Raw genomic sequence first — 113817 nt, forward strand, 5'->3', positions numbered from 1 at the left:
ACGAGCACCACAGCCCGAAGAAAGAGAACTTCTTCGAGATGCTGGGCGAGTACATCATGGCCGGTTTCACCGTGGCGGTCATCGTGGGTGCCATGCTGGTCGGCTTCATCGCCCTGATTGCCCTCATCAACTACCTGTTCGAGATGGCATTCGGCGTCAACTTCCAGTTCGTCATGGGCTACCTCTTCTACCCGATCGCCTGGATCCTGGGCATTCCGAGTGGTGAAGCGCTGCAAGCCGGCTCCATCATGGCGACCAAGCTGGTAACCAACGAGTTCGTGGCCATGATGGACTTGGGCAAGATCGCTGCCCAGCTCTCTCCGCGCACCATCGGCATCCTCTCCATCTTCATGGTGTCGTTCGCCAACTTCAGCTCCATCGGCATCATCGCCGGTGCGGTGAAGGCGCTGAACGAAGAGAAGGGCAACATGGTCTCCCGCTTCGGTCTGAAGCTGGTGTACGGCTCCACCCTGGTGAGCCTGCTCTCCGCCGTGATTGCCGGTGTGATGCTGTAATACCGCCACCCGCTCTCACCATGACAAACCCCTGCCTCGGCAGGGGTTTGTTTTTTTGGGCGACAGCAGGCGCTAGCTGGCCTGACAGGCCGCTAGCCTGGCCAGTGAGCCCAGTAACCGGCGGCCAGCAGGGTGAGAGTGCAAAAGCCGGTCTCGACGGCGCCGCCGCTTTTGAGCGGCCAGCCCGGCAGCCGGTAGCGGCGCTTGCTGGGCCACAGCAGCGGAATGCCGGCCGGGGTGAGCCAGTCTCCCAGCAGGTGGCTGAGGTAGCCGATGATAAGGGCATCCTTGACGCCGGTGGGCAGCAGGGCGGGAGCCAGGCTCTGATCCAGTCCCCAGATGGCGGCGGCCACCGCCAGCAGGCTGTGGGTGAAGCCGCGATGGCCGAACAGCCGCGACAAGGGTTTGGAGATCCAGGGCAGGCGTTGCCCCAGCACCGACTTGGGGTGGTCGAGGTCCGGCAGCAGGACGCTGGCCAGTGCGGCAGGAATGGTGTGCCACAGGCTGGCGTCGGCCAGGGCCGGCGTCAGCTGGAGTTTGTGGGCGATCAGGGTGCAGGTAACGGAGAAGAGCAGGTGCCCTTGGGCGGTCATGATGGCTACGACATGGGGAAAATGGCGGCGCATCTTACCAGCCTGATGGTTGTGGTCAGCTGTTATTTTGAAAATCAGTATGTTACGGCGAAAAAGCGCCCAGAGAGGGCGCCTTTAGGGTCTCTTTACAGCTTGCCTTTGACCAGCCACTTGTCGAGGGCGTTGGCGAAGCGCTGCTTGTCGGCCGCGTTGAGGGGCGCCGGGCCGCCGGTCTGCACCCCGGCCGAGCGCAGCTCCTCCATGAAGTTGCGCATGCCGAGCCGCGCCTTGATGGTCTCGCGGGTGTAGATCTCGCCGCGAGGATTGAGCGCCTCGCCGCCGGCATCGATCACCCAGGAGGCGAGCGGGATGTCGCCGGTGATCACCAGATCGCCGGGTTTGACCTGCTGGGCGATGACATGATCTGCCACATCGAAGCCCTTCTCCACCTGCTGGGTCTTGATGAAGGGGGAAGGGGGTACCCGCAGCCCCTGATTGGCCACTAACGTGGTCACCACCTGGGCACGGTGGGCGGCGCGGTAAAGGATCTCCTTGACCGGAATGGGGCAGGCATCGGCATCAACCCAGATGGGCATGGCAGGGCTTCCTGTGTCTGAAACGAGTGGCGCATCTTAACACGGCCGGCGCGGGGCGGCTGCCCCGGGGCTGAGTCTGGCCCGGCTTTGGTGTAAGCTGGGCCGATGCACATGAGCGAAAAGGACGAGCAGATGGATCGGGTGCCCAGTGACGTAATTTATGGCCTGACCCTGGATGGCAGGGGTGGCATGCAGCCACTGGTGACGGGCAGCGAGATACCGGCGCAGCAGCCGGGCTGGCTGCATCTGGACTACGGCAATCCGGAGGCGGCGCGCTGGCTGCTGCAGACCCCGCTGCTCAATGATGCGGCGCGCGAGTCGCTGCTCGGCCAGAGCAATCGCCCCAAGCTGGTGCGGATGGGGGAGACGGTGCTGCTGATCTTGCGCGGCATCAACCACAACAAGGACCACAGACCGGAAGAGATGGTGGCGCTGCGCATCTACATCACCCCGGATCTCATCATCAGCAGCCGGCGCCGGCCGCTGCTGTCGGAACAGGACGTGTTCAACCAGCTCAAGCTGGGGGGCGGCGCCGATACCCAGGCTGACTGGCTGGTGGAGATCTGCGATGCCCTGACCGACCGGGCCGGGGAGTTCGTCGAGGAGCTGCACGACCAGATCTTGGATCTGGAGGAGATGGTGCTGATGCGTGACCTGCCCGCCAACGGCCGGCTGGCGCTGATCCGCAAGCAGCTCATCATGATCCGCCGCTACCTCTCGCCGCAGCGGGATCTGGTGGCGCGCCTCGCCAACGAGAAGATCAGCTGGCTGGATGAAGATGACCGACGGCGTCTGCTGGACATCGCCGACCGGTTGCGGCGCTGGCTGGACGATCTGGATGCCGGGGTGGCGCGCACCGCCGTGCTGGCAGACGAGATCAACAACCTGATGGCGGAGGCGACCAACCGCCGCGCCTACCAGATGTCGGTGATGGCGCTGCTGTTCCTGCCCGCCAGCTTCCTGACCGGCCTGTTCGGCATCAACCTGGGGGGCATTCCCGGGGCCGAGAGCCCGACCGCCTTCTGGATCTTCTGTGGCTCCCTGGTGGCGCTGGCGACCGGGCTGGCGGTCTGGCTCAAACATCGGCGCTGGTGGTAAGGAGCAGACATGACGACATGGGAATCTTTTGGCGTGACCCTGCTGTTGCTGCTGGGCCACACCCTCATTCGCGGGCTCATTCACAAGAGCCTGCTGGCGCTGGCCCAGACCCGGCAGGTGAGCGAGAACCGGGTGCTCTACGTGGAGCACGTATTCCACTTCCTGCTCGGCTGCGCCACCCTGCTGATCCTGGCCGGGGTGTGGGGGCTCGACTTCTCGCGGCTGGTGGTGCTGGCCTCCTCCTTCTTCGCGGTGCTGGGCGTCGCCATGGTGGCGCAGTGGTCGATCCTCTCCAACATCACCGCCAGCATCACCATCTTCTTCGCCTTCCCCTACAAGATTGGCGACCGGATCCGGATCCTCGACAAGGATGATTCGGTCACCGGCGTCATCACCGAGATCGGCCTCTTCTACGTGCGGGTGCGCGATGACAACGGCGATCTGGTCACCTATCCGGCCAACCTGATCTTGCAAAAGCCGGTCAGGCGGCTGGAGGGCAAGGGGGCGGAACCCCTGCAACCGGAATGAGAAAAGGCTCCCGCGGGAGCCTTTTTTTGAGCCTGCCGATCCCTCAGCGTTCGAAGAAGCGATAGAGGTGTTCGACCTGGATCGGGCAATCCGCCACCAGGTGCACGTGCTGGCGGGCCTCCTCGACCGAGCCGAAGTAGCGGGGGCAGCCCAGGGTGTCGGTCATCTCGTACAGCTTGCCGTCCTGACCCCTGAACTCCACGATCCAGCCGGGCAGGATGGCGTCCTGCAGGATCTCGGCTTCCTTGAAGGCTTGCTGCTGATAGAGCTGGCGAAGTTCGCTGACTGTCATGACATCCTCCCGTGACGCTTGATGCCACTTCAAGTCTAGTGGCTGCGGTCGGGGTCGGCCGGCTCATTTGGCCGATTTGAGGTGCTCCCAGGCCCAGCGCAGGCGGATGAAGGTGTCGGCATCGCCCCCGCGATCCGGGTGGTGTTGCAGCGCCAGCTGCCGCCAGCGGCGGCGGATGGCATCGGGCTGCGCCCCGGTCGGCAGGGCGAACAGGGTCAGCGCCTCGGCCCTGTGCTCATCTCGCTCACAGGCCCGCCAGAAGCTGCCGAGCAGCGCCTCCACCTCCTCCCGGTCGGTCTGCCAGAACACCTGCCAGTCGAGGTAGTAACTGCGCAGCGCCTCGCCCTGGGCGAGGGCGCTTGCCCCCTCGCGGGTAGCGAGCGGTTCGAGCCGGATATCCAGGGTGCTGATCACCAGCCACCACCCTTCGCCATGAAGCTCGGCCTGCAGCTGGTAGAGGGCGTTCATGATGAGGAAGTTGAGCCGAAACAGCTGCAACTGCTCATCCCCCGGTAGAGGCGGGATGACCTCCTGGCGACGCAGCTCTGCGAGCAGCTCGTGTACCTTGTAGCTGCCGCTTGCCTGCCGCAGCAGTGCCAGCAGTGGAGCCAACAGCGGGTTGGGCCGGGTCTCGTTCATGGGACGGCCGTCTCCTTCGGTAGCTGCAGGGCGATCAGCAGCTCCCCGGCCAGCGGTTCGACGGGGCCGGTGACGATGCGGGTGCGCCCCTTGCCGTCCAGCACGAACAGCGGGATGGCGCCCGGGTTGGCCTCCTGGTACTGGGCCCAGTCGAACGCTTCGCTCAGCCGGGTCGCCTTGATCTGGCCGCCCCGGCTGAGCAGGCCGCTCAACCGGGCGTAGTTGATGTCGGGACCGAACAGGTTCTGGCGGGCGCGAAAGGTGGCGCTCTCCCGATTGGCCTTGCCGTGCTGCTCGCTGGAGCGCAGGGAGTAGACCTTCTCCTCGCCGTAGAGGTGGGCGAAGTGCAGCACGCCGAGGGCGTTGTTGTGGCGGTTGGGGGAGAGCGCGAGCACTGTGCTGATGCTGGTGAGCGGCAGGTGCAGCTCGGCGTGTTCGGATTGCGGATTGCCGAAGTAGCAGGGCAGGTTGCTCATCCGCGCCTGACGGCAGAACTCCCAGGCCGGATCGCAGAGCTGGACCGGCACCCCCTGATCCGCCAGTGCCCGGCCGATGGCCCGCGCCACCGAGTTGGCCCCGATGATGAGCCAGGTGTTGGGGGCGCTCTGGCGCATCTTGAGCAGACCGGCCAGCGGCGCCGAGGTGAGGCTCTGCAGCACCACGGTGGAGATGATCACCGCAAATACCAGCGGCACCAGCTTGTCGGCATCGGGAATGCCGGCTTGGTGCAGGCTGATGGCGAACGAGGCGCTGACCGCCGCCGCCACTATGCCGCGCGGCGCAATCCAGCCGAGCAGGGCGCGGGCCCGCCAGGAGAGATCCGATCCCCAGGTGGAGACCAGGATGCAGAGCGGGCGTGCCACAAACTGCACCACGCACAGCAGCGCCAGCACCATGGGGCCGAGCTGCCAGAGCTGGGCCAGATCGAGGCGGGCCGCCAGCAGGATGAACAGGGAGGAGATGAGGATGACGGCGAGATCCTCCTTGAAGGCCAGCACCTCCTCCAGATCCAGCCCCTCCTGATTGGCGAGCCAGATGCCGAACACGGTGACCGCCAGCAGGCCGGATTCGTGGCTGAGCCAGTTGGAGAGGCTGAAGGTGACCAGCACCAGCGCTAGCACCCCGAACTTGTGCAGGCTGACCGGCAGCCAGTCCTTGCGGATCAGCAGGGTGGTGAGCCAACCGGCACCGACCCCGATGAGCGAGCCCACCCCCACCGTCTTGGCCAGCGCCAGCAGGGTGTGACCGATGAGATCCCCCTGACTGCCGAGGCGCACCGCCTCGAACACCAGTACCGCAAACAGGGCGCCGATGGGATCGATGACGATCCCTTCCCAGCGCAGGATGCGGTCTACCTCCCGGGTCGGGCGGATCACGTTGAGCATGGGGGCGACCACGGTGGGGCCCGTCACCACCAGCACGGCGCCGAGCACCATGGCGACCCGCCAGTCCAGCCCCAGCAGGAAGTAACCGGCGCTGCCGATGACGGCGAAACTGGCCAGCATGCCCACCGAGCAGAGGTTGCGCACCACCTTGCCGATCCCCTTGAGCTCGGCCAGGTGCAGGGTGAGCGCCCCCTCGAACAGGATGATGGCGACCGACAGGGAGACCAGCGGAAACAGCAGGTCGCCGAGCAGGGCGTCGGGGTCGAGCAGGCCGCTGACCGGGCCCAGCAGCAGGCCGGTGAGCAGCAGAAACAGGATGGCGGGCACCCGCAGCGACCAGGCCAGCCACTGGGCCAGCACTGAGACCAGGGCGATCCCGGCCAGGGAGAGAGCAATCATGCAGACCTCGATTAAGGCGATGAACCTGGAGGAAGTGTAGTGGGGAAGATGGTCAGATTGACACCAGCCGTAGGCGGGAACAAGGGGGGAAGCGGCTCGCGCGACAGCGGGCGTCACGGGGGCATGGCCGCGGGAGAGGGGCGGGGTGTGGCCGCTGGCTGCGGCCACCAGCTGGATTAGATGGGGCTCTCTTTGTGGAGTTCGGTGACGCAGTCGGCCACCGCCAGCACCAGCGCCGAGCGCACCACCTGATCGAGCCGGTTCAGCTGCATCTGGTAGAAGGGCCAGTCCTCCTCGTTGGCGGGGGCTTCCTGCGGCATCATGCCGCCCTGGCTGACGCCGTGCAGACGTGCCAGCAGATCGCGGATCGGTTTGTCGCTGAAGCGGTAATCCTTGGGGTCGCGCACCAGAAAATCGCGGATCTTCAGGTAAGCCTCGAGATCCTGATAGCGTTCGAGAGAGATGAGGCCGAGGGCGAAGATGAGCTTGAGGCGCACCTCCAGCTGGCCGAGAGGGCCGCTCTGGTTGAGCAGGGGTTCGATGGCGTATTTGACGGCATACTCTTCCTGACGGAACGCGCGTCGCATCAGGGAGTCGACCGCCTCTTCCAGGATGGTCACGACCTCGAGAAAGAAGCCGCGAGGGCCATCCTGCTCGTTCAGTCGCTCCAGTACTTCATCTTCCTGGTGTGTGGTCATAAGTGCATTGGGTCCAGCTGACAGGGAGAGAGTGGGCCTCTCTCCCGGTTTTTATCGTATGAGGCGCTTTGGTGGCCGGCCCGGGTGGGCCGGCGGCGACGGCGCCTCATCAGGTCACTTCAAATTGCCATAACGGGTGACGATGGCGCTGACGATGTCGCTGTCGGCAGCCAGGCCGGTGATGCGCGCCAGAGCCTGGGCCGGGCCCAGCTCCGCCAGCAGCTGTTGCAGTTCCACTGCCTGCGGGTCATCGGCGTTGCGATAGTGCAGCGCCGCGGCGATCCCCTCCTGCAGGTGATCGCTCGGCAGGCCGTACTCCAGGGTGCCGAGCAGCGGCTTCACCAGCCGATCCCCCGCCGCCAGCTTGCGCAGCGGCTGACGGCCGACCCGGTCAATCTCGTCCACCAGATAGGGGTTGGCGAAACGGGCCAGGATCTTCTCGATGTAGGCGGCGTGCAGGCGCGGGTCGAAACCGTAGCGTTGTACCAGCACGGCGCCGCTCTCCTCCATGGCGCGGCGCACCTTGCTGCGGATCAGCGGATCTTCGATCGCCTCGCGGATGGTGCGATAGCCCCTCAGCTTGCCGAGGTAGGCGGTGACGATGTGGCCGGTGTTGAGGGTGAACAGCTTGCGCTCGACGAAGGCCATCAGGTTGTCGGTGGGCTCCATGCCCGCCACCTGCGGCAGCTCCCCCTTGAACTGGGTCTGATCGACGATCCACTCGCTGAAGCTCTCCACCGTCACTTCCAGCGGATCATCGTTGGCCGCCGCCGGCGGGACGATGCGGTCCACCGCCGAGTCGACGAAGCCGATGCAGGCATCGAGGGTGGCATGATACGCGACCGGCAGGTACTTGAGTACCTCCTGCTTGAGATGGCTGGTGCCGCGCACCATGTTCTCGCAGGCGATGACGTTGAGCGGCGTCAGGTTGCCGGCATCGAAGCGGGCCTGCAGCCCCTTGGCCAGGGTGCTGGCAATCTTGTCCAGAATGTTGGGACCGACCGCGGTGGTGACCAGATCGGCGGTGATGATGCGGGCGATCACCTCGTGGCCGGCGGAGCTCACCGCCGCCACGTTGCGCACCACGTCCAGCTTCTGATCCGCTCCCACCACGTGCACCTTGTACTCCTGGCGGTGGTTGAGCTGGTCGATCAGGGTCTCGTTGACGTCGGCGAAAGTGACCTGGTGGCTGGCGTCAGCCAGCAGTTTGCCGATGAAGCCGCGACCGATGTTGCCGGCACCAAAATGCAATGTTTTCATGATATTAACCTCTTGAACCAAAGACGGTGAAGGACGATCAGGCAGCCTGTTCGGCACCCAGCAGATCCAGGAATTCCTGGGGATCCTGGGTGCTGGCCAGCCGGTCGATGAGGCCGGGTTCGTCCAGTGCATTGGTCAGGCGGGTTATCACCTGCATGTGTTCGTCGTTGCGGGCGGCGATGCCGATCACCAGCCGCGCCACTTCATCGGCCGCCTCGCCGAAGGCAACCCCGGCCGGGTATTGGCAGATGACGATGCCGGTGCGCTTCACAAACTCCTTGGCGGCGATGGTGCCGTGCGGCACGGCGATGGATTCGCCGAGGTAGGTGGAGACCAGCTGTTCGCGCTCCAGCATGGCGTTGACGTAGTCGGGCGCCACGTAGCCCCGCTCCGCCAGCAGCTTGCCGGCAGCCCGGATGGCGGCCTCCTTGTTGTCGGCCTTGAGCCCCAGGTGCACGTCATGACGGCTCAGGGTGAACACTTCAGCGGTCTGCGGCTCGTAGCTGTCGTCGTTGGCGGCCACCAGCAGTTGCGGGTTGGCAACGTCATCGTTGGCGGCCTGGGTCAGGCTCTGTACCAGCTCCTGATAGAGACCGTTGTCGAGGAAGTTGGTGAGCGAGATGTGGTAGGCGTGCGGCGCATGGCGACGGGCCCGCGCGGTCAGATCCTTGTGGGTGATGACCCAGTCCACCTGATCGTCGAGCTGATCGATGGCGCGGTTGGTGACGCTGATGTCGAGGCCGGCGGCCTGCACCCGCTTGCGCAGCAGGCCGGCGCCCATGGCGCTGGAGCCCATGCCCGCATCGCAGGCGACCACGATGTTGCGCACTGCCATCAGTTCACCGCCCGGCTTCTTGGCCGCTGCGGTCTCGGGCTTGGCACCCTTCATGGCTTTCATCTTGCGGGTGGCTTCACCGAGGGCATCGGCCTCGTCGGCTTCCGGCTGCTGGGCACGCACGAACACGGCGGCGACCAGGAAGGAGACCAGGGTCGAGCAGATGATGGAGAGAGCAACCCCGATCAGGGAGGCTTTCGGTGTCATCAACAGCACGGCGAAGATGGAACCCGGTGAGGCGGGGGAGACCAGACCTGCGTTGAACAGGGTCAGGGTGAACACCCCGGTCATGCCGCCGGCGATCACCGCCAGGATCAGGCGCGGGTTCATCAGTACATACGGGAAGTAGATCTCGTGGATGCCGCCGAAGAAGTGAATGATGGAGGCACCGGCAGCGGACTGCTTGGCGGCGCCGCGACCGAACACCATGTAGGCCAGCAGCACGCCCATGCCCGGGCCCGGGTTCGCTTCGATCAGGAAGAAGATGGAGCGGCCGTGCTCGGTGGCTTGCTGGATCCCCAGCGGCGAGAAGATGCCGTGGTTGATGGCGTTGTTGAGGAACAGGATCTTGGCCGGCTCGACGAAGATGGAGGTGAGCGGCAGCAGGTTGTTGTCCACCAGGAAGCCGACGCCACCGGCCAGTACGCCGGAGAGCACCTTGACGAAGGGGCCGATCACGAAGAAGGCGAGGATCGCCAGCAGCATGCCGATGAGGCCGGCGGAGAAGTTGTTGACCAGCATCTCGAAGCCGCTCTTGACGCGACCTTCCATCGCCTTGTCGAAACGCTTGATGGCCCAGCCACCGAGCGGGCCGACCATCATGGCACCCATGAACATGGGAATGTCGGTCCCCACGATGACGCCCATGGTGGTGATGGCACCGACCACGCCGCCGCGCTCACCGCCCATCAGCTTGCCGCCGGTATAGCCAATCAGCAGCGGCAGCAGATAGGTGATCATGGGGCCGACCAGCTTGGCCAAGGTTTCGCTCGGCAGCCAGCCGGTGGGGATGAAGAGGGCGGTAATAAAGCCCCAGGCGATGAAGGCGCCTATGTTGGGCATGACCATATTGGACAGGAAGCGTCCAAAATTCTGTATCTTGACTTTGGTATCCGGTGATAACATGTCGGGACCCCGTTTTAAGCCTGTTTGATTAAAAGTGGTAGTCGGGCTGGCCGGTTTTGCCGAACCGCCATCCCTGTCGTCTAAGCAACTTCAATCTACCAGCTTGTGATCAAATTAGGCTGAAAACGGGGTGTCTTGTGACGCAGTTCTCAAATACCCCGACCTCCCCCCTCCCTTCATGGTGATGTCGATCACATTCACTCTCTGTATTTCGGCTACATTTCGATCTTTGTTGCCGCCAGCATCGTTTTTATGTGATGCAAATCACTCTTTGATGTTTGCGCAAACCTGATGTCAATGTGATCTATTTCTCACTTTCATTATTTGTATTCAATTGGAGCAATTCGCCTGACCTGAAAACTGAGGGTGATGACGATGGATTGGTTAAATCCATATTCAAGTAACCAATGAATCAATTATTTTGTAACCCACTTTCAGTTTTTCATGATGTTCTTCAGCCGCAGAGCCGACGCATCAGCCACTCCAGAGGGCCTCGCTCGAAGCGCAGACTCCATAGATTGGCAAACAGCAGCGCCGCCAGGGCGAAGAGGCTGGCGGCCAGCACCACCTCGGGCAGATCCTGCCCCTGCAGCCAGCCGATCGCCTCCAGTACTCCCATGCCGAACATGATGTGGGCCAGATAGAGGGTCAGGGTCTGCCGGCCGACCGGCAGCCACACTCGCCACCAGCGGGCTTCGGGCAGGGCGCGTCCCAGCCAGAGGCAGAGGGCGATCAGGGTACTGGCCGCACCCATGCCGAACAGCAGGTAGAGCGGCGCCGGGGGAATGGGCTGGGTCGCCAGCAGTGGCGCCAGCTCGGGGTTCGGCAAGAGGGTCGGCAACCAGAGCGACAGCCCCTTGGCCAGCGCCATGGCACTCACCCCGCCGGCCAGCAGCCAGCGCTGGGTGACCGGATTGGCCAGAGATTGGCGGCTCAGCCAGAGGCCGTAGAGCAGAAAGCCCAGCCAGGGCACCACGGGGTGCCAGCCGTTGAACAGCAGATTGCGGATGAAGCCGGCCAGGGTCCAGAACTCGGGATAGCTGAAGCTGTGCCACTGCCAGCCCCGATCGTAATCGAGCAGGAACAGCAGGCCGACGAAGCTTGCCGCCAGCAGCGGGATCAGGGCCAGCAGCCAGGGGGAGGAAAGCCGGAGACAGCAGGCCCCCAGCAGAAAGTAGACGGCGTAGTAGTGGATGATGTCGGCCGGAAACACCAGGTAGTTGAGCAGCCCCACGATCAGCAGGAACAGGGCCCGCCTGGCGGTGTGGCTCATGGCCGCCGACCACGCCAGCTTGCGGGTCGACAGCCCCAGCCCGATGCCGGCCAGCACCACGAAGCTGGCGGCGGAGCGCCCCTCCAGTGCATCCAGCAGGGGTTTGAGCCAGGTCTGCCCCCCCGCCAATACCCCCATGGCGATGCGAAAGTTCACCAGCACCATGCCGATAAGCGCCATGGCGCGGGCCAGATCCAGTCCTTCCAGTCGATTGTGCGGTGTCGTCATGGTGGTGACTCCTTGGGGTGATCAGCGGGCCGGGCCGAGCAGCTGGTCCAGCAGGAATGGCAACCTTTGCTCTACCGGTGCCTGCTCTGGATGCAGGGCCAGGGCGTGGCGCACCGCCTGCCCCTCCAGTGCGTCCAGCAACAGCTGGGCGGTGAGATCCGGCAGCAGATGTGCGGCCAGCTCCCCCGCCTGCTGGCCACGGTGCACCGTCGCTGCCAGGGCATCGCACAGCTGGCGCTGGTTGCTGGCGAAGGTGGCTGCCATCTCCGGATGGCGGGTCAGCTCGGCCAGGATCTCGGTGCCGAGCAGCAGGTTCTCCGGGGCCAGCGACCAGGCGAGGTAGCCGGCGGCGAAGCGGGCCAGCGCCGCCCGGGCCGGCCCCTGGACCAGCTCATCCAGCAGGGGTTGCAGCTCGGCCGCCTCCAGCGAGGCGATCAGGGCGATCAGCTCCTCCTTGCGGGCGAAGTGGTTGTAGAGGTTGCCGAGGCTCACCCCGGCGGCGGCGGCGATGTCGCGCATGCCGGTCTGGTGGAAGCCTCGCTCGATGAAGCAGCCGAGCGCCGCCTGGATGATCTGCTCGCGCCGCTGCTCCAGCCGCAGGTTGTTGGTGGTCATGGGGATGCCTCTTGCCTGAAAATTTACCATGAGCGAACGTTCGTTCATTTGTGGGTTCACTCTATGCCCGTAACGAGCAACTGGCAAGCTCGGAGCGTACAAAAAGTGATCACCGGACTCGGCGGGTGGCATGGTCCAATAAAAAAGCCCGCAGAGTGCGGGCTTTTTACAAGGTGAGGGGGCCTGGTTTATTCGGCCTTGGGCGCCTCGTCAGCAGGCGCGGCATCGGCCTCGCTGATGGGGGCGACCGGCGCCGGGCCAGGTACCAGCTCCACCGCCGGCTTGGCGATGAGGGAGCGGGTCTCTTCCACCGCTTCGGTCAGCTTGACCTCGATGATCTGGCCGAGCTCGTAGACCACCTCGGTCTTGTCCAGATAGACGCGGCCGTTGTCCCAGTTGCACTCCAGCCGATCCTTGTTGTCGAGGATATGGCGGGCGGGCATGAACACCACGGCACCGTTCTCGCGCAGACGCAGCTTGAGGCCGGCGCGCATCACGTCGATGATCTCGGCGTTGAACACCTTGTCGGTGCCGGCATCGGCCTTGAGGTAGCGGACATAGAGCCAGTCGCCGATGTCACGCTCCACCATGCGGTGCAGGCGGCGGCAGGCGGTCAGGTGCTCGGTGAGCTCCAGGCTCGGGCGCTCACCCGGGGTCTTGCCGGCGATGACGGCCTTGAGCAGGCGATGGTTGACCATGTCGCCGTACTTGCGGATCGGTGAGGTCCAGGTGGCGTAGGCATCCAGCCCCAGGCCGTAGTGGGCGCCCGGTTCGGCGGACATCAGCGCATAGCTCTGGAAGCGGCGGATCTTGCCGTCCAGCCAGCGGGTGTCCAGGCTGTCGATCCAGCGGCGCAGGGCGCAGAAGCCGGATAGGCTGGCGATCTCTTCTTTCTCGAACGGGGCCTCGGCGCTTTTGAGCAGGTCGATGGCGCCGTCGAGGGACTCCTCGTCAAAGCCGGTGTGGACGTTGAAGATGCCGTAGCCGACGCTCTTGCCCAGCACGCGGCCGGCGCAGATGTTGGCGGCGATCATCGACTCTTCCACCATGCGGTTGGCGATGCGGCGCGGCTCGACGTGGATGGCCAGCACAGCGCCGTTCTCGCCCAGCTCGAAGTCGTAGTCGGGGCGGTCCGGGAACACCAGGGCGTGTTCGGTGCGCCACTTGATGCGCGCCTCGGTCATCGCCTTCATCAGCGGCAGCTGGGCCAGCACGCCGGCGTCGATATCCAGCTGCTTGCCGTGTTCGGCCCAATCGGAAACGTCGTCATAGTTGAGGCGGGCGTGGGAGCAGATGCGGGCGGCGAAGAACTCGGTCTCCTCCAGCAGCAGGCCATCCTCGGCGATCAGCAGGCGGGCGCACAGGGTGTTGCGCTCCTCGCCCTCTTTCAGGGAGCAGAGCTCGTCGGAGAGGGTGCGCGGGATCATGGGCACGTTGCGACCCGGCATGTAGACGGTGAAGGCGCGCTGGGCGGCCTCCTTGTCCAGCTCGCTCCCTTCGGCCACATAGGCGGTCGGGTCGGCAATGGCGACCAGCAGCTCCCAGCCGTTGTCCAGCTTGCGGATGGCCAGGGCATCGTCCATGTCCTTGGTCTTGGCGCCGTCGATGGTGAAGAAAGGGGTCGCGGTCAGATCGGTGCGGGGCAGCTCTTCCTCTTCGATCACCTTCCACTCCGGCAGATCCGCCGGCTCGACCTGGGCCAGGTTGTGGCGCGCCAGCACCACCCACCAGGGCACGTTGTGATCTTCCTGGGCGGCGATCTTCTGGGTGATCTCGGCGGAGAAGTTGCCGTCCACCAGGGCGTGACGCTTGAGGGTGGCAACCACCCAGTCCCCTTCCTTGAACTCTTTCTCGTCCAGCCCCTTCTTGACGCGGGCCTTGATGGCGTCCTTGATCAGCGGGTGATCGGCGACCACGTTGAGGCGGTCGCGGAACATCTTGACGCGGGCCACGAAACGGGTGACGGACTGCTCCAGCAGGGCATCCGGCTCGGCCACTTCCTTCTCTTTTTCGGTGCGGATCAGGGCGCTCACCCGGTCACCGTGCATCACCTTCTTCATGTAGGGAGGCGGCACGAAATAGCTGGTCTTCTCATCGACCTCCAGGAAGCCGAAGCCCCGATCGGAGGCGCGGATCACACCCTCTTTCTTGGGGATGTTTTCGCGGATTTGTTGCTTGAGCTGGGCCAGCAGCGGATTGTCTTGGAACATAAGTGAGGAACCTGAAGTGGAAAACCTGGGTGGAGACCTGATGACGGATCGCCCAGCACTATACGTTTTTACCCCTCCAAAGCCAAGGTGAATGGCCGGTTCAGCCGGGTTGCAGTGCCCGACGACCCTGCTCGATCAGGCGCTGGGATATCTGTTTGTGCAACCCCCGTTCCAGCACCCAGCGGTGCCAGTAGAGCCGCTCGACCAGATGCTGGTCCGGGCTGAGATCGAGCAGACTGCCTTCCGCCAGCTGGCGGCGGATCTGCAATTCCGGGATCAGGCAGCAGGCCAGTCCCTGTTCGGCCATGGCGACGAAGGCCTCGGACGAGCGCACCGTGTGGCAGGGGTAGCCGCCGGGCTCCAGCCCGAAGTGGCGGGCCATGTAGCTGACGTGCATGTCGTCGCGCTGATCGAAGGCCACCGCCGGCGCCTGGGCCAGCGCAGCCAGGGTCAGCCCCTGCGGGAAGTGGCGGGCAACGAAGGCGGGGCTGGCGGTGAGCAGATAGCGCATCTCGCCGAGCTCGTCGACGCAGCAGCCGGCCAGCGGCTGGCCGTGCAGGCTGACGGCGCCGAACGCCTGCCCCTCGCGTACCCGATCCAGGGTGCGGCTCTCGTCATCCACCAGCAGGTTGAGCTCGATGGGGTGCTGCTCCAGCAGCGGTGCCAGGGCCGGCAGAAACCAGGTAGCCAGGCTGTCGGCGTTGACGGCGATGCTGACCCGGATCGGCGCCTGCGGCTCGGCGGGGGAGAGTTCGCCGGCCAGCTCCAGCTCCAGCTGGCGCACCTGACGGTAGTGGGCCAGCAGCTTCTGCCCGAGCGCGGTGGCCTGCAGCGGCTGGCCGCGAATCAGCAGCGGTTCGGCAAACTGCTGCTCCAGCTGCTTGATGCGCTGGGAGATGGCGGACTGGGTGATGTGCAGGCGCTGGGCGGCCCGCTCGAAGTTCTGCTCCTGCATCACCGCATCCAGCGCCAGCAGCAGCTTGTAATCCAACGCCTTCATCAGCACGCCTTATCAACAGAGGGAATTGAGAAGGGATGCTACTCAAGTGGTGGCGGGAGAACAACCGGGGATCGCTGAAAATGTCGGCAGACCAGGCGTGACAAGGGCTGTGGGGTCAAAGCGGGTTTGTCACTGTGAGATGTGACAGTGGTGGTCAAAAGGTATTCAGGAGATACTCTTTTGCGTCCGTTTTTGCATGGGGTGGAAACGGGCCATAGCGAGAACTTTTAATCCCGGGTCTTACCCCGGGATTTTTTTGCGTCGTCTTTATTCGGTGACCAGTTCGCGCGCCTCGTCATAGGCACCCTGCAAGGGCTGGCCGACGGCACGGGCGAAGCGCTCGTCCAGATGGAAGCGGATCCCGACCCCGCGCACGGCGCCCAGATCCACCGCCTGGCGGTGACCGAGCCGTTCGATGGGCAGACCGAGGCGGCGGAAGATCCGCTCTACCGGCAGGCTGACCACGGCAACCAGCTCGCGGATCCCCTGCGCCTTGGCGAAGGCATAGACCTCGCGGAAGATGATGCAGGTCAGTTCGCTGATGCCGTTGCCGAGCCGGGGAGCCCGTTCGGCATCGATGGCGAGGCGGGTCAGCTCCCACACGTCGTTGCTGCGCGGCGGGGCTTCACCGGCGAGGGCGGTGGGGAAGATGCTGGGCAGCATGTAATCCTGGGCACAGCTGAGCAGACGGATGCAGCCGCACAGGCCTTCCTCGTCTTCGATCAGCACCCAGTGGGTGTCAGGGGTATCGAAACTGTCCTGCTCCAGACCACGGTGGGATTCCACATCCCAGCCGAGGCGATCGGAGAAGACGCGATTGCGAAAGCGATAAAGCTCGTTTTCTACCTCCCATCTGGGGTGTTCTTTTAATTTTCCTTTGAAAACAAGCATTCAGATGTCTCCATTTCAGTGTTCGGCGCTATAATCGAGGCCCTGGCCAGGGGGGCTAGCATATGAAACAAGACCAACTGCTTGAGTACCTCGAACATTTCACTTCGGTAACGGACGGGGATCGTTTGGCCGAGTTGATCGGTCGGTTCACGCTCGGTATGGGTTACGACTACTACCGGTTTGCGCTGATCATTCCCATGTCGATGCAAAGACCCAAGGTGGTGCTGTTCAACCAGTGCCCAGACTCCTGGGTGCAGGCCTACACGGCCAACCATATGCTGGCCTGTGATCCCATCATTCAATTGGCCCGCAAGCAGACCTTGCCCATTTACTGGAACCGGCTGGATGAGCGGGCGCGTTTTCTGCAAGAGGGCAGTCTTGACGTGATGGGGTTGGCGGCGGAGTTCGGGCTGCGCAACGGAATTTCGTTCCCGTTGCACGGTGCGGCAGGGGAGAACGGCATACTGTCGTTCATCACCGCCGAGCGGGCATCGAGCGATCTGCTGCTGGAGTCCTCGCCCATCCTCTCCTGGATGTCCAACTACATCTTCGAGGCGGCGATCCGGATTGTGCGGGTCAGTCTGCGGGAAGATGACCCTCAGGAGGCCCTGACTGACCGGGAGACCGAATGCCTGTTCTGGGCCAGTGAAGGGAAAACGTCGGGTGAAATCGCCTGCATCCTGGGGATCACGGAGCGAACCGTGAACTACCACCTCAATCAGGTCACCCGTAAAACGGGGTCGATGAATCGCTACCAGGCCATCGCCAAGGGGGTGAGCAGTGGCATTTTGCTGCCCAATCTCGAGCAGGTCGTGGTCACCAACTTCCCCAAGCTGATGCAATAAAACCCGATGATTCTCGGGGCAGAGTGATTGGCTAACAATTGTCAGATCCTGCAATTGACAGTCATGGCCGAATGGCGGCCCTTCTGCCCCGAAGGGGTTATGCCTGCCCTGCAGTCATTAGCAAAACCAATGGCTCAGCAGATCAATGAATTTCTCTAAATAGAACTGCCCCCCTTATAGTGCCGTCCAATCACTCTGCTGGACGGTTCATCCATGTTTGCTACCACCCTGCAAGGCTTCACCCTCGGCCTTGCCATGATCATTCCCATCGGTGCCCAGAATGCCTTCGTGCTGAGTCGGGGCATCCACCGCAATCACCACCTGCTGACGGCGACCCTCTGCTGCCTGTGCGATCTCGTGCTGATCGGCATCGGGGTGTTTGGCGGGGCCAACCTGCTGGCGGCCAGCCCGATCGGCCTGGCCCTGTTGACCTGGGGCGGCGTGCTGTTTCTCGGCTGGTTCGGTATCCGTTCCCTGCGCAGTGCCTGGCGCGGGCAGGGAGCCAAGCTGGCGGACTCGCCCCAGTTGATGGGAGTCAAGAGCGTGCTGGCCATGACCCTCGGGGTGACCCTGCTCAACCCCCACGTCTACCTGGATACCCTGATGTTGCTCGGCTCCTTCGGCAGCCAGTTTGCCGAAGAGTTGCGGCCGGCCTTTGCGGCGGGGGCCATGCTGGCCTCACTGGTCTGGTTCTACAGCCTGGCGTTCGGGGCGGCCGCCCTCTCGCCCTGGCTCGCGCGCGGCAGGGTTCAGCAAGCTATTGATACTATTGTTGGTTTCATCATGCTGGGGCTGGCGTTGCAGCTGGCGAGCGGGGCTCTGCTGGCGTCATAAGGCTATTTTTGTGCCGCACCTCATAAAAATTAATCCCGGCTTCATGCGCTGACATATTCGTCTGTTAAATTCCCGTCGCTGGTAAAGCGACACTCATAATAAAAGGGACAAGACAGTGAATAAAACCATGAAGCTGGGTGCTATTGCAGCCATCGTGCTGTTATCTGCCTGTAGCAATGAAAACGACAGCAAGGCGCAACCGGGTGAGGTTGCCCTGCGTCTGATCCAGACCTCCGATATCCACTCCAACGTGCTGGGCTACGACTACTACCAGAACAAGGAAGATCGCAAGTTTGGCCTCTCCCGCACCGCGCTGCTGATCCGCGCGGCCCGCGCCGAAAACCCCAACAACCTGCTGCTCGACAACGGCGACCTGATCCAGGGCACGCCGCTGGCGGACTACATCTTCGAGCAGTCCGGTGCCGGTTACCTCGACAAGCAGGCTCACCCGGTGTTCAAGGCGATGAACGAGCTCGGCTACGATGCCGGCAACCTGGGCAACCACGAATTCAACTACGGGCTGGATTACCTCACCAAGACCCTGCAGGGAGCCAAGTTCCCCTATGTGAACGCCAACGTGTTCGAGGCGGGCGCCTTCAAGCGCGATGCCAAGGGGCAAATAGACTGGAGCGGCAACAAGTTCACCCCCTACCTGCTGCTGGAGCGCAAGGTGAAGGATGACAAGGGCCAGTTGCAGACCGTCAAGGTCGGCATCCTGGGGCTGACCCCGCCGCAGGTGCTGCAGTGGGACAAGCGCCATCTGGAAGGCAAGGTGGTGGTGGCCGACATGGTCGAGACCGCCAACCACTATGTGCCCGAGCTGCGCGCCAAGGGCGCCGATATCGTGGTAGTGGTGGCCCACACCGGCATCAACGCCAGCAGCTACGAGGCCATGATGGAGAACTCCGCCTGGCACCTGGCCAAGGTGAAAGGGGTGGATGCCCTGATGCTGGGCCACGCCCACAAGAACTTCCCGGGTGACTTCCCGGATCTGCCGGAGGTGGACAACAAGGCCGGCACCCTGAGCGGCATTCCGACCGTGATGCCGGGTTACTGGGGCAACCACCTCGGCATCATCGACCTCAAGCTGGAGCAGGTGGACGGCAAGTGGCAGGTGAAACAGAGCCAGGCCAGCCTGCGCAAGATCGACTCCAGCGAAGGCAGCGCGGTGGATCAACGGGTGGTGGACCTGGTGCAGGCCGACCACGACGCCACCAACCAGTGGCTGGACGAGCCGCTCGGCAAGATCACCTCCTCCATCCACAGCTTCTTCGCCCTGGTGCAGGATGATCCTTCGGTGCAACTGGTGAGCGATGCCCAGCGCAAGCATGCCGAGCAGTTGCAAAAAGATGGTCTGCTCAAGGAGTCCTACCCCATCCTGTCGGTGGCGGCCCCGTTCCGTGGCGGTCGTAACGGCATCAATGACTTCACCTATGTGGCTCAGGGTGACATCTCCCTGCGCAACGTCTCCGACCTCTACATCTATCCGAACACCCTGCAGGTGGTCGAGGTGAACGGGGCCACCGTCAAAGAGTGGCTGGAGATGAGTGCCGGCCAGTTCAACCAGATCGACACCGGCAAGACCGAGGTGCAGTGGCTGGTGAACGAGAAGTTCCCCACCTACAACTTCGACGTGATCGACGGGGTCAACTACGAGGTGGATATCACCCAGCCGGCCCGTTACAACAAGGAAGGGGCCAAGGTCAGCGACGGCCAGCGCATCAGCAGCCTCACCTTCAACGGCCAGCCCATCGATCCGGCCCAGAAGTTCTACGTGGTGACCAACAACTACCGCGCCAGCGGCGGCGGCCACTTCCCGGGCATCGACGGCAGCAACATAGTGCATGAAGACCCCTTCGAGACGCGCGAGATCATCGCCCAGTACCTGAAGGCCCAGTCTGCCGACAACCCGGCCGGCTTCAGCCCGGCGGCCAACAACAACTGGCACATGAAGGCCCTGCCGGCCAACGTGGACGTGCGGCTCTACTCCTCGCCCCGTGAGGAGGCCAAGCAGCTGGCCGGTGCGGATCTGGAGTACAAGTCCACCCTGCCGATGGATGACGCCCAGCACCCTGGTTACGCCATCTTCCGGCTGATCCGTCAGTAATTCCCGGCCGACATGGCAATAAAAAAAGCCCTCGCAGTGCGAGGGCTTTTTCATGGGCGGAGGGTTCCGAGGGCTTAGTTGACCACGGCCACGTTGATGGTGCCGTTGCCCTGAGTCATGCGTACCCGGGCGCCCGGTACGAAGGTGGGGCTGGCCTTTTGCACCACCACGATGGATTCGCCGTTTTCTTTCTTGATCTCGAGTTCGACACCGTCCACCTGGTTGAGCTTGTCACCGGCTGCTTTGCCCGCTGCCGCACCCGCGATGGCGCCACCGGCTGCGGCGATGTCGCTGCCGCGCCCGCCGCCAATGGTGCTGCCAAGCAGGCCGCCGACCACGGCACCGCCGATGGTGCCGATCAGCGAGTTCTCATCGGCCTGGATCTTGACCGGGCGAGTGGAGAGGATGGTGCCGTAGCTGACGGTCTGCACCTGCTTGGCGCGATCCTTGGTGTAGACGTCACCGGAGTAGACGTCGCTGTTGGCACAGCCGCTGAGGGTGGTGGCGGTGGTGGTGGCCAACAGGGCGATGAGGGTAATGCGTTTCAACATGATGGGCCTCCTGGGCTGGCATCTAATCTGGTTTGTTCGGTCAGTGATTCAACTCTACGCCAACCGGATTGAGCATGAAACCAGCAAAGTGTAACCAATTATAAGGCCTGGGCCCCGCAAACCCCGTCACTGCCAGTTCAGCCGAGCCGTTTTTCCAGCAGCAGGCGATCCTCGCCCGGGCCGAAATAGTCACGCTCCTCGGCCAGCTGTTGATAACCGAGTCGAAAGTAGAGGCGCTGAGCCGGATTGGCCGGATCCACCGTTAGTCTGACCCGCTCGATCCCCAGTGTCAGCAGTGACTGCTCCACCTGCAGCATCATGCGTTCGGCCAGGCCGAAGCCGCGCGCCTCCGGCAGCACCGCCAAGGAGAGCAGCCAGCCCTGCGACCGATCCTGTCCCAGTCCGCCCAAGGCATAGCCCAGCAGCTTGCCGTCCAGCTCGGCCACCAGCAGCAGCTCGGGCCACAGATCCATGGCCTGGCGGAAGAAGAAGCCGGGATAGACATCCTCCCCGAATACATTGACGTCGATCTGCCAGATGGCGTGCATGTCGGTGTGGCGCGCCACTCTCAAAACGGGGGGCTGGTGCATCCGGGCTCCTGTGGTGTCGTACGTGCTGCCGGGCGGCAGTCAAAAAGGAGCCACAGGGTAGTGGGCCCGCCGGACTGATGCAAGCGGGTCTGAGGCGCTGAGCGGCAGGGCAGCCCCGATTCAGGGCGGCAGGGGACGGCTGCCCGGTCGTTTGGGGGCCTTGCGACGGCTGTCCAGCAGGTGGCGAAGGGCCAGCCAGGGGTGATGCCACAGCATGCGCGGGCCGCTCCACTTCATCACCAGCTGGATCTGCTTGCGCATGGCCGGGGCATAGCAGTGGATGTGGCAGTTGGCACAGGTGGGCTTGTGGCCATGACCATAGCGGCAGCGGCGCAGCCGCTGGTGGGCGAACTCCTGCAACTGCTGGCAGTGCCGGCAGGCGGGGTCCTGATGATGATGGTCGCAGTAGAGGCGGATCATGGCGCTGACCGTCTGCTGCTCCCGCTTGAGCCTGGGATGCACGGGCGCCTTGTCGGCACGGGCCGGGCGCGCGGGGTGGGAGTGATGGGTCGTCATGCAGGGCATTGTCCGGACCTGGGGCGACGGGGTCTTGATACAGGTCAAACCGGCAGGCAAAAAAACAGGGCCCGCGGGCCCTGTTTCATCAGACAAGCAGCGTTGTCTGCGCTTAGATGAGGCTGGTTGCCTGCTCCAGCCAGGCGAGATCCTCGCCCTCCAGCAGCGGGCTCAGGCGGCGGTAGACCTCGGCGTGATACTCGTTGATCCAGCGGAACTCGGCCGGGCTCAGCAGGCTGCGATCGATGAGGCGGGTATCGAACGGTACATAGGTCAGCCGCTCGAAGCCCAGCATCGGCAGCTCGCCGATCTGCTCCTGCTCGGTGACCACCACCAGGTTCTCGCAACGGATGCCGAAGGCATCTTCCCGGTAGTAGCCGGGTTCGTTGGAGAGCACCATGCCCGGCTGCAGGGCCACCAGGCTGCCCTTGGGGGCGATGCGCTGCGGACCTTCGTGCACGCTGAGGAAGTGACCGACGCCGTGGCCGGTACCGTGGTCGTAGTTGTAACCGGCCTGCCACAGCGGCTGGCGGGCCAGCACGTCGAGCTGGATACCGGCGGTGCCGCGCGGGAAGCGGGCCTGATCCAGCGCGATGTGACCCTGCAGTACCCGGGTGAACATCGCCTTGTGTTCGTCGGTCAGCTCACCCACCTTGATGGTGCGGGTGATGTCGGTGGTGCCGTCCAGATACTGGGCGCCGGAGTCCACCAGATAGATGCTGTCCTGGCCAAAGGTGCGCGGGGTGCCGTTGGTGTGGCGGTAGTGGCACATGGCGGCGTTGGGGCCGAGCGCCGAGATGGTGTCGAAGCTCGGCTCCACATAGTGCTCCTGCTCGCGGCGGAAGGCTTCCAGCTGGTCGGCCAGGGTGCCTTCATCCACCCCGTCGAACTCGCCGCTGGCGATCAGCCGATCCAGCCAGGCCAGGAAGCGGGTGACGGCGACGCCGTCGCGCAGATGGGCGGCACGCATGCCGGCCAGCTCAACCTCGTTCTTGCACGCTTTTGGCAGCATGGTCGGGTCCTGACCGGCTACCAGGATGGCGCCCGCCTCTTCCATGACCAGCTGGGTCCAGGCGTTGGCAGTGTTGGGATCGGCCAGTACCTTCTGCTGATCCTCGCCGATGCGCTGCAGCACGTCACCCAGCTTGTCGATGGGGTAGACGGAGACATCCTGCCCCACGTGCTGGCTGAAGGCGAAGCAGTCGATCTTGTCGGTGTCGACGAAGAAATCCATGGTGGCGTTGGCGTAGAGCACTGCAAAGCCAAGTACCACCGGCAGCCGCTCCACGTCGCGACCACGCAGGTTGAGCAGCCAGTTGATGGGCTCGGCCTGGGTCAGCAGCACCGCATCCAGCCCGCGCTTGCGCAGATCGCTGGCCAGCATCTCGCGCTTGGCCTGGCTGGACTGGCCAGCCAGCGCTTCGCTGTAGAGGATGGCCGGGTTCTTGGTGGGGGCGGGGCGATCGCTCCAGTGCAGATCGATGGGGTTCTGCTCCACGCGCACCAGCTCGATGCCGCGCTCGGTCAGCACCGCCTTGGCATTGTGATACCAGGCCAGGCTGTGCAGGCGGGCGTCGAAGCCGACCCTGGAGCCGGACGGCAGCTGATCCGCCAGCCACTGCACATGGGGATCTTCCACCAGATGGAGAAACTCGAAGAGCTCGGCCGGTGCCTGCATGCGAGCCTGCACCGTGTAACGACCGTCGATGAACAGGGCCGCCCGCTGCGCCAGGATGATGGCGAGGCCGGCGGAGCCGTTGAAACCCGTGATCCAGTCCAGTCGCTCGGCGTAGGCGGGAATGTACTCCCCCAGGTGCTCGTCGTCGTGGGGGACGATGAAGGCGTCTAGCTCCATCATGGCCAGTTCGGCCCTGACCTGGGCGACGCGGGTTTCAATAATCTCGAAATGATTCATGTCGTTAATGCCAGATTGTTGTGATGTGAGTGTTCAGTGGTTGTGGCCGCTATCCAGGATCCGCTTGATGGACTGGCCAGCCGCCTCGATATGTTGCTTGAGCAGTACCACAGCCTCGTGTTTGCGGCGGGCGCGGCACAGCTCCAGCAGTTGGGCGTGCTCGCGCTCTGCCTTGTCGACGCCATCGCTGGCGAACAGCAGCTCGAAGCGCACATAGCGGTCACAGCTCAGATTGATCTGGGCGATCAGCTCCAGTGCCTGGGGGCGGCCAGCGGCCTGATAGAGGGTGGCGTGAAAACTGTGGTTCAGTTCGGCCCAGCGTTCGATCTGGGTGCCCGACTCGAGGGCCTGGTCGAACTGGGCGAGGATCGCCTGCGCCCTGGCGAAGGTCTCCTCCGTCATCAGGTCGACGGCGTGGAACAGGGTATCGGCTTCCAGAAGGGCTCGCAAATAAAAGAGCTCCTCGATGGCCGCTGCATCCAGCATGGTGACCACGGCGCCACGGTGGGCCTCGAACTTCACCAGCCCCTGCGCTTCCAGCTGCATCAGGGCTTCGCGCACCGGAATGCGGCTCACCGCCAGCTCCTTGGCGATGGCGTCCTGGCGCAGGGGGGCGCCGGCGGGAAACTCACCGCGCAGGATCCGGCCACGGAGGTTTTCCATCACCATTTGGGTACGGGTCTTGTAGGGTGGGGTCATGGTCGGGTCACAGAGGAATCGTTACAAAATTGTATATTGTATAAAGTTGGGCTGAATCTAACGCGCAAGGGCCCACAAGGCAAGGTTTGGCGGGAGTCAAACGCCGCGCTCTGCTCAAAAAAATACCGGCCAGCTGGGCTGACCGGTATGAGATTGGCTATGAAAGGGGTTGCTGTTACAGCTGCGGACCTGCCGCTACCAGACGCTTGCCCTCTTCATTGTCGGTGAAGCGCTCGAAGTTCTTGATAAAGCGCTGGGCCAGATCCTGTGCCTTGGCATCCCACTCGGCCTTGTTGGCGTAAGTGTCGCGCGGGTCGAGGATCGCCGGGTTCACGTCGTGCAGGGCGGTCGGCACTTCCAGATTGAAGATCGGCAGCACCTTGGTCTCGGCCTTCTCGATGGAGCCATCCAGAATGGCGTCGATGATGGCGCGGGTGTCCTTGATGGAGATGCGCTTGCCGGTGCCGTTCCAGCCGGTGTTGACCAGGTAGGCTTCCGCGCCGGCGGCTTCCATCCGTTTCACCAGCTCCTGACCGTACTTGGTCGGGTGCAGGGAGAGGAAGGCTGCGCCGAAGCAGGAGGAGAAGGTCGGGGTCGGCTCAGTGATGCCACGCTCGGTACCGGCCAGTTTGGCGGTGAAGCCAGACAGGAAGTGGTACTTGGTCTGCTCCTTGGTCAGCTTGGAGACCGGGGGCAGCACGCCGAAGGCGTCGGCAGTCAGGAAGATCACCTTGTTGGCGTGACCCGCCTTGGAGACCGGTTTGACGATGTTCTCGATGTGATAGATGGGGTAGGAGACCCGGGTGTTCTCGGTTTTGGAGCCATCGTCGAAGTCGATGGTGCCGTCGGCCGCCACGGTCACGTTCTCCAGCAGCGCATCGCGACGGATGGCGTTGTAGATGTCCGGCTCGGCCTCCTTGGAGAGCTTGATGGTCTTGGCGTAGCAGCCCCCTTCGAAGTTGAACACGCCGTCGTCGTCCCAGCCGTGCTCGTCATCGCCGATCAGCTGACGCTTGGGATCGGTGGAGAGGGTGGTCTTGCCGGTACCGGAGAGGCCGAAGAAGATGGCTACGTCACCGTCCTGACCCACGTTGGCGGAGCAGTGCATGGAGGCGATGCCGCGCAGGGGCAGGAAGTAGTTCATCATGGAGAACATCCCCTTCTTCATCTCGCCACCGTACCAGGTGCCGCCGATGAGCTGGATCTTCTCGGTCAGGTTGAAGGCGACGAAGTTCTCGGAGTTGAGACCCTGCTCCTTCCAGTTCGGGTTGGTGCACTTGGCACCGTTCATCACCACGAAGTCCGGTTTGAAGGTTTTCAGCTCTTCATCGCTCGGGCGGATGAACATGTTTTTCACGAAGTGAGCCTGCCAGGCCACCTCGGTGATGATGCGCACGGCCAGGCGGGTGTCCGGGTTGGCACCGCAGAAGCCGTCGACCACGAACAGGCGCTTGCCGGAGAGCTGTTTGGTCACCAGGGATTTCAGATGTGACCACACTTCCGGGCTGATGGCTTTGTTATCGTTTTTACCCTGGTCAGACCACCACACAGTATTCTGGGTAGTGGCATCTTTGACGATATATTTATCTTTGGGGGAGCGGCCGGTGAAGATGCCGGTATTGACATTGACGGCGCCCAGTTCGGTCACCACGCCGCGCTCGAACCCTTCCAGGTCGGCACGTGTCTCTTCCGCGAACAGCTGGTCGTAGGAAGGGTTGCGCAGGATTTCAGTGGAGTTCTTGATACCGTACTGGTCCAGTCCTAATTGCTTGGCCAGGGTGGGTTCTGCCACGATTGTCATTGTATTCTCCTGGGTTCAGAGGTTGGTAGGGTTCTATCTGGCGTTCATCCTATCACTTAGGTGGTAGAGTTTAGCGATCGCCATCAAACTTTATAAAATAGGGTATTTTTTTGTTATTTAAGTTAAAGGCGGGTTTTGCCCGCCTTCAATTAGTGTAACTTGTTTGCATCATTACCGGGAGCCCTGCTGAACAGGGTTTCGACGTCGATCCCATCAAATTGGTACTGGGCGCCGCAATAATCACAGTGCATGTCGATCTTGCCGAGCTCCTGCACCATCTCCATGACCTCTTCTTTCTCTATCTGCAGCAGAGCCCCTTCGCAACGGGCGCGGGAGCAGGTGCAGCGGAACTCGACCGCCTGCGGATCGAACACCCGCACCTTGTCCTGGTGGTAGAGGCGGTAGAGGATCTCTTCCGCTTCCAGACCGAACAGCTCTTCATCCTTGATGGTGCTGGTGAGTTGGGTCAGGTGCTCGAAATCGTCGCTGTGATCCTCGCTCTGGGCAGGCAGCTCCTGCAGCAGGATGCCGGCGGCGCGCGGCTCACCCTGGTGGTAGCCGGTGCGGATCCACAGCTTGGTCGCCAGCTGTTCGGACTGGGCGAAGTAGTGCTCCAGGCAGCCGGCCAGGGTGTCGGCGTCCAGCGCTATGATGCCCTGATAGCGTTCACCCTGCTCCGGGGTGATGGTGATGACCAGCTGGCCTTCTCCGATCAGGCTCTGCAGCTTGTCGTCGCTCGGCAGTTCCCCTTCATAGCGGGCCACACCACGCAGCTGCTGGTTGTTGTCGCCGTTGATGACGGCCAGCCGTACCGGGCCGTTGCCCTGCAGCTGCACCGTGATGGAGCCTTCGAACTTGAGGGTGGCGGTCAGCAGGCTGGTGGCGACCAGCAGTTCACCCAGCAGTTTTTGCACCTGTACCGGGTAGTTCTGGGCCTCAACCACGTGGCGGTAGGTGTGGTCCAGCTGGACCAGCTCGCCCCGGACTTCGTACTCTTCGAACAGATAGCGATACAGGAGATCTTGGTTACTCATCATGCATTCCTGGGTTCTTCGGTGGGGTAAATAGATAAAAACATTAATAAACAGCTGGTTAGGAACTTATTCCGGCAGCTGTCGTCATAAAAGGGCCATCTTGGCGGGTCAATATTGCTTGACCTTGATCAGCTGGCGCCGCTCCTGCTTGTCGGGGCGACGCTCGGGGCTTGGCGCAAACTGGCTGTTGAAGCGACGTGCCTCGCTGTTTTCGGCCCGCTTTTTCAGGCTGGCCTCGGTCTCTTCATAGAGCTGCTGGGCCAGCGGGGCGGACTTGCGCTGCTCGCTCACCTCGAGCACCCGCACTTCCCGTTCGTCCTGGCCCTGCCAGCAGCGAATGAGGGCGCCGACCTCGACATGCTTGCCCGGTTTGCTGCGCTGGCCGTTGTAATGCACCTTGCCCCCTTCAATCTGGTCGCGGGCCAGGCTGCGGGTCTTGTAAAAACGTGCCGCCCACAACCACTTGTCGAGACGGACCAGGGCTGGGGTTTCTGCGGGGTTCGGCATGAATCGACTCCGGAATGGCTGAAAGGGGTGCCTGATTATACCAGAGGCGGGCCCCGGGATAGAAACAGGGGGGCTGATGGTGTGACGGAATGTCAATTTTCGCAGCTTCATCCCATCCGGTCGGTTGTCTCTGGGTCCATTGCCGTACACAATAGCCAACCGATTTGGATGCCAGAAAATATTGATAAACATGACGCTACCGTTCAGGGATGACTTGTTGAGCTCCCTTCTGGCCCGTTGTAAAACCGTGCCACTCTCCCGATTCAGCCAGCCTCTGTTCTGGCTTCTGCTGCTGTTGCTGGCCCACCAGTGTGCCGGTCTCACCTGGCGTCTGCTGGATCTCGGCAGCCGGCCCGTCAGTCAATCCTGGCAACCGTCGGTGGTCGCCAATCAGAGCCAGGGTGCAAACCGGCTCGACCTGAGCGGCGTCAGCCGGCTGGCACTGTTCGGCAAGGCCAAACAGCAGGCCCAGGCGGCCGATGTTGTCGCAGCCGATGCTCCCAAGACCCAGCTCAACGCCCAGCTCAACGGCGTGCTGGCGAGCTCGGATCCCGCCAAATCCATCGCCATCATCGCCCACAACGGGCTGCAGAACTCCTACGGCATCGGTGATCTCATCGATGGTACCCAGGCCAAGATCCGCCAGGTGTTCCCGGATCGGGTCATCATCGAGCGGGACGGCCGCGACGAGACCCTGATGCTGGACGGGGAAGAGTACGGCAAGCCGCTGCCCAAGCCGGGCAACCAGGACGGCAAGCTCTCCTCGGTACGCAACGAGCTGATGGGCAACCCCGGCAAGATCACCGATTACCTCAATATTTCCCCGGTCCGGGTCGATGGCCGCATGGTCGGCTATCGCCTCAATCCGGGCAGCAATCCGGAACTGTTCAATCAACTGGGGCTGGTCGCCAACGACATGGCGGTCAGCATCAATGGGCTGGATCTGCGGGATAACGCTCAGGCCATGCAGGCGATGCAGCAGGTGGCTGGCGCAACGGAAATGACCGTCACCGTCGAGCGGCAAGGACAGCTCTACGACGTTTATGTCGGCTTGTCAGAATAATGATTTGGAGTAGCACCAAGAATGATAAATAAAGGGAAGGGCTGGCGTCTGGCCACCGTGGCTGCGGCGCTGATGATGGCAGGTTCTGCCTGGGCCACCGAATATTCCGCCAGCTTCAAGAATGCCGACATCGAAGAGTTCATCAACACGGTCGGCAAGAACCTGAACAAAACCATCATCATCGAGCCTTCGGTGCGCGGCAAGATCAACGTCCGCAGCTATGACCTGCTCAACGAAGACCAGTACTACCAGTTCTTCCTGAGCGTGCTCGACGTCTATGGCTTCGCCGTGGTCCCCATGGACAACGGCGTGCTCAAGGTGGTGCGCTCCAAGGATGCCAAGACCTCCGCCATCCCGGTGGTGGACGAGAGCAACCCCGGCAGTGGTGACGAGATGGTGACCCGGGTCGTGCCGGTGCGCAACGTCTCGGTGCGCGAACTGGCGCCGCTGCTGCGCCAGCTCAACGACAACGCCGGTGGCGGCAACGTGGTCCATTACGACCCCTCCAACGTGCTGCTGATCACCGGCCGCGCCGCCGTGGTCAACCGGCTGGTGGAAGTGGTGCGCCGGGTCGACAAGGCGGGCGACCAGGAAGTGGACATCGTCAAGCTCAAGTACGCCTCCGCCGGCGAGATGGTGCGACTGGTGACCAACCTCAACAAGGATGGCAACAACCAGGGTGGCAACACCTCCCTGCTGCTGGCGCCCAAGGTGGTGGCCGACGAGCGCACCAACTCGGTGGTGGTGAGCGGCGAGCCCAAGGCGCGCGCCCGCATCATCCAGATGGTGCACCAGCTCGACCGTGACCTGCAGAGCCAGGGCAACACCCGGGTCTTCTATCTGAAGTACGGCAAGGCCAAGGATCTGGTGGAGGTGCTCAAGGGCGTCAGCTCCAGCATCGAGGCGGACAAGAAGGGCGGCGCGGCCACCACCACAGGGGGTGGCGGTGCCAGCATCGGCGGTGGCAAGCTGGCCATCTCCGCCGACGAGACCACCAATGCCCTGGTGATCACCGCCCAGCCGGATGTGATGGCGGAGCTGGAGCAGGTGGTCGCCAAGCTCGACATCCGCCGTGCCCAGGTGCTGGTAGAGGCGATCATCGTCGAGATCGCCGACGGCGACGGCCTCAACCTCGGGGTGCAGTGGGCCAACACCAATGGCGGCGGCACCCAGTTCACCAATACCGGTTTGCCCATCGGTTCGGTGGCCATCGCCGCCAAGGATTACAAGGATAACGGGACCACCACCGGCCTGGCCTCGCTGGCCAAAGAGTTCAACGGCATGGCGGCCGGTTTCTATCACGGCAACTGGGCCGCGCTGGTGACGGCCCTGTCGACCAACTCCAAGAGCGATATTCTCTCCACCCCGAGTATCGTCACCATGGACAACAAGGAAGCCTCCTTCAACGTCGGCCAGGAAGTGCCGGTACAGAGCGGCTCCCAGAGCTCCACCACCAGCGATCAGGTGTTCAACACCATCGAGCGCAAGACGGTGGGCACCAAGCTGGTGGTGACGCCGCAGATCAACGAGGGGGATTCCGTGCTGCTCAATATCGAGCAGGAGGTCTCCAGCGTAGCGAACAAACCTGCCGAGGGAACTGCAACACTTGGCCCGACCTTCGATACCCGCACCATCAAGAATGCGGTGCTGGTGAAGAGCGGCGAGACCGTGGTACTGGGTGGCTTGATGGATGAGAAAACCAGCGAAACCGTCTCCAAGGTGCCGCTGCTCGGCGATATCCCGGTGCTGGGCTATCTGTTCCGTTCGACCAATAACAGCACCTCCAAGCGCAACCTGATGGTCTTTATCCGGCCCACCATTTTGCGGGATGCCAACATCTACACAGGTGTTTCCAGCAACAAGTACACCGAGTTCCGCTCCGAGCAGCAGGAGGCGGCGGCGCAGGAGGGGTATCTCACCTCGCCCAAGCGCCAGGTGCTGCCCGAGTACAGCCAGGGTGTGACAACATCGCCCGAGGCACAAAAGCAGATTGAACAGATGAAGCAGCACCAGCAGACGACAATCGACTCGGTGCAGCCATTCGTGGGTAACAAGTAATGGCGGCATACCAGCTGGATGGCGTCGACATGCCGGCAGCCCTGCCCGAGCTGCCGTTTGCCTTCGCCCGCAACTTCGGGGTGATCCTGACCGAGCGGCAGGGGACCCCGGTGCTGCTCTGCCGCCAGGGAGTGACGCCGCAAACCCTGCTGGAAGTGCGGCGGGTAGCGGGCTGCGCCTTCACGGTGGAGCAGATGGACGGCGAGGCCTTCGAAGAGCTGCTGATGGCCCACTACCAGCGCGACTCCTCCGAGGCACGCCAGCTGATGGAGGATCTCGGCAACGAGATGGACTTCTTTGCGCTGGCCGAAGAGCTGCCCCAGAGTGAAGACCTGCTGGATGCCGACGACGATGCCCCCATCATCCGCCTCATCAACGCCATGTTGAGCGAGGCGATAAAAGAAGAGGCGTCCGACATCCACATCGAGACCTTCGAGCGGGCCCTGGTGATCCGCTTCCGTATCGATGGGGTGCTGCGGGAGATCCTGCGTCCCCATCGCAAGCTCGCCTCCTTGCTGGTGTCGCGCATCAAGGTCATGTCGCGGATGGACATCGCCGAGAAGCGGGTGCCGCAGGATGGCCGCATCTCATTGCGCATCGGCGGCCGGGCGGTGGACGTGCGGGTCTCCACCATGCCGTCCAGCTACGGCGAGCGGGTGGTGCTGCGACTGCTGGACAAGAACAACGTGCGGCTCGAACTCAAGCAGCTCGGCATGACGCTGGCCAACCGCAACATCATCAGCGAACTCATTCGCAAGCCCCACGGCATCATTTTGGTGACGGGCCCGACCGGTTCGGGTAAGTCGACCACCCTCTACGCGGCCCTCTCCGAGATCAACTCGCGGGATCGCAACATCCTGACCGTCGAAGACCCCATCGAATATGACCTCGAAGGGGTGGGCCAGACCCAGGTCAACAGCAAGGTGGACATGACCTTCGCCCGCGGCCTGCGCGCCATTCTGCGCCAAGACCCGGACGTGGTGATGGTGGGGGAGATTCGTGACCTCGAGACCGCCCAGATCGCGGTGCAGGCGTCGCTGACCGGTCACCTGGTGATGTCGACCCTGCACACCAACACCGCCATCGGTGCCATCACCCGGATGCGGGACATGGGCATCGAGCCCTTCCTGCTCTCCTCCTCGCTGCTGGCGGTACTGGCCCAGCGGCTGGTGCGCACCCTCTGCCCCGATTGCCGCGCGCCGCGCCCCATCACCGAGCAGGAGCGTCTGGCCATGGGCATCGAGCTGGCGCCGGATCAGCAGGTGTGGCGGCCGGTGGGCTGCGAGCAGTGCAACCACACCGGCTATCGCGGCCGGACCGGCATCCACGAGCTGGTGGTGATCGACGAAGCGGTGCGCGAGGCGATCCACAGCGCCAGCGGCGAGCTGGCCATCGAGCGGCTGATCCGGGGTCATACCCCCAGCATCCGCCGCGACGGCATCGACAAGGTACTCAAGGGGCAGACCAGCCTCGAAGAGGTGCTGCGCGTGACCCGGGAAGACTGAGATGGCAGCATTCGAATACAAGGCCCTCGACGGCAAGGGGCGCAACAAGAGCGGCGTGCTGGAGGGGGATTCTGCCCGCCAGGTACGCCAGCTGTTGCGCGAGCAGGGGCTGACCCCGCTCGAGGTGAACGAGACCACCGAGAAGGCCAAGCGCGAGGCGAACCGCTTCGTGTTGTTCCGCCGTGGTGCCAGCACCGCCGAGCTGGCGATGATCACCCGCCAGCTGGCCACCCTGGTGGGGGCCGGGCTTACCATCGAAGAGGCGCTCAAGGCCGTCGCCGAGCAGTGCGAGAAGGCTCACCTGCGCAGTATGGTGGCCACGGTGCGCAGCAAGGTGGTGGAGGGCTATTCGCTGGCCGACTCGCTGGCGGCCTTCCCCCATGTGTTCGATCAGCTGTTCCGCTCCATGGTGGCGGCCGGCGAGAAGTCCGGTCATCTGGAGAAGGTGCTCAACCGCCTCGCCGACTACACCGAGCAGCGTCAGCACATGCGCACCAAGCTGCTGCAGGCGATGATCTATCCCATCGTACTGACCTGCGTCGCCATCGGCGTCATCTCCATCCTGCTCACCGCCGTGGTGCCCAAGGTGGTGGCCCAGTTTGAGCACATGGGTCAGCAACTGCCGGCCACCACCCGCTTCCTCATCGGTACCAGCGAGCTGATGCAGCACTACGGCCTCTGGTTCCTGTTGTTGCTGCTGGTGGGTGGCTTTGTCTGGCGCTGGTGGCTGACTGACGACAAGCGTCGCCGTCACTGGCACCAGCTGATCCTGCGCCTGCCGGTGATCGGCCGGGTCAGCCGTGGTCTCAACACCGCCCGTTTTGCTCGCACCCTGAGCATCCTCAACGCCAGCGCCGTGCCGCTGCTGGAGGGGATGAAGATCTCCGGCGAAGTGCTCTCCAACGACTTTGCCCGCATGCGCATCGGTGAGGCCACCGAGCGGGTGCGGGAGGGGACCAGCCTGCGCAAGTCGCTGGATGAAACCAAGATTTTTCCGCCCATGATGCTGCACATGATCGCCTCCGGCGAGCAGAGCGGCGAGCTCGACAACATGCTGGAGCGGGCGGCAGACAACCAGGATCGGGAGTTCGAAACCCAGGTGAACATCGCCCTCGGGGTGTTCGAACCCATGTTGGTGGTCTCCATGGCCGGGGTGGTGCTGTTTATCGTGATGTCGATCCTGCAGCCGATCCTGGAGCTGAACAATATGGTGAATTTGTGATGCTGGCGGGCAGGTGACCTCGGTCGATCCTGCAGTCAATTCGCTCGAGCTGAACAATATGGTGAATTTGTGATGCTAGCGGGCAGGTGACTTCGGTCGATCCTGCAGTCAATTCGCTCGAGCTCAACAATATGGTGAATTTGTGATGCTGGCGTGCGGGTGACATCGGTCGATCCCGCGGTCAACTCGCTCGGGCTCAACAACATGGTGAATCTGTAGGTTCGGGTGTCCGGATACGCTGCGCTATTCGAACCTGCCAGTCCAATCGAGCGATCGTGGTTTAACAGTTAATCGTTGATGGTTCATGCCATCTCATTTCGTTAGGGAGTAAGTCATGCAAAAGCGTCGTCAATCGGGTTTTACCCTGCTGGAAGTGATGGTGGTCATCGTGATCCTGGGGATCCTGGCCAGCCTGGTGGTGCCCAATCTGATGGGCAACAAGGAGAAGGCGGACCAGCAGAAAGCGGTCTCCGACATAGTGGCGCTGGAAAACGCCCTCGACATGTACAAGCTGGACAACAACCGCTACCCGACCACCGAGCAGGGGCTGGACGCGCTGGTCAACAAGCCGACCGCCGCACCTGAGCCGCGCAGCTACCGCGAAGGGGGCTATATCAAGCGCCTGCCGCAGGACCCCTGGGGCAACCCGTACCAGATGCTGAGCCCGGGCCAGTTCGGCAAGATCGACATCTTCTCCATGGGGCTGGATGGCGAAGCCGGTACCGATGACGACATCGGCAACTGGAACCTGAAGGACTTCCAATAAGTGATCCCGCCGCGTCGCGCTCACCGAGTCATCTCGAGGCTGCCTGAATGAAGGTGGCCTCTTCTGCCCGTCGCCAGGCCGGTTTTACCCTGCTGGAAGTGTTGCTGGTCGCCATGTTGATGGGTCGGCTCGAGGCCACTGCCATGCAGTTGAGGCTGGCGCCATGAAACATAGTCGCCAGGCCGGTTTTACCCTGTTGGAAGTGCTGCTGGTGGCCATGTTGATGGGACTGGTGGCCACTGCCGTGACCCTCAGCATGGGCGGAGCCAAGGGGGATAGAGAGCTCGACAAGCAGGCGCGCCGCTTCATGGCCGTGCTGCAGCAGGCGCAGGAGTACTCGGTGATGGATGGCCGGCTGGTGGGCCTGCGTGTCGAGGACAACGGCTGGCAGTTCATGCAGCGCGCGGCCAAAGATCGCAAGTGGCAGGTAATGAGCGGCGACAAGCTGCTGGATCGGGTCGAGTTGCCCGACAACATGCGGCTGGCCATCGAGCTCGAGGGCTTCAGCTGGCGGACCGAATCCGACGAGAAGTACGAGAAGGGGCGCGACGAGAAGGAGCGCACGCCGCAGGTGTTCATCTTTCCCGGTGGCGAGCTGACCCCCTTCGTGCTGACCCTGACCCAGCAGGACGACGATCTGCGCTATGTGCGCACGGTCAAGGCGGACGAGTTCGGCCGTCTGCGTCTGCTGCAGGACGAGGAGGAAGAGGAATGAACGCCCGCGGCATGACCCTGCTGGAAGTCATGGTGGCGCTGGCGGTGTTCGCCATTGCCGGGCTGGCGGTGATGAAGACCGCCAGCGAGCACCTCTCCGGCCTCAACTATCTGGAACAGAAGACCCTGGCAACCTGGGTGGTGGAGAACCAGCTGGTACAGCAGAAGCTCGAAGCCAAGTGGCCCGGTGACAGCTGGGTGGAAGGGGACGAGCAGATGGCGGGCCAGACCTGGTACTGGCGCTATCGCGGCGTCGCTACCGCCGACAGCAACTTCAAGGCGCTGGACATGGAAGTGCGTACCGCGCCCAAGGCTGACAGCCCGGTGGCCATGATCCGGACCTATATCAGCCGATGAACCTGCATCAAGGTGTCTCCATGATCCGGAGCCGGCATCAGCCGATGAACATTCACCAACGAGTCTCCATGCTCCGGAGCCAGCGTCAGGCGGGGTTTACCCTGCTGGAGATGCTGGTGGCCATCGCCATCTTCGCCGGCCTGAGCCTGGGCGCCTATCAGGTGCTGCAAGGGGTGCTCACCAGCGACGAGGTGGCCAAGCGCAAGGAGGCGCGTCTCTCCGAGCTGCAACTGGCCTTCTCCGTGCTGGAGCGGGACGTCACCCAGATGGTGCCGCGCAGCGGCCGCATCGACGGTGAGAACAACAAGGTGCTGCTGGCGGCCTCCCGCTTCGGCCAGCAGAGCGACGACTGGGGCATGGCCTTCATGCGCGGCGGCTGGCTCAACCCGGACGGCATGCTGCCGCGCTCCGGCTTGCAGCGGGTTGGCTGGCGCCTCAAGGATCACAAGCTGGAGCGGCTGAGCTACCTCTACCCGGATCCGGTGATCGGCACCGAGCCGCGCATCCAGCCGATGCTGGAGCGGGTGACGGCGCTGCGGCTCTACTTCTACGACAAGGGTGCCTGGAAAGAGGAGTGGACCCAGCGCAACGTGCTGCCCTACGGGCTGGCGGTGGAGCTGGATCTGGAAGACTACGGCACCATCCGTCGCCAGTTCCTGATCGGGGCCGGTGGTCAGAGGGCAGAGAATGGTAACTGATCGTCATTTTCCCCTGTCCGTCACGGAGGATGACGGCACTATTCGACGTCGCCAGTTCCTGACCGGTGCCGGTGGTCAGAGGGCAGAGAATGGTAACTGATCGTCATGTTCCCCTGTCCGTCACGGAGGATGACGGCACTATTTTACGTCGACAGTTCCTGATCGGTGCTGGTGGCCAGAGGGCTGAAAATGGCTGCTGATCGTCGTTTTTCCCGCCCCGGCCGTCAGGGGGGCATGGCCCTGCTGGTGGTGCTGCTCATCCTGTCGGTGATGGTGATCATCGCCAGCAACATGAGCGGCCGCCTGCAGCTGGAGCTGCGCCGTACCGCCAACCTCACCGCCGGCAAGCAGGCCTGGTGGTATGCCATGTCGGCGGAGGCGCTGGTGAGCAAGGTACTGGCCCAGGATTTCAAGGACGACCCCAATGTGGTCAGCCTGGGGCAGAACTGGGCGCGCCAGGATGCGGTCTTCCCGGTGGATGACGGCAAGCTCACCGGCCGGGTGCGGGATCTGCAATCCTGCTTCAACCTCAACAGCCTGAGCGTGCCGTTGAAGGACGGGATCAGCGGCGACGATCTGGAGAAGCAGCCCTATCCGGTCAAGGTGTTCCGGGCACTGCTCAAGCAGCTCGAGGTGGAAGATTATGAAGCGGTGCAACTGACCGATGCCATCCGCGACTGGACCGACAAGGATACCGTGCTGGTGTCGAGCTACGGCGCCGAGGATGCCTATTACGAAGGGCTCACCCCCCCTTATCTGACTGCCAACCAGTGGATGCTCGGCACCGATGAGCTGCGGGCGGTGCGCGGGGTGAGCGCCAAACTGTACGCCCGGCTGGCGCCTTATGTGTGCGCCCTGCCCAACGACAAGCTGGTGGTGAACGTCAACACCATCCGGCCGGAGCAGTCGGCCCTGCTGGTGGCGCTCTATCTGGACAAGGTGGGGCTGGACGATGCCAAGCGGGTGCTGACCAGCCGCCCCCAGAAGGGTTGGAAGAACAAGAAGGAGATGACGGACCAGATGCCGCTGCAGGTGAGCTCCATTCCGGGGCTGGATGCGGCGCTGGACGTCAAGAGCAGCTATTTCGAGGCCAGGCTGATTGCCGAGGTGGGTGACACCCGGGCCCGGCTGGAGAGCGTCTTCGTGCGTGGCAAGGACAACAAGCTGGTGATGCTGCGCCGTCTGAACGGCGGCGCCGAATAACAAGGGAGGCGGGCAACGGCCGTTGGCCGGCCCGCGCCATCCCCCGATTGGACTGCAGCCCATGGCTGCGCGCCCGCCCATCCCGAGGGATGCGAGCGAGCATGGCAGGAGAGACATTAGTGAGCGAGAGTCTGGTCATCCGTCTGGGGACCAATGCGCAGCAGCCGGTCGAGTGGCTGGTGTGGTCGGGTGGGGAAGAGGAGGTGATCGCCTCCGGTACCCTGGCCTCGGCCCATGCCCTTGGCGAGCTGCAGGAGCGGGCCGGTGGCCGCCCGGCGGTGGTGCTGGTGCCCGGCAGCGATCTTATCTTCCGGCGGGTGAGCCTGCCGGGCAAATACAGCCGCCAGAGTGCGGCCGCCTTGCCCTATCTGCTGGAGGAGCAAATCGCCTCCGACGTGGATGAGCTACACCTGGTGGTGCTGGGTCATCAGGGTCACGAGGTGGACCTGATGGCGGTCGACAAGGAGAAGATGCAGACCTGGCTCGGCTGGCTGGAGCAGGCCGGTCTCAAGAGTCGGCAACTGCTGCCGGACGTGCTGGCGCTGCCGCTGGCGAGCGAGGGCTGGTCGGCGCTGCAGCTGGGCAAGGAGTGGCTGGTCCGCCAGGGCCCCTGTCAGGGCATCGTCGCCGATGAGCCGCTGCTGGCCATGTTGCTGGCGGCGGAGCCGGCACCGGTGACCATTCACAGCCATACCCCGCCGCCGGCCATTGCGGTGGCCAGCTGGCAGGCGGCCGATCCCGAGCTGCCCATGCTGTTGCTGGCCCGGGACGCGCTCGCCAGTCAGGCCAACCTGCTGCAGGGCCCCTACCGGCCGCAGACCGAATACTCCCGCTACTGGCAGCAGTGGCGCAAGGTGGCGGTGGTGGCCGGGGCGCTGCTGGTGGTGGCGTTCGCCCAGCGCGGCGTGCAGCTCTATCAGCTGGCGGAGCAGGACAAGGCGCTCAAGGCGGAGATCCGGCAGGTCTACACCCGGATCTTCCCGGGGGAGAGCCGCATCGTCAACGTGCGCAGCCAGATGACCCAGCACCTCCAGCAACTGGGGCAGACGCCGCAGGACGGGGTGCTGATGGTGCTGACCGAGCTGGCGCCCACCTTCGCCGAAGTGCCCGGCCTCAAGCCCGAGGTGCTGCGTTTCGACGCGGCTCGCGGCGAGCTCAGGTTGCAGGTGACGGCCCCCGGTTTTGCCGAGATCGAGCGTTTTCGCGAGCTGGCCGGCAAGCGCTTCGACGTGCAGCAGGGGGAGGTGCGCAGCACCGAAGGCAAGGTTGAAGGGGCACTGGTGCTGAAGGGTAAATCATCATGATGGACAAACTACAAGGCTGGTGGCGCGGCATCAGCGCCCGCGAACAGCGGCTGGTGGCGGTGGGCGGCAGCGTACTGTTGATCGGCTTCTGCTACTGGGTCATCTGGCAGCCCATCGGCAATCGCATCGACGAGCGCGAGCGGCAGGTAATGAGCCAGCAGCAGACCCTCGCCTGGTTGAAAGAGAAGGGTGAAGAGGTGTTGGCGCTGCAGGGTGGCCAGGGCCGCCAGCTCGATACCAGCGGCACCCTGGAAGGGGTGGTCAACCGCACCGCCTTCAACCAGAAGATCAAGATCGCCCGGTTGCAGCCCCAGGGCCAGGAGCTGCAGGTGTGGATCGACACGGTGGCGTTCGATGACCTGCTGATCTGGCTGGCGACCCTGGCGGATCGCCATGGCGTGCAGGTGCAGGTGATCGAGGTGGCCCGCGAGAATCTGGCGCCCGGCCTGGTCAAGGTACGCCGCTTGCAGCTGAGTCGTCCCCAATGAAACAACGCGTCCCGAGCAGGGCTATATGCCTGAGCGGGCGTTTGCAGTCGAGTCGTTTTCTATGAAGCAAAGAGTGCTGATTGCCGTGCTGTTTCTGGCGGCCTATCTGGTTTTCCTGCTGGCCAAGCTGCCGGCGTCTCTGGTGGTGCGCTACCTGCCGCTGCCGCCCCTGGTACAGCTGGAAGGGGTGAGCGGCACCCTCTGGAGCGGCCAGGTTGCCCGCCTGCAATACGCCAGCGAGTCGCTGACCCAGCTGCGCTGGGAGCTCAACGGCTGGTCGCTGCTGCGTTTTGCCCCTGAGGTATCCCTGCGCTTTGGCGAGCGCAGCGGCCTCAACGGGCAGGGGGTGGTGGGCTGGAGCGGCGCCGCCTTTGGCCGCGACATTACCCTCAACGTGCCGGCCCCCTGGCTGCTGGCGCGGGTGCCGATGCAACTGCCCGTGCCGGTGACGGTGGCCGGCCAGCTGCAGCTCAAGCTCGATCAGGTTGCCCAGGGCAACCCCTGGTGCGACAACCTCTACGGCAACCTCTACTGGTACGGGGCCGATGCCGATACCCCGGCCGGCAAGCTGGTGCTGGGGGACCCCGAGATCAAGTTGACCTGCATCGACTCCCGGCTGGTGGCCGAGCTCAAGCAGGGCTCGGAGGCGGTGCAGGTGCAGGGCAAGCTGGAGCTGCAGGCCAATCGCCAGTACCTGTTCCAGGGCACCCTGAAACCCGGGCCCGAACTGCCGGAGCAGATGAAGCAGGGGCTGCCCTTCCTCGGCCAGCCCGATGGTCAGGGGCGCTTCCCGCTGCGCTACCAGGGCCGCATCTGACGACCTTGCTGTCTGATCTGGCAAACATTGACACCACCCCGCCCCGGCGGGGTGGTGTCGTTATGGGGAGGTGCCGGCCGGCGCGGTGATGAGGTGATTGAGGAAGAAGCTGAACAGCTCGGCCCGCGAGCGCAGGTGCAACTTGGCGTAGAGGTGCTTGCGATGATTCTTCACCGTGCCGCTGCCGATGCCGAGCTCCGCGGCAATCGCCTCGGTGTCGAGCCCCTGCAACAGCAATCCTGCCACCTGACGCTCGCGGCGGGTGAGGCTTGCGCCCCCCACGCTGGCGATGGCCCGCTCCACCGTCGCCTTGAGATCGGCACCACCTGGCAGCGCCGGGCTCTGGGCCAGCAGGGCGGCCTCCTCCCGCCAGTGCTGGCGGCACAGCGAATGGACCAGCGGAAACAGCTCCTCCAGCCGGGCCAGCTCGTCACGGCTGAGGGAGCTGCGCTTGTCGAGCCGGCCCAGAAACAGCATCAGGGTGAGGCCGCCGCGCACCGGCAGGATCAGCCCCACCTCCTCCTGCCAGCCGGTGGCCTGATAGAAGTGGTGGCGATACTCGGGGTCGAGTCGCCCCTGCGATACCTGCGCCAGGGTCCAGACCCCGGCCCCCAGACCCTGCTCCAGCGCCTGCATAAAGGGATCCTGGCTGAAGTGGCGGGTGAGGTAGCGATCGAACAGCAGGGCCCGCTGATGGTGCAGGTTGTCGTAGAGGTAGACGGGGCGCTGCCCCACCCCGAGCAGCAGGGCACAGTCGAACGCCACCTGCTGCTGGATCAGGCGCACCAGCGCCGCCGGAAAGGCGCTGCCGTGCAGGGCATCGACCACCTCGGTCATGCTGCGGGTCAGGGTATCTGTGGCGAGGGGCTGGATCATGGGCGCTGGTTCCTGGCAATGGCTTCCGGGTGGCGGGCAGGCTTCCCGCGATGGTCGTGCGATGGTCACTCGATAGCCGGATGCTAGCACGAGAGTGGCAAAACTGTCCCCTGGGGGACATATTCGGCGCGCGCCGGAGCGGCGAGGATGTGGGCTTTTCCCCCTGCTGTTGGAGCACCCATGATCAACCCCCACCTGCTTGATGAGCTGACCCGACGCGGCCTGGTGGCCCTGAATTCCGACCCGGTGGCGCTGGCCGACCATCTTGCCACCCCGCGCACCGTCTACTGCGGGTTCGACCCCACCGCCGGCAGCCTGCACATCGGCCATCTGGTACCGCTGCTGATGCTGCGCCGCTTCCAGCTGGCGGGTCACACCCCGGTGGCGCTGGTGGGCGGTGCCACCGGCCTTATCGGCGATCCCAGCTTCAAGGCGACCGAGCGCAACCTCAACAGCGCCGAGACGGTGCAGGGCTGGGTGGCCAGCCTGTCGGCCCAGATAAAAGCGCTGCTGCCGGCCAGCGAAGGGCTGGCGGCGCCGCTGCTGGTCAACAACGCCGACTGGATGGGGCAGATGTCCGCCCTCGATTTTCTGCGCGACATCGGCAAGCACTTCTCGGTCAACGCCATGCTGGCCCGCGAATCGGTACGCCAGCGGCTGGCCCGCCCGGATCAGGGTATCTCCTTCACCGAGTTCTCCTACGCCTTGCTGCAATCCCAGGACTTCGCGGTGCTCAACCAGCGGCTCGGCTGCACCCTGCAAATCGGCGGCAACGACCAGTGGGGCAACATCACCAGCGGCATGGATCTCACCCGCCGCCTCCATCAGGCCCAGGTCTATGGCATGACGCTGCCGCTCATCACCAAGGCGGACGGCACCAAGTTCGGCAAGACCGAAGGGGGCGCAATCTGGCTCGATCCGGTGCTCACCTCGCCCTACGCCTTCTACCAGTTCTGGCTCGGCACCGCGGACGAGGATGTCTACCGCTTCCTGCGCTACTACAGCTTCATGGCGCTGACCGAGATTGAGGCGCTGGAGGCGGAGGATGCGAAGCGGCAAGGGCGCAAGCTGGCGCAGCAGGTGCTGGCCGACGAGCTGACCGAGCTGGTGCACGGCAAGGGGGCGCTGGCGGCAGCGCGGCGCATCAGCGAGCTGTTGTTCAGTGGCGAGGTGGCGCGCCTTGGCGAGAGCGATCTGGCCCAGCTGGCGCAGGATGGCATGCCGGGCTGGCGTATCGAGGGAGAAACAGATCTGGTGACCCTGCTGGTGGAGAGCGGTCTGGCGACTTCGAAGCGCATCGCTCGCGAGCTGCTGGCGGCAGGTGCCATCAGCCTCAACGGCGAGATCCGCCGGGATGAGCCACTGACGGCGGCCGACCGGCTGTTCGGCCGCTACCTGCTGCTGCGCCGGGGCAAGAAGCAGTACCGGCTGGTGACGTGGCAGGGGTGAGCGACCCGGGATCGACAAGGGCTGCCTGGGCAGCCCTTTTGTTTATCCGTTAGTTCGGTGAGTTCTGCTCCCCTGCATCTCGGCTTACACGGCCAGCGGCAGCAACTCGGCGTAGTCGCGGATAGCCGGGAAGGCGGTGATGCGCTGCTCGGGCTGCCGGCTGTCCGGATTCTGGATGGCGAGCTGATAGCCGATGCCGTAATCGGCGGCGGCGCGCAGGATCCGCTCGCTGTCATCCACGAACAGGGTGCGGGCCGGGTCGAACTCCAGCCGCTCGGCTAGTGCCTGCCAGCAGTGCTGGCTCTCCTTCGACCAGCCCAGCTCGTGGGTGCTCACCATCAGATCGAGGTGGCCGGCCAGCCCCAACTGGGCATCCTTCACCGACAGGCTGGCGGGGTGGGCATTGGTGAAGAGCACCAGCTGCTTGCCCGCGGCTCGCAGGGCTGCCAGGAAGGGGATGACGTGGGGCCGCCACTGGATCTTGGCCAGGATCTCCTGCTTGAGGGCACGGATGTCGAGCCCCAGCGTCTCGCTCCAGTAATCCACGCAGTACCAGTCGAGGGTGCCGCTGACGGCCTGGTAGTGCGCCTCGATTTGCACTCTGGCCTCGGCCAGCGGCAGGCCGAGTCGCTCGGCATAGCGCTCGGGTACCAGCTGCTGCCAGAGGTGGTTGTCAAAATGGAGATCGATCAGGGTGCCATCCATATCGAGCAGGACAGTGTCTATCTGGTGCCAGGGCAGTGGGGTCGGCATGGGGCCTCGGTGGTCGGGTCGAAACGGGCGGGCATTATAACGGATTTTTCCCGCCGCTTTCCCACCCTTGCCCCGTGGTGTTCGAGAGGGGAGTCGTTTACTCTTGAAACACGATTTTTTAACGAGCAGCCAGCCCCGATGAGTGACCTCCACCAACGCAAACCCGTCCACCTCAGCGTCGACACCATGGCGCACGACAAGAGCAAGCCGGAGATCCTCAAGGCCGAGATCGTGGCCGAGAGCCGGCTGTTCAAGGTGGAGTCGCTCCATCTCAAGTTTTCCAACGGCGAGGAGCGGGTCTACGAGCGGATGCGCGGTGGCAACCGGGGCGCCGTCATGGTGGTGCCGCTGTTCGATGCCCACACCCTGCTGCTGGTGCGCGAGTACGCGGCGGGCACCCACTCCTACGAGCTGGGCTTCCCCAAGGGGCTGATCGACCCGGGTGAAGATGCCTTCGAGGCGGGCAACCGGGAGTTGATGGAGGAGGCGGGTTTTGGCGCCAACAGCCTGACCCTGCTCAAGCAGGTGTCGCTGGCGCCGGGCTACTTCTCCAGCCGGATGGACATCTTGCTGGCGCGGGATCTCTTCCCCGAGCAGCGGGTGGGGGACGAGCCCGAGCCCCTCGAGGTGATCCCCTGGCCGCTGAACCGGATCGACGAATTGCTGGCACGACCCGACTTCACCGAGTCGCGCAGCATCAGTGCGCTGCTGCTGGCCCAACGCTGGCTGGCGGAGCAGGCAGAGTAGCCCGCAGGGGCAGTTTGAATACAGAGGATAACAAGATGCAGGAGTTGTTGGCCTGGGTGCCGGGGGTCAAGGAGATCGCGCGCGAAGCGGGCAGGATCCTTCACGAAATCTATCACGGCGGTCAGTTCGAGCGTCAGCTGAAGGAGGATGCGACCCCGGTCACCAGTGCCGATCTTGCTGCCGATGCCTACCTCAAACAGGCGCTGTCGGCGCTCACTCCCCATGTTCCCGTGCTGACCGAAGAGGCGGCCGACATCCCCTTCAGCCAGCGCGCCAACTGGCGTCAGTACTGGCTGGTGGATCCCCTCGACGGCACCGGCGAGTTCATCGCCGGCAGCGGTGACTTCGCCACCCTGATCGCCCTGGTGCAGGACAATGTGCCGGTGCTCGGCGTCATCTACGCTCCCGAGTCGAACGTGCTCTACTGGGCGGTGCGCGGTCATGGCGCCTTCAAGGAGGCGAACGGCGAGGTGCACCCCATCAGCGCCATGCACCACGAGCACGATCAGCCCGATTCGCTGGTGGTGGCCATCAGCCGCCGCCAGAAGCTGGAGAACCTGACCCGCCGCCTCAACCCGGCCATCAACTACGAGCTGATCCCGCTTGGCTCCAGCTCGCTCAAGTCCTGTCTGGTGGCGGAAGGGGCGGCCGACTGCTACGTGCGGCTCGGCCCCACCGGCGAGTGGGACACCGCCGCCGCCCAGTGCATCGTCGAGGCGGCCGGTGGCCGCATCCTCAGCCTGGCGCTGCAGCCGCTGCGCTACAACGAGACGGAGTCGCTGGAGAACCCGGACTTCATCGTGATGGGGGATCCGGATCTCGCCTGGGGCAGCATTCTGGCGCACTGAGCGGGTGAACAGGTCATCATTGACGGCAATCAGGCGGCCCCATGGCCGCCTGATTGCTTGGTGTGATCCGCTGGTTTCATCGGGAATGAACAGAAATATCCGCTGGCAAAGCGCGGGAATGACAGTGAATCATCACAAGAGAGGGCGGCGGAATGGCACGATTTTTCAGGTAATTCTGCAAACGATCATTTGGCCAAAATAAAAAATTGACCAAGAGTGAGAATTTGGTTTTAAATTTCGCAAATTTAACAAAATTCAGTTTTACTCATTTATGTGATCCCGATTCCATTCCCAATCTCACTGGCTGAAGCCCGTAATGGTAGTGATATGTTTCAGGGTGGACTTTTGAGAATTAAATCCCGATAAACCACAATGAACTCAGATTAAAACACTGACAAAAAGTGAATTAGTAATGAGTTTATCTGTAGACGTCACCAAGGAGCTGTCCGGTTCCTGCTCCACCACCGTCAGCGCCACCCCCTGGCGCCGCCACGACACCCACTGGGTCATCAGCCTGTTTGGCACCGCCGTCGGCGCCGGTATCCTGTTCCTGCCCATCAACCTGGGTCTGGGCGGGATCTGGCCCCTCATCATCGTCTCCGTGCTGGCCGGCCCCATGACCTTCCTGGCTCACCGCGGGCTGGCGCGCTTCGTGCTTTCTTCTTCGCGCCCCCACGCCGACTTCACCGAGGTGGCCCAGGAGCACTTCGGCAAGATGGCCGGCCGCCTCATCTCGGCGCTCTACTTCCTCTCCATCTTCCCGATCCTGCTCATCTACGGGGTCGGGCTGACCAACACGGTGGAGAGCTTCATGATCAATCAGCTCGGCATGGATGCCCCGAACCGGGTGATGCTCTCCGGCCTGCTGGTGTTCGCCATGATCGCCGTGATGCTGGCCGGCGAGAAGGCGATGCTGCGCGCCTTCGCCGTCATGGTCTATCCGCTGGCGGCCATCCTGGCGGCGCTCTCCTGCTACCTGATCCCCCAGTGGCAGTGGCCGCAGCTGGGTAGCCTGGAGGGCGGCAGCTTCCTCAATACCGTCTGGCTGGCGCTGCCGGTCACCGTGTTCGCCTTCAGCCACGCCGCCGCGATCTCGGGCTTTGCCAACGTGCAGCGCCGGGAGTACGGCGAGCAGGCGGAAGCGAAGAGCAGCCTGATCCTGCGCAACACCACCGTCATGCTGGTGGGCTTCGTGCTGTTCTTCGTCTTCTCCTGCGTGCTGAGCCTCTCTCCGGCCCAGCTGGCCGAGGCCAAGGCCCAGAACGTCTCGGTGCTCTCCTATCTCGCCAACATCACCGACAATCCGGTGATCGTGACCCTGGGGCCGCTCATCGCCTTCATCGCCATCAGCTCCTCCTTCCTCGGCCACTTCCTCGGGGCCCGCGAGAGCCTGAAAAGCCTGATCGCCAAGCCCACCGGCCTGTCGCTGGCCAAGGCAGACCGGCTCGGCATCGCCCTGATGTTCTTCTCCATCTGGGGCGCCGCCATCATCAACCCTGGGATCCTGGGGCTGATGGAGACCCTCTCCGGGCCAGTGATCGCCATGATCCTGTTCATCATGCCGGTGGTGGCCATCTACAAGGTGGAGGCGCTGGCCCGCTTCCGCCACCGCTGGGCCAACGGCTTCATCCTGCTGACCGGCGCGCTGGCTGTGTCGGCGCTGATCTTCAGCCTGCTGAAGTAACGGCGAGCAACCAGCCGCAAAAAAGAGAGGCGACCCCAGGGTCGCCTCTCTTGTATCGATCAGGTGGTGGCTTCAGCCGAGCTTGGCACCGTTCTCCACCGCCTGCTCGGGGATGGCGATCACTACGGCGCCGTCCGGCCGGTAGAAACCGGTCAGCAGAAACTCCGACTGGATCGGGCCTATCTGCTTGGGGGGGAAGTTCACCACGGCGACGATCTGGCGGCCTACCAGCTCCTGCGGTTGGTAGAGGTCGGTGATCTGGGCGCTGCTCTTGCGCACCCCGAGCTCGGGGCCGAAATCCGCCCACACCTTGTAGGCCGGGCGGCGCGCCTCGGGGAAGGGCTCGACCCGCACCAGGGTGCCCACCCTGAGCTCCACCATCTCGAAATCCTGCCAGCTTATGGTCTGCATCTTGGCTCCTCGTTGCCCATACCTTGCATGAGCCTCAGCATGCCTCGAAACCACCTGCGCCGTCTTCGGCAAACGGCCGCCCGGTTACGGCAAGCGGCCGTTTTGTTGGCGCCAGCGGGAAGGGGTCAGTCCGGTTTCGGCCAGGAAGCGCTCGCCGAAGGCCCCCTGATTCTGGTAACCGCAGCGGCTTGCCACGTCGCCGACGGGCAGGGCGGTGTGGGCGAGCAGGGTACGCGCCAGCGCCATGCGCCGCGCCCGGATGTAGTGGGAGACGCTCATCCCCACCTGCTGCTGGAAGGCGTGCTTGAACTGGCTCTGGCCGAGGCAGGCGATGGCGGCCAGCCGTTCGTTGCTGAGGGGCTCGGCGAGATGTGCCTCGATATGACGCTGCACCTTGCCGATGCGCGGGGCGAGGCGGGCACGGCCGCGCGAGCCTGCCTGCTGCACCTCTGCCAGCAGACCCAGCCACACCTGCTCCATGCCGGCCACGTGGCGCCCCTCGGCCACCATGCGGTGCAGGAAGGCAAGATAGTGGCGCTGGGCCTCATCCAGCTCGATGAAGGGGCGCTCGCCCAGTTCGCCGGGCAGCCAGTGGCTCTCCTGCACCAGAAACGAGAGCGCCGGATCGGCGGCGTAGTCGTGCCGCTCACCGGGGGCGATGATGCAGGCAAAGCCGGGTGCGAGCCGCCGCCCCTGGCCCTGCACCTCGATCTCGATGGGACCGTCGAGGGGGATCACCAGCTGGGCATGGTCGTGGCTGTGGCTGCAGACGTCGCTCTGGTAGCGACGCAGGCTGAAAGGGGCGGATAGCGATGACGCGGCCTGGGGCCGCGTCATCGAAGGGGGTTTGCTGTTTGGCATCTGCTGCAGGATTACTCGGCGTCGAAATCTTCGATCTCTTTGCCCAGCGCTTCCATGATGGCACGCGCCTCGGCAGGGACGCTGTCCGGATGATCCTTGCGCAGATCTTCGTCGCAGGGCAGCGGCTGACCGGTGAAGGCGTGCAGGAAGGCTTCGCAGAGCAGCTCGCTGTTGGTCGCATGACGCAGGTTGTTCACCTGACGGCGGGTGCGTTCATCGGTCAACACCTTCAGCACCTTGAGCGGGATCGAGACGGTAATCTTCTTGACCTGTTCGCTCTTCTTACCGTGTTCCGCGTAGGGGCTGACGTAGTCGCCGTTCCACTCTGTACCCATGATCCACCTGTTCTCATTTAGCCGTGAGCGCGGATTTTAACCCTTAAGGAATTTAATGGCAATCCAACAGCAAAGCCATTTAGACGTCTGGAAGTGTTGACGGCCTTTTTAAGCTGGCGTAGTGTGGTTCACCATGAGCCTGCAATGGCGGGATGGCGCGTGGCAGAAACAGCATGCCAGCGTGTGAAGAGACATCAAGGAGAGTGACATGACCCACAAGGCCACCCAGGCGGTACTTTGTATCGGAAGATCGAGACAGAACGATCGCACAGTCACGGCGCCAAGGAGAGCATCATGAGTCATAAAGCCACACTGGCAGTGCGCACCGGGATTGAGACTGACCAGCAACACGGTGCCGTGGTGCCGCCCATCTACCTCTCCAGCAACTACACCTTTGCCGACTTTGGCGAGCCCCGTCAATACGATTATGCCCGCTCCGGCAACCCGACCCGCACCAATCTGGCGGACGCGCTGGCGGCGCTGGAAGGGGGGGCCGGCGCCGTGGTGACCGGCACCGGCATGGGGGCCGTTCATCTGGTCACCACAGCACTGCTCAAGGCGGGGGATCTGCTGATCGCCCCCCACGACTGCTACGGCGGCACCTGGCGCCTGTTCGAGTACCTGGCGGCCAAGGGCCACTACCGGGTGCAGTTCGTCGATCAGGGGGATGCGGCGGCACTGGCCGCCGCGCTGGCCCAGCAGCCGGCGCTGGTGTGGGTGGAGACCCCCTCCAACCCGCTGCTGCGGGTGGTGGACATCGCCGCCATCGCCGAGGCGTCCCACGCGGCGGGCGCCAAGGTGGCGGTGGACAACACCTTCCTCTCGCCACTGCTGCAACAGCCGCTGGCGCTGGGGGCCGATCTGGTGGTGCACTCCACCACCAAGTACATCAACGGCCACTCCGACGTGGTGGGCGGAGTGGCGATCGCGAAGGAACCTGAGCTGGCCGACTCCCTGGTGTGGTGGGCCAACTGTCTGGGGCTCACCTCCGGGGCGTTCGACTCCTACCTCACCCTGCGCGGTCTACGCACCCTGGCCCCCAGGTTGCGCGCCCATCAGGATAACACCGACCGCATCCTCGCCTTCCTGCAGCAGCAACCGCTGGTCAAACGCATCTATCACCCCAGCCTGCCGAGCCATCCGGGCCACGATATTGCGCGCCGTCAACAGTCCGGCTTCGGCGCCATGCTAAGTTTTGAGCTCGATTGCAATGAGGCGGGCATTCGCGTCTTCCTGGCGGCCCTCACCCTCTTCTCGGTGGCCGAATCCCTTGGCGGGGTGGAGAGTCTGGTGGCCCATCCGGCCAGCATGACCCACAGGGCCATGACCCCGGCCGCCCAGCAGGCGGCAGGCATCAGCAGCCAGCTGCTGCGCCTGTCGGTCGGTATCGAACACGGTGAGGATCTGGTGGCCGATCTGGCCGCGGCGTTTGCACAGGCACAGCAGGTGGCGAAGTAATGGAACAGCAGCAACAAGGAGAGATCGCGGTGGCAACAGAAGCAGGCTTGAAGCGACGTCACGTCCACAAATTCGGTGGCAGCAGTCTGGCGGATCCGGTCTGTTATCGCCGGGTCGCCAGCATTCTCGAACAACAAGCCGAGCAGCAGGGGGGCGGGCGAGAACTGGTAGTGGTCTCCGCCGCCGGCAAGACCACCAACCGGCTGATCCAGCTGGTGGAGCTGGCCGAAGCCGGGGATGAAGCCGCCGGCGAGGCCATCTCGGCCCTGCAGGCCTATCAGCAGAGCCTGATCGACGGCCTGCTGGAAGGGGAGCTTCACCTCGCGCTGAGCCAGCAGCTGGCCGACGACATGCAGCTGATCGCCAAGACCCTAGAGGGGCAGTTTGACCGCTTCGAACGCAACGGCCTGCTCGCCTTTGGCGAGGTGTGGTCGGCGCGCCTGCTGGCGGCCCTGCTCACCAGTCGCGGCGACAAGGCTATCTGGCTCGATGCCCGCAGCTTCCTGCGCGCCGAGGATGGCGCCCTGGTCAAGGTGGATACCGCGCTGTCCAGCGAACTGCTCAAGGCGCGGCTGGCGGAACACGCCGGCCGCATCGTGGTGACCGGCTTTATCGCCGCCGACATGGAGGGACGCTCCCTGCTGCTCGGTCGCAACGGCTCCGACTACAGCGCCAGCCTGTTGGCCCTGCTGGCGGACGGTGAATCCACCACCATCTGGAGCGACGTGGCCGGGGTCTACAGCGCCGACCCGAGGCGGGTCAAGGAGGCGCGTCTGCTGGAGCGCCTGAGCCTCGCCGAAGCGAACGAGCTGGCCCGCCTCGGCTCCTCGGTGCTGCACTCGCGCACCCTGCAGCCGGTGGCCGACAGCCGCCAGCGCCTCACCCTGCGCTGCAGCTACAACCCGGACGAGGGCTGCACCCACATCCTGCGCCGTGCCCCGCGCTCCGGCGGCGCCCGCATCGTCTCCTCGGTGGATCAGATCGCCCTCATCGAGCTCAAGGTGCTGCCGCAGACCCATTATGAGCAGACAGTGGCGGCCATCGAAGCCCATCTGGCCCGCCATCGGCTCAACCCGCTCACCCTGCAGCGCCAGCCGGATCGCCGGATCCTGCGCCTCGCCTATACCCTCGAGGTGGCACAGGGGGCGTTCGAGCTGCTGCGCGACTTCCAGCTGCAGGGCAGCTTCACCGGTCTCATCCAGCGCGAAGGCTACAGCCTAGTGGCGCTGGTGGGGGCCGGCGTCACCGACAACGCCGAGCAGTGCCACCGCTTCTACCAGCTGCTGGCGGATCAGCCGCTGGAGTTCGTGCAGGTGGCCAAAGATGGCCTGAGTCTGGTGGCTGTGCTGCGCCAGGTGGTGCTGGAGCCGCTGCTGATCGCCCTGCACAGCGCCCTGTTCAGCCGCCCGAACCGGGTCGGGCTGGTGGTGTTCGGCAAGGGCAACATCGGCGGTCACTGGCTCAACCTCTATGCCCGCGAGAAGGCACGGCTCGAGCATGAACTGAACCTGGCGCTCACCCTCTACGGGGTGTTCAGCTCGGAAGGGGGGCTGATGGATGAAGAGGGGCTGGATCCGCTCAAGGTGCAGGACAACTTCAATCCCAAGCCGCTGATCTGGCCCGAGCTGCTGCCCCAGCTGGAGCAGCACGGCTTCGATACCCTGATTGCGCTGGACATGACTGCCAGCGAGACGGTGAGCCGCTACTACCCGGACTTTGCCCAGCTCGGCATTCACATCATCGCCGCCAACAAGTTTGCCGGCGCCGCCGACAGCGAATTCTACCAGCGCATCAAGCAGACCTGCCGCGACCATCAGGTGCAGTGGCGCTATAACGCCACCGTGGGCGCCGGGCTGCCGATCCAGTCCAGCATCCAGATGCTGCGCCAGAGCGGCGACCGCATTCAGGGGGTCTCCGGCATCTTCTCCGGCACCCTCTCCTGGCTGTTCCAGCAGTATGACGGTACTCGCCCCTTCTCCGAGCTGGTGGACGAGGCGTGGCAACATGGCCTGACCGAGCCGGATCCCCGCGAGGATCTCTCCGGCCAGGATGTGCGCCGCAAGCTGCTGATCCTGGCGCGGGAAGCGGGGTTCGAGCTCGACTCCGCCGACATCGAGCTGGAGAACCTGGTGCCTGTCTCCCTGCGCAAGGTGAGCACGGATCAGTTCATGGACAGGCTCAAGGAGCTGGATGACCCGATCCAGACCGCCTTCGAGGGGGCGCGCCGGGTCGGCAAGGTGCTGCGTTACGTCGCTCGCTTCGAGCATGACGGCAAGGCGCGGGTCGGGCTGGAGGCGCTGGAGCCCCACCACCCGTTCGCCAACCTGCTGCCGTGCGACAATATCTTCGCCATCGAGAGCGACAGCTATCGCACCAACCCGCTGGTCATCCAGGGGCCGGGCGCCGGCCGGGAAGTGACGGCCGCCGCCATCCAGTACGACCTCTGGCAGATCTGTGCCAGCCTGTAACAGCGGACAAGCCATTCAGCAAAAGAGGCGCCAGTGGCGCCTCTTTTTATTGCTGGTCAGTCGTTTTGCGAGAGGATGTCTCTTAAGTGACGAGCTGAAGTAAACACGAGGGGCAAAGGGGAGCAACAAGTGCAGCGCAGGCAATCACATGGCAGGCCACTGGCCGTTTGAGGCGATGCAGTCCTGACGAAACCTCTCCCATGGGGCGGGATCCTCAACCCCATTCAGGTTCAACCCCATGTTGATCAACATGCCCTGAAAGATGCGCAGCTGACGGAGCAGCTGGAATTGCGCCTGTTCCCGAGAGAGGTTGGTCGCCAGCAGCTGAGTCATAGCATCATCGACGGCGGCACCATACTCCTGACGAAAATCTTCCAGTGTTGCCTCCATGGTCAAGTCCCTGAGCTTTTTGAGGGTGGCCGGCGGCATGGAAGAATAGGTTTTGGCTTTGGTTATCAGCCCATCACAGACCGCGATGGTATCGGCGCTATTGGCACTCGCCGTGAAAGAAGCGAAGAGAACCAGCAGACAGAGCAGGCGCATGGACAGGTGTCCTCCGTTGAAGATGAGGCGATTATGCGGCAATCAAATACCTGCGAAAAGGGCGCCAATCTGGCGCCCTGTTTATTTTTGCGTTGCAGCCTGTCAGCCATCAACCCGTGTTGCGCATACCGGCGGCAATACCGGCGATGGTGACCATCAGCGCCTGATCCAGCTCGGGATGCAGGGTCTCCGGGTGGTTGCGCGAGCGGCCCAGCAGCTCGACCTGCAGCACGTTGAGCGGGTCTGTGTAGGGGTTGCGCAGCTTGATAGACTCCTTGATCCAGGGCTGGTCGTCGAGCAAGTCGCCTTGCGGGCGCAGCTCCAGCACCACCTGGATGGAGTCGGCAAGCTCCTGACGCAGCTGTTTGCCGAGGCCCCACAGCTCCTTGGGCACCAGCCGGGTGTCGTAGTACTCGGCCAGCCAGACGTCAGCCTTGAGGAACACCATCTCCAGCATCTCGAGGCGGGTGCGGAAGAAGGGCCACTGGCGGCTCATCTCTTCCAGCACGCCCTTCTGACCGTCGGCGATGGCTTGCTGCAGCCCCTTGTGGGCACCGAGCCAGGCCGGCAGCATCAGCCGGTTCTGGGTCCAGGCAAAGATCCAGGGGATGGCGCGCAGGCTCTCGACGCCGCCGTTGGGCTTGCGCTTGGAGGGGCGCGAGCCGAGCGGCAGCTTGCCGAGCTCCATCTCCGGGGTGGCGGCACGGAAGTAGGGCACGAAGTCCGGATGACCGCGCACGATACTGCGGTAGTGATCGCAGGAGACAGACGCCAGCTGCTCCATCACGGCGCGCCAGCACTCCTTGGGCTTGGGCGGCGGCAGCAGGTTCCCCTCCAGCACGGCGCTGGTGTAGAGGTTGAGGCTCTGGATGGCCACCTTGGGCAGGCCGAATTTGAAGCGGATCATCTCGCCCTGTTCGGTCACCCGCAGGCCACCGCGCAGGGATCCCGGCGGTTGCGACAGGATGGCCTGATGGGCAGGGGCGCCACCACGGCCGACGGTGCCACCACGGCCATGGAACAGGGTGAGGCGCAGGTCGTTGGCCTCGGCCAGTGCCACCAGGGATTCCATGGCGGCGTACTGGGCCCAGCCGGCGGCCATCATGCCCGCGTCCTTGGCGGAGTCGGAGTAGCCGATCATCACGTACTGACGGCCCTGGATGTAGCCGCGATACCAGTCCACCGACAGCAGGCGTTCCATCACGGCGGTGCCCGCCATCAGGTCTTCCTGGGTCTCGAACAGCGGGGCGACCGGCATGCGGAACTTGCAGCCGGCCTCTTTCAGCAACAGCTGCACCGCCAGCACGTCGGACGGTGCGCCGGCCATGGAGATGATGTAGATGCCGAACGCATCGGGATCGTGCTGGGCGATGACCTTGCAGGTATCCAGGGTCTCGCGGGTCTCGTCGCTCGGCTCCCAGTCGGTCGGGATGAGTGGGCGGCGGGAGTTGAGTTCGTTGAGCAGGAAGGCTTGCTTGTCGTCCTCGCTCCACTCGGCGTAGTCACCCATGCCGAGATAGCGGGTCAGCTCGGAGAAGACCTGGCCGTGGCGCTCGCCATCCTGGCGGATGTCCAGCTTGACCAGATGGATGCCGAAGCAGGCCAGCTTGCGCAGCACGTCCAGCAGCATGCCGTCGGCGATGTTGCCCATGCCGCAGGCGTGCAGGGAGTGGTAGCAGAGCTCCAGCGGCTCGCGCAGCTGGGCGGTGGTCTTGACCAGATCCCGGCTCTCGCTCGCCTGGCCCTGCACCTTGGCGGTGAGGAACTCCTGGGTCTCGCGCAGCTGTTCGCGCAGCTCGCGTACCAGGGCGCGGTAAGGCTCGGGGTGATCGCCGACCCGCTCGCGCACGGCGTCGGTGCAGTCGGACATGGAGAGCTCGGAGGTGAGCTCCTTGATGTCCTTGTAGAACAGGCTCACCGCCATCCAGCGGCCCAGCTCCAGCACCTCGGCGGTCACCTTGGCGGTGACGAAGGGGTTGCCGTCGCGGTCACCGCCCATCCAGGAGGTGAACTTGACCGGCGCGGCATCCAGCGGCAGCCGCACACCCAGGTGGTGTTGCAGCCGCTCGTCCAGATTGCGCATGAATTCGGGGATGGCCGGCCACAGGCTGTTTTCCACCACGGCGAAGCCCCATTTGGCCTCGTCCACCGGGGTCGGGCGCTGTTCGCGGATCTCGTTGGTGTGCCAGGCCTGGTTGACCAGCTGTTCGATGCGATTGAGGATCTTGTCCCGCTCGCGGGGCAGCAGATCGGAGAGTTCCAGCGCCTCGAGGCAGTCGTTGAGCTGTACGTGCTTGTGGATCAGGGTGCGACGGGTCACCTCGGTGGGGTGGGCGGTCAGCACCAGATCGATGTCCAGCTCGCGCACGGCCTGGATGATGGCTTCCTGCGACAGGTTGGAGGCTTTCAGCTTGTCGAACATCTGCTCCAGCGGATCCGGGGTGCAGACCTGCTCTTCGCAGCGACGGGAGATGGTGTGGAACTGTTCGGCCACGTTGGCCAGGTTGAGAAACTGGCTGAAGGCGCGGGCCACCGGCAGCAGCTCGTCATCGCTCAGGTTGCGCAGGGTATCGAGCAGACGTTTCCGGTCTGTCTCATTGCCTTTGCGGGAGGATTTGGCCAGCTGGCGAATGGTTTCGATCTTGTCGAGGAAGGCCTGTCCCTGATGATCCTTGATGGACTTGCCCAGCAGTTGACCCAGCATGCCTACGTTGGCGCGTAGTGCGGCGTACTTTTCGTTCATTCCACATCCTTATCTTGTTGGTGCCTGACACCCATCCGGGGTGAGAGACGACCTCACTTATTGTTGTGCGATTACAACATATGCTCCGTCATCTTAGGGTGACAATCTACCCAGATTGTCTGCGCAAGGTCAAATAACAGGCCGATTCAGAACATGTATTTCCATCACCTGTCCCGAGGTGCGATGTCATGTAACTTACTTACATTCCCGTCAATTCAGAGACAGAAACGGCGGATCAGGTGCTGCAATACGCTGGTGGTCGGTTTGACGAACGACAGATCCAGATATTCGTCCGGCTGGTGGGCCTGGGCGATGTGGCCGGGGCCCAGCACTATGGTTTCACAACCGAGTTGCTGGATGAAGGGGGCCTCGGTGCAATAGTTCACGGATTCGGCGGCCCGGCCGCTCGCCCGCTCGGCCTCGCGCACCAGTTCGGAGTCATCGGCGCAGGCGTAGGCGGGGATCGGCTCGTGCAGGTGCTGCAGGTGCAGGCAGCCAGGCTGGTGGATCTCGATGGGGGAGAGCGCCTCTTTGAGCATGTCCATCAGCTCGTCGGGGCCCACCTGCGGGGTGGGGCGCATGTCGATGTGCAGTTCGCAGCAGCCGCAGATGCGGTTCGGGCTGTCGCCCCCCTGGATGTAGCCGAGGTTCAGGGTCGGCTGCGGCACGGCGAATCTGTGGTCGGCGTACTTCTCCTTCAGGCTGTGCTGCAGCTTGAGCACCTGGCCCATGGCCTGGTGCATGATCTCCAGCGCGTTGACGCCGTTGGCGGGATCCGAGCTGTGACCGCTCTTGCCGGTAATGCGGATGGCTTCCGACATGTGCCCCTTGTGGGCCACCACAGGCACCAGCCCGGTCGGCTCGCCGATCACCGCATAGTCGGGTTTCAGCTCAGCCGCAGCGGCGATGGCGCGGGCCCCCGCCATGGTGGTCTCTTCATCGGCGGTGGCCAGGATGCGCAGCGGCTTGCTGAGGGTTTTGAGGTCGATCTCCTTGAGCGCCTCGACGATAAAGGCGAAGAAGCCCTTCATGTCGATGGTACCGAGGCCATAGAGGCGGTTGCCCTCTTCGGTCACCTTGAAGGGATCCTTGCGCCAGGCGCCCTCGTCGAACGGCACAGTATCGGTGTGACCCGCCAGCAGCAGCCCCCCTTCGCCCTGACCTATCGTTGCCACCAGATTGAACTTGCCCGGCAGATCGGGCAGGGCGGTCACCTCGCACTGAAAACCGAGCTGACCGAACCAGTCGGCCAGCAGCCGGATCACCGCCTCATTGCTCTGATCCCAGCGGGGATCCGTGCTGCTGATGGACGGAATCGCAATAATATTCTTGTAGAGTGAAAAAAAATCCAGATTGGCCACCTGCTCCTCCTTGCTTCCCCGGAATGTTTCTGTTAGAAAATACAAATGCAAAGTGAGTGCATGAATATTCTGTAAGTTTGCCTGAATACGTGGCTCATCGACAAGGCTTCTAGTTGTAAGGGAAAGTTAATGTTCTGTCACCTGATCTATAACCGACGACACACACCCGCCTGAATTGCCCCTCCGCACTTGTGCATGGGGCATCGAACCCCCTTGTGCACCGCAGCACCATGCTGTGAATCTCGAACTCTGACTTGGAATACTCAACATGCTTAACACCGTTATCGTCGGTGCCAGTGGCTACGCGGGAGCCGAACTGGCCGCCCTGGTCCAGAACCATCCACAACTCAAGCTGTTCGGCCTCTATGTTTCCGCCGGCAGCCAGGACGCCCACAAGCGTTTCTCTGCTCTGCATCCCCAGTGGGTCGGCGCGCTGGATCAGCCGCTGCTGCCGCTGGACGAGGATGGCATGACCCGGATCCTGACCCAGGCCGATCTGGTGCTGCTGGCCACCGCCCACGAGGTGAGTGCCGAGCTGGCACCCAAGTTCCTCGCCAAGGGTCTGCCGGTGTTCGATCTCTCCGGTGCCTTCCGGGTCAGGGATCAGCAGTTCTACGCCTCCTATTACGGCTTCACCCACGAGAGCGAGCAGTGGCTGGATCAGGCCGCCTACGGTCTGGCCGAGTGGAATGCCGAAGCGGTCAAGGCGGCCCAGCTGATTGCGGTGCCGGGTTGCTACCCGACCGCCTCCTTGTGCGCCCTCAGGCCGCTGCAGCAGGCAGGACTGATTGCCAAGGGGTGGCAGCCCATCATCAACGCCGTCTCCGGGGTCTCCGGTGCCGGTCGCAAGGCGGCCATCAACACCAGCTTCTGCGAGGTGAGCCTCAACCCCTACGGCACCTTCAATCACAGGCACCAGCCGGAGATCAGCCACCACCTCGGCAAAGAGGTGCTGTTCCAGCCCCACCTTGGCAACTATGTGCGCGGCATCCTGGCCACCATCTATGTGCAGCTGGCGGACGGCGTGACGCCGACCCAGGTGGATCAGGCCTACCTCAAGGCCTACGAGGGCAAGCCGCTGGTGCGTCTGACCGGCCAGATGCCCTCCATCCGTGGCGTCGCCGGCACCCCGTACTGCGATCTCGCCTGGCAACAGCAGGGCAACATGCTGGTGGTGGTTTGTGCCATCGACAACCTGCTCAAGGGCGCCGCCTCCCAGGCCATGCAGTGCATAAATATCAAATTCGGATTTGAACCGGCCACCGGCCTGATTTAAGGACTCAAGGAAGGATCGCAACGATGGACAAGCAGACTCTGGTAATCAAGTTGGGCGGCGCACTGATCGAAAACGACGAGGCGCTGACCGCCCTGTTCGCCACCCTCAAAACCTTTCTGGACGAGCAGCACAGACCCCTGGTGCTGGTGCACGGCGGCGGCTGCCTGGTGGATGACCTGCTCAAGGGGCTGGGCCTCACCTCCACCAAGAAGAACGGTCTGCGGGTGACCCCGTTCGAGCAGATCCCCTTCATCGCCGGCGCGCTGGCCGGTACCGCCAACAAGATGATGATGGCCAAGGCCATCGCCACCGACATCCCGGCGGTGGGACTCTGTCTGGCGGACGGCGGTCTGTGCCAGGTGACCCAGCTCGACCCGGCACTCGGCGCCGTGGGTGACTGCCAGCCGGGCAACCCGGCGCTGGTGGCGGGGATCCTCGCTCAGGGCTTCTTGCCGGTGGTGAGCTCCATCGGCATCACGGCCCAGGGGCAGCTGATGAACGTCAACGCGGATCAGGCGGCCACCGCCATTGCCGAGGCGCTGGGCGCCGACCTGGTGATGCTCTCCGACGTGAGCGGCATCCTGGATGGCAAGGGCAAGCTGGTGCCTCAGCTCGACAAGGTGACCGCGCTGGATCTGATGGAGAAGGGGGTGATCAGCGACGGCATGGCGGTCAAGGTGAAAGCCGCCCTGCATGCCGCCGAGACCCTGGGCAAACCGGTCTGCGTCGCCAGCTGGCGCTACCCGGATCAGCTGCTCAAGCTGCTGGCTGGCGGCGCCGTCGGCACCCAGGTCACCCTCTGATCTCCACCGGAACAAGGAATATCCGATGCAACATCTTCTGAAAGACAGTGATTTAAGCAAGGCCCAGATTGAGGCGCTGATCGCCCTGGGCAAAGCGGTCAAGGCCGATCCGAAAAAGTACGGCCAGGCGCTGGCGGGCAAGAGCGTGGTCACCCTGTTCGAGAAACCCTCCCTGCGCACCCGGGTCACCTTCGACATCGGCATCGCCAAGCTGGGTGGCCACAGCGTCTATCTGGATCAGCAGAACGGCGCGCTCGGCAAGCGGGAATCGGTGAAGGATTTCGCCGCCAACCTGTCGCGCTGGTGTGATGCCATCGTCGCCCGGGTGTTCGATCACCAGACTCTGGTCGAGCTGGCCGAGCACGGCACAGTGCCGGTGGTGAACAGCCTGTGCAACCTCTACCACCCCTGCCAGGGGCTGGCGGACTTCATGACCATCAGCGAACACTACGCCGATCTGTCGAAGGTGAAGCTGGCCTATCTCGGCGATGGCAACAACGTCAGCCACTCTCTGCTGCTGCTGGGGGCGACCCTGGGTACCGACGTGACCCTGGTCTGCCCGAAAGGCCACGGCCCGGATACCCAGATCTTCCTGCAGGCCCAGGCGCTGGCGGCCCAGTCCGGTGCGACCATCCACATCAGCGACGACGTGGCGGCCATCGAAGGGTTTGACGTGGCCTACACGGACACCTGGGTCTCCATGGGTGACAACACGCCAATGGAGCAGGTAAAAGATATCTTTATGCCTTATCAGATCAACCAGGCCCTGCTCGACCGCACTGGCATCCAGCACGTGCTGCACTGCCAGCCGGCGCACCGGGAGCTGGAGATCACCTCTCAGGTCATGGACGGGCCTGGCTCCCTCATCATGGACGAGGCAGAAAACCGGATGCATATCCAGAACGCCGTACTGCTGACCCTGCTTGGGCACAAATAACGGCAACCGACCCCAAATAACACCCTTTTATCGAATCATCATGGAGAGAAGTAAATGAGCGGAATCAACAAGATCGTACTGGCTTACTCGGGCGGACTGGATACCTCGGCCATCATTCCCTGGCTGAAGGAAAACTATGATGCGGAGATCATCGCCTTCGTCGCCGACGTCGGTCAGGAGCGTGACGATCTGGAAGGGATCGAGCAAAAAGCCATCGCCTCCGGTGCCACCAAGTGCATCGTCAAGGATCTGCGGGAAGAGTTCGTCAAAGAGTACGTCTATCCGACCCTGAAGACCGGTGCCGTCTATGAGGGCACCTACTTGCTGGGTACCTCCATGGCCCGTCCGGTGATCGCCAAGGCGATGGTCGAGGCCGCGCTGGCGGAAGGGGCCGATGCCATCTCCCACGGTTGCACCGGCAAGGGCAACGATCAGGTGCGTTTCGAAGGTGCGGTCGCCGCGCTGGCGCCCCAGCTGAAAGTGATCGCCCCCTGGCGTCTGTGGGATATGCGCTCCCGGGAAGATCTGCTGGCCTACCTGGAGACCCGCAACATCCCCTGCAAGGCGACCCTGAAGAAGATCTACAGCCGCGATGCCAACGCCTGGCACATCTCCACCGAGGGTGGCGAGCTGGAGAGCACCTGGAACGAGCCGTCCGAAGCGGTCTGGCAGTGGACCGTGCCGGCCGAGCAGGCACCGGATCAGCCGGAGTACGTCAAGCTGACCGTGGCCCAGGGGGAAGTGGTGGCCGTTGACGACCAGCCGCTCAGCCCGCACCAGATCCTGATGACCCTGAACGAGCGTGCCGGCAAGCACGGCGTGGGCCGTATCGACATCACCGAAAACCGGATGGTGGGCATGAAGTCCCGTGGCTGCTACGAGACCCCGGGCGGTACCGTGATGGTCGCCGCACTGCGCGCCGTGGAAGAGCTGGTACTGGATCGCCCGACCCGCGCCTGGCGGGAAAAGCTGGGTGCCGAGTTCTCCCATCTGGTCTATGACGGTCGCTGGTTCACCCCGCTGTGCAAGGCCATCGTCGCCTCTGCCAACGCCATTGCCGAAGATCTCGACGGTGAAGTGGTGCTGAAGATGTACAAGGGTCAGGTCACCGCGGTGCAGAAGAAGTCGCCGAACAGCCTCTACTCCGAAGACTTCGCCACCTTCGGTGCCGACGAGGTGTACGACCAGAGCCATGCCGAAGGCTTTATCCGTCTCTACACCCTGGCCAGCCGGATCCGCGCCATGAAGGAGCAGCATCAGGCCATCGGTGGCGACCACACCCACGGCTAAGCCGCTGGAGTTAATCCGCTGGTACCGAAGAGGGGGCATTGCCCCCTCTTGTATCAATGGGGTGTGAGCAGAGCGGCAGCGCCCCGGCCGCTTCTGTGCGATAACAGGGGCTGTGTGAATATGATGCTGACGTATTTTCTCCCTTCTCCCGCCTACTCGAAAAACAAGGGGAGAAGGGTCGGAGATGAGGGGGAATTACCCTCACCCTAGCCCTCTCCCAGAGGGAGAGGGGAGCGGTTCGTAGTTGCTGGATGTGACATGTTCAACGGCAACAGCGTCGCTCACCAGCGCACTGTTATGCAGAAAAATACAGGGCAAGATTTCTGCGCGCAGGCCAAGGGGCCGCGCGAGTACGGCAGGCGCAAGGCGCCACCGACAACGCATTCAAGGAGAGCAGTATGGCACTTTGGGGTGGACGCTTCAGTCAGGGGGCCGATAGCCGGTTCAAGCAGTTCAACGATTCGCTGCGGTTCGATTACCGGCTGGCGGAGCAGGATATTCAGGGCTCCATGGCCTGGGCCAAAGCGCTGGTCAAGGTGGGCGTGTTGACCGCCGATGAGCAGGGCAAGTTGCAGCAGGCGATGGAGGTGCTGCTCACCTCGGTGCAGCAGGATCCCCAGCAGATCCTGAGTTCGGATGCCGAAGACATTCACTCCTGGGTCGAGAGCCAGCTCATCGCCGCCGTCGGCGATCTCGGCAAGAAGCTGCACACCGGCCGCTCGCGCAACGATCAGGTTGCCACCGATCTGAAGCTCTGGTGCAAGGCCCAGGGCGAGCTGCTGCTTGGCTCCATCACCGCCCTGCAACAGGGGCTGGTCGCCTCTGCCCGTGCCAATCAGGCTGCGGTGTTGCCGGGTTACACCCACCTGCAGCGGGCCCAGCCGGTTACCTACGCCCACTGGGCGCTGGCCTATGTGGAGATGTTGGAGCGGGATTACTCCCGGCTGCAGGATGCCCTCAAGCGCCTCGACACCAGCCCGCTCGGCTGCGGCGCGCTGGCGGGTACCGCCTACGCCATCGACCGCGAAGCCCTGGCGCTCGACATGGGCTTTGCCGGCGCCACCCGCAACAGCCTGGATTCGGTCTCCGACCGGGATCACGTGGTGGAGCTGATGCACGTGGCGTCCCTCTCCATGACCCACCTGTCGCGCTTTGCCGAAGATCTCATCTTCTACAACACCGGTGAGGCGGGCTTTGTCGAGCTCTCAGATGCGGTCACTTCCGGCTCGTCGCTGATGCCGCAGAAGAAGAACCCGGATGCGCTGGAGCTGATCCGTGGCAAGACCGGCCGGGTGGTCGGCGCCCAGATGGGCATGCTGATGAGCCTCAAGGCGCTGCCGCTGGCCTACAACAAGGACATGCAGGAAGACAAAGAGGGGCTGTTCGATGCCCTCGATACCTGGCACGACTGCCTCGACATGGCGGCCCTGGTGCTGATCGATCTGAAGGTCAACGGCGAGCGCACCATGGCGGCGGCCCAGGGCGGCTACGCCAACGCCACCGAGCTGGCGGACTATCTGGTGGCCAAGGGCATTCCGTTCCGTGAGGCGCACCATATCGTCGGTGAAACCGTGGTCTACGCGATCCAGGTGAAGAAGCCGCTGGAGGAGCTGACCATCGGCGAGTTCCAGCGCTTCAGCCCGGTGATCGAGTTCGACGTCTACCCCAATCTGGAGCTGGAAGCGACCCTCGCCAAACGGGTCGCCAAAGGCGGCGTCGCCCGCGAGCAGATCGAAGGCGCGCTGGTCGCCGCCGAAGCCTGGCTGGCCAAGCGCGGCTGATTGCCAAGCCGAATGAAATGAAGAGGGCTCAGGCCCTCTTTTTTATGTCTATGCCATCGCCTGCCACTCCTGATTGCGCAAGAATGGGCTGCTGTATGGACGCCAATGCCTCGCTCAAGGAGCCCTTATGTATCAACCACCCCATTTCGCCGTTACCGACTCCGAGACCCTGCACCAGCTGATCCGGGCCTATCCGCTGGGGGCCCTGATCACTCATGGTGAAGGGGGACTGGATGCCAACCATCTGCCGTTCGAGTTGGATGCTGGAGAAGGGGAGCATGGTGTCCTGCGTGCCCATGTTGCTCGCAACAACCCGCTCTGGCAGGAGGTGAAAGACGGCGACGACGTGCTGGTGATCTTCAGGGCCGCCGATGCATATGTCTCCCCGAACTGGTATCCGGGCAAGCATGAACATCACCAGCAGGTGCCGACCTGGAACTACAGCGTGGTGCATGTTCACGGTCGCATCCAGATCCGCGACGATGCACGCTTTGTGCGCCGGCTGCTGGCAAATCTGACTCGTCACCATGAGGCCGGAGAGCCGATCCCATGGAAGATGGCGGATGCGCCGCGAGACTATCTCGAAACCATGGTGCAGGCGGTTGTCGGCATCGAAATCGAGATAACCGGGTTGGTCGGCAAGTTCAAACTGGGTCAGAACAAGGAGGCAGCGGATCGCCTGGGTGCGGCCAATACCTTGCAGGATCGCGGGCAGACCGCGCTGGCCGAGGCAATGCTGAGTCCACCTTGCTCACTACCCTAGCGTGACATCATGAGATCCGGCCCGACAAAAACGGCAACCTCCAAGTTGCCGTTTTTCATGGTTCCACTCCCGCTCACGCGCTGGCATTGAGCAGCTTGCCGACGCCTTCCCCCTTCCCATTGGGCAGGGTCTGCTTGAAGGCATAGAGCAGCTGATCGAGGTTGAGGTCGCTGTTGCCCAGGGAGCCCTTGAGGGTGTCGAGTTCGCTCTGCAGCGCGTCGAGGCGGGTGCTCTGGGTGCCGTCGGCCAGCTGGGTGCGGGCGGCGTCGATGGCCTGGGGCAGCGACTGGCCCGAGAACTCCTGACCCAGGGTCTGCATCAGTGCCCCCATGAAGTGGTTGATGGCGGGGCGGTTCTGCTCGCTGTTGGCATCCTTGACTCCCAGCCGCTGGAACAGGCTCTGCACCGTGGGAGCGAGCCGCTCTTCCTGCGCGGGAGGCTCGGCCTTGGCCTGTGGCGTGCCATCGCCGAGCAGCTTGCTGCCGAGCTTGAGGGCAAGGGAGGCGAGGGGAAGCAGGGTGCTGATGGCGATCATGATGTCACTCTCCGTACGACTGATGTCATGACGGAGCAGGGAATGGGCCAGCTTGGCGAAAATTCAGCCTGAAAATGGCAAGGGACTGATCCTGCTGTGAATTTAGTTTTTGCCTGGCAGGAGGCGGGTGAGCGCGGGAGGGGGCGGCGGCAAACCCTTGCAGCCCGTGGGCTGGCCGGTTTGCCGCCCGGCTTGCCGGATCAGAGCTCCTTGAACGGGCGGCGCTTCTCCTCCTCGATGACGATGGCCTCCAGATTGGCGATGCGCTCTTGCAGCTGGTTGATGAGCACGTCCTGTTTGCCGAGGCGGTCGGTGATGCGAATATCCCCCAGCTGGTAGCGGGCCCGCTTGCTGAGAAAACCGAACAGTGCGCTGATGAAGACGATCAGCACGATACCGGTCCACATGGTCATGAGTGACTCCTTGCCGATGAACAAACGAGAAAACAGCCTGATTGCCTTCTGTTGTCTCATACCCGATTGCCGGCTGCAATGGCCGGCAATCGGGCACTGCGACCCGCGTCAGATCGTCTGCCAGAGCGGACGGCCGAGCCAGAGTCCCCACAGGGTGAGGTGCAGCAGCACGATGAACCAGAACACCCGGCGGTAGCTGCCCTTCTGGGTCTTGTGGCGCAACCAGTGACGGGCCACCAGGGCGCCAGGCCAGCCACCGAACAGCTCCAGCAGGTGGAGCCGGGATTCGGGGATGCGCCAGCCGCCGCGAATGGCCTGGCGCTTGTCGTGGGCGTAGGCCAGCACCGTCAGCAGGCTCATGGTGGTGACGATGGCGAGCGGCCACCAGTTGGTGTCGGCCAGGCCGAGCCAGGCGGTCCACAGCAGGGGAAGCAGGGCGAGCCAGATCACAGGGCCAGCTCCCAGCCGCGGGGGGCGTCCGGGCTCAGGCTGCGGATCACCCGCGCCGGGTTGCCCACCGCCACCGAGTCGGCCGGGATGTCGCGGGTGACCACGGCGCCGGCACCTATGATGGAGCGCGGGCCTATGGTGACACCGGGGCAGATGATGGCGCCGCCGCCAATCCAGCAGTCATCGCCGATCCGTACCGGCTTGTTGTAGGCGGTCCAGTTGCGTCGCTCCAGATAGTCCATGGTGTGGGTGGCGGTGTAGATCTGCACGTTGGGGGCCAGCAGCACATGGCTGCCGATGTGCACCTCGCCCACGTCGAGAATGGTGATGTTGAAGTTGAAGAAGGTCTTCTCGCCGATGTGGATGTTGCGGCCGAATTCGCAGGTGAAGGGAGTGCTGATCCAGCAGGAGTCGGGGCAGTGGCCGAACAGCTCGCCGCACAGGCGCTGGCGCAGGGCTTCGTCACCGGCCGGGGAGGCGTTGAGTTGTGCCAGCAGCGCCTGACCGCGGATCCGGTCGTTCGCTATCTCCTCGCTCTGGCTGTCCAGGGCGCCGCCCGCCAGTACCTTGTCCCAATCGCTTGCCATGCTACAGCTCCTCTCATGTGCCAAGAGGAGCCAGTATACGCGAGCACTCTGGCGGCGTCAGGCTGTCACTTGCTGCAAGCTCAGGCGCCGGGCCAGATCAGCGGCAGGATCAGCAAGGCCGAGACGAAGTAGGGCAGCAGTACCCGCAGCCCCAGCCGGCGGCCGCCGATCCCCAGGGCCAGCAGCCCCTTCACCAGCGAGTTGACCAGCCCGGCCAGCAGGATGCCGCGGGCCGCCACCTCCAGCGCCAGCTCCTTGTGGGAGAGCTGGGAGAGTGACAAGGTGATGGCATCCACGTCGGTGATGCCGGAGACCAGCGACAGCAGATAGACCCCGGAGTTGCCCACCTTGCTCTGCAGCAGGGTGGCCATGAAGCCGATCAGCGCCAGCAGCAGGCCGAACTTGATGGCGGTGGCGAGATCGAGCGGGTTGCTGGTCTGGGGCTGCACCGGGCCGTCGGTCAGCTCCTCGCGCTGGCGCCAGAACCAGAAGGCGAAGCCGTAGACGGTGGTCGCCAGCAGCAGCAGGGGCGCCGCCAGACGCATCGCCAGCTCGCTGTGAATGAGCAGCACCAGCACCAGCAGCCGCAGCCACATGGTGGCCCCCGCCAACAGGATGCCGGTGGCCAGCAGCCGTTCCAGCCCACCCTGCTCCTTGTTGAGGCGGGCGAACTGCAGGGTGAGGGCAGTGGAGGAGGCGAGCCCGGCGAGTATGCTGGTGAGCACCAGCCCGGCGCGGGTGCCGAGCAGGCGTACCGCGAAGTGGCCGCAGAACGAGATGCCGGCGATCACCACCACCATCAGCCAGATCTTGAAGGGGTTGAAGGCATCGAGCGGCCCCATCTCCTCGTTGGGCAGCACCGGCAGCAGCACCAGCGAGATGAGCAGAAAGCGCAGGGTGGCGTGAAATTCGGTCTCGCTCAGAAACAGCATTCCCTGCTGGATCTTGCCCTTGAGCCCCATCAAGAGGGCCGCCAGCACGGCGCAGGCCACCGCCTCGCTCGGGCTCAGCAGCACCGACATCAGCCCTAGCAGATAGGTGAGCAGCATGGCCACCGAGCTGGTGAGGCCGAACTCCCCCTGCCAGCGCTGGGCCAGCCAGACCGAGAGGCCGCAGCCCGTCACCACCGCCAGCAGACCGAGTAGCGGCAGCCAGGGGCCCAAGGTGGGCAGCAGCAGGGCGCAGACCCCGCCGAGCAGGCCGATGAGGCCATAGGTGCGCATCCCGGCGATGCGCTGGTTGTCCCCCAGCTGGCGCACCTGCCAGCCCCGCTCCAGACCGATGATGAGGCCGATGGCCAGCGAGACCAGGGCGCCATTGACGGGTTCTGCATTGATCCACATAACGACTTCCTTTTCGTCATCTGCCTGCCTTGTTTCCATGATGGCACAGCCGGCACCGGGCCAGCGCGGCCTGGCTCACAGAGTGCGCGAATGGCGCCTGTGGCCTCCTGATATGAGCAAATGAGATAAGCAAAGCGTTATTTCTTGGTTCTCGGCATAACAAGCCCACGGCATGCTGCATTCAACCCAACGAGATATGGAGTATCCCCATGAAACTGCGAATGACCGCCCTGACCCTGCTCTCCCTGCTGACCCTCGGTCAGGCCAATGCCGCCGAGATCCGCCTGCTCAACGTCTCCTACGATCCGACCCGCGAACTGTTCCAGGAGTACAACGGCGCCTTCGCCAAGGAGTGGAAGGCGAAGACCGGCGACGACGTGGTGGTCAGCCAGTCCCATGGCGGCTCCGGCAAGCAGGCGCGCGCCGTGGTGGACGGGCTGGAGGCGGACGTGGTGTCGCTGGCGCTGGCCTACGACGTCGATGCCGTGGCCAAGCAGGGGCTGACCGCCGCCGACTGGCAGAGCCGGTTGGCCAACAATGCAGCGCCCTACACCTCCACCATCGTGTTCCTGGTGCGCAAGGACAATCCCAAGCAGATCAAGGACTGGGATGATCTGGTGCGCAAGGACGTGGCCATCGTCACCCCCAACCCCAAGACCTCCGGCGGGGCGCGCTGGAACTACCTGGCAGCTTGGGGCTATGCCCTGAAGAAGAGCGGCAGCGAGGAGGGGGCCAAGCAGTTCGTCGGTGATCTCTACAAGAACGTGAAGGTGCTGGACTCCGGCGCCCGCGGCGCCACCACCAGCTTCATCGAGCGCGGCCTCGGCGACGTGCTGCTGGCCTGGGAAAACGAAGCCCTGCTGGTGCTGGGTCAGCCCGGCAACAGCGACAAGTTCGAGCTGGTGGTGCCGTCGGTCTCCATCCTGGCCGAACCGCCGGTGGCGGTGGTGGACAAGGTCGCCAAGAAGCACGGCACCGAGGCGGTGGCCAAGGCTTACCTAGACTACCTCTACTCCGACGAGGGGCAGCGCATCATCGCCAAATATCACTATCGCCCCAGCAACCCGGCGATCCAGAAGGAGACCGCAGCCCAGTTCCCGCAACTGGCGCTGTTCACCGTCAAGGATCTGGAAGGGGATTGGGACAAGGCACAGAAGAAGCACTTCGCCCAGGGCGCCCTGTTTGACCAGATCTACCAGCCGGGTCGCTAAGCGGCCGGCCATCGCCAACTTAACTGGCCCCTGTGCCAGCTGATAGGAGCACCAAGATGAACAAGATCCTCCTGGTTCCCGGTCTGCACAACAGTGGGCCGGATCACTGGCAGAGCCGCTGGCACCAATACTTCCCCCACTGGCAGCGGATGGTGGGGTTGCCGTGGGATCGGCCTGACCTCACGGTCTGGAGCGCCAAGCTGGCGAGCAAGCTGCGCAGCCGGCGCGGCCGGGCTCACCTGGTGGCTCACTCCTTCGGCGCGCTGGCGGCCATCACGGCGGCGCGCCAGCAGCCCGACAAGGTGGCCTCGCTGTTCATCGTGGCCCCAGCGGATCCGGCCCGCTTCGGCTTGCCAGACGAGCTGCTGGCTGGTTCGCTCAAGGTGTCGGCCCAGCTGGTGGCCAGCCGCAACGATCCCTGGATGAGTTTTGAGCGGGCCGAGTACTGGAGCCGCCAGTGGCAGGTGCCGCTGTTCGATGCCGGCGAGGTGGGCCACATCAATGCCCAGTCCGGCCACGGCGAGTGGAACCAGGGGCTCAACCTGCTCGGCACCCTCTATCGGCGGGCCGAGATGGTGGTGGAGCCGACGCCGGCGGTGTGGGAGCGGCGGGCAGCCGTGAGTTTTCGCTGAGCGGCGAGCGTTGATCACACGGGTTTGGAATAGAGAAGGAGGGCAGGCACCCGACACCACGACAGTCTGATTTGGATAGCTTGGTACATTGCACGACGCTCCATTTTTAGGTCTTTTATTTATATAAAAGACCTTTTTTTCATTTTATGGCTCTAAAAGCCTTGTCCACCGCTGTTAGACAAAAAAGTGCTTAGCAAAGGCGTTATTGGTGTTTGTTGCCCCAAACAGGAATGCGCAGAATCGCTGTATCTAATGTTTTTCATAACAAACGGATGCGTTATGCGATTTGGTTCTTACTCCGTGCTGCCGGGCTTCGGCCCGACCCTAGGCTTCAGCCTGCTCTATCTGGGCGTGCTGGTGCTGCTGCCGCTCTCGGCGCTGGTGCTGTTCGCGGTGAACAATCTGACCCTGGCCGAGTTCTGGCAGGTGATAGGTTCGCCGCGGGTGCTCGCCTCCTTTCGTCTGAGCTTCGGGGCCGCCCTGGTGGCGGCGCTGCTCAACGCCCTGTTCGGCCTGATCCTGGCCTGGGTGCTGGTGCGCTACACCTTCCCCGGCCGCAGACTGGTGGATGCCCTGATCGACCTGCCGTTCGCCATGCCCACCGCCGTCTCCGGCATCGCCCTGTGCGCCATCTTCGCCCCCAACGGCTGGATCGGGCAGTGGGTCGCCCCGTTTGGCATCGAGCTCGCCTACAACCCCATCGGGGTGGTGATCGCGCTCACCTTCATCGGGCTGCCGTTCGTGGTGCGCACCCTGCAGCCGGTGCTGCGGGAAGCCGAGACCGAGCAGGAGGAAGCCGCCGCCAGCCTGGGCGCCGATCGCTGGCAGACCTTCATCCGGGTGCTGTGGCCGACCCTGGTGCCGGCCCTGCTGACCGGTTTTGCCCTGGCCTTCGCGCGGGCGGTGGGGGAGTACGGCTCCGTCATCTTCATCGCCGGCAACCTGCCGATGGTGTCGGAGATCGCGCCGCTGATGATCATGAGTCACTTGGAGGAGTACGACTACGCCGGCGCCTCCGCCATCGCCGTGGTCATGCTGCTGATCTCTTTCATTTTGTTACTGCTTATCAACAAGTTGCAGGCCTGGAGCTGGGCCCGTATCGGAGGGAGCCGGATATGAACGCATCCAACGCAAGCCTGGCGCTGGCAACGGGCGAGGCGGCGCCGACCACCTCGGTACGCCAGCCCCCCGTCATCCGCGAGCCGGTCTGGGTCAAGTGGCTGCTGATCACGGTCGGCCTCGGCTGGTTTGCCGCCCTGCTGCTGCTGCCGCTGGCCACTGTCTTTATCCAGGCCTTATCCCCCGGACTGAGCTTCTTCTGGCACGCCATCAGCGAGCCGGACGCCCTCAGTGCCCTCGGCCTCACCGCCCTAGTGACCCTCTGCTCGGTGCCCCTCAACCTGCTGTTCGGGGTCGCCGCGGCCTGGGCCATCGCCCGCTTCCGCTTCCCAGGCCGGCAGTTGCTCATCACCATCATCGATCTGCCGTTCTCCGTGTCACCGGTGATCGCGGGGCTGATGTTCGTGCTGATGTTCGGCAGCCGCGGCTGGTTCGGCGAATGGCTGAGCGAGCACGACATCAAGGTGATCTTCGCCACTCCAGGCATCATCCTGGCCACCACCTTCATCACTGTGCCCTTCGTGGTGCGCGAGCTGCTGCCCCAGATGGAGGCGCGCGGCCCGGAAGAGGAAGAGGCGGCCATCATGCTGGGGGCGAGCGGCCTGCAGATGTTCTGGCGGGTCACCCTGCCCGGCATCCGCTGGAGCCTTATGTACGGCCTGCTGCTCTGTACCGCCCGGGCGGTGGGGGAGTTCGGCGCCGTGTCGGTGGTATCCGGCCATATTCGCGGCCAGACCAACACCCTGCCGCTGCACATCGAGATCCTCTACAACGAGTACCAGACCGGCGCCGCCTTCGCGGTAGCCAGCCTGTTGGCCCTGTTCGGGATCTTCACCCTGCTGGGGGAAACCCTGCTGGCCCGGCTGCGTGCCCAGCCTACTCACTCTCACTGATCACCGAATTCAAGAGGCTGCCATGAGCATTCAGGTACAAGGACTCAACAAGCATTTCAACCAGTACGCGGCGCTGGCCGACATCAACCTCGACTTTCACGACGGTGAGCTGGTGGCGCTGCTCGGCCCCTCCGGCTGCGGCAAGACCACTTTGCTGCGGATCATCGCCGGGCTGGAGCAGGCCGACAGCGGCAGCGTGATCATCCGCGGCGAGGATGCCTCGGATCTGCACGTGCGCGAGCGCAACGTCGGCTTCGTGTTCCAGCACTACGCCCTGTTTCGTCACATGACGGTGTTTGAGAACGTGGCGTTTGGCCTTAGGGTCAAGCCGCGCAGCGAGCGACCGGCCGAGGCGGCGATCCGCGCCCGGGTCAAGGAGCTGCTGGATCTGGTGCAGCTCAGCCACGTGGCCGCGCGCTACCCGACCCAGCTCTCCGGCGGCCAGCGTCAGCGGGTCGCGCTGGCCCGTGCGCTGGCGGTGCAGCCCAAGGTACTGCTGCTGGACGAGCCCTTCGGCGCCCTCGACGCCCAGGTGCGCAAGGAGCTGCGCCGCTGGCTGCGCGAGCTGCACGACGAGCTGCACGTCACCAGCCTGTTCGTCACCCACGATCAGGAGGAGGCGCTGGAGGTGGCGGATCGGGTGGTGCTGATGAATGCCGGCAAGGTCGAGCAGATCGGCACCCCGGCCGAGGTCTATGACCAGCCCGCCAGCTCCTTCGTGCACAGCTTCCTCGGCAGTGTGAACCTGTTTCGCGGCCGGGTGGCCGGGCAGGGGCTCGGCATCGGCGAGCAGTTGCTGGGCGGACCCATCAGCTCCCAGCTGGCGGAGGGCAGCGCGGCCGTCGCCTATGTGCGTCCCCACGAGCTGGAGATACTGCCGGCGGATGCGCCGGGCGGGATCAGCGCCACCATCACCCGCCTGCTGCCCATGGGGCCGCGCATCCGGGTGGAACTGCGTGGTAATGGGGATACAAACGGTGCACACTTCGAGGCCGAGCTGAGCAAGGAGGCGGCCCGCGCCTTCAGCCCGGGCCAGGGGGTGCGGCTGGTGGCCAAACAGGCCCAGCTCTACCCGGATTACCAGATTTGAGAGGCAGACCCCTGGCGGGCCGTGCAGGCAAGCCGCGTGACCATGGCGGGATCTGCCCGCCTGGGATACCACAGGGTCAGTATGGCGCTCAGAGTTCAGGCTCGGGCGGCCAGACAAGATAACAACAAGGCGGCGGGGAGGACCCCGACCGGCCGGTCAGCGCAGGAGGCGATGACGTGAATTTTCAGCAGTTGCGAATTATCCGGGAGGCGGCACGGCGGGATTACAACCTGACCGAGGTCGCCAATGCCCTGTTTACCTCCCAGTCCGGGGTCAGCCGCCATATCCGCGAGCTGGAAGAGGAGCTGGGGATCGAGTTGTTCATCCGCTACGGCAAGCGGCTGCTCGGCATGACCGAGCCGGGCAAGGAGCTGCTGGTGATCGCCGAGCGCATCCTCAACGACGCCAACAACATCCGCAAGCTGGCCAGCACCTTCGCCAACCGCGAGTCGGGCCGGCTGCTGGTGGCGACCACCCATACCCAGGCCCGCTATGCCCTGCCACGAGTGGTGAAGGCGTTTCGCGAGCAGTTCCCGCTGGTGCAGCTGGAGCTGCGCCAGGGCAGCCCGGAGGAGATAGTGCGGCTGGTGCAGACCGGCGAGGTGGACATCGGCATCAGCAGCGAGCAGCTCGACAAGAGCGAAGGGGTGGTGGCGTTTCCCTACTACCGCTGGCACCACAACATAGTGGTGCCGGAGCAGCATCCGCTCACCGCCGAGCGGGAGCTGACCCTGGCGGCGCTGGCCCACTGGCCCATCATCACCTATCAGGCCGGCCTGACCGGGCGGGCGCGGGTGGACGAGGCGTTTGCCGAGGCCGGCATCGCCCCGCAGATCCTGCTGACCGCGCAGGACTCCGACGTCATCAAGACCTATGTCGAGCTGGAGATGGGGGTGGGTATTTTGGCGGACATGGCGTTCGACACCCAGCGCGACAAGGGGCTGGTACAGCTGGACGGCAGCCGGTTGTTCGCGCCCCACACCGCCTGGATCGGTCTCAAGCAGGGGCAGTTCCAGCACAACTTCGCCTGGCAGTTCATCCAGCTCTGCAACCCGGAGCTGGCGCTGGCGGACATCCAGGCCCGCGCCATGGGCAGCGAGGCGGCCATCGATTTCCAGATCTGAGGTGGTGCATCAGAGAAAACGGGGAGCCAGTGGCTCCCCGTTTTGTTGATGGTGTCATGCTGTGCCTGCGGATCAGTTCACCTGGATCCAGGCATCCTGCCAATTGGTGCCGACCCCGGGTTCATACTGGGTGGCACTGGCCGACCACTGGCTGCACCAGCCGCGATAGGGGAAAGGCTTGCACTGGTAGACCTTGCCGTTCTTGGGCTGCAGCACCTTGGTGCCGTCGGTGTAGGACTTGAGCCCGTCCGGGAAGGTGAACTGGTAGTCACCGCCGGCGGCCGGATCCTTGAGCATCAGATCCAGGGTCTGCTGCACCGCATCGCCACCGGCCTTGGGTTTGCCCTCGATCACCAGCTGGTGGTGACCGGCGCTGAGCCCGGTCAGCGGTATGGTGAAGCTGTGGGTGCTGTCCTTGATGTCGGCGCTGGTCTGCCCCTTGGCGGCCCCACCGTGATCATACAGGGTGTTGGTGACGGTCAGATCGCCCTCGGCGGCCACGGTAAAGTTGAGGGTAAGCTTGCCCTCGTCGAGCAGGTAGTCGCTCTCCAGGCCGCTCACGCTGACGCCGTTGCTCACCGGCGGCTGCTGTTGCTCGAGCTGGATCTCGACCCGCTCCAGGGCGCTGCCGGCCTTGAAGTAGACCGGGTTCTGGCCGTAGACGGGGTTGAACTGGCCTTCGCCGCTCTGCTGGCCGGCCCGGATCTGGCTCTGCTCTGCATTGATCTTGCTCGCCAGGGCGTGGGTCCAGTTGTTCTTCTGGCCCTGCTCCGGGCTGGCGATGGTCAGCTCGGTCTGCAGATCGGGGCGCACGCCGTTGGCGTCGAACACCAGGGTTCTGGCCTTGTCGCCGACCGCCAGCTCGGTGGAAGGATAGATGGTGCCGCCCTGGCTCCAGGCCAGCGGCGGCTGGGTGCCGCCCTTGAAGTTGGCGTCAATCACGTTATAGAAGCTGTTGCTGGTGTCCCCCACTTCCCACACCCCCAGGATCACCTGATAGCCGGTGCGCTGGGGCAGGTTGCACTGGTGGGTGACCTGCTTGGGCGGCTGGGTCATGTTGCCGTCCACCACGCAGAAGGGGGTGATCTCGAAGGCGGCGCGGGTCAGTGGCTGGTTCGGGTTCCAGTCCTGCTTGGTGAGGTAGTAGCGCCAGTTGCGGGTGACGTGGTTGGCGGTGAAGGTCCAGCTGATGGCGAAGGGGCCGGCCTGCACCTCGCGGCGGGTCCAGCGGTCGCTGGTCTGGGCGTTCAGCTCGCGCCAGCTGGCACTGCCGGCCGAGGCGATCTGACCATCGGGCGGACCGGCCTGCGGGAAGCCGGAGGGGCCTTCCACGCTCTGGGGCTCCCATTGCACTGCGCCGCACTGGCTGTTGCCGCCGGTCTTGCACAGATAGTTGCGCGATTCCGGCTGGCTGATGTAGCCGTGGGCGAGCACGCTGCCACTGACCAGCAGGGCCAGGGTCGCAGCGACGTGATTGAGTTGGATTTTTGCTGCCATACATTCCTCTGTTCGACAGATGTGGGCAGTCAAGTTGGCAGGGGGAGTTCCCCGAAGCACGATGTGGCAACCCCGCTATCCTGGACGACATGTCTTTAGACCGGAGGCTTTGCGTCCTGGCCTTTCAACCAGTTTGCCAAATGACTACATAAAGGGTCATGGTGTCGCGTTTGGCGACAACCCATCATGGCTATTTTTGATTAAATAATTAAGTGTAAATCTTTACAGCTTGACCTCATCGGAGTAGAGCAAACACTTAACTGTTTGTTTTTAAATGATGGTTAACTGAACGCTGCCGCATCAATGTCGTCGAACAGGTCGACAAGATGCAAAAAATCCACATGTTTCATCAATGAAGCACGCCCCCGTCAGCCGGGCTGACGGGGGCGTGCGCTGCGACAGGGCAGGACGGATCAGTGGCGAGCGCGGGGGCGTTCGGCCGGGCTCACCTGCCGGTGCAGAGGGGCGAGCCGCTGCTCCAGCTGCTGGTCGATGGCGCTGCCGAGTTTGAATACCGCCAGCCGCTCGTCCAGGCTGCGGGAAAGTCCGGCCAGCAGCTCGCTCTCCTGGGCCAGCTGGGAGGCGGACTGGGACATCTCCAGCGCCGAGTCGTTGATGCCGCTGACGTTGCGGTTCATGTCCTCCGCCACCATGCTCTGCTGCTCCGCCGCGGTCGCTATCTGGGTCGCCATGTCGCTGACGTGCTGGATATGGTTGACGATGAGGGAGAGATCCTGGCCTGCCTTCTCCGACTGGCTGACGCTGCTCTCCGCCAGCTTGCGGCTGGCGTCCATGGCGCTGGCGGCGGTCACCGCCCGCTGTTGCAACTGGCCGATGGTGCTCTGGATCTCCTCGGTGGACTGGCGGGTGCGGCTGGCCAGCTGGCGTACCTCGTCGGCCACCACCGCAAACCCGCGGCCCTGCTCGCCGGCGCGGGCCGCCTCGATGGCGGCGTTGAGGGCCAGCAGGTTGGTCTGCTCCGAGATGGCGCTGATGACTGCCGTCACCTCGCTTATCTGCATCACCCCCTCCTTGAGCTGGTTGACCTGCAGGGTGGCCTGCTCCACCTCGGTGGCCAGCGCCTGGATGCCGTGCACGCTGGCGTGCACGTCACGGTTGCCGAGGCCGGCCTCGCTGGTGGCGTCCTGAGTATCGCGGGCGGTGTTCTCGGCGTGGCCCGCGACGTCGGAGATGGTGGCGCTCATCTCGTTCATGGCGGTGGCGAGCTGGGCCAGCTGATCCCGCTGGCTGTTGACCGCCTGGTTGGTCTGCTCGGCGGAGGCGGCGATGCGCAGAGCGGCATCCGCCACGTTGCGGGCCCCCTGGCTCGCCTCCAGCAGGGCGCGGCGAATGGCGTCGAGCCCCTGATTGGTGCAGCTGGCGACGGCCCCCAGCTCATCCTTGCCGTGCACCGGGATGCTCACCACCAGATCGCCGGCGGCCACCTGTTGCATGGCCCGGTTGATCTCTGCCAGCGGATTGACGATGGAGCGGCTGATGGCAAAGCCCAGCAGCCCCATCAGCAGGGTCACCAGCAAGGTGGCGCCCCCCATCAGCTGATACTGGGACCAGATGGTGGCCTGGATGTCTTGCAGCAACACACCGGAGCCGAGGAGCCAGCCCCAGGGCTGATAACCGGCCACCAGCGACATCTTCTGGGCCGCCTCGCCGGAGGGGGAGATCCACTTGTATTCCAGCCGGCCGCTATGGCCCCCCTTGCCGAGATCCACCATCTGCTGCCAGTGGACGCCGGCGGTGGCGGTGCCGCTCTCGCCCATCTGCTGGCCGACCAGCTCGGGCCTGACGGGGTGCACCACCATCCGGCGGTTCTCGTCCAGCACGAACAGGTAGTTGTCGCCGTCAAAGCGCATGCTGTTGAGCATGGCCTTGGCTTCGGCCTGGGCCTGGGGGGCGGGCAGGCTGGCCGCCAGCGTCTGGATCCGGCTCATGGCCAGGTCCAGTACGGCCTGCAGCCTGGCTTCCCGTTCACTCATCAGGTTGCGATGCAGGGCACTGACCGAGATGAGCAGCAGTGCGATGAAACCGATCAGCGCCAGTGAGAGCAACAGCATCAATTTGCGGCTCACGGCAATATCACCGAGCTTGAACATAGTCTCTTCCTTAACTTTCCCGTGCGGGTCTGGTGGTGGCCAGTCCGTTGGCTGGCCCTGATTATTTTGTTATTAACATTTAATTAACTTTCAATGGCTTGGGGCCATAAAACGCCAATTGAGCAATTTGACAATCAGTATAGCCAGCAGACAGAAACCCTCGCTTTTGATAGCGTGATGGCGCGCATCCCGGCGCACTATTTGTCTGCTCAATTTGCAGAAAATGTGAATGAGTTGGCATTTCACCAAAAAGGAGTGGGCGCCCTCGCGGCCGCCCCATAACAAGAGGGAAGTTATGAGTTCCATTGCCAGGAATTATCTCAACCAGCTCAACGCCGACTACCTGCAGGTACACAGGCGCAAGGAGGATCTGTTCTGGTCCACCTACATGGGCACCAGCGACGATCAGGCCGGCTTCACCGCCGCCGAGCAGGCTTACAAGGCGTTCTGCGCCGATCCGGCGCGCCTGCCGGTGCTGCGGCAGATGCAGGCCCAGGCCGAGGAGACCGAGCTCAAGCGCGGTCTGGGGGGCTGGATCGCCTTCTTCGAGTGCAACGTCATCGAGGATCCTCAGGCCGCCGCCCTGATGGACGAACTGGTGGCCGCCGAGGCGGCGCTGTTTGCCCGTCGCCGGGAGCTGAAGCTGACCTTGCTGGATGAGCAGGGCCGGCAGGTGGCCGGCAGCCTGCCCGCCGCCAGCACGGCGCTGGCCGCCAGCAGCGACGAGGCGGTGCGCCAAAGCGCGCTCGCCATGTTCCACACCCTGGAGCAGTGGGTGGTGGACAACGGCTATCTGGCCATCGTCGCGCTGCGCAACCGCTTCGCCCGCGCCATGGGTTATCGCGACTACTTCGACTACAAGGTGCACAAGAACGAGCAGATGAGCCCGGCGCAGCTGTTCGCCATTCTCGACGACTTCATCGCCGGCACCGAGCAGCGCCTGCACCAGAGCCTGGCCGAGCTGAAAGCGGCCAAGGGGGAGGCGGCCCTGCTGCCCCACAACCTGCGCTACAGCGTGAGTGGCGACGTGACCCGCCAGCTCGACCCTTACGTGCCCTTCTCGCGGGCGTTGCAGGACTGGGTCGAGAGCTTTCGCCGGCTCGGCATCCAGTACCGCGGCGCCACCCTCACCCTGGATCTGCTGACCCGGGAGGGGAAATACGAGAACGGCTTCTGCCACGGCCCGGTGCCGAGCTTCTGGCAGGAGGGGGAGTGGGTGCCGGCGGTGGTCAACTTCACCAGCCTGGCCAACCCGGCCCAGGTGGGCAGCGGCTGGAGCGGGCTCAACACCCTGTTCCACGAGGGCGGCCACGCGGCGCACTTTGCCAATGTCACCGGCAACGCCCCCTGCTTCTCCCAGGAGTTCCCGCCCACCTCCATGGCCTACGCAGAGACCCAGTCGATGTTCTGCGACAGCCTGCTGGACGACGCGGACTGGCTCAAGCGCTACGCCAGAAACGCGGCGGGGGAGCCGATCCCCGATGTGCTCATCAAAGCGATGATCGAGGCGCGCCAGCCGTTTCGCGCCTTCAATGAGCGCCAGATTGCGCTGGTGGCCTACTTCGAGCGGGATCTCTACGCCATGGACGAGGCCGAACGCACCCCGGCCGTCGTGCTGGCGCTGGCCCGCCGCTGGGAGCGCCAGATCCTGGGGGTGGAGAGCCCGCGCCCGCTGCTGGCGATCCCGCATCTGCTCAACCAGGAGTCGGCCTGTGCCTATCACGGCTACCTGTTGGCGCTGATGGCGGTGGAGCAGACCCGCGCCTACTTCCTCAAACGCGATGGCTACCTCACCGACAACCCGCGTATCGGGCCGGATCTGGCCGCCCACTACTGGGGGCCGGGCAACGGCATGACCCATGACGAGACGCTCAGGAGTCTGACCGGCAAGGGCTTCAGCGCGGGGCCGCTGGCCCGGGCCTGTAACCAGAGCGTGGCCGAGGCGTGGCAGCAGGCAGAAGCCTGCATGGCGGCGGCCCGCCAGCGTCCTCCAGTTGGCGAGGGTGAGCCGCTCAATGCCCGCATCCGGGTGGTTCACGGCGACCAGCTTATCGCCGACAATAGCGGTTCCGAAGCGGCCATGCTGGCCGACTTCGAGCGCTGGATCCGCGACCACTACCAGGAGGCGGTGACCAGCCACTGAGGCGCAAGCCGGTGAACATGCGTTATGTCAGACCCCTGCCGCGGCAGGGGTCTGTTTTCATGGGAAGGAGTCGAGGGTGGGAACAACAGCGCGGTGGCGGTGGCTTCTGGCCACGCTGCTGCTGACGGGATGGCTGGCGCAGCCGGCCCGGGCACTGCAGGCGCTGACCGAGCAGATGCCCCCTTACAACTACCAGCTGGCCGGTCAGCCGGTGAGCGGTTTCTCGGTGGATCTGCTGCATGCCCTGCTGGCGCGCAGCGGCCTGGTGCTGCGCGGAGACATCCAACTGCAGCCCTGGGCGCGGGCCTATCAGAATGCCCGCTATCAGGCGGGCAGCATCCTCTTCTCGGTGGCGCGCACCCCGGAACGGGAACAGCAGTTCCAGTGGGTGGGGCCGGTCGGGCCGCGCACCATCAGGGTGTGGCGGCTGAGCTCGCGCACCGACATCCAGCCCCGCAGCCTACAGGAGGCGAGTCACTACCGGATCGCGGTGGTGCGCAATTCGGCCTCGGCCCAGCAGCTGATCCGCCAGGGGCTGGCGCCGGTCAGCGTCAACAGCGAGGAGGACAAATTTCGCATGCTGCTGCGCGGCCGGGTGGAGCTGGTGACGGCGCTGGATCTGGGGGCCGCCTTTCACATGCACCAGCTGGGGCACGGCCTCGAGGCGCTTACCCCGCTGTTCGTCTATGACGACGGCGAGCAGTACTACTTCGCCCTCAACCTGGCGACGGAGACGGCCAAGGTGCAGGCCCTGCAGCGAGCCCTCGACCAGATGCGCCAGGATGGCTCGCTGGAGGCGCTGCGCCGGCGCTGGCTCAACCTCCATGCATTGCCGCCTGCCCCGGCCAGCGGGGCGACCCCCTCCTGATGCCGGCCCGGGCTCAGCCCTGGATCTTCAGCACGCTGACCGGCTTGTCCTTGAGCGCCACCAGCAGCTGGCGGCCCGGCAGCTTGTGGCCGTCGATCATGATGGAGCTGTGGCCGAAGTTGGCCACCAGCCGGCTGCCGTCTGAGAAGCGGGTCTCCTGCACCCGGCCCACCCCGTCACGCCAGCGAAAGCCTACCAGCGCCTTGTCCCACAGCGCCTCGTGCAGCGGGCCGAACTGGCTGTCTAGCCTCACCAGCTCCGGCAGGCGGCTCGCCAGCGTGCTGCGACTCAGGTTGACCAGCGGCGGCGTGTTGTAGAGCAGGCCGAGCAGGGCGCGCTCCTCCTTGATGCCCGGGAATTTCAGGTTGTCCAGCAGCCAGTGGTGGCTGTTGAGCACGGAGTCGTGGAACACCGCCTGATAGAGGGGCAGTCGATCCGCCGGGTTGAACACCGTCTTCAGGTAGCGCGGCTTGAGCCGGGCGGGCTGAAAGAAGACCTGCGGCGCTTCGTCCGGCCACCACTTGCCGAGGTAGTAGGGGGACTTGGCCTGCTTGCGCATGGCGACATCGGTCCAGCCAAAGCCCCAGCTCTGGATGCCGTGGGCAAACAGCAGCGGCTTGCTGGTGAGGGCGTTGCCATCCTCCGAGCCCAGCACCAGCCCGAGCCGCTCCCCCACCCAGCTCATGCGGGCGTTGCGGTCGGCGATCATCGCCTGGCTGCCCTGCTGGTGGGCCGGATTGTAATCGTTGGAGGCCATGGCGGTGCCGTCCACGTCGAGGAACAGGCTGTTGATGCCGCTGGCCTTGGCCAGCTCGCTCATACGGCTCTTGGCAAACGGCAGGGTGCAGCCGGGGTTGAGATAGACCCCCTCGCCACCAAAGCCCGGCTTGGGCTTGCCGTTGGCCTCGACGATGGCGCAGCGCTTGCCGATCTCCGGCGGCAGCTGGGCGGTGAGCCAGCTGTCGTTGGTGCCGGGCGCGATGGCGGTATCGTAGGAATCATAGCTGCCCACCAGATAGCCCTGGCGCTGGGCGGCGGTGAGGGCATAGCCCTGCTGCAGGGCCGCCGTCCACTGCGGGGTGCCGAGCCACAGCTTGCGCAGTCCCGCCTGCTGCAGCGCCTCGATCACCGGCAGTGACAGCCCCTGGCCCCAGCGCTCCTGCGCCACCAGCTGTTCACCGAACTGGCTCTTGACCCACTGCTGGCGCAGGGCCAGCACCTTGCTCTGGGCCTGCGGGCCCTGCTGGGCAGGCAGCGGCAGCTGGTCGGCAATCAGCCGGTTGAGACCGGCCATGATCAACGCCTGCTGCCAGGGTTCTGGCGCCTTGGCGGCCAGCGCCTCCCGCTCCTCGCTGTTGAAGCCTTGCAGCCACTCCGGCTTTTGCCGGAGCTTGGCCTGCAGCGCGGGCCACGCCTTCACATCTTGCCGATCGAGCAGGGCATCACCCCACAGGTAGACATGGCTGGCGCCGATCAGCCGCCGCCCGGCGGGAATGCGGGCGACCTTGTCGGCCAGAGACTGCCAGGCCCCCTCGCTCTGCAGCCATGCCCGGTAGCGGCGGGCGCCGGCCAGCCAGTCATCCCCCACGCTCAGCCGCACCACCATAGGCGCCTGCTGGTTGAAGCTGCTGAATTCATGGCTGGCGCTCAGTTGCAGCCGGCCTCCCTGGCGGCTGAAGCGAAGCCGGTTGTCGTAGGGGGTCTGTAGGATCCAGCTGTAGGTCTGCTTGCCGGCATCCTGGCTCCAGAGCGGCAGCTTGAGGTCGTAGTGGGTGTTGAGCTCTGCCAGCTCGTCACCGACATAGCCGAGCCAGTCGCTGTCGCGCACCGAGAAGCGGCTGCCCTCGCCGAAGGCCAGGGAGAGGTGGGTCTGGTTTTTCGGCAGGCTGAACCAGGCCAGCTGACGGGGACTGTCGCTGACCAGCGTCAGCAAGAGGTCGTCGCCATCCAGCTTGACCTCCACCCTGGCGTCCTGGGCGGGCCAGTGCCAGCTGGCCTGCTGCTCCCCTTGTTGCAACTGATCAACCTGGCGGGCGGGCTGGCCCGCGCTGACCAGGATCTGGTTGACCGAGATGGCCAGGGTATCGGGATCGATGCGGTAACGCTGGGTCTCGCCCTGCAGCGTCAGGGGGGCGGCGGCCAGCGGCACCGCCAGCAGTGAAATCAACAGCCAGCCCAGTGCTGGCGCCCGTATCGGCAAACCGTTCATGCAACATCCTTGACCTGATTGATGCCATCAGGGTACGCCGACGCCCGCCCCCCGGTACAGCCAAATCTGCTTAACCCATATGGGGTGAATGGCCTCATTCCAGCCCTTTTCTGGGCCATTTTCATGTGGCAAAAAAGCATCATTCGAACCCTCTCTCAGCCCCCGCCAGCACTGACTTGCGCGACTCATCCTGCGGGTGTGAACCTCCCGCGCCCATTTTTTCGACGCCCCATATAGGGGGGTGCCAGCCTGCTCGACGGTTTCTAGCATGCCTGCTCACTTTGAACGCAATTCATTGTTTTATAAGGATTGTTTTTGACTGGAGTATCAGTATGAAGAGAGCGAAATGGAAGCCTTGGCTGGGGTTGGGCGCCCTCTTGGCCGGGGTGATCGGCTGGTACCTGTGGCCGCAACCGGTGGCGCCCGGTCAGGCGGCGGCAGGGGATGAGGAGCGCGCGGCGGATAGCGGCCCGCTGGCGGAGCTGACGCCGCTCGCCGCCATGCCTGCCCCCGTGCTCAAGCCGGCGCCGGTCGCGGTCCCCACCAAGCCGGATCGGCTGCGGGAAGATGGCAGCCAGCAGCTGGAGACCCCCTGGCAGGCGGCCGAGGTGGATGCGGACTTTCCGCTGGCGGAGCCCGGCGATGCGGTCGAGCAGCCCCAGCCGATCGCCCTGCAGGGCAGCGATCTGGAGCGGGCCCAGGTGGGTGACAGCGTGGCCCTGCCGCTGCCGGACGGCAGCACCCTGCAGGCCAGGGTGACCAAGGTTGAGCTGCAGCGGGGCGGGGAGCGCAACTGGCAGGGAGAAATTCGGGTCGACGGTGACAGCTATCCGGTCAATTTCACCGTCGGCAAGCAAGCGACTTTCGGGTTCATCGGCACGCCGCAAGGCAGTTACTCCGTCGAGACCCTGGGAGGCAAGGGCTGGGTTTACAAGAACCCGCCGCTGGATCTGGGTCATGGCGGCGATGACGCCCTGATCCCGACTCACCAATAACAACAGAAAAGGAAGATCACATGCAGAAAACCACCTTGGGGATCATGATTGCGGGATTGCTCGGGGCGACCCCGGTGCTGGCGGAAACCATCGACCTGATGGTGCTGCACAGTCCGGGGCTGGCGGCCCGCTATCAGGGGGACGCCCAGACCCGGATCCAGCACATGATCAACGTCACCAACCAGATCTATGCCGCCAGCGGCCTGGATCTGACGGTGCGGGCCGTGCACGACCAGCAGGTCAATTACCCGGATGGCGGCACCGACAAATCTGCGCTCAACGCGGTGACCTACCAGCAGGATCCGGCTTTCAAGCAGGTACCGACCCTGCGCACCCGTTATGGCGCCGACATGGTGGTGCTGATGCGCCCCCAGACCGGTGACCACGGCAGCTGCGGGCTGGCCTGGGTTGGCGGTTCCGCGACCTATACCGATGGCCGCAAGGCGTATGCCGACGGGGATGTCTCCCAGGATGCGGGCAGCATGTTCAGCCATGTCACGGCCACCGGCTGTGGCGACGTGGTGCTGGCGCACGAGTTGGGTCACAACATGGGGCTCAACCACTCCCGCCTGCAAGATGGCACGGGGGGCACTTATCACTATGCGCTGGGGCACGGGGTGCGGGGTTCCTTCGCCACCGTGATGGCTTATCCCTCCAGCTTCGGGGTCTACAGCCACGAGTACAAGTTCTCCAGCCCTGACCTGATCTGCAAGGGGCAGCCGTGCGGCGTGGATTACCGGGATCAGGCCAACGGTGCCGATGCGGTGCGGGCGCTGAAGGTGACGACGCCGCAGATCGCCGCTTTCTACCCCACCATGGTGACGGAAGCGCTGCCGGATCTGGGCGAGCTGGAGCGCTCCCTCGAGACCCGGCGCCAGGACTTGGCGGCGGCTCAGGAGCACTACAGCCAGCAGGTGGCGGCCAGAACCGCCCTGCAGGATCGCCAGCAGACGCTCAAGGGCAACTTTGATCGCTACCAGCGTGAGCTGAGCCAGCTGAACCAGCGCAACCGCCAGACGGTGCAGGAGATCAACCGGCTGGTGCGCGAGCACAACAGCTACAACGGCAGCTACGGCCCGGAAGAGTATCGCCGGATCCGCGCCATCCAGGCGAGCCTGAGCGCCCGCATCGATCAGCTGCACGATGAGAACAACGCCATCATTCGCCAGTCCAACGAGATCAGCCAGCGCTACCAGGCCGAGGTGAACGAGTACAACGGCAGCTGGGATCGCTACAACCAGCTGGTGGCAGCGGTGAAGAGCGCCGACGGCAAGGTGGACGAGGCGCGCCGCGAGCTGGAGCTGGCCGAGCACAGGTATCAGCTGGCGCTGGCCCGTCAGCCGGCCGAGACGCAGCCGGCCTGATGCAACAAGGGCGCCCCGCAACAGGCGGGGCGCCCTTGATGTCTGTCTGTCAGAGGAGCCGACCGGGCAAGCCCGGCCGGCTCCTCTTTTGCTGGTGGGCGTCAGTCAGCCCGTTTGGCCGCGGGTTTCGCATTCGTCGTCAACTGGGCGAGGGCGGCCTGCACTGCGGCTGCCAGCTGGGGATCGCGCCCCGCCAGCATGTCGGCCGGAGTCAGCGCCACCTGTACGTCCGGGATCAGCTCCTGATTCTCGTACAGGGTGCCGTCGGGGTTGCGCAGCCCCAGGGTCGGGATGCCGTAGGCAAGGCCCGGGATCAGCCTGGAGGTGTGGGCATACACCATGGTGCCGGTGCCCGGCACCGGCTCACCGACGATGGGGCCCACCTTGAGGGTGCGGTAGTACTGGGGAAAGGCCGAGCCTTCCGAGTAGCTGCCCGCATTGACCAGCACCACCGAGGGTTTGGTCCACTGGCGGGTGGCGGCGTCCGTCTCCCCTTTGCCAAGGCGTGGCCAGCTGCGGGCCATGCCCTGGGCGCTGCCGCTGCCGGTCAGGAACTCCACCAGGGTGTTGGCCAGATAGCCCCCCTTGTTGAAGCGCACGTCGACGATCAGCGCCTCGCGGTTGCGCTGGCGACCGAGGGCGTCGGCCACCACCTCCTCATAGACGGCGCTGCTCATCTCCGGCAGATAGACATAGCCGACCCGCCCCTGGCTCAGCTGCTCCACCTGGCTGCGGCGCTTGGCGATCCAGCCGTCGAGCTGCAACTGATACTCCTGCTGCAGGTCGATGGCGGTGACCTCCAGCTGGCTGGGCTCCTTGGCTCCCTTGGGCAGCACAGTGAGCGCCAGCCGCTGGCCGGCCTGGTGGTTGAGCAGGGCATCCAGCTCGTTGAGGCTGTGCAGCTCGGTGCCGTTGACGGCCAGCAGCCGGGCTCCCGGTGCCAGATCCGTCTCCTGCTCTAGCGGGCCGCCGGCCAGCAGGGCGTCGAGCTCGACCGCCCCCTGTCGCTCGCGCCAGTAACCGCCGAGGCTGGCGGTCTCGTCCGGCATGCGCAGGGAGGGGGCCGGGCCGCTGCCCCAGGTGTGGGAGACATTGAGCTCGCCGGCCAGCTCCGCCAGCAGGTTTCCGAAGTCACGATCGTTGCTGATGCCGGGCAGCAGGCGGCGATAGGCGGCCACATAGCCGTCCCAGTCCACCCCGTTCATGTCGGCCCGGTAGAACTCGTCCCGGGTGAGGCGGGTGATCTGGTCGAAGGCGGCGCTCATCCGATCCTGCCAGCTGGCGGTGATCAGCAGATTGAAGGGGTGGCTGCTGGCCTCGCCGGAGCGGGTATCGATGAGGGCGATTTCCCCCTCCCGCACCAGAGTGGCGAGGCTGGCATCCTGGTTGAGGCTGGCCTGCGCCGGCCCCGGTTGCTCGGCAAACAGCAGCTTGGTTTCCCTCTTGCGCAGATCCTGGGCGTAGCCCTTGATCTCGCTATCGCCGTTGGCGTCCATCACCTCCACCAGATAGATCAGATGATCGTCGACGATGCGACTGGCGAGGATGGGGCCCTCTGGCTGCAGCTGGATCGCCTCCCGGTGTGCCAGCCGGTCGGCTTCGAAACCGTAACCGGCCTTGGGTGGCGCCTGTTCGGCGATGAAGTCGCTCTTGGCGGCGCGGCTGCTGTAGAGGCCGAGCAGGCTGCCGCCGAGGGGCTCGCCATCGGCGCCCAGCACACCGTACTTGGTGGATTGCCAGTAGAGGATGCCGCCGTCCTGACTCCAGGCAGGATCGCCATCCCGATAGCCGTTGAGGCTGACGTTGACCGGTTTGGCCTTGGCATCCCGGGTATCGATGACGGCGATCTCCTGCTGGGCGGAGTCGGGCTGGATGGTCAGCGCCAGGTGGCGTGAATCGGGGGCAAAGGCCAGCTCCACCGCGTGACGGGAGGGGTTGAACTCGGCGGCGACCAGCTGGCGCTGCTTGCCGCTGGCCAGATCCAGCAGGTGGACGGCCTGGCCGTCCACCACGAAGGCGAGCTGTTTGCCGTCGGGGGAGAGGGTCGGCACGCTGATGGCGGCGCCCGGGATGGCCAGCAGTTTCTCCTCGGTCAGGGGGCCGGGGTCGCTGAACAGCTTGTCCGGTTGAGCCTTCTTGAGGCGATACAGCGCCGCCGGCCCCTCCTGTTCGGAGAGGTAGATGATCTCCTGCTCTTTATCCAGATAGCGCGGCGCCGACTGCTCGCTGGGGTGGCGGGTGAGCTGGCGTACCCGCTCGCGCCGGGTGTCGACCGCGTAGAGATCCCCCTGGCTGACCAGGATCACCTCTTCCCCGTCCTGGCGGGCGATGGCCTCGTCCACGGGGCCGGGCTGCCAGCTCTGCTCGGCCGGTACCTTGGCGAACAGCGGCTGGATGACGAGCTTGCGCGGGGTGTCGCTGCCGGCATCGAGGCGGTAGAGCTCCCCCTGCCAGGACCAGACCAGATCCCCCTGGCGGGAGGCCGAGAGGCCGCGCACCGGGTGGCCCTTGAAGTGGGTGAGCTGGCGATCCTGGCCGCTGGCCAGATCCCGTTGCCAGACGTTGAAATCGCCGCTGCGCTCGCTCAGGTAGTAGAGCTGCTTGCCCTGCTGGTCCCAGACTGGATCGCTGGCGGCCACCCTGTCTTCGGTCAGCTGGCGATGCTGCTTGCCGTCGAACAGCCACAGACGGGAGACGGCAAACGAGTGCTGGTGCTTGCGAAACGGCTGATCCATGCCCGGCATCTGGTAGGCCAGCTGGTTGCCGTGGGGGCGGGCCAGGGTGGCGGGCAGGGGCTGGGCCGGGGTCAGCGGGCCGCCGGCAACCGGCGTCCAGTAAAGGTTGCCGGCCTGATAGCCTTCTGCCACGAAGTGATCGGCGTCGGGGTCGGTGAGGCGCTGGCTGCTCAGCAGCAGCTGCTTGCCGTCGGCGCTGAAGGCCTGGGGCAGGTCGGGGCGCGAATCGCGGGTCAGCCGCACCATCTCGCCGCCGTGGCTCGGCACCACGAACACGTCCTCGTTGCCGTAGATATTGGCGGCAAAGGCTATGAGTTTGCCATCCGGCGACCAGAGCGGGCGCTGGCTCAGGTAGTTGCCGTCGGTGAGGGGCACGGCGGTGCCGCCATCACCGGCGCTCAGGTAGACGCGGCCCTGCCAGGTGAAGGCAAGCTGCTTGCCGTCGGGGGAGAGGGCGGGCTCGCGCAGCCAGAGCGGCTCGGCCGCCTGCAGGGAGGAGCAGAGCAGCAGGAGCAGCAGGGAGAGTCGGTATCGCATCGTGAGGTTCCTGAGAGGTGAAAAGCGCCTTATCTTCCCCCAATGTCCCGCCCGGGACTATCCCGAGATAGGGGGGTTATCCCGTTGTTTTGGCAGTTAATTGTAACAATCTATAAAAGATGGCGCGGGATATGTTTCTCTGGATATATTGAGTATTGATGGCGATCCAATATGATGGCGCTCGCCCGCCACACGAGGCGGTGCAGTTCAGATGATTTGGTAACAGAAAAGCCCTTACCAGAGGCTTGCCGAGGGATGGAATGAGAGCCGTATTACTGTGTTTGCTGGGGCTGTGGCCCGCATTGAGTTTTGCCACCCTGTCCGCCGATATGGTGGTGGTGAAGAAATCGAGTTATAGCCTGACCCTGATGAAGGATGGCAAGGAGGTCAAACGCTACTGGATCGCTCTGGGTCCGGCTCCCAAGGGGCACAAGCAGCGGGAAGGGGATCAGCGCACGCCGGAAGGCCGTTACATCCTCGACTACAAGAAGACCAACTCCAACTATTACAAGGCCATCCACATCAACTACCCGAATCTGGACGACATCAAGGCGGCCAACGAGATGGGTGTGCGACCGGGTGGCATGATCATGATCCACGGTCAGCGCAACAGCATAGGCAACACCCGCCTGCAGCCGTCCAACTGGACCAATGGCTGCATCGCCATGCTCAACAAGGATCTGGACGAAGTGTGGAACGCCATCGAACCCGGCACCCCCATCATCATTCAGCCCTGACCCTCAACAGCGCGCCACCTCCGGGTGGCGTTCTGTTTTTTGGCCCCTCTGTTCATCGTCACCTCTCTTTACCCGCAGCCTCTTGGTATCCGTCCCCGTGCTGTGCTAGTTTTTCCGGCTCGCCGTGGACGCAACAAGGATGATCCCATGCCATCAGCAACCTGCTCCCGGCCCGTCGGGGCCGAGAGTACCCGCGCGCTCTGGTGGCGCGCCTCCATCGATATTCTGCCGCTCTCCGTCTCGGTGATCCCCTGGGGGATCCTGTGCGGCGCCCTGGCGCTGCAGGTGGGGCTGAGCCCGCTGCAGGCCCAACTGATGTCGCTGCTGGTCTATGCCGGTGCCGCCCAACTCTCGGCCACCACCCTGTTCGGGGCGGGCACGCCACTGCTGCCCATCATGGGCTCCACCTTCGTCATCACCTCCCAGCACCTGCTCTACGGCTTCACCTTTCGCCGCGACGTGCTGCCGCTCTCCCTGCGCTGGCGCGCCAGTCTGGCGTTCTTTCTGACCGACGAGATGTTCGCGGTGGCGCTCAAAGACCGGGAACGCAGCGGCCGTTTCGATCCGGCCTACGCGCTCATCGCCGGCTTCGTCTTCTATCTGTTCTGGAATGCGGCGACCCTGCTCGGCATCGCCGCCGGCCAGTACATCGACGGGCTGGATCAGATGGGGCTGGACTTCGCCATCGCCGCCACCTTCATTGCCATGACCATTCCCGCCATGAAGAACCTGCCCATGGTGGCGGCTACCCTGGTGAGCGGTGCCATGGCGCTGCTCACCAAGCCGCTGCTGGCGGAGGTCTACATCATCATCTCGGCGCTCTCGGGCATGCTGGTGGGTTATGTGCTGCACCGGATGAGGAGGTAATCATGAGCTGGCTGATGATAGGCCTGCTGGCCCTGATCACCTTCTTCAACCGCTTCGCCTTCTTCTCGCGGCTGACCCGTTATCAGCCGGGTGCCGAGATGGGGGCCTTCCTCAGTTTCTCGGCCCAGTCGGTGCTGACCGCCATCTGGTTGCCCATCGTCTTCAGCTATCAGCCTGGCATTGGGCTGAGCTGGGATCCGGACTACCTGGTCGCCACCCTGCTGGTGACGGCGCTGACCCTGTTGCGACTGCCGACCCTGCTGGTGGTGGTGGTGGGCATGGGGGGCTTCTTCCTGCTGCGCTGGCAGGGGGGCGTGGCCCAGCTGCTGCCCTGGTTGGGCTAGGCCCGTGATCTTGCATGGCGGATGTCTTCATTGGATATCCGCCATGTTGTGAATGTCACTTCAAAAAACACCTCTCAAGTGTGAGGATTTAGCTCCCATCCGTCGAGGCGCGAGCCATGTCCTTCACCGAAACCTGTCAGCGCATCGTGCGCGATCCCCTGCTGTCACCGGCCCAGAAGAGCCATGCCCTGGCGCTGGCCGCCGAGAATGCGCTGCCCTATCCCGAGTTGCCCGCCGAGGTGAGCGAGGCGATGGCCAAGGGCTTTGTCTGCGACATGTTCGAGGGGCACACCCCCTACAAGCCGCGCTATGTGCTACCGGATTACGAGAAGTTTCTGCGCCAGGGCTCGGCCTGGCTGGAGCTGGCACCGCCGCAGGATTTCGACGAGGCGCTCGATGCTCTGCGCATCCTCTACCACCATGTACCCTCCGTCACCGGCATGCCGGTCTGGCTGGGCCGGCTCGACCACCTGCTGCTGCCCTTCGTCGGCGAGCTGGATGACGAGGCCCTCTATCGCAAGCTGAAGGGGTTCTGGATCTACCTGGACCGGGTGCTGCCGGATGCCTTCATGCACGTCAACATAGGCCCGGATGACAACCGGCTCTGCCGCCTGATCCTGCGCATCGACGGCGATCTCAAGCAGGTGGCCCCCAACCTCACCCTGTTCCACGATCCGGCACAGACCCCGGACAGCCTGCTGCTGCAGGGGGTGAAGAACATCGCGGCCTGCAGCAAGCCTCACATCGCCAACTACCCGCTCCATCGCAACACCTTCGATGAGCGCGGCTTCGGCATTGTCAGCTGCTACAACGCCCTGCCCCAGGCGGGCGGCGCCAACACCCTGGTGCGGGTCTCCCTCAAGTGGGTGGCCGAGCAGGCCCACGGCATCGACGACTTCCTGGGCTGCCTGCTGCCCCACTACTGCCGCCTCGCCTCCCGCCTGATCGAGGCGCGTGCCGCCTTCCTGCACCAGGAGTCAGGCTTCTTCGACAGCTTCCTGGTGCAGGAAGGGCTGCTGGAAGAGGGGCGTTTCGTGCCCATGTTCGGCATCTACGGCATGGCCGAGGCGGTCAATTTGCTGATGGACAAGGAGAATCTGCCAGAGCGCTACGGCCGGGACGAGGAGGCGAACCAGCTGGGCTACCGCATCTCGGCCCAGCTTGCCCGCCACGTGAGCGAAACGCCGCAGCGTCACGCCTGGGGCGGCCGCGCCCTGCTCCACTCCCAGGGTGGGCTCAGCGTGGATCGCGGGGTGACCCCCGGGGTGCGCATCCCCTATGGGGAGGAGCCGGATCCCGCCAGCCACGTGCTGGCGCTGGCCCCCCACCACGGCTTCTATCACTCCGGGATCAGTGAGATCCTCACCCTGGATCCCACCATCCGCCAGAACCCGCAGGCGCTGCTGCAGCTGTGCAAGGGGGCGCTCGCCATCGGCATGCGCGAGTTCACCGCCAACGTGGCCGACAGCGATCTGGTGCGAGTGACCGGCTACATGATCCGCAAGAGCGACGTGGCCCGTTTCGCGACCGAGGGCTCGCGGCTGCAGACCACCTGCCTTGGCGCCGAGGCGAGCGAGTTGACCGGGATCCGCCAGCGGGCACCGCGGGTGGTGGGGCGCGAGGCGACCCTGTGTGACTACTGAGTGCGGCAGGCGGGCAGGGGCGGCGCGCACCGCGACGGTGAGCCGCTGGTTGCCCTTCTCCTGCGTGGACGGCCCCGGCAACCGGCTGGTGCTGTTTCTGCAGGGCTGCAACTTCGCCTGCCCCGGCTGTCACAACCCGCACACCATCGGCCTCTGCGATCATTGCGGTGACTGCGTGCCCGGCTGCCCGAGCGGGGCGCTGATCCTGCACGAGGGGCGGGTTAGCTGGCAGGTGGCGCACTGCACCGACTGCGATGCCTGTCTCGATGCCTGCCCCCGCAGCGCCAGCCCCAAGACAGCTGTCATGACGGTGACCGAGGTGCTGGCCCTGCTGCGCCGCTACGGCCCGCTGCTGACCGGCATTACCGTCTCCGGCGGTGAGGCCACCACCCAGCTGCCGTTCGTGATCGCGCTGTTCACGGCCATCAAGGGGGCGCCGGATCTGGCCCATCTCGGCTGCCTGCTCGACAGCAACGGTTCTCTCGCCGAGGCTGGCTGGCAGCGGCTGCTGCCGGTGCTGGACGGCGCCATGATCGATCTCAAGGGGTGGCGCGACTCTGTGCATCACACGCTGACCGGCTATGGCCGCGAGCGGGTGCTGGCGTCGCTGCAACTGCTGGCGCAGGCGGGCAAGCTGGCGGAGGTGCGCCTGCTGCAGGTGCCGGGGCAGAGCGACTATCTCGCCGCCGACGGCACGCTGGAGGGCGGGCTCGCCGCCTTCTTGCGCGCCCTCGGGCCCGTGCCCATCCGCCTCAACGGCTTTCGCCATCACGGCGTGCGCGGGGCGGCGCAGGGCTGGCCAGAGGCGGCGCGAGAGGAGCTGGATCAGCTGGCCGCTGCGCTGGCGGTGGCCGGGCTCGGCCCGGTCAGCCTGCCGCCACTGCTCTGAGTAGCCGGATGCTAATCAGCTGATCGCAAAGGGATTTACTACTACAAGGCAAGATTGGACGGCGAACCGAGCGGTTCGGCGTGGCTTTTTTGCTGCCTGAGTCTTGAGATGACGTAACTGTGATTGCTGTCTATTTGAGCTCTGCGAGGTGGCGGCTAGAATGGGTCAATCGCCCACCATCAACAGACGAACATGAGTGAATCCAACGCCTTATATCGAGTGCAGTTCATTTGTCACAACGAGCGTTACGAAGTCTATGTCAGGGAAGTGAGCCAGGGTCAGCTGTTCGGCTTCATCGAGATCGCCAACTTCGTGTGGGACAACCACACGGCGCTCATCGTCGATCCCAGCCACGAGAAGTTGAAGAGTGAATTTGCCGACGTCAATCGCACCATGATCCCCATGCACCACGTGCTGCGGGTCGATCAGGTGCGCAAGCAGGGCGCTGCCCGCATCACCGAACTGGGCAACAACGTCTCTCCCTTCCCCAGCCCCATCTACACCAAGAAACCCTGACACCCGCCATGCCCGGCCGGCGTGTACCGGGCATGGTCGTCTTTATCCCAGCTCGCGGGCCAGTTGCAGGATGCGCTGGCGAAACCAGCGCCGGGCCGGCTCTTCTCCGGCCGGGCCGTACCACACCAGGCTGTGGGTGACGGCGCCGTAATCGAAGGGAACCGGCCTGCTCACCAGAGCGTGGGGGGCCGCCTGCTCGGCCCAGCCACCGATGGCGGTGAGGATCAGATCGCTCTGGCGCAGCAGGGCTGCCGCACTGCCAAAATCCGGCAGGATGGCGGCGATCTGCCGGCGCACCTGCAACTGGGCCAGGCTCTGTTCGAAGAAGGGGTTGGCCAGCTCCTGATCGCGAATGGCGATATGGCGCCAGCTCAGGTAGGCATCGAGATCCCAGGATCGCGCCAGCGCCGGGTGATCCGCGCGCAGCAGGCAGACAAGCTTGTCCTCGCGCAGGGTCTCCCACACCAGCCCTTGCTGGCGGGGCAGGGGCTGGCTCTGATCGTGGGGCAGGATCACGAAGTCCAGCTTGCCCGCCGCCAGCGCCGCCAGCCCCTGCTCATCCTTGTTGCGAATGTCGGGCACCAGGCCCGGCACCTCGCGCATCAGCTGCGCCAGGATGGGCCCCATGGGCCAGACCATGCCGCTCTCGCGCAGGGCGAATTTCAGCTGTCCCTGCCAGCTGGCGGGATCGAACCCGCCCTGGCCGGTGAGGCCGTTGAGCTCGCTCAGCAGCCGGTGCAGGGTGGGGCCGAGCCGCTCGGCGAACGGGGTCAGCAACAACTGGTTGCCCTGGCGGTAGAGCAGCTGATCGCCGAGCAGATCCCGCAGCTGGTTGAGGGTCTTGCTGACGGTGGAAGGAGTGGTGCAGAGCCGCTCGGCGGTGCGGGTGACGCTCTGGCTGTCGAGCAGCAGATGCAGGGTGACCAGATGACGGCCGCCCAGTCGTGACAGCGCGATCAGATCCATGAGGCCTCCTGCTGCGAGACGAGGCGGGCCGGATGGCGTAATGGAGACGGCGCGATCAGGTTCATAGGGACTCCACAAGCAAACGGGACAAACAAAAAGCCCCGCCTGAGCGGGGCTTGCGGGGATCAGCCCTTGAGCACGGCGGCCATGGCGTCGGCCACGTAGTCGACGTTGCGGCTGTTGAGGCCCGCCACGCACATGCGACCGGAGCGCACCAGATAGACGGCGAACTCCTCGCGCAGTCTGTCCACCTGCTCCGGGGTGAAGCCGGTGTAGCTGAACATGCCGCGCTGGTTGATGAAGTAGCTGAAGTCACGGCCCGGCACCTTGGCACTCAGCACCTCGAACAGCTTCTCGCGCATCGCCTTGATGCGGGTGCGCATCTCGGTCACTTCATCGACCCACATGGCGTGCAGCTCGGGCTGGCTCATCACCGCTGCGGTGATCTGGCCGCCGTGGGTGGGGGGGCTGGAGTAGTTGCGGCGCACGGTGGCCTTCATCTGGCCCAGCACCCGGCTCGCCTCTTCGGCATTTTGGCAGATGACCGACAGGCCGCCACAGCGCTCGCCGTAGAAGGAGAGGTTCTTGGAGAAGGAGTTGCTGACGAAGAAGCTGACGCCGGCAGCCACCATGGCGCGAATGGCGTAGGCATCCTCTTCCAGCCCGTCGCCGAAGCCCTGATAGGCGATATCCATAAAGGGGATCAGGTTCTTCTCGACCACCAGCGCGATCACCTGGTCCCACTGGGTGCGAGAGAGATCCACCCCGGTCGGGTTGTGACAGCAGGGGTGCAGCAGCACGATGCTTTTCGCCGGCAGGCTGCTCAGGCAGTCGATCATGGCGTCAAACTGGACGCCGCCGGTGGCCGCATCATAGTAGGGGTAGTCGTGCACCTTGATGCCAGCGCCCTCGAACATCGCCTTGTGGTTGTCCCAGGTGGGATTGCTGACCCACACCTCGGAGGTCGGGAAGTAGCGCTTGAGCAGATCGGCGCCGATCTTCAGCGCGCCGGAGCCGCCGATGGTCTGGATGGTGGCGATGCGACCCGCCTTGACCGCTTCGTGGTCGGCACCAAACAGCAGGTGCTGCACCGCGGTGCGGTAGTTGGCGGCGCCTTCCATCGGCTGGTAGGGGCGGGGGGCCGGGGCGGCGGCGCGCTGGGCTTCGGCCTGCTGTACCGAGGCCAGCAGCGGAATGCGGCCCTGCTCGTCGTAATAGAGGCCGATCCCCAGGTTCACCTTTTGCTCGCGGGTGTCTTTGTGGAAGGTTTCGACCAGGGTCAGGATGGGGTCGCCAGCATAGGCATCGACGTGTTCAAACATGGGGGGTCCTTGCGAAATGGAATCCAGGGTATGGCGATCAATGATCGGCGGTCATCATGGCGTAAAGCCGGCGAGGGCTCAAGTCTGAAAGGGCCGTGGGGCCGACGCCGCCCAGCCGTAAACGGGATGAGGCGGGCCACCCGCGGCCCCATCCACTGGCCCTACTTCAGATAGGATCGCAATACTCGCACCACCTGATCCAGATCCTCCAGCCGCTCGGCCTGGGTCGCCTCTTCGGCGCCGAGATGTTCGCGCATGTGGCCCTCCAGCACCTCCAGCATCAGGCCGTTGACGGCGCCGCGAATGGCCGCGATCTGCTGCAAGATGGCGGCGCAGTCGCTCTCCTGCTCCAGCGCGCTCTCCAGTGCCCCTGCCTGCCCCTTGATGCGGCGCACCCGCGCCAGCAGCTTCTTCTTGCCGTGAATGGTGTGTGACATGCAGGATCCTCTCGATCAATAAAACTATACTGGGGTATAGTATATTGCATTATCATCCTCAGGAGAAATCCATGTCATCCCTCGCCTCATCCCACTGCCACCAACCCGTCGTCCACGAAGGGAATCCGCTGGCCGAACAGAAGACCCGCTGGGCCGTGCTGCTGACCGTCATCATGATGGTGGCGGAGATCGGCGGTGGCTGGTTCTACAACTCCATGGCGCTGCTGGCCGATGGCTGGCACATGAGCTCCCATGCGCTGGCGCTCGGCCTGTCGGTGCTGGCCTACCGCGCCGCCCGCCACTTCGCCCGCGACCACAGATTCAGCTTCGGCACCTGGAAGATCGAGGTGCTGGGGGGCTTCACCAGTGCCCTCTTGCTGGTGGGAGTGGCCGGCATGATGCTGTTCGAATCGGTGTTCCGGCTGCTGGATCCCAGCCCGATCCACTACCAGCAGGCCATCGTCATCGCCATCGTCGGCCTGCTGGTGAACCTGGCCTGCGCCTGGCTGCTCAAGGATGATCACGGTCACCACCATGGGCACGGCCACGACCACCATCATGATCATCACGACCACGCTCACCCACACGATCATGGCCAGCATCACGGTCATCAGGATCTCAACCTGCGCGCCGCCTACATCCACGTGCTGGCGGATGCGGCCACCTCGGTGCTGGCCATTCTGGCGCTGGTGGGGGGCATGCTGTGGGGGGCCGACTGGCTGGATCCCCTGATGGGCATAGTGGGGGCCGGGCTGGTGGCGGTGTGGGCCTGGGGCCTGCTGCGCGACTCCGGCCGGGTGCTGCTGGATGCCGAGATGGACGCGCCGCTGGTGGCGGAGATCCGCGAGGTGATCGCCGAGTTGCCGGACGCCGAAGTGCGCGATCTGCACGTCTGGCGGGTGGGCCAGCAGCAATATGCCTGCGTGCTTTCCCTGTTGATGGCGGCGCCGGTTGCCGCCAGCGAGATCCGCGCCCGGCTCGCCATCCACGAGGAGCTGGTGCACGTCACCATAGAGGTGAGCGCAGCCTGATCCTGGCCGGTTGGCCGCACGCAACAACAGGAAGGGGCCAAGGCCCCTTCCTGTTTTTCTGGCTCAGTGCGGCTGGCCCTGCACATCCTCCGGTTTGTGCTGCCAGATGGCGCCGAGCAGCAGCTTGAGCAGCAGCTCGGGCGGGTTGTCCAGCAGCCGGCCCGACTCCAGCAGCAGGTGGCCGTCGGCCCGAAAGCCGAGGCTGGCGTGGATGGTGCCCTCCTCGCCGCACACCTGGAGCAGCCCGCTCAAACTGCCGCGCTCTCCCGGCTGGCAGCGCAGCCGCAGCTCCCGTGGCTCCCCCAGCAGGGTGAAGGCCCGGGTGAGGGGCGGGGTATCCTCATAATCCGGCCAGTTGAAGAAGTGGTACTGCTCGGCGAGCGTCCCCGCCTGCTGACAAAATTGGTCGAACAGCTGGGCAATCTCTTGATACTCCAGGTCCAGCCGCCTGGCCTGCTCCTCAATCCGCTTCATCTGTCGTGGCTCCCTCTCTCTTGCTGTATCCACTTATCCATTTGATCGGAAATCAATTTTTCCAGACATCATGGCTCTGCCCGCAGGTATGTGCCGAATCGGGCGGCAGGTCTGTGAGCCCGATCCGATTTTCGTTATGAAAACGTTATCTTGTTGAAAGCGGTTAACTTTTTTGCCCCCCTGCTCACATTTGAAACGATTTCTGCTGATTAATATGGCACCGCTCGGCAATGACCGGGTACTCGGATATCGAGACTAACTACAGCGGGAATTATAAAAAAATGGATATGAAAAAGACCAAAGTGGCGCTGGTAACAGCCTCACTGCTCGCGCTTTTGTCCGGCTGCAATGACAACAGCTCCTCCCCCTCCACCCCTGACCCCACGGACGGCCCCGTCGCCCGTCTGCCCAATGTGCAACCCCCTGCCGAGCAACTGGTGGCCGGGCCCGATCAGGCGGTGATCGCCCTGGTGGATACCCAGACCAGTGCAGCCCGCGGGGTCACTGGCCCCTTCGCCAACTACAGCCTGTACCTGTGGAACAACGACGCCTGCAGCGCCACCGCCGAGAGCGGCCTCAACGCGGGCTGGGACGACAAGGTGAACACCCCGGCCGCGGCCGACGGCTTCGGCCCGAGCTGGGTGGTGCCCCTTAGCAAGCTGGAAGGCTGCATCAACTTCATCGCCCGCAACGGCGATCTGGCCAACCTGACCGGCAGCGACATGAAGGTGGTCTTCAGCGATCACCCGGACCGCACCGTGGCCATCGTCGCCGGCAAGAACGAGATCTTCGGCAGCCGCGCCGAGGCCTTCACCGCCGCCTTCGGCGTGGCGGGCGCCAGTGCCCACTTGATCGACGGCAACACCCTGATCTGGCAGGGGGGCAAGGACAAGCCCCATGTGCGCCTCTATTACACCGAGTCAGGCACCATCAAGGCCAATGCGGAAGGGGTGTTCGACTTCCCCTACATCACCCTGACTCCGACCAGCCTGACCGCCGAGCAACAGGCCAAGTATCCGCATCTGAAGGATGCTGCCGCCTTCGCCCTGCCGGCTGGCAAGGATCTCAAGCCGCTGCTCAAGGGTGAACTGGTGGCCATCGGCACCGATGCCGACGGCATTCTGCAGGGAGCGACCCTGGTGCAGAGCGCCGGTGCCCTCGATGCCCTCTACAGCGAAGCGGCCACCAAGCTGACTTATGGCGCCGTGGTCGAGGGGGGCAATGTCACCTTCCGGCTGTGGGCGCCGACCGCCAGGTCGGTCAAGCTGGCGCTGTTCGACGGCCAGCACAAACCGCTCGGCGAGCGCACCATGACCCTGGACGAGGCCAGCGGCAGCTGGAGCGTGCAGGGTGGCAGCGAGCTGGTGGGCAAGTTCTACCGCTACGACATCCAGGTCTATCACCCGGTCAGCCGCAAGCTGGAATCCTATCAGGTGACCGACCCCTACTCCCTGAGCTTGGCGATGAACTCCGAGTTCAGCCAGGTGGTGGATCTCGACGATCCGGCCCTCAAGCCGGAAGGATGGGACAGCCTGAAGGCGCCCCACAGCCAGCAGAACCCCGCCGACATCACCATCTATGAGGCCCATGTCCGCGATCTGACCGGCAACGACGACTCCACCCCGGCCGAGCACCGCGGCAAGTTCCTCGGCCTGGCCGATACCGACACGGCGCCGGTCAAGCACCTGCAGGCGCTGGCCAAGAGCGGCGTCAGCCACCTGCACCTGCTGCCGGTGTTCGACATCGCCACCGTCAACGAGGATCCGGCCAAGGTCGCCAACATCAGCGACGACTTCGGCAAGCTGTGCCAGGTCAACCCCGAGGTGCAGAACTCCAAGTTCGCCGGCTACTGCAGCAGCGGCCAGACCATCGAGGCCGTGCTCGGCGATCTGCAAGGAGGCGACAGCAAGGAGAACCCGCAGGTGCAGGAGCTTTACGGCTATCTGCGCGGTGTTGACTCCTTCAACTGGGGTTATGACCCCTACCACTACACCACCCCGGAAGGCTCCTACGCCACCAACGCCGAGGGCAGCCAGCGCATCCTGGAGTTCCGCGAAATGGTCAAGGCCATCAAGCAGAACATCGGCATGAACGTGGTGATGGACGTGGTCTACAACCACACCAACGAGGCGGGCCTGGGGCCCAAGTCGGTGCTCGACAAGATAGTGCCCTGGTACTATCAGCGCCTCAATCCGGAGACCGGCTCGGTGGAGAACTCCACCTGCTGCTCCAACACGGCGCCGGAGCACGCCATGTTCGCCAAGCTGATGGATGACTCCCTGGTCACCTGGGCGCGCGACTACAAGATCGATGCCTTCCGCTTCGACCTGATGGGTCACCACCCGAAAGATCAGATGGTGCAGGCGCTGGCCGCGGTGAAGCAGGTCAACCCCGAGATGTACTTCTACGGCGAGGGCTGGAACTTCGGCGAGGTGCAGGATGACAAGCGCTTCGTGCAGGCGACCCAGAAACACCTGGCCGGTACCGGCATCGGCTCCTTCTCCGACCGGCTGCGGGATGCGGTGCGCGGCGGCAGTCCGTTCGACGGCGGCGACACCATTCGCAAGACCCAGGGCTTTGGCAACGGCGCCCTGGTGGATGCCAACGAGATGGATGGCGTCGATCGCGCTACCGCTCTGCATCAGGCCGATCTGGTGCGTCTCGGCATGGCCGGCAACCTCAAGGACTTCATCCTGACCGACAAGGACGGGATGCCGAAGAAGGGCTCCGACATCGACTACAACGGTCAACCGGCGGGCTACGCCCAGGATCCGACCGAAATCCAGAACTACGTCGACAAGCACGACAACCAGACCCTGTTCGACAACCTGATCTACAAGGCGCCGCAAGGGGCTGATCTGGTGCGGATGCAGGGGGTGTCGCTGGCCACCGCCATGCTGGGGCAGGGCATTCCGTTTACCCACGCCGGTGTCGAGCTGCTGCGCTCCAAATCCATGGAGCGGGACAGCTACGACTCGGGTGACTGGTACAACCGGGTCGACTATACCCTGGCCGACAACAACTTCGACAAGGGGCTGCCGCGCAAGGACAAGGATGGCGACAACTATCCGCTGATCGAGAAAGTACTCGACAAGCACGTCAAGCCGAGCGGTGCCGACATGGCGACCATGGTGGGCTTCTATCAGGAGCTGGCCGAGCTGCGTCAATCCTCCCGTCTGCTGCGTTTGGGCAGCGGCGCCGAGGTGATCAAGCGGGTCGACTTCCGCAATACCGGCCCGGATCAGGAGCCCGGCCTCATCGTGATGACGGTGGATGACGGCATCAATGCGGGGGCGGATCTGGATCCGGCCATCGACGGTCTGGTGGTGATGATCAACGCCACCAATGCTCCCCAGAGCGTTAGCGACTTCCGTGACGGCAACGATCAGCCCATCGACCTGACCAGCCTGCAGCTGAGCCCGGCCCACCACGGTGGCGAGAGCATCGCCCGCGATGCGGCCGTCAATGGCGGTACCCTGACCCTGGGTGCCTGGTCGGCGGCAGTGTTCGTCAAGCCGCAGAGCGGTGCCCAGGGCTCTGGCCTGCCGGTCGGCAAGAAGACTGATCTGAGCACGGTACCGCCGTTCGGTGACACCGCCGTCTATCTGAAGGGGTTCCTCAATGAGTGGGGCAACACCAACCAGATGACCTTCAGCAGCAACTTCATGTACGAGTTCACCACCGAGGTGAGCAGCGACAAGCTGGGCACCACCAACGTCAAGATCGCGGATGCCAGCTGGGGTCCCCTCAACTACGGCAGCTGCAATGCGGGTGACAAGCTGGTGGTCGGCACTCCGCTGACCCTTTGCAAGGGTGGCGATACCGGCAATATCGGGCTCGATCTGGCCAAGGCGGGCAGCTACAAGTTCGTGTTTACCGCCATGAACAAGGACAAGCCCACCTTGAGCGTCAGCTTCACCGAGCCGGTGCAGAGCTGCAAGGTGCTGGACACGGTGGCGGGCAATCCGCTCGGCTACAACCTGTTCGTCAAGGGCGAGCTCTCCGGCTGGGCCGCTCAGCCCCAGTACCAGTTGAGCTACAAGGGGATGGACGGCGATCTTGCCATCTATCAGGCGGCCTTCAACTACACCGGCAGCACCGAGTTCAAGGTGGCCAACGAGGACTGGAGCAAGGAGTACCTGCTCAACGGCGGCGGCGCGGTGACGGCGGAGACGGGTTATGCCATCGGCTTCTCCCAGCCGGGCAGCGCCAACAACAGCATCACCTTGTCGCAGGGGCTGTGGAGCGTGCTGGTGAAGGTTGACCCGGCCGGCACCAAGGCAGGTACCGCTGTGATCCAGGAGTGCAGCGCCAAGTAGTCATTCCCATCGAGCCCGGGGCTGGCTCGGCACCCCAGGGTTGAATTCCACCTCGCCAAGGGTGGGATAACTCCGAGAGAGTAAGCAAAGCGCGACTGCCGACCGGCAGCCGCGCTTTTTCTTTGCTCGTGGGCGAGGCAATAAAAAAGCCGCCCCGTTGGGGCGGCTGTTGGTTGTGCCGTCAACGGCCGGCTTAGCGCTTGCGCAGCAGGCGCAGGGCGTTGGCGGTGACCAGGGCGGTGGCGCCGGTGTCGGCCAGCACCGCAATCCACAGGCCGGTGATGCCAAGCAGGCTGGTGACCAGGAAGATGGCCTTGAGCCCCAGCGCCAGCGCTATGTTCTGGTGGATGTTGGCCAGTGCCGCACGTGAGAGCCGGATCATGGCGGCGACCCCGCCGAGCTGGTTGTGGGTCAGCGCCGCATCGGCGGTCTCCAGCGCCACGTCGGTACCGCCCCCCATGGCGATGCCGATGCTGGCCCGCTTCATGGCCGGTGCGTCGTTGATGCCGTCGCCGATCATTGCGACCTTTTGCGCCAGACCGAGCTTGGCGATTTCATCGACCTTGCCCTCCGGCAGCAGGCCGGCACGCCAGCCCATGCCGAGCTCGCCGGCGATGGCCTCGGCGGCGCGGGGGTTGTCACCGGTCAGCATGATGCTCTGCAGGCCGAGCTGGTTGAGCTCTTGCAGCGCCGCAGCCGCTTCCGGCCGGATCTGGTCGCGCAGGGCCAGCAGGGCGGCCGGGGCGGCGTCAGGCTGACCGAGCACCACCACCGTCTTGCCTTGCTGCTCCAGGGTGGCGACCCGGGCCTGCATCGCCGCATCCAGGGTGGCGACCCGGCTCGGTGCCAGCAGTTGCCAGAGGGTGCCGTCGATGCGACCTTCCACGCCCATGCCGGGCAGGGCGCGCAGCTCCTGAGCCGCGGCGAGGCTGAGGCCCCGTTCGCTGGCCGCCGTCACCACGGCGCGGGCCAGCGGGTGGTGGGAGCCCTGCTCAATGGTCGCCGCCAGTGCCAGCAGTTCGGCCTCAGGCTCGCCATTGAGGCTCACCAGCTCGGTCAGCTGCGGCTTGCCCAGGGTCAGGGTGCCGGTCTTGTCAAAGGCCACGGTATCGATGTGGGCGAGGCGCTCCAGCGCGGCGCCCCCCTTGATGAGGGCCCCCTGCCGGGTGGCTGCCGCCAGCGCCGAGGTGACCGCCGCCGGGGTGGAGATGACCAGGGCGCAGGGGCAACCGATCAGCAGCAGCGCCAGCCCGCGATAGACCCACTCGTCCCAGCTCTGGCCGAAGGCGAGCGGCGGTACCAGCACCACCAGCAGGGCGACCAGCATCATGGCCGGGGTATACCAGCGGCTGAAGCGGTCGATGAAGCGCTCGATGGGCGCGCGCTGGGTCTCGGCCTCCTCGATGAGATGCAGTATGCGGTCGATGGCGTTGTTGCCGGGCTCGGACACCACCTCGAGGCGCAGCACCCGATCCGCCGCCAGGCTGCCGGCGGGCACCTTGTCACCCTGACGGCGCTCCACCGGGATGGATTCGCCGGTCAGGGCGCTCTCGTCAAAGGCGCCGAGGGCGTCGAGCAGGCGGGCATCGGCGGCCAGGCGGGCACCCGGGGCGATTTCGATGATGTCACCGGGGCGCAGCTGGTCGGCAGCGACCTCTTCCCGCACTTCGCCCTCGGCAGTGGTGCGGATGCGCAGCGCCTTGTCGGGCACCAGCGCCATCAGGGCGGTGACCCCGGCGCGGGCGCGGCCGGCGGCGTAGGCCTCCAGATGTTCGCCCAGCATGAACAGCAGCAGCACCATGGCCGCTTCGGCGGTTTCGCCGAGGAACAGGGCCCCCACGGCGGCGACAGTCATCAGGGTTTCGATGGCGAAGGGGGAGCCGCTCTTGGTCAGCGCCCACGCCTTGCGGGAGATGGGCCACAGGCCCCAGAGGGTGGCCAGGGTAAACAGCGGCTGACCGATCTGGCTCGGCAGCAGGGCCGCCACCCCCATCAGGCCGGCCAGCGACAGCGGCTGCCAATATTTGGCGAGCAGGGTCTGCCGCGGGCCGCGCTCGCGGCCGGACTCCTGCTTGCCGCTGCGTTCGCCCTTGAGCTGGAAGCCGGCGGCCAGCACGGCGGCGGTAACGGGATCGGGGGAGAGGCCGGGGGCCAGATCCACCACCAGCTTCTCGGTGGCAAACAGCACGCGGGCCTGTTGCACGCCGCTCACCCGGCTGACGGCGGTCTCTATCTTGCGGGCGCAGCTGGGGCAGTCCATCCCCAGCACCTGCCAGCTGTGGCGGCGGCTGTTCTGCTCGGGGGCGTCCAGCGGGGGTTCTGCCGCGACGGCATGCTCATGGTGGTCGTGCTTTCCGTCATGGGCATGGGCGGGCGGCGGAGCGGCGCAACAACCCCCTCTGGGGGGCTCTTCCCCCTCGGGAGCGTCGCTGGCGGCATGATCCTGATGATCATGGGGGGCCTGACTCGCGCAGCAGCTGACCGGTGCGGCCTGGTCGCAGCAGTGGCTGTCGTGCTGGTGCTCGGCCTGGGGCGCCGCTGTCTTGCTGACGGCCTTGATGGGGGCGGCGGCGTGTTGATGGCTGCAGCAGGATTTGCTCATGATGAGTCCCTCTTGGATGGATCCCGCCGGTGCGAGATCTTCGATGACTGAGCCGAGTGTAAACCTTGGTGTTAAGTCCAAGGTCAAGCCCCTTTCTCCCGCTCCTCGCAACAGGCTGCCGGCAGAGGTGATATCCCTGTGGTTGGCGGGTGTTTGTCCCCGCCCGGCGGGCCTATACTGGAGGGCCTGATCCTCCCTCGATAATCAAGGACATAACATGAGCAATTCCGTTACCCTGCAAGGCAACCCCGTCTCCGTCGCCGGTCACTTCCCGGTCGCCGGCGAGCAGGCCAAGCCGTTCTCCCTGGTGGCCAAGGATCTCTCCGATCTGACCCTGGCGAGCTTCGCCGGTCAGCGCAAGATCCTGAACATCTTCCCGAGCGTCGATACCCCGACCTGTGCCACTTCCGTGCGCAAGTTCAACGAGCAGGCCAGCGCACTGAACAACGCCGTGGTGCTGTGCATCTCCGCCGACCTGCCGTTCGCCCAGTCCCGCTTCTGCGGCGCCGAAGGGCTGGACAAGGTAGTGACCCTCTCCACCCTGCGTGGTGCCGCCTTCCTGCAGGACTACGGCGTGGCCTTCTCCTCCGGCCCGCTGGTGGGTCTGGCTGCCCGTGCCATCGTGGTGCTGGATGAAGAGAACAAGGTGCTGCACAGCGAGCTGGTGGCCGAAGTCGCCGATGAGCCGAACTACGCCGCCGCCCTGGCCTTACTGTAAGCAGGCAGGCTGACAATAATCCCGCCGGGGCATAGCCCCGGCGGGATTTTTTTATGGAACAGTCAGGGGGATTTGGTCACGTCTTTGGCGGGTAGTGGCTCCGGGTGGGGTTGCCACTCGACATAGGGGCGGTGCAGCCTTGAGTAGATCTCTGCCAGCTTGCCGGAGGCGGCGAGCCTCTCGATCGCCTCGCCGAGGAAGCGATCCACCTCGTCGCCGGTAGGCCCCTTGGCGATGATGAAGACATCCTCGAAATCCCCCAGGTGTTCCCGGTGAATGTTGGTCAGTTTGAGCTGGCGCAGCATCAGGTCGGCCTCCTCCTGGGCCCAGATGAAGGCGTCGATGCGCCCGCGCGCGAGCTTGCGCAGGGACTGCTCTATGCTCATCGACCGTTGCAGCGGAATGGGCAGAAAGCCGGGGGTCGCCTCGATCAGCAGATCCCGTTTGGTGGGCACTATGCCGTAGGCCATGTCGGGGGTGATGAGGTGGTCGGTATTGCTGTAGAGCACGTGGGTGACCTTGCCGAAGCTGCGGGTGCTGAAGCGATAGGGCAGCAGGTCGGCATCCTGCAGATTGCGGATGGCGGGCAGGCTGAAGTCGGCGGTGCCGGCGATCACCCCGGCCATGGCCCGGGCGAGGGGATAGATGGTGATTCGGATGCTCACCTCGGGGTAGAGATCATCGATGGCGCGCACCAGATCGACGAAGGGGCCGGTATTGTCGGCGTTGATGAGCCCCGGCAGCTCGCCGAGGTGGGCGTTGAGGATGCGTACCGGCTTGGCGGCGGGGGTAGCAGCCGTGTCGGCGCGGGAGAGGCTGAGGCTGGTCAGCCCCGTCAGGCAAAGCAGCAACAGCAGCAGAGAGGGATGTCTGGTCATGGTCTGGTCACGTCCCCGGGGGAGGTTCCCTGAAGTGTAGTCAGGCCCGCTTTGCGCATGGCGGGCCGGGGGCGGGCCGCTGGCTGCGATGGATGGGATTTTACTTATGGTCGGCCGCTCTCTAGACTTCGCCCCCACATTCTTATTCTGTCGATAGCTGCGTAGCCCCATGACTTTTGATGAACTTGCCCTCGCCCCCGCCCTGTTGGCGACCCTGCCTGCCGACCTCAAGCGCCCGACCCGGGTGCAGCAACTGGCCATTCCCGCCGCGCTGGCGGGTCGGGATCTGCTGGCGCTGGCCCGCACCGGCAGCGGCAAGACCCTGGCGTTCGGCTTGCCGCTGCTGCAGCGCCTCGATCCGGCCAGCGATCGGGTGCAGGGGCTGGTGCTGGTGCCGACCCGCGAGCTGGCGGTGCAGGTGAGCGAGGCGTTGCAGGGGCCGGCCGCCGGGCTGGGTCTGCGGCTGGTGACCCTGTGCGGCGGGGTGGCGCAAGAGCTGCAACAGGCCGAACTGGCGCTGGGGCCGCAACTGCTGGTGGCGACCCCGGGGCGGCTGCGGGATCTGCTGGCCCAGCAACTGCTGGGACTGAGCCAGCTGCACCATCTGGTGCTGGACGAGGCGGATCGGCTGCTGGAGATGGGCTTCTGGCCCGACATCCAGTGGCTGCTGAATGCCATGCCGGTCGAGCGTCAGACCCTGCTGTTCTCGGCCACCCTGCCGGCCGAGCTGGATGCGCTGGCGACCGGTCTGCTGACCGAGCCGGTGCGGGTGGAGGCGGATCCCCGCAACAGCGTGGCCGACGACATCGAGGAGCGCCTCTATCTGGTCAACAAGAGCAGCAAGGTGCCAGCGCTCATCAGCCTGCTCAAGGCCCACGAGTGGCCACAGGTGCTGGTCTTCATCAGCGCGCGGGACGACGCCGACGGGGTGGCCCGCAAGCTGGCCAAGGCGGGCATCGCGGTGGCGGCGCTGCACGGCGAGAAGGAGCAGGCGGTGCGCGAGCAGGCGCTCGGCGACTTCAAGGCGGGCAAGGTGCGGGTGCTGGTGGCCACCGACCTGATGGCGCGCGGCATTCACGTGGAGGCGCTGCCGCTGGTGATCAACCTGGATCTGCCCGCCTGCGCCCCCGTCTACGTGCACCGCATCGGCCGCACCGCCCGGGCCGGACGCAGCGGGCTCGCCATCTCGTTTACCTGCCATGGCGAGGCCGACACCCTGGCGGCGATCCGTACCCTCACCGGCCGCGAGCTGCCGCTGGCGGAGCTCGCCGGCTTCCCGGTCACCGATCAGCCAGCCAGCGGGGAGGGCAAGCGCGCCCCCCGTGACAAGCAGGCCAATCGTCGCACCCAGGCCAAGCGCAGCGCGAAACAGTTCAAGAGCAAGGGCTGACCTGCCCTGCCCGCTTGGGCAGTACCAAAGGACGCCCGTTTCACTATGCTCCATGGGTTCAACCACGGAGGGATAGGCAATGGCGAGTCTGGTGATGGGGCCCCTGCTGGGGCTCGAAGCGGAGACGCAATACAGCATCTGTTTTTTGGCGGGGCCTGACTGCAAGGGCGCCGGTGTCAGGATCAACGGCAGCCTGCTGGCCGCCGGCAAGCAGGCGGATACCCCCAGGGGCGGCTTCTGGCGGGTCAGCTGGACGGCGACACCGGCCGAGGCGGGTTCGAGCGTGGAGTACCAGATCCTGCTGGATGGGGAGCCCGCCCGGGATCTAGCCGGAGAGGATCGCTGGCAGTTTCATCTGCCAGGGTCGGCGGAGCGGGTGCGCATCGGGTACGCCTCCTGCAACGGTTTTTCCGACTTCAAGCTGCTCACCTCCACCCCGCAACCCTATGTGATGTGGGACAAGCTGGCCGCCGAGCACGCCACGCACCCCTTCTCGCTGCTGCTGATGGGGGGCGATCAGGTCTATGCCGACTCCCTCTGGACCACGGTGCCCAGCCTCAAGGCCTGGAACGAGCTGGACATGGCGGAGAAGGTCAAACGCAAGGCGACTCGCACCATGGAGGAGCAGCTCGATCGCTTTTACTGCGATCTCTACTGCAAGCAGTGGAGGCGGCCCGAGGTGGCGTGCCTGCTGGCCCGGATCCCGAGCGCCATGATGTGGGATGACCACGACATCTTCGATGGCTGGGGCAGCTATCCCGAGTCGCCAGCTAATCTGCAGGGCTGCGACGTCTACCGGGTCATCTATGCCGCCGCGTCCCGCTATTTCCGGCTGTTCCAGCTGCGCTCCGTTGCCAACGTCTCCCTGCTGGATCCGGTCAAGCTGGGCCACCACTCCTGGCGGCTCAGTTTTCGGGGCTACCAGATCCTGGCGCTGGACAACCGGGCCAATCGGACCCGCGCCCAGGTGATGAGCCCGTCCCAGTGGGATCAGATCAACGACGCGCTGGCCGCCTGCGACGCGGGCCACCTGCTGGTGCTGGCGGGGGTGCCCGTGGTCTATCGCGACTTCTCCTTCACCGAGGCGGCGCTGGACGCTACCCCCTGGGAGGAGGAGCTGACCGACGATCTCAAGGATCACTGGCGGGCCAAGGATCACCAAGGGGAGCGGGCCCGCCTCATCATGCGGCTGCTGGACAACGCCAGGATCCGGCGCCAGAAGGATGCTGGCTGCAAGACCCTGATCCTCTCCGGCGACGTGCACGTGGGCTGCCTCGGGGTGATCCAGGACAAGCGGGAGGGGGTGCTCAACGTGCACCAGCTGGTCTCCTCCGGTATCGTCCACCCCTGTCCCACCCAGTTCCAGTGGATGGGGATCCTCGCCATGACCAACGACAATGCCGAATACCTCGACGAGAACCGGCTGATCCGCGCCGAGCTTATCAAGCCGTTCGGCGCCCCCGTCTACCTGCGTACCCGCAACTTCGCCACCCTGCTGATGGGCACCGACAACAAGTTGTGGGCCAACTGGCACTGTGAGAACGGGCTGGCTGCCAGCTACCCGCTGGCCTGATGGCGGGAAAATGCGAAGGGCCCTGACGGGCCCTTTTTCTTGTGGGGATCAGATGCCCCAAGCCGTTGCCTGCTCAGGGCTGATCCGGCGTCTGGGCGAAGAAGTCGCGCCGAAACTGGCCGAGTACCGCCTCCCTGTGCTGTTGCCAGCTTGCCTCATCCATGTTGCCCCGGCTGGCCGCCAGCTGCTGCTCCAGCTCGGTCAGTTGCTGCTGGTAGTGGCTGCGCTGCGCCAGCTGCTGCTGTCGGCTGGCGGCAAACTGCACGGTCGCTTCGGCCTGCCCGGCCGGCAGGAAGTGGCGAGCCAGGGTCGCCAGCTCCTCGTCCCCCCACAGCTGGCGCGCCTGCTGCAAGCGGGCGGCCGGGTTGAACAGCTCCGCCGCCAGATCCGGATGATCCGCCGCCCACTCATCCTGCAAGCGGGTGAGGGCGGCCAGTCGCTCGGCCAGCGGCAGCTGCTCATGCTCCTGCGCCAGCTGCTCGAGTGCCAGGGCGTAGCGCCCCTGCAGCCGAAACAGGCTCTCCCCCTCGCTCAGCCATTGGGCCTCTATCGCCTCCAGATTGGCCAGCCGCTCTGCCAGCGGCTGCTCGCTGTCGCTCACCTCGCTGGCGAGCTGCCGGTTCATCTCGTCCGGCAAGTCGCGCCAGCTGGCAGACGCAGGTGTTGGGCCGGCTGGCACGGCGGTGGCGGCAACCGGGCCGCTAGCGGTGGGCAATGGCGGCTGTGTCTGCGGCGACGCTGCGGCGGTTGGCTGAGCGCTCTGGCCGGTGTGTGCCGGCCGCGTTGGCGCCTCCTGCCAGCTGAGGTTGAGCAGCAACAAGGCCAGCACCGCCAGTGCCAGCAAGCCGTAGCGGCGCTTCATCGGCTGATCTCTCCCTTGACCGGGAAGTGATCGGAGAGGTTGCTGGCGGGCCAGAGGCTGCCATCGCTGCTGCGCGGGATCCAGACGCTGTTGAGGTTGTGGCGCACGGCGCCGTATTCCCGGCTCACCACCAGATAGTCGAGGTACTCCACGTTGGCACCGCCGGAGAGCGGGCCGCCGGCATAGGGGTTGATCCTGGGGTCGAAGGTGGCCTCGGTGTAGCCGCCGTAGGCCGGCTCGTCGGCGTTGAGGTTGGCCAGCATGCCGGCGTAGTCGTCGGCAAACTTGCGCTTGTTGACGTTGAAGTCGCCGCCGTAGATGACGGTGTCGCTGGCGGGGATCTTCAGGCTGGCGGCCAGGGTGCGGATCTGGCCGAACTGGATCTGGCGCAGCCGGCGCGCCTCGTCGGTGTCGAAGCTGGCGGTGTGGGTGGCGAACAGGTGCCAGGCCTTGCCCCCCTTGATCACCTCCGCATACATCACCCCCTTGTCGGCGAAGCAGTCGGTGCCGGTGCACTGGGGATAGACCAGCTGGGCCTCGCGCACGATTGGGTAGCGACTGACGATCACCACGCCGCCGTCGTGGATGTTGACCCCGGGCTTGTCGAGCACTCTGGTCTGGTACGGGTATTCCTTGGCCAGCGCCTGCAGGAAGCCCTCGCGGCGCCCGTCGAACACCTCCTGCAACAGCAGGGCATCATAGCCCTTGAGGTGCTCGGGCAGCAGCGCCAGCCGCTCGCCGATGCTGGAGGCGATCACCGGCAGCGCCCAGACGTTGTAGCTGGCCACCTTCAACCTGGCTTCGTCAGCTTCGGGCAGCTCCACCTGCCTGGGCGGAGTCAGCATGTAGTGCAGATCGTCGTAGCGGCCGGTGAACTTGGCGGCAAAGGCCAGCTCCTGCGGCCCGTTCAGGCGGTGAATGGTGCGATCGCTCTGCCAGCCGGAGTTGTCTGCCGGCGTCTCGCCGCCGTGTTGCAGGGTGCTGTTCCACCAGGTGCCCTCCATCTTCTGGTTGAGGCGATAGGTGTCACCGCCGGGAGTGGTAACCCGGGTTTCGAACAGATAGCTCTTGCCCGCCTTCACCCCCTCGTAGCGGTTGAAGCTGAGCACCATGGCGCTCTCCCAGGGGCCCAGCTCGGTTCTGTGCTGAAGCCACTGGCTGCCGGCCTGCAGCTGGCCGGAGCCGCTCTGGCGGATCTCCAGCTGGACCGGATCCGGGCCGTTGTTGGTGAGGTAGACATCGGTGTCGGCCAGCGCCTGCAGCGGAAACTGGCTGGCCAGCAGCAGGGCGGCATAACTGAGGGGTTTGTGCATCATGAAGTCCTTTTGGTGGAGGCACGCTGGAAAGTGACTGTTATGGCGGGCACAGAGGTCATTTCATTTACATTTTTGTTACAAATAAATGAAAGGCCCCATATGGGGAGGTGTTAACCCATGAGGTTGGCAACGGCCAAAGGGACAGGGGAGGTCAGGCGAACGAGGTGAAGCGGGCGTGCCGGGCGGCACGCCCCTGCAAGGCGGTCAGTGCTGGAACTGGTTGATCAGGCGGGAGAGGGCATGCAGACGCTCCACCAGCAGGGTGATGCCGTCGAGTGCCTGGCGGCTGTTGTCGGCGGTGTGGCTGGCCAGCTGGTGGATCTGGTGGATGCCCTTGTCCAGGGTGCTGGTGACATCCGCCTGCTGGCTGACGGCCTGGGCAATCTCGTCGCTGGTATGGGTGACCCGGGCCAGCATGCGGTTGATCTGGTTGAGCACCTCGGCGGTGGTCCCCACGTGCTGCTGGCAGCGGTCCGAAGTCTGGGCGCCCTGGCTCATGCCGTCGGCCAGCTGACGGGTCGTCTGCTGCAGCGCCTGGATCATCTCGTTGATCTCGCCGGTGGAGCTGCGGGTCTTCTGGGCCAGCGCCCGGATCTCGTCGGCCACCACCGCAAAACCGCGCCCCTGCTCGCCGGCCCGCGCCGCCTCGATGGCTGCGTTGAGGGAGAGCAGGTTGGTCTGATCGGCGATCTGGCTGATCACCTCTAGGATCCCGCTGATCTTCTGGCTGTCGCCAGTCAGCCTAGCCAGCACCGCGTGGTTGGCATCGAGCTCGTGATGGAGCTGATCGACCGAGGACTGGGTGGTGGCGAGCGCCCGCAACCCCTCGGCGGAGACCTGCTGCACCTCGCTCACCAGTTCGCTGGCCTGATGGGCGTTGCTCGCCACGTCGCGAATGGAGTGGCTTAGCTCGGTGATGGCGGCGGCCAGCTGCTCGCTCTGGGCCCGCTGCTGCTGCAGGTGGATGTCGATGGTCTGGATATTGCCCCTGTCGTCCTCGGCGGCCTGCAGGATCTGCTGGTTGGTGTCGGCGCTGCGCCCCACCACCGCCTTGAGCTCGGCCCGCTTCATGCGAAGCGCCAGCTCCAGGGCCGCCAGGGTATCCCGCCGCCTGGTGTAGAGCACCTGGCAAAGCGGGGTGCCCATCTCTTCGCCGGCGGTGCGGGCCAGCCGGTTGAGCCGCTGCTGCAGGCGCCAGCCGTGCAGCATCTGGGCCAGCAGGGCCAGTGCGCCTGGCGTTCCCCACAAGGGATTGCCGCTGATGATGACCGCCAGCAGGGTGAGCAGGGCGCCGCCCGACAGCAGCAGGGTGAGCAGGCCGGGTTCGAGGGCGAGCCGGCTCAGCCAGGGCAGCGCCTTGCCGGCCCGGATGCGGGCGTAGAGCTGCTCCGCCCAGGCGATGTCGTGCTCGCTGGGGCGGGTGCGCACCGACTGGTACTCGATGATCTGTCGCTGCTCGTTGAGGATGGGGGTGACATAGGCGTTGACCCAGTAGAACTTGCCGCTCTTGGCGCGGTTCTTCACCAGCCCCATCCAGCTTTTGCCCTGGCGCAGCCGCTGCCACATGTCGGCGAAGGCGGCCTTGGGCATGTCGGGGTGGCGTACCAGATTGTGGGGTACCCCCTCCATTTCGGCGGGCTGATAACCGGCCACGTCACAGAAGTGCTGGTTGGCGTAGGTGATGTGGCTGGCGGGGTCGGTCGTCGAGATCAGTGACAGGTGGTCGGGGAAACGTATCTCCCCCTCCCGTTGGGTTGTGGTCATGAGTGCATCCTGATTGAGCCAAGTAACTGATAGATTTGTTTTTATTTTTTGTGATTGTTACCGGCCCATTCTAGGGGGCAGCAAGCGCGCTATCTTGGCTTGGGTCAATTAATCGCCACTCTCGCTTAGCTAAATAGTGCAAATGAAAGGTGCATCTGCGCAGGTGAATGGCAAAGGGAGGGGCGGCGTACACCAAGGGGGGGAGCGGAGGTTGCAGGCGCCCCGCAGGGGGCGCCCGGGATCAGCGGCTGGCCAGCGGGTAGGTAAAGAGGGCCAGGTGGGCGAAGTTGAACAGGAAGTGGATCGCGATGGCGACGCCCAGGCGCCCGCTCAGCAAGAAGGCCAGGCCATAGCAGGCCCCCGCCAGCGCGGCGAACAGCACCAGCAGCGGGCCGCCGGCCAGGTGGGCGGCGCCGAACAGCAGACTGGCCACCAGCACCCCAAGCCAGCGCCGGCTGTGCTCGGCGATCCCCTGCTGCAGGAAGCCGCGAAACAGCGCCTCTTCCGCCACGCAGGTGAACAGCAGGTTGTTGAGGGCAAACAGCCACCACCAGCCGGGCAGGCCCACCTCGGGCTTGAGGGCCCCCAGTTGCCAGGCGGCGATCAGCAGGGCCGCCAGCGGCACCAGCAGCAGTGCCAGTCTGCGCCACTGAACTGTGCCGCCCGGGCCCAGCAAGGCGGGCCAGGCCAGCAGCAGACCGAAGAAGACCAGCGGCTTGTCCAGGTTGAGGTACATGTTGAACGGCACGCTGGCGGGGCCGGCCTGCACCTGATCCAGCACCTTCAGGTTGGTAAAGCCGGGGATGAGGTGCAGCATCAGCGCCACCGCCCACAGCAGCACGGCGCCCAGGGCGACGGCGCGCCAGGGCTGGGGCAGGGAGGGGGTGCGCCAGGCCAGCAGCAGGCCCGCCGCGCTGGCCAGCAGGGCGACTGGGCTCAGGTGGCCGAGGCCGAGGGCCGCCAGCAGGGCGACGGCCAGCATGATGAAGCCGGGCAGCCGTTGCCGGGCCAGACAGAGCAAGACGGCCAGCGCCAGTGCTCCCCAGATGAGTGAATCAGGTAGAGGTAACATTGAGTCTCCAAGGCCGATGAAAGTCCCGCACCTTAACAATGGGACATCCCATGAGACAAGGCTTAATAAGCTGGTCGGATCCCGTGTTCGGCTGGCAGCCAGGGCGCGCGGCCATAAAAAAACCGGAGCTGGGCTCCGGTTTTGGCAAGGGTGACAAGGCGTCTCAGCGGCCGGATTCGGCGATCACCCGGGCAATGATGTCGGCACGCTTGCTGGCTTCCAGCTCACCCAGGGCGATCAGGCCAGCCTTGAAGATGACGTTCTTCGGCAGGCTGACGTCGTCCAGGGTGGCGATGGCTTCGACGTGCATACCGTTCAGACGGCTGGCATCGCGCGGGCTCAGGTTGACCTGGGTGTTCAGCACCTGCTTGCCTTTCTTCTTGGCAGGGGCGGCTTTTTTCGGTTGTTCCTGCTCGTCTTCCGGCAGTTCGTCATCAAAATCGTAAATAGACATAGTCAATCCTGTTGGTTAGGCAATGGGGCATGGTTGCCCGATGTCGTTTTTCAGAGGGGTCGATCAGCCCATATCCTCGTTGCGGATAAAGGCGCGCCAGGAGCCGAGCACCTGGGCAAAATCTTCCAGCCCGCACATGGCCAGCTGTTCATCATCGTAGTAGGCGAGATCGTCGAGATCCTCATCCTGCTCGATATTGAGGACGTTGGCCTTCACCTCGGCTTCCTCGTGGGTCAGCAGCAGGGAGTAGTCGCCGCCCAGCAGCCGATATTCGACGCGAGTCCGGCTGGAGAGCTGATCGATGATGGCGAACAGCTCGTCGAGTTTCTCCTCGTCCTTGCCCACTTCGTCGATCAGCCACTGGCCGATGGCCTCATGGCCCATGGAGAACCGGGCGCGATAACCGCCGAACGGATCGCGGCGAAATTCATAATCCATAGTTCAGTCCATAGCGGAAGGGTGGGTCGTCATGGGCAGGGCAAATCCTGCTCCATGGCGGAGCGCATATAGCGTAAAGTGGCCTATTCTAGCGAGCCCCCCCTCGCTTGTCTTGAAGATGTGGCATCTTTGCCCCGCTACCGGCGCTTTGTGGCCGGTCCGGCCCCCGCTTTGGAGATGTGATGCAGCTAAACGATACCCTCGCGCGC

At 64.5% G+C, this 113817-nt stretch carries 102 protein-coding genes and 1 riboswitch (1 of these 103 cut by a window edge); of the genes, 52 read left to right on the plus strand and 50 right to left on the minus strand.

Annotated elements, in window-relative coordinates; translation table 11 throughout:
* Positions 1–515: the 3' portion of a NupC/NupG family nucleoside CNT transporter gene (locus R2E40_RS02655; protein ID WP_016349310.1), read on the plus strand. Its footprint begins 691 nt before the window's first position; only the last 515 of its 1206 coding nucleotides appear in the window; the start codon falls outside the window, past its left edge; its stop codon occupies positions 513–515.
* A gap of 92 nt (positions 516–607) precedes the next feature.
* Here the strand turns inward: R2E40_RS02655 and R2E40_RS02660 are convergent, their stop codons facing one another.
* On the minus strand, positions 608–1108 hold the full coding sequence (locus R2E40_RS02660; protein ID WP_318165531.1) for a metal-dependent hydrolase: 501 nt from the start codon (positions 1106–1108) through the stop codon (positions 608–610).
* A 125-nt stretch (positions 1109–1233) separates the two neighbouring features.
* Positions 1234–1683, minus strand: coding sequence for a YaiI/YqxD family protein (locus tag R2E40_RS02665; protein ID WP_065479821.1), 450 nt, complete (start codon positions 1681–1683; stop codon positions 1234–1236).
* A 105-nt stretch (positions 1684–1788) separates the two neighbouring features.
* Here R2E40_RS02665 and zntB point away from each other — a divergent pair, with 105 nt between their 5' ends.
* Both zntB and R2E40_RS02675 read left to right on the plus strand, forming a co-directional pair.
* On the plus strand, positions 1789–2781 hold the full coding sequence (gene zntB / locus R2E40_RS02670; protein ID WP_318164704.1) for a zinc transporter ZntB: 993 nt from the start codon (positions 1789–1791) through the stop codon (positions 2779–2781).
* A 9-nt stretch (positions 2782–2790) separates the two neighbouring features.
* A complete protein-coding gene (locus tag R2E40_RS02675) occupies positions 2791–3309 on the plus strand; it encodes a mechanosensitive ion channel domain-containing protein (RefSeq protein ID WP_043162330.1) in 519 nt (172 codons plus the stop codon).
* A 43-nt stretch (positions 3310–3352) separates the two neighbouring features.
* Here the strand turns inward: R2E40_RS02675 and R2E40_RS02680 are convergent, their stop codons facing one another.
* The 11 genes from R2E40_RS02680 to R2E40_RS02730 form a co-directional block, all read right to left on the minus strand.
* Complete coding sequence (locus tag R2E40_RS02680) at positions 3353–3601, minus strand: hypothetical protein (protein ID WP_011704519.1); 249 nt, start codon at positions 3599–3601, stop codon at positions 3353–3355.
* A 63-nt stretch (positions 3602–3664) separates the two neighbouring features.
* The gene (locus R2E40_RS02685) at positions 3665–4240 is read right to left on the minus strand and encodes a DNA-J related domain-containing protein (RefSeq protein WP_318164705.1); all 576 of its coding nucleotides are present in this window, start codon (positions 4238–4240) and stop codon (positions 3665–3667) included.
* Positions 4237–6024, minus strand: a complete 1788-nt coding sequence (locus R2E40_RS02690; RefSeq protein ID WP_318164706.1) for a sodium:proton antiporter — start codon at positions 6022–6024, stop codon at positions 4237–4239. The genes R2E40_RS02685 and R2E40_RS02690 overlap by 4 nt, the downstream gene beginning before the upstream one ends.
* Before the next feature lie 176 nt (positions 6025–6200).
* Entirely contained in the window at positions 6201–6722 is a 522-nt protein-coding gene (locus R2E40_RS02695) for an MltR family transcriptional regulator (protein WP_005308438.1), read from the minus strand.
* A gap of 114 nt (positions 6723–6836) precedes the next feature.
* Positions 6837–7982: a mannitol-1-phosphate 5-dehydrogenase gene (locus tag R2E40_RS02700; protein WP_016349320.1), complete on the minus strand. Its 1146-nt coding sequence runs from the start codon at positions 7980–7982 to the stop codon at positions 6837–6839.
* 37 nt (positions 7983–8019) lie between these two features.
* Entirely contained in the window at positions 8020–9942 is a 1923-nt protein-coding gene (locus R2E40_RS02705) for a PTS mannitol transporter subunit IICBA (protein WP_318164707.1), read from the minus strand.
* Between the two features lie 454 nt (positions 9943–10396).
* Entirely contained in the window at positions 10397–11443 is a 1047-nt protein-coding gene (locus tag R2E40_RS02710) for a DUF418 domain-containing protein (RefSeq protein ID WP_318164708.1), read from the minus strand.
* Positions 11444–11464: 21 nt separating this feature from the next.
* Positions 11465–12058: a TetR/AcrR family transcriptional regulator gene (locus R2E40_RS02715; protein ID WP_318164709.1), complete on the minus strand. Its 594-nt coding sequence runs from the start codon at positions 12056–12058 to the stop codon at positions 11465–11467.
* Between the two features lie 188 nt (positions 12059–12246).
* Complete coding sequence (locus tag R2E40_RS02720) at positions 12247–14268, minus strand: exoribonuclease II (protein WP_318164710.1); 2022 nt, start codon at positions 14266–14268, stop codon at positions 12247–12249.
* Between the two features lie 100 nt (positions 14269–14368).
* The gene (locus R2E40_RS02725) at positions 14369–15268 is read right to left on the minus strand and encodes a LysR family transcriptional regulator ArgP (RefSeq protein ID WP_318164711.1); all 900 of its coding nucleotides are present in this window, start codon (positions 15266–15268) and stop codon (positions 14369–14371) included.
* A 267-nt stretch (positions 15269–15535) separates the two neighbouring features.
* Positions 15536–16159 carry an acyl-homoserine-lactone synthase gene (locus R2E40_RS02730; protein ID WP_011704528.1) on the minus strand — a complete coding sequence of 208 codons (624 nt, stop codon included), beginning with the start codon at positions 16157–16159 and terminating at the stop codon, positions 15536–15538.
* Positions 16160–16221: 62 nt separating this feature from the next.
* On the opposite strand from R2E40_RS02730, the gene R2E40_RS02735 reads away from it, so the two are divergent.
* The 3 genes from R2E40_RS02735 to R2E40_RS02745 all read left to right on the plus strand — a co-directional run bounded on the left by R2E40_RS02735 (position 16222) and on the right by R2E40_RS02745 (position 19945).
* Positions 16222–17004 (plus strand): LuxR family transcriptional regulator, encoded by a 783-nt coding sequence (locus tag R2E40_RS02735; RefSeq protein WP_005315931.1) that lies wholly within the window; start codon positions 16222–16224, stop codon positions 17002–17004.
* Positions 17005–17217: 213 nt separating this feature from the next.
* On the plus strand, positions 17218–17838 hold the full coding sequence (gene lysE / locus R2E40_RS02740) for an L-lysine exporter (protein ID WP_011704530.1): 621 nt from the start codon (positions 17218–17220) through the stop codon (positions 17836–17838).
* Positions 17839–17965: 127 nt separating this feature from the next.
* Positions 17966–19945 (plus strand): bifunctional 2',3'-cyclic-nucleotide 2'-phosphodiesterase/3'-nucleotidase, encoded by a 1980-nt coding sequence (locus tag R2E40_RS02745; RefSeq protein WP_029301886.1) that lies wholly within the window; start codon positions 17966–17968, stop codon positions 19943–19945.
* Positions 19946–20019: 74 nt separating this feature from the next.
* Here R2E40_RS02745 and R2E40_RS02750 read toward each other — a convergent pair whose 3' ends face one another.
* From R2E40_RS02750 to hslR, 8 genes are all read right to left on the minus strand, one after another.
* Positions 20020–20496: a glycine zipper 2TM domain-containing protein gene (locus tag R2E40_RS02750; protein WP_005308463.1), complete on the minus strand. Its 477-nt coding sequence runs from the start codon at positions 20494–20496 to the stop codon at positions 20020–20022.
* A gap of 137 nt (positions 20497–20633) precedes the next feature.
* On the minus strand, positions 20634–21086 hold the full coding sequence (locus R2E40_RS02755; protein WP_011704532.1) for a GNAT family N-acetyltransferase: 453 nt from the start codon (positions 21084–21086) through the stop codon (positions 20634–20636).
* Positions 21087–21206: 120 nt separating this feature from the next.
* Positions 21207–21602 carry a nitrous oxide-stimulated promoter family protein gene (locus tag R2E40_RS02760; protein WP_026080215.1) on the minus strand — a complete coding sequence of 132 codons (396 nt, stop codon included), beginning with the start codon at positions 21600–21602 and terminating at the stop codon, positions 21207–21209.
* 112 nt (positions 21603–21714) lie between these two features.
* Complete coding sequence (locus R2E40_RS02765) at positions 21715–23517, minus strand: aminopeptidase P family protein (protein WP_024943637.1); 1803 nt, start codon at positions 23515–23517, stop codon at positions 21715–21717.
* Positions 23518–23550: 33 nt separating this feature from the next.
* Complete coding sequence (locus R2E40_RS02770) at positions 23551–24216, minus strand: GntR family transcriptional regulator (RefSeq protein ID WP_011704535.1); 666 nt, start codon at positions 24214–24216, stop codon at positions 23551–23553.
* A gap of 175 nt (positions 24217–24391) precedes the next feature.
* Positions 24392–26017 carry a phosphoenolpyruvate carboxykinase (ATP) gene (gene pckA, locus R2E40_RS02775; RefSeq protein WP_139390032.1) on the minus strand — a complete coding sequence of 542 codons (1626 nt, stop codon included), beginning with the start codon at positions 26015–26017 and terminating at the stop codon, positions 24392–24394.
* Between the two features lie 149 nt (positions 26018–26166).
* On the minus strand, positions 26167–27051 hold the full coding sequence (gene hslO, locus R2E40_RS02780) for an Hsp33 family molecular chaperone HslO (RefSeq protein WP_024943636.1): 885 nt from the start codon (positions 27049–27051) through the stop codon (positions 26167–26169).
* Positions 27052–27159: 108 nt separating this feature from the next.
* On the minus strand, positions 27160–27558 hold the full coding sequence (hslR, locus tag R2E40_RS02785; protein ID WP_016349333.1) for a ribosome-associated heat shock protein Hsp15: 399 nt from the start codon (positions 27556–27558) through the stop codon (positions 27160–27162).
* Between the two features lie 214 nt (positions 27559–27772).
* On the opposite strand from hslR, the gene exeC reads away from it, so the two are divergent.
* The 13 genes from exeC (at position 27773) to exeN (ending at position 39753) form a co-directional block, all read left to right on the plus strand.
* Positions 27773–28621 (plus strand): GspC family type II secretion system variant ExeC, encoded by an 849-nt coding sequence (gene exeC, locus R2E40_RS02790; RefSeq protein WP_272481873.1) that lies wholly within the window; start codon positions 27773–27775, stop codon positions 28619–28621.
* A 21-nt stretch (positions 28622–28642) separates the two neighbouring features.
* Positions 28643–30679 (plus strand): GspD family T2SS secretin variant ExeD, encoded by a 2037-nt coding sequence (exeD, locus tag R2E40_RS02795; RefSeq protein WP_016349335.1) that lies wholly within the window; start codon positions 28643–28645, stop codon positions 30677–30679.
* Entirely contained in the window at positions 30679–32184 is a 1506-nt protein-coding gene (gene exeE / locus R2E40_RS02800; protein WP_318164712.1) for a GspE family T2SS ATPase variant ExeE, read from the plus strand. Before exeD ends, exeE begins: the two co-directional genes overlap by 1 nt.
* Before the next feature lies 1 nt (position 32185).
* Complete coding sequence (exeF, locus tag R2E40_RS02805) at positions 32186–33406, plus strand: GspF family T2SS innner membrane protein variant ExeF (protein WP_011704542.1); 1221 nt, start codon at positions 32186–32188, stop codon at positions 33404–33406.
* Between the two features lie 334 nt (positions 33407–33740).
* Positions 33741–34172: a GspG family T2SS major pseudopilin variant ExeG gene (gene exeG, locus R2E40_RS02810; protein WP_005308483.1), complete on the plus strand. Its 432-nt coding sequence runs from the start codon at positions 33741–33743 to the stop codon at positions 34170–34172.
* Between the two features lie 47 nt (positions 34173–34219).
* Positions 34220–34339, plus strand: coding sequence for a type II secretion system protein (locus R2E40_RS02815; RefSeq protein WP_017785800.1), 120 nt, complete (start codon positions 34220–34222; stop codon positions 34337–34339).
* Positions 34336–34887: a GspH family T2SS minor pseudopilin variant ExeH gene (exeH, locus tag R2E40_RS02820; protein ID WP_318164713.1), complete on the plus strand. Its 552-nt coding sequence runs from the start codon at positions 34336–34338 to the stop codon at positions 34885–34887. The genes R2E40_RS02815 and exeH overlap by 4 nt, the downstream gene beginning before the upstream one ends.
* Complete coding sequence (exeI, locus tag R2E40_RS02825) at positions 34884–35243, plus strand: GspI family T2SS minor pseudopilin variant ExeI (protein ID WP_005308487.1); 360 nt, start codon at positions 34884–34886, stop codon at positions 35241–35243. The genes exeH and exeI overlap by 4 nt, the downstream gene beginning before the upstream one ends.
* 68 nt (positions 35244–35311) lie before the next feature.
* Positions 35312–35941, plus strand: coding sequence for a GspJ family T2SS minor pseudopilin variant ExeJ (exeJ, locus tag R2E40_RS02830; RefSeq protein ID WP_318164714.1), 630 nt, complete (start codon positions 35312–35314; stop codon positions 35939–35941).
* A gap of 189 nt (positions 35942–36130) precedes the next feature.
* Positions 36131–37144, plus strand: coding sequence for a GspK family T2SS minor pseudopilin variant ExeK (gene exeK / locus R2E40_RS02845; protein WP_318164715.1), 1014 nt, complete (start codon positions 36131–36133; stop codon positions 37142–37144).
* Between the two features lie 119 nt (positions 37145–37263).
* Positions 37264–38448: a GspL family type II secretion system protein ExeL gene (gene exeL, locus R2E40_RS02850; RefSeq protein WP_318164716.1), complete on the plus strand. Its 1185-nt coding sequence runs from the start codon at positions 37264–37266 to the stop codon at positions 38446–38448.
* The gene (gene exeM / locus R2E40_RS02855) at positions 38445–38936 is read left to right on the plus strand and encodes a GspM family type II secretion system protein ExeM (RefSeq protein ID WP_318164717.1); all 492 of its coding nucleotides are present in this window, start codon (positions 38445–38447) and stop codon (positions 38934–38936) included. Before exeL ends, exeM begins: the two co-directional genes overlap by 4 nt.
* A 61-nt stretch (positions 38937–38997) precedes the next feature.
* Positions 38998–39753 carry a GspN family type II secretion system protein ExeN gene (exeN, locus tag R2E40_RS02860; RefSeq protein WP_017408951.1) on the plus strand — a complete coding sequence of 252 codons (756 nt, stop codon included), beginning with the start codon at positions 38998–39000 and terminating at the stop codon, positions 39751–39753.
* Between the two features lie 60 nt (positions 39754–39813).
* Here exeN and R2E40_RS02865 read toward each other — a convergent pair whose 3' ends face one another.
* The gene (locus tag R2E40_RS02865; RefSeq protein ID WP_318164718.1) at positions 39814–40629 is read right to left on the minus strand and encodes a helix-turn-helix transcriptional regulator; all 816 of its coding nucleotides are present in this window, start codon (positions 40627–40629) and stop codon (positions 39814–39816) included.
* 180 nt (positions 40630–40809) lie between these two features.
* Here R2E40_RS02865 and tyrS point away from each other — a divergent pair, with 180 nt between their 5' ends.
* Positions 40810–42078 (plus strand): tyrosine--tRNA ligase, encoded by a 1269-nt coding sequence (gene tyrS, locus R2E40_RS02870; protein WP_318164719.1) that lies wholly within the window; start codon positions 40810–40812, stop codon positions 42076–42078.
* An 84-nt stretch (positions 42079–42162) separates the two neighbouring features.
* Here the strand turns inward: tyrS and yrfG are convergent, their stop codons facing one another.
* Positions 42163–42831: a GMP/IMP nucleotidase gene (yrfG, locus tag R2E40_RS02875; protein ID WP_318164720.1), complete on the minus strand. Its 669-nt coding sequence runs from the start codon at positions 42829–42831 to the stop codon at positions 42163–42165.
* A 138-nt stretch (positions 42832–42969) separates the two neighbouring features.
* Here yrfG and nudE point away from each other — a divergent pair, with 138 nt between their 5' ends.
* The 3 genes from nudE (at position 42970) to R2E40_RS02890 (ending at position 46110) form a co-directional block, all read left to right on the plus strand.
* Complete coding sequence (gene nudE, locus R2E40_RS02880) at positions 42970–43578, plus strand: ADP compounds hydrolase NudE (protein WP_016349349.1); 609 nt, start codon at positions 42970–42972, stop codon at positions 43576–43578.
* Positions 43579–43613: 35 nt separating this feature from the next.
* On the plus strand, positions 43614–44426 hold the full coding sequence (gene cysQ / locus R2E40_RS02885) for a 3'(2'),5'-bisphosphate nucleotidase CysQ (RefSeq protein WP_011704554.1): 813 nt from the start codon (positions 43614–43616) through the stop codon (positions 44424–44426).
* Between the two features lie 412 nt (positions 44427–44838).
* Entirely contained in the window at positions 44839–46110 is a 1272-nt protein-coding gene (locus tag R2E40_RS02890; RefSeq protein ID WP_017408955.1) for an aromatic amino acid transport family protein, read from the plus strand.
* A 72-nt stretch (positions 46111–46182) separates the two neighbouring features.
* Here R2E40_RS02890 and R2E40_RS02895 read toward each other — a convergent pair whose 3' ends face one another.
* The 3 genes from R2E40_RS02895 to metJ all read right to left on the minus strand — a co-directional run bounded on the left by R2E40_RS02895 (position 46183) and on the right by metJ (position 47717).
* Complete coding sequence (locus R2E40_RS02895) at positions 46183–46521, minus strand: tRNA-binding protein (RefSeq protein ID WP_029301901.1); 339 nt, start codon at positions 46519–46521, stop codon at positions 46183–46185.
* Positions 46522–46605: 84 nt separating this feature from the next.
* Complete coding sequence (locus tag R2E40_RS02900) at positions 46606–47358, minus strand: AraC family transcriptional regulator (protein ID WP_318164721.1); 753 nt, start codon at positions 47356–47358, stop codon at positions 46606–46608.
* A 35-nt stretch (positions 47359–47393) separates the two neighbouring features.
* Positions 47394–47717 (minus strand): met regulon transcriptional regulator MetJ, encoded by a 324-nt coding sequence (gene metJ / locus R2E40_RS02905; RefSeq protein ID WP_005308521.1) that lies wholly within the window; start codon positions 47715–47717, stop codon positions 47394–47396.
* 294 nt (positions 47718–48011) lie between these two features.
* On the opposite strand from metJ, the gene metB reads away from it, so the two are divergent.
* Positions 48012–49175 (plus strand): cystathionine gamma-synthase, encoded by a 1164-nt coding sequence (gene metB, locus R2E40_RS02910; RefSeq protein WP_318164722.1) that lies wholly within the window; start codon positions 48012–48014, stop codon positions 49173–49175.
* Positions 49175–51643 (plus strand): bifunctional aspartate kinase/homoserine dehydrogenase II, encoded by a 2469-nt coding sequence (locus R2E40_RS02915; RefSeq protein WP_318164723.1) that lies wholly within the window; start codon positions 49175–49177, stop codon positions 51641–51643. Before metB ends, R2E40_RS02915 begins: the two co-directional genes overlap by 1 nt.
* Positions 51644–51787: 144 nt before the next feature.
* On the opposite strand, the gene R2E40_RS02920 is transcribed toward R2E40_RS02915, so the two are convergent.
* The 3 genes from R2E40_RS02920 to argE form a co-directional block, all read right to left on the minus strand.
* Positions 51788–52186 carry a hypothetical protein gene (locus R2E40_RS02920; protein ID WP_318164724.1) on the minus strand — a complete coding sequence of 133 codons (399 nt, stop codon included), beginning with the start codon at positions 52184–52186 and terminating at the stop codon, positions 51788–51790.
* 109 nt (positions 52187–52295) lie between these two features.
* Positions 52296–54929, minus strand: coding sequence for a phosphoenolpyruvate carboxylase (gene ppc, locus R2E40_RS02925; protein WP_318164725.1), 2634 nt, complete (start codon positions 54927–54929; stop codon positions 52296–52298).
* A gap of 215 nt (positions 54930–55144) precedes the next feature.
* Positions 55145–56290, minus strand: coding sequence for an acetylornithine deacetylase (gene argE, locus R2E40_RS02930; RefSeq protein WP_318164726.1), 1146 nt, complete (start codon positions 56288–56290; stop codon positions 55145–55147).
* A 268-nt stretch (positions 56291–56558) separates the two neighbouring features.
* Between argE and argC the strand changes: the two genes are divergently transcribed.
* The 6 genes from argC (at position 56559) to R2E40_RS02960 (ending at position 63140) form a co-directional block, all read left to right on the plus strand.
* A complete protein-coding gene (argC, locus tag R2E40_RS02935; protein WP_318164727.1) occupies positions 56559–57566 on the plus strand; it encodes an N-acetyl-gamma-glutamyl-phosphate reductase in 1008 nt (335 codons plus the stop codon).
* A 23-nt stretch (positions 57567–57589) separates the two neighbouring features.
* Positions 57590–58369, plus strand: coding sequence for an acetylglutamate kinase (gene argB, locus R2E40_RS02940; RefSeq protein WP_045790715.1), 780 nt, complete (start codon positions 57590–57592; stop codon positions 58367–58369).
* Between the two features lie 25 nt (positions 58370–58394).
* The gene (locus R2E40_RS02945) at positions 58395–59306 is read left to right on the plus strand and encodes an ornithine carbamoyltransferase (RefSeq protein WP_024943614.1); all 912 of its coding nucleotides are present in this window, start codon (positions 58395–58397) and stop codon (positions 59304–59306) included.
* Positions 59307–59360: 54 nt separating this feature from the next.
* On the plus strand, positions 59361–60596 hold the full coding sequence (locus R2E40_RS02950; protein WP_016349361.1) for an argininosuccinate synthase: 1236 nt from the start codon (positions 59361–59363) through the stop codon (positions 60594–60596).
* Positions 60597–60994: 398 nt separating this feature from the next.
* The gene (gene argH / locus R2E40_RS02955) at positions 60995–62377 is read left to right on the plus strand and encodes an argininosuccinate lyase (RefSeq protein ID WP_202002932.1); all 1383 of its coding nucleotides are present in this window, start codon (positions 60995–60997) and stop codon (positions 62375–62377) included.
* 127 nt (positions 62378–62504) lie between these two features.
* Positions 62505–63140: an FMN-binding negative transcriptional regulator gene (locus R2E40_RS02960; protein WP_318164728.1), complete on the plus strand. Its 636-nt coding sequence runs from the start codon at positions 62505–62507 to the stop codon at positions 63138–63140.
* A 73-nt stretch (positions 63141–63213) separates the two neighbouring features.
* On the opposite strand, the gene R2E40_RS02965 is transcribed toward R2E40_RS02960, so the two are convergent.
* The 5 genes from R2E40_RS02965 to R2E40_RS02985 all read right to left on the minus strand — a co-directional run bounded on the left by R2E40_RS02965 (position 63214) and on the right by R2E40_RS02985 (position 66468).
* Positions 63214–63675 (minus strand): hypothetical protein, encoded by a 462-nt coding sequence (locus R2E40_RS02965; RefSeq protein ID WP_318164729.1) that lies wholly within the window; start codon positions 63673–63675, stop codon positions 63214–63216.
* Between the two features lie 200 nt (positions 63676–63875).
* On the minus strand, positions 63876–64088 hold the full coding sequence (locus R2E40_RS02970; protein ID WP_016349365.1) for a hypothetical protein: 213 nt from the start codon (positions 64086–64088) through the stop codon (positions 63876–63878).
* A 108-nt stretch (positions 64089–64196) separates the two neighbouring features.
* The gene (locus tag R2E40_RS02975) at positions 64197–64538 is read right to left on the minus strand and encodes a DUF1294 domain-containing protein (RefSeq protein WP_039215378.1); all 342 of its coding nucleotides are present in this window, start codon (positions 64536–64538) and stop codon (positions 64197–64199) included.
* Positions 64535–65125 carry a sugar O-acetyltransferase gene (locus R2E40_RS02980; RefSeq protein ID WP_016349367.1) on the minus strand — a complete coding sequence of 197 codons (591 nt, stop codon included), beginning with the start codon at positions 65123–65125 and terminating at the stop codon, positions 64535–64537. The genes R2E40_RS02975 and R2E40_RS02980 overlap by 4 nt, the downstream gene beginning before the upstream one ends.
* Positions 65126–65205: 80 nt before the next feature.
* A complete protein-coding gene (locus R2E40_RS02985) occupies positions 65206–66468 on the minus strand; it encodes an MgtC/SapB family protein (RefSeq protein ID WP_318164730.1) in 1263 nt (420 codons plus the stop codon).
* A 209-nt stretch (positions 66469–66677) separates the two neighbouring features.
* Between R2E40_RS02985 and R2E40_RS02990 the strand changes: the two genes are divergently transcribed.
* The 6 genes from R2E40_RS02990 (at position 66678) to cbl (ending at position 72537) form a co-directional block, all read left to right on the plus strand.
* A complete protein-coding gene (locus tag R2E40_RS02990; RefSeq protein WP_135320657.1) occupies positions 66678–67679 on the plus strand; it encodes a sulfate ABC transporter substrate-binding protein in 1002 nt (333 codons plus the stop codon).
* A 56-nt stretch (positions 67680–67735) separates the two neighbouring features.
* Complete coding sequence (locus R2E40_RS02995; RefSeq protein ID WP_318164731.1) at positions 67736–68311, plus strand: alpha/beta hydrolase; 576 nt, start codon at positions 67736–67738, stop codon at positions 68309–68311.
* 279 nt (positions 68312–68590) lie between these two features.
* Positions 68591–69430 carry a sulfate ABC transporter permease subunit CysT gene (cysT, locus tag R2E40_RS03000; RefSeq protein ID WP_005308571.1) on the plus strand — a complete coding sequence of 280 codons (840 nt, stop codon included), beginning with the start codon at positions 68591–68593 and terminating at the stop codon, positions 69428–69430.
* The gene (gene cysW, locus R2E40_RS03005) at positions 69427–70323 is read left to right on the plus strand and encodes a sulfate ABC transporter permease subunit CysW (RefSeq protein WP_171280049.1); all 897 of its coding nucleotides are present in this window, start codon (positions 69427–69429) and stop codon (positions 70321–70323) included. Before cysT ends, cysW begins: the two co-directional genes overlap by 4 nt.
* Before the next feature lie 22 nt (positions 70324–70345).
* Positions 70346–71413: a sulfate/molybdate ABC transporter ATP-binding protein gene (locus R2E40_RS03010; RefSeq protein ID WP_011704575.1), complete on the plus strand. Its 1068-nt coding sequence runs from the start codon at positions 70346–70348 to the stop codon at positions 71411–71413.
* A gap of 176 nt (positions 71414–71589) precedes the next feature.
* Positions 71590–72537, plus strand: a complete 948-nt coding sequence (gene cbl / locus R2E40_RS03015) for an HTH-type transcriptional regulator Cbl (protein ID WP_011704576.1) — start codon at positions 71590–71592, stop codon at positions 72535–72537.
* Between the two features lie 72 nt (positions 72538–72609).
* Here cbl and gbpA read toward each other — a convergent pair whose 3' ends face one another.
* Positions 72610–74034, minus strand: a complete 1425-nt coding sequence (gene gbpA / locus R2E40_RS03020) for an N-acetylglucosamine-binding protein GbpA (protein WP_318164732.1) — start codon at positions 74032–74034, stop codon at positions 72610–72612.
* Between the two features lie 62 nt (positions 74035–74096).
* Positions 74097–74182: riboswitch (cyclic di-GMP riboswitch) on the minus strand.
* 265 nt (positions 74183–74447) lie between these two features.
* Positions 74448–76145 carry a methyl-accepting chemotaxis protein gene (locus tag R2E40_RS03025; RefSeq protein ID WP_318164733.1) on the minus strand — a complete coding sequence of 566 codons (1698 nt, stop codon included), beginning with the start codon at positions 76143–76145 and terminating at the stop codon, positions 74448–74450.
* Positions 76146–76440: 295 nt separating this feature from the next.
* Here R2E40_RS03025 and R2E40_RS03030 point away from each other — a divergent pair, with 295 nt between their 5' ends.
* Together R2E40_RS03030 and R2E40_RS03035 are read left to right on the plus strand one after the other, a co-directional pair.
* Positions 76441–78288: a M3 family metallopeptidase gene (locus tag R2E40_RS03030; protein ID WP_318164734.1), complete on the plus strand. Its 1848-nt coding sequence runs from the start codon at positions 76441–76443 to the stop codon at positions 78286–78288.
* A gap of 76 nt (positions 78289–78364) precedes the next feature.
* Complete coding sequence (locus tag R2E40_RS03035; RefSeq protein WP_318164735.1) at positions 78365–79156, plus strand: ABC transporter substrate-binding protein; 792 nt, start codon at positions 78365–78367, stop codon at positions 79154–79156.
* A 13-nt stretch (positions 79157–79169) separates the two neighbouring features.
* Here the strand turns inward: R2E40_RS03035 and R2E40_RS03040 are convergent, their stop codons facing one another.
* Positions 79170–81365, minus strand: coding sequence for a glycoside hydrolase (locus R2E40_RS03040; protein ID WP_318164736.1), 2196 nt, complete (start codon positions 81363–81365; stop codon positions 79170–79172).
* A gap of 332 nt (positions 81366–81697) precedes the next feature.
* Here R2E40_RS03040 and R2E40_RS03045 point away from each other — a divergent pair, with 332 nt between their 5' ends.
* Together R2E40_RS03045 and R2E40_RS03050 are read left to right on the plus strand one after the other, a co-directional pair.
* Positions 81698–82360: a hypothetical protein gene (locus R2E40_RS03045; protein ID WP_318164737.1), complete on the plus strand. Its 663-nt coding sequence runs from the start codon at positions 81698–81700 to the stop codon at positions 82358–82360.
* A gap of 20 nt (positions 82361–82380) precedes the next feature.
* Positions 82381–83724: a zinc-dependent metalloprotease gene (locus R2E40_RS03050; RefSeq protein ID WP_318164738.1), complete on the plus strand. Its 1344-nt coding sequence runs from the start codon at positions 82381–82383 to the stop codon at positions 83722–83724.
* A gap of 101 nt (positions 83725–83825) precedes the next feature.
* Here the strand turns inward: R2E40_RS03050 and R2E40_RS03055 are convergent, their stop codons facing one another.
* Positions 83826–86996 (minus strand): S41 family peptidase, encoded by a 3171-nt coding sequence (locus R2E40_RS03055; protein ID WP_318164739.1) that lies wholly within the window; start codon positions 86994–86996, stop codon positions 83826–83828.
* Between the two features lie 260 nt (positions 86997–87256).
* On the opposite strand from R2E40_RS03055, the gene R2E40_RS03060 reads away from it, so the two are divergent.
* From R2E40_RS03060 to R2E40_RS03085, 6 genes are all read left to right on the plus strand, one after another.
* On the plus strand, positions 87257–87733 hold the full coding sequence (locus R2E40_RS03060) for a L,D-transpeptidase family protein (RefSeq protein ID WP_005308598.1): 477 nt from the start codon (positions 87257–87259) through the stop codon (positions 87731–87733).
* Between the two features lie 147 nt (positions 87734–87880).
* Positions 87881–88600, plus strand: coding sequence for an AzlC family ABC transporter permease (locus R2E40_RS03065; RefSeq protein ID WP_011704586.1), 720 nt, complete (start codon positions 87881–87883; stop codon positions 88598–88600).
* Positions 88601–88602: 2 nt separating this feature from the next.
* Complete coding sequence (locus R2E40_RS03070) at positions 88603–88944, plus strand: AzlD domain-containing protein (RefSeq protein WP_017408987.1); 342 nt, start codon at positions 88603–88605, stop codon at positions 88942–88944.
* 116 nt (positions 88945–89060) lie between these two features.
* A complete protein-coding gene (locus R2E40_RS03075; protein ID WP_318164740.1) occupies positions 89061–90587 on the plus strand; it encodes a YjjI family glycine radical enzyme in 1527 nt (508 codons plus the stop codon).
* A 37-nt stretch (positions 90588–90624) separates the two neighbouring features.
* Positions 90625–91476: a YjjW family glycine radical enzyme activase gene (locus R2E40_RS03080; RefSeq protein WP_318165532.1), complete on the plus strand. Its 852-nt coding sequence runs from the start codon at positions 90625–90627 to the stop codon at positions 91474–91476.
* Positions 91477–91668: 192 nt separating this feature from the next.
* Positions 91669–91992, plus strand: coding sequence for a DUF1820 family protein (locus tag R2E40_RS03085; RefSeq protein ID WP_011704589.1), 324 nt, complete (start codon positions 91669–91671; stop codon positions 91990–91992).
* A 42-nt stretch (positions 91993–92034) separates the two neighbouring features.
* Here R2E40_RS03085 and R2E40_RS03090 read toward each other — a convergent pair whose 3' ends face one another.
* From R2E40_RS03090 to R2E40_RS03100, 3 genes are all read right to left on the minus strand, one after another.
* Positions 92035–92958, minus strand: a complete 924-nt coding sequence (locus R2E40_RS03090) for a LysR family transcriptional regulator (RefSeq protein WP_017408990.1) — start codon at positions 92956–92958, stop codon at positions 92035–92037.
* Between the two features lie 125 nt (positions 92959–93083).
* On the minus strand, positions 93084–94280 hold the full coding sequence (locus R2E40_RS03095) for an amino acid aminotransferase (RefSeq protein ID WP_318164741.1): 1197 nt from the start codon (positions 94278–94280) through the stop codon (positions 93084–93086).
* A 161-nt stretch (positions 94281–94441) separates the two neighbouring features.
* Positions 94442–94717 (minus strand): metal/formaldehyde-sensitive transcriptional repressor, encoded by a 276-nt coding sequence (locus tag R2E40_RS03100; RefSeq protein WP_017408992.1) that lies wholly within the window; start codon positions 94715–94717, stop codon positions 94442–94444.
* A gap of 71 nt (positions 94718–94788) precedes the next feature.
* Here R2E40_RS03100 and dmeF point away from each other — a divergent pair, with 71 nt between their 5' ends.
* Positions 94789–95748, plus strand: a complete 960-nt coding sequence (gene dmeF / locus R2E40_RS03105; RefSeq protein ID WP_039216093.1) for a CDF family Co(II)/Ni(II) efflux transporter DmeF — start codon at positions 94789–94791, stop codon at positions 95746–95748.
* A gap of 63 nt (positions 95749–95811) precedes the next feature.
* On the opposite strand, the gene R2E40_RS03110 is transcribed toward dmeF, so the two are convergent.
* The gene (locus R2E40_RS03110; protein WP_318164742.1) at positions 95812–96222 is read right to left on the minus strand and encodes a hypothetical protein; all 411 of its coding nucleotides are present in this window, start codon (positions 96220–96222) and stop codon (positions 95812–95814) included.
* Positions 96223–96503: 281 nt separating this feature from the next.
* Here R2E40_RS03110 and pulA point away from each other — a divergent pair, with 281 nt between their 5' ends.
* Positions 96504–100541, plus strand: a complete 4038-nt coding sequence (pulA, locus tag R2E40_RS03115) for a pullulanase-type alpha-1,6-glucosidase (protein WP_318164743.1) — start codon at positions 96504–96506, stop codon at positions 100539–100541.
* A 193-nt stretch (positions 100542–100734) separates the two neighbouring features.
* On the opposite strand, the gene R2E40_RS03120 is transcribed toward pulA, so the two are convergent.
* Positions 100735–103143, minus strand: a complete 2409-nt coding sequence (locus tag R2E40_RS03120; RefSeq protein ID WP_318164744.1) for a zinc/cadmium/mercury/lead-transporting ATPase — start codon at positions 103141–103143, stop codon at positions 100735–100737.
* A gap of 217 nt (positions 103144–103360) precedes the next feature.
* Between R2E40_RS03120 and tpx the strand changes: the two genes are divergently transcribed.
* Positions 103361–103861, plus strand: coding sequence for a thiol peroxidase (gene tpx, locus R2E40_RS03125; protein ID WP_318164745.1), 501 nt, complete (start codon positions 103361–103363; stop codon positions 103859–103861).
* A 62-nt stretch (positions 103862–103923) separates the two neighbouring features.
* Here tpx and R2E40_RS03130 read toward each other — a convergent pair whose 3' ends face one another.
* Entirely contained in the window at positions 103924–104739 is an 816-nt protein-coding gene (locus R2E40_RS03130) for a transporter substrate-binding domain-containing protein (protein ID WP_318164746.1), read from the minus strand.
* Between the two features lie 169 nt (positions 104740–104908).
* On the opposite strand from R2E40_RS03130, the gene R2E40_RS03135 reads away from it, so the two are divergent.
* Together R2E40_RS03135 and R2E40_RS03140 are read left to right on the plus strand one after the other, a co-directional pair.
* Positions 104909–106129: a DEAD/DEAH box helicase gene (locus tag R2E40_RS03135; protein ID WP_318164747.1), complete on the plus strand. Its 1221-nt coding sequence runs from the start codon at positions 104909–104911 to the stop codon at positions 106127–106129.
* 79 nt (positions 106130–106208) lie between these two features.
* Positions 106209–107702: an alkaline phosphatase D family protein gene (locus R2E40_RS03140; RefSeq protein ID WP_318164748.1), complete on the plus strand. Its 1494-nt coding sequence runs from the start codon at positions 106209–106211 to the stop codon at positions 107700–107702.
* Positions 107703–107775: 73 nt separating this feature from the next.
* On the opposite strand, the gene R2E40_RS03145 is transcribed toward R2E40_RS03140, so the two are convergent.
* From R2E40_RS03145 to R2E40_RS03170, 6 genes are all read right to left on the minus strand, one after another.
* The gene (locus R2E40_RS03145) at positions 107776–108564 is read right to left on the minus strand and encodes a hypothetical protein (protein WP_318164749.1); all 789 of its coding nucleotides are present in this window, start codon (positions 108562–108564) and stop codon (positions 107776–107778) included.
* Complete coding sequence (locus R2E40_RS03150; RefSeq protein WP_318164750.1) at positions 108561–109877, minus strand: sphingomyelin phosphodiesterase; 1317 nt, start codon at positions 109875–109877, stop codon at positions 108561–108563. The genes R2E40_RS03145 and R2E40_RS03150 overlap by 4 nt, the downstream gene beginning before the upstream one ends.
* 207 nt (positions 109878–110084) lie before the next feature.
* The gene (locus R2E40_RS03155) at positions 110085–111644 is read right to left on the minus strand and encodes a PAS domain-containing methyl-accepting chemotaxis protein (RefSeq protein WP_318164751.1); all 1560 of its coding nucleotides are present in this window, start codon (positions 111642–111644) and stop codon (positions 110085–110087) included.
* Positions 111645–111885: 241 nt separating this feature from the next.
* The gene (locus R2E40_RS03160; protein ID WP_318164752.1) at positions 111886–112716 is read right to left on the minus strand and encodes a CPBP family intramembrane glutamic endopeptidase; all 831 of its coding nucleotides are present in this window, start codon (positions 112714–112716) and stop codon (positions 111886–111888) included.
* Between the two features lie 163 nt (positions 112717–112879).
* Positions 112880–113170, minus strand: a complete 291-nt coding sequence (locus tag R2E40_RS03165) for a hypothetical protein (RefSeq protein WP_011704604.1) — start codon at positions 113168–113170, stop codon at positions 112880–112882.
* A 63-nt stretch (positions 113171–113233) separates the two neighbouring features.
* On the minus strand, positions 113234–113608 hold the full coding sequence (locus R2E40_RS03170) for a YacL family protein (protein WP_011704605.1): 375 nt from the start codon (positions 113606–113608) through the stop codon (positions 113234–113236).
* Positions 113609–113817 lie beyond the last annotated feature (209 nt).

Origin of the sequence: Aeromonas sp. CD (genome assembly GCF_033349375.1) — a bacterium.
GTDB lineage: Bacteria > Pseudomonadota > Gammaproteobacteria > Enterobacterales > Aeromonadaceae > Aeromonas > Aeromonas hydrophila.

Bases quoted from the DNA above. Each gene is read 5' to 3' on its own strand.
- R2E40_RS02660 (WP_318165531.1), bottom strand. From the start codon at position 1,108: ATGACCGCCCAAGGGCACCTGCTCTTCTCCGTTACCTGCACCCTGATC.
- R2E40_RS02665 (WP_065479821.1), bottom strand. From the start codon at position 1,683: ATGCCCATCTGGGTTGATGCCGATGCCTGCCCCATTCCGGTCAAGGAG.
- zntB (WP_318164704.1), top strand. From the start codon at position 1,789: ATGCACATGAGCGAAAAGGACGAGCAGATGGATCGGGTGCCCAGTGAC.
- R2E40_RS02675 (WP_043162330.1), top strand. From the start codon at position 2,791: ATGACGACATGGGAATCTTTTGGCGTGACCCTGCTGTTGCTGCTGGGC.
- R2E40_RS02680 (WP_011704519.1), bottom strand. From the start codon at position 3,601: ATGACAGTCAGCGAACTTCGCCAGCTCTATCAGCAGCAAGCCTTCAAG.
- R2E40_RS02685 (WP_318164705.1), bottom strand. From the start codon at position 4,240: ATGAACGAGACCCGGCCCAACCCGCTGTTGGCTCCACTGCTGGCACTG.
- R2E40_RS02690 (WP_318164706.1), bottom strand. From the start codon at position 6,024: ATGATTGCTCTCTCCCTGGCCGGGATCGCCCTGGTCTCAGTGCTGGCC.
- R2E40_RS02695 (WP_005308438.1), bottom strand. From the start codon at position 6,722: ATGACCACACACCAGGAAGATGAAGTACTGGAGCGACTGAACGAGCAG.
- R2E40_RS02700 (WP_016349320.1), bottom strand. From the start codon at position 7,982: ATGAAAACATTGCATTTTGGTGCCGGCAACATCGGTCGCGGCTTCATC.
- R2E40_RS02705 (WP_318164707.1), bottom strand. From the start codon at position 9,942: ATGTTATCACCGGATACCAAAGTCAAGATACAGAATTTTGGACGCTTC.
- R2E40_RS02710 (WP_318164708.1), bottom strand. From the start codon at position 11,443: ATGACGACACCGCACAATCGACTGGAAGGACTGGATCTGGCCCGCGCC.
- R2E40_RS02715 (WP_318164709.1), bottom strand. From the start codon at position 12,058: ATGACCACCAACAACCTGCGGCTGGAGCAGCGGCGCGAGCAGATCATC.
- R2E40_RS02720 (WP_318164710.1), bottom strand. From the start codon at position 14,268: ATGTTCCAAGACAATCCGCTGCTGGCCCAGCTCAAGCAACAAATCCGC.
- R2E40_RS02725 (WP_318164711.1), bottom strand. From the start codon at position 15,268: ATGAAGGCGTTGGATTACAAGCTGCTGCTGGCGCTGGATGCGGTGATG.
- R2E40_RS02730 (WP_011704528.1), bottom strand. From the start codon at position 16,159: ATGCTTGTTTTCAAAGGAAAATTAAAAGAACACCCCAGATGGGAGGTA.
- R2E40_RS02735 (WP_005315931.1), top strand. From the start codon at position 16,222: ATGAAACAAGACCAACTGCTTGAGTACCTCGAACATTTCACTTCGGTA.
- lysE (WP_011704530.1), top strand. From the start codon at position 17,218: ATGTTTGCTACCACCCTGCAAGGCTTCACCCTCGGCCTTGCCATGATC.
- R2E40_RS02745 (WP_029301886.1), top strand. From the start codon at position 17,966: ATGAAGCTGGGTGCTATTGCAGCCATCGTGCTGTTATCTGCCTGTAGC.
- R2E40_RS02750 (WP_005308463.1), bottom strand. From the start codon at position 20,496: ATGTTGAAACGCATTACCCTCATCGCCCTGTTGGCCACCACCACCGCC.
- R2E40_RS02755 (WP_011704532.1), bottom strand. From the start codon at position 21,086: ATGCACCAGCCCCCCGTTTTGAGAGTGGCGCGCCACACCGACATGCAC.
- R2E40_RS02760 (WP_026080215.1), bottom strand. From the start codon at position 21,602: ATGACGACCCATCACTCCCACCCCGCGCGCCCGGCCCGTGCCGACAAG.
- R2E40_RS02765 (WP_024943637.1), bottom strand. From the start codon at position 23,517: ATGAATCATTTCGAGATTATTGAAACCCGCGTCGCCCAGGTCAGGGCC.
- R2E40_RS02770 (WP_011704535.1), bottom strand. From the start codon at position 24,216: ATGACCCCACCCTACAAGACCCGTACCCAAATGGTGATGGAAAACCTC.
- pckA (WP_139390032.1), bottom strand. From the start codon at position 26,017: ATGACAATCGTGGCAGAACCCACCCTGGCCAAGCAATTAGGACTGGAC.
- hslO (WP_024943636.1), bottom strand. From the start codon at position 27,051: ATGAGTAACCAAGATCTCCTGTATCGCTATCTGTTCGAAGAGTACGAA.
- hslR (WP_016349333.1), bottom strand. From the start codon at position 27,558: ATGCCGAACCCCGCAGAAACCCCAGCCCTGGTCCGTCTCGACAAGTGG.
- exeD (WP_016349335.1), top strand. From the start codon at position 28,643: ATGATAAATAAAGGGAAGGGCTGGCGTCTGGCCACCGTGGCTGCGGCG.
- exeE (WP_318164712.1), top strand. From the start codon at position 30,679: ATGGCGGCATACCAGCTGGATGGCGTCGACATGCCGGCAGCCCTGCCC.
- exeF (WP_011704542.1), top strand. From the start codon at position 32,186: ATGGCAGCATTCGAATACAAGGCCCTCGACGGCAAGGGGCGCAACAAG.
- exeG (WP_005308483.1), top strand. From the start codon at position 33,741: ATGCAAAAGCGTCGTCAATCGGGTTTTACCCTGCTGGAAGTGATGGTG.
- R2E40_RS02815 (WP_017785800.1), top strand. From the start codon at position 34,220: ATGAAGGTGGCCTCTTCTGCCCGTCGCCAGGCCGGTTTTACCCTGCTG.
- exeH (WP_318164713.1), top strand. From the start codon at position 34,336: ATGAAACATAGTCGCCAGGCCGGTTTTACCCTGTTGGAAGTGCTGCTG.
- exeI (WP_005308487.1), top strand. From the start codon at position 34,884: ATGAACGCCCGCGGCATGACCCTGCTGGAAGTCATGGTGGCGCTGGCG.
- exeJ (WP_318164714.1), top strand. From the start codon at position 35,312: ATGCTCCGGAGCCAGCGTCAGGCGGGGTTTACCCTGCTGGAGATGCTG.
- exeK (WP_318164715.1), top strand. From the start codon at position 36,131: ATGGCTGCTGATCGTCGTTTTTCCCGCCCCGGCCGTCAGGGGGGCATG.
- exeM (WP_318164717.1), top strand. From the start codon at position 38,445: ATGATGGACAAACTACAAGGCTGGTGGCGCGGCATCAGCGCCCGCGAA.
- exeN (WP_017408951.1), top strand. From the start codon at position 38,998: ATGAAGCAAAGAGTGCTGATTGCCGTGCTGTTTCTGGCGGCCTATCTG.
- R2E40_RS02865 (WP_318164718.1), bottom strand. From the start codon at position 40,629: ATGATCCAGCCCCTCGCCACAGATACCCTGACCCGCAGCATGACCGAG.
- tyrS (WP_318164719.1), top strand. From the start codon at position 40,810: ATGATCAACCCCCACCTGCTTGATGAGCTGACCCGACGCGGCCTGGTG.
- yrfG (WP_318164720.1), bottom strand. From the start codon at position 42,831: ATGCCGACCCCACTGCCCTGGCACCAGATAGACACTGTCCTGCTCGAT.
- nudE (WP_016349349.1), top strand. From the start codon at position 42,970: ATGAGTGACCTCCACCAACGCAAACCCGTCCACCTCAGCGTCGACACC.
- cysQ (WP_011704554.1), top strand. From the start codon at position 43,614: ATGCAGGAGTTGTTGGCCTGGGTGCCGGGGGTCAAGGAGATCGCGCGC.
- R2E40_RS02890 (WP_017408955.1), top strand. From the start codon at position 44,839: ATGAGTTTATCTGTAGACGTCACCAAGGAGCTGTCCGGTTCCTGCTCC.
- R2E40_RS02895 (WP_029301901.1), bottom strand. From the start codon at position 46,521: ATGCAGACCATAAGCTGGCAGGATTTCGAGATGGTGGAGCTCAGGGTG.
- R2E40_RS02900 (WP_318164721.1), bottom strand. From the start codon at position 47,358: ATGACGCGGCCCCAGGCCGCGTCATCGCTATCCGCCCCTTTCAGCCTG.
- metJ (WP_005308521.1), bottom strand. From the start codon at position 47,717: ATGGGTACAGAGTGGAACGGCGACTACGTCAGCCCCTACGCGGAACAC.
- metB (WP_318164722.1), top strand. From the start codon at position 48,012: ATGAGTCATAAAGCCACACTGGCAGTGCGCACCGGGATTGAGACTGAC.
- R2E40_RS02915 (WP_318164723.1), top strand. From the start codon at position 49,175: ATGGAACAGCAGCAACAAGGAGAGATCGCGGTGGCAACAGAAGCAGGC.
- R2E40_RS02920 (WP_318164724.1), bottom strand. From the start codon at position 52,186: ATGCGCCTGCTCTGTCTGCTGGTTCTCTTCGCTTCTTTCACGGCGAGT.
- ppc (WP_318164725.1), bottom strand. From the start codon at position 54,929: ATGAACGAAAAGTACGCCGCACTACGCGCCAACGTAGGCATGCTGGGT.
- argC (WP_318164727.1), top strand. From the start codon at position 56,559: ATGCTTAACACCGTTATCGTCGGTGCCAGTGGCTACGCGGGAGCCGAA.
- argB (WP_045790715.1), top strand. From the start codon at position 57,590: ATGGACAAGCAGACTCTGGTAATCAAGTTGGGCGGCGCACTGATCGAA.
- R2E40_RS02945 (WP_024943614.1), top strand. From the start codon at position 58,395: ATGCAACATCTTCTGAAAGACAGTGATTTAAGCAAGGCCCAGATTGAG.
- R2E40_RS02950 (WP_016349361.1), top strand. From the start codon at position 59,361: ATGAGCGGAATCAACAAGATCGTACTGGCTTACTCGGGCGGACTGGAT.
- argH (WP_202002932.1), top strand. From the start codon at position 60,995: ATGGCACTTTGGGGTGGACGCTTCAGTCAGGGGGCCGATAGCCGGTTC.
- R2E40_RS02960 (WP_318164728.1), top strand. From the start codon at position 62,505: ATGTATCAACCACCCCATTTCGCCGTTACCGACTCCGAGACCCTGCAC.
- R2E40_RS02965 (WP_318164729.1), bottom strand. From the start codon at position 63,675: ATGATCGCCATCAGCACCCTGCTTCCCCTCGCCTCCCTTGCCCTCAAG.
- R2E40_RS02970 (WP_016349365.1), bottom strand. From the start codon at position 64,088: ATGACCATGTGGACCGGTATCGTGCTGATCGTCTTCATCAGCGCACTG.
- R2E40_RS02980 (WP_016349367.1), bottom strand. From the start codon at position 65,125: ATGGCAAGCGATTGGGACAAGGTACTGGCGGGCGGCGCCCTGGACAGC.
- R2E40_RS02985 (WP_318164730.1), bottom strand. From the start codon at position 66,468: ATGTGGATCAATGCAGAACCCGTCAATGGCGCCCTGGTCTCGCTGGCC.
- R2E40_RS02990 (WP_135320657.1), top strand. From the start codon at position 66,678: ATGAAACTGCGAATGACCGCCCTGACCCTGCTCTCCCTGCTGACCCTC.
- R2E40_RS02995 (WP_318164731.1), top strand. From the start codon at position 67,736: ATGAACAAGATCCTCCTGGTTCCCGGTCTGCACAACAGTGGGCCGGAT.
- cysT (WP_005308571.1), top strand. From the start codon at position 68,591: ATGCGATTTGGTTCTTACTCCGTGCTGCCGGGCTTCGGCCCGACCCTA.
- cysW (WP_171280049.1), top strand. From the start codon at position 69,427: ATGAACGCATCCAACGCAAGCCTGGCGCTGGCAACGGGCGAGGCGGCG.
- R2E40_RS03010 (WP_011704575.1), top strand. From the start codon at position 70,346: ATGAGCATTCAGGTACAAGGACTCAACAAGCATTTCAACCAGTACGCG.
- gbpA (WP_318164732.1), bottom strand. From the start codon at position 74,034: ATGGCAGCAAAAATCCAACTCAATCACGTCGCTGCGACCCTGGCCCTG.
- R2E40_RS03025 (WP_318164733.1), bottom strand. From the start codon at position 76,145: ATGTTCAAGCTCGGTGATATTGCCGTGAGCCGCAAATTGATGCTGTTG.
- R2E40_RS03030 (WP_318164734.1), top strand. From the start codon at position 76,441: ATGAGTTCCATTGCCAGGAATTATCTCAACCAGCTCAACGCCGACTAC.
- R2E40_RS03040 (WP_318164736.1), bottom strand. From the start codon at position 81,365: ATGAACGGTTTGCCGATACGGGCGCCAGCACTGGGCTGGCTGTTGATT.
- R2E40_RS03045 (WP_318164737.1), top strand. From the start codon at position 81,698: ATGAAGAGAGCGAAATGGAAGCCTTGGCTGGGGTTGGGCGCCCTCTTG.
- R2E40_RS03050 (WP_318164738.1), top strand. From the start codon at position 82,381: ATGCAGAAAACCACCTTGGGGATCATGATTGCGGGATTGCTCGGGGCG.
- R2E40_RS03055 (WP_318164739.1), bottom strand. From the start codon at position 86,996: ATGCGATACCGACTCTCCCTGCTGCTCCTGCTGCTCTGCTCCTCCCTG.
- R2E40_RS03060 (WP_005308598.1), top strand. From the start codon at position 87,257: ATGAGAGCCGTATTACTGTGTTTGCTGGGGCTGTGGCCCGCATTGAGT.
- R2E40_RS03065 (WP_011704586.1), top strand. From the start codon at position 87,881: ATGCCATCAGCAACCTGCTCCCGGCCCGTCGGGGCCGAGAGTACCCGC.
- R2E40_RS03070 (WP_017408987.1), top strand. From the start codon at position 88,603: ATGAGCTGGCTGATGATAGGCCTGCTGGCCCTGATCACCTTCTTCAAC.
- R2E40_RS03075 (WP_318164740.1), top strand. From the start codon at position 89,061: ATGTCCTTCACCGAAACCTGTCAGCGCATCGTGCGCGATCCCCTGCTG.
- R2E40_RS03085 (WP_011704589.1), top strand. From the start codon at position 91,669: ATGAGTGAATCCAACGCCTTATATCGAGTGCAGTTCATTTGTCACAAC.
- R2E40_RS03090 (WP_017408990.1), bottom strand. From the start codon at position 92,958: ATGGATCTGATCGCGCTGTCACGACTGGGCGGCCGTCATCTGGTCACC.
- R2E40_RS03095 (WP_318164741.1), bottom strand. From the start codon at position 94,280: ATGTTTGAACACGTCGATGCCTATGCTGGCGACCCCATCCTGACCCTG.
- R2E40_RS03100 (WP_017408992.1), bottom strand. From the start codon at position 94,717: ATGTCACACACCATTCACGGCAAGAAGAAGCTGCTGGCGCGGGTGCGC.
- dmeF (WP_039216093.1), top strand. From the start codon at position 94,789: ATGTCATCCCTCGCCTCATCCCACTGCCACCAACCCGTCGTCCACGAA.
- R2E40_RS03110 (WP_318164742.1), bottom strand. From the start codon at position 96,222: ATGAAGCGGATTGAGGAGCAGGCCAGGCGGCTGGACCTGGAGTATCAA.
- pulA (WP_318164743.1), top strand. From the start codon at position 96,504: ATGGATATGAAAAAGACCAAAGTGGCGCTGGTAACAGCCTCACTGCTC.
- R2E40_RS03120 (WP_318164744.1), bottom strand. From the start codon at position 103,143: ATGAGCAAATCCTGCTGCAGCCATCAACACGCCGCCGCCCCCATCAAG.
- tpx (WP_318164745.1), top strand. From the start codon at position 103,361: ATGAGCAATTCCGTTACCCTGCAAGGCAACCCCGTCTCCGTCGCCGGT.
- R2E40_RS03130 (WP_318164746.1), bottom strand. From the start codon at position 104,739: ATGACCAGACATCCCTCTCTGCTGCTGTTGCTGCTTTGCCTGACGGGG.
- R2E40_RS03135 (WP_318164747.1), top strand. From the start codon at position 104,909: ATGACTTTTGATGAACTTGCCCTCGCCCCCGCCCTGTTGGCGACCCTG.
- R2E40_RS03140 (WP_318164748.1), top strand. From the start codon at position 106,209: ATGGCGAGTCTGGTGATGGGGCCCCTGCTGGGGCTCGAAGCGGAGACG.
- R2E40_RS03145 (WP_318164749.1), bottom strand. From the start codon at position 108,564: ATGAAGCGCCGCTACGGCTTGCTGGCACTGGCGGTGCTGGCCTTGTTG.
- R2E40_RS03150 (WP_318164750.1), bottom strand. From the start codon at position 109,877: ATGCACAAACCCCTCAGTTATGCCGCCCTGCTGCTGGCCAGCCAGTTT.
- R2E40_RS03155 (WP_318164751.1), bottom strand. From the start codon at position 111,644: ATGACCACAACCCAACGGGAGGGGGAGATACGTTTCCCCGACCACCTG.
- R2E40_RS03160 (WP_318164752.1), bottom strand. From the start codon at position 112,716: ATGTTACCTCTACCTGATTCACTCATCTGGGGAGCACTGGCGCTGGCC.
- R2E40_RS03165 (WP_011704604.1), bottom strand. From the start codon at position 113,170: ATGTCTATTTACGATTTTGATGACGAACTGCCGGAAGACGAGCAGGAA.
- R2E40_RS03170 (WP_011704605.1), bottom strand. From the start codon at position 113,608: ATGGATTATGAATTTCGCCGCGATCCGTTCGGCGGTTATCGCGCCCGG.